Genomic DNA, 115,343 nt, shown 5'->3' with positions numbered 1-115,343 from the left:
CATTATCTGCAAATTATTCTTTTCAGGCGCAACTCTTTTATATTCATCTTTCAATTGTTGAGGCATATTTTCTAATGTAGCACGGCTCATAAATTCCCAAAACCATTCAGGAACACCATTTCGTTTGGCAAGGGCAGACCCTAGGATTAATTTATCGACGATTTTCGGATGTCGAATTGCTATTTGCAGTGCCGTGGTTCCGCCATTACTAAAACCTAGAAAGTCAACTTTATGAAAGTTCAGGTTTTTAAGAAATGTAGCAATATCGTCCGCATCTTGTTCAAATGTAAGGTTAGTCATGCGGTCACTTGTTCGTCCATGAGCTTGCAATTCAACCGCTATTACTTTTCTGTTTCTTGCCAATAAAGGAATAATTTTTCCAAAATTGCTTTGGATAGTAGAACCGCCTCCATGAATTAAAACCAAAGGTTTTCCTTGTCCATAAATTTCGTAGTACATTTTCAATCCATTTACAGCTGAAAAACCAGAATTGAAAATTAATCCGTCTGTTGTCTTTGTTGTCATTTTATCGTTTTGTTTGCTTTCATTATTGACAAAATCAAAAGGAATACGTGAAATTGTGATCAAAAGTGTAATAGACTTCACTTATTTAGGTTCAATCTACAATTAAATTTAGTGGATTCAAACCTTTGAATTTTATCTTTTTATTATTTTTCCAATATCTCTGCATCATTCAAATCCTTTACATATTCGTTCTAATGCTTTTATTCCCTTAGAATTCTTCTGGACACTTTTTTTGAAACCAAGACCCTTTAATTCATATATACTAACTCTTTTTTTAGGTCAAATTAAAAAAAAAGTAAAAATTGAAATCCAATCGCTATAACCATCTCGTATATGAAATAAACAATAGACTATAAACAATAGATTATAAACAATAAACAATTAGGTTATGAAAGAGACAACCTCTACATCAGAAAGCTCCGTTGAAATAAATAATCAACAAGGAAGTGAGCTATTAGCCAGAAGGAATTTTTTAAAGATGGCTGGCGCCGGGGCTGCTGGAATAGCAATGCTCGGCATAATAGGCTGTGATAAGACTGATCATGGACCGGATATGAGTGGAAATAAATTTTACTTTGGTAGTGGTGATATCGCGATATTGAATTATGCTTATGCCTTAGAGCAATTAGAAGCGGCATTTTATATAGAGGTAGCGAACAAACCTTACTCTGGTATGAATGACTGGGAAAAGACACTCTTTAGTGACATCCGAGATCATGAGATTGCCCACAGAGAGTTTTTTAAAGCTGCCTTGGGAAAAAATGCAATTTCCAATCTCGAGTTCAACCTTTCAGGTGTGAATTTTTCGAGTCGAGAGAGTGTATTGGGAACAGCAAAAGCTTTTGAGGACCTAGGTGTTTCGGCATATAATGGTGCAGGTTGGCTTATTAAAAACGAGACCTACTTATTATTGGCTGGAAAGATTGTATCGGTTGAAGCACGACATGCTGCGCTAATTCGCGACCTCATTGACAATGGTACGTTCGCTAATGAAGAAGTTATTGATGATAATGGTCTTGATTTAGCCAAGAGCCCAACAGTGGTTTTGCAAACAGCGGCTCCCTTTATTAAATCAAAAATAGATGTTCGAGATTTACCAACTTATTAATTCAATCTAAAATTATTCTAACATGAACTTATTTAATATATTTGATACTATCACGCAAGTTGATCCAGAGTTCAATGAACGTGTAAATCCCCGTCGGGAAGCTATTCGGAGCATGATGTCTTTTGGCAAAAAAGTTTCAATCGCAGCAATGCCTTTCGTATTAAACGATCTTTTCAAGCAAGCATATGGGCAGACGCCAACGGATGTGACCGGAGTACTGAATTACGCACTAACTTTAGAATATCTGGAAGCTGAATTCTATACTAAAGGTGCTGCCAGTGCCAATTTAGTTCCTGCGGGCAAACCAATGGGAGCAATTACAACCATTCGGAATCATGAGGTAGCACATGTGGCCTTTTTGAAACAAGTCCTTGGCAATAAGGCTGTTTCTAAACCTACATTCGATTTTACTGCAGGGGGCGCTTTTCCAACGGTTTTTAGCAATTACGATACTTTTTTAGCGCTTGCTCAAGCATTTGAAGACACTGGTGTACGTGCATACAAAGGACAGGCTGGTTTATTGAAAGGTAATAAAGTCGTTCTCACAGCAGCATTACAGATACATTCTGTTGAAGCAAGGCATGCCTCACATATCCGACAGATGCGCCGTGCAAGGGGTGGTGCTGCGATGAACCAAAAACCATGGATAACTGGAGCTAATGATTCAGGAATTGGTGCAGCGGTTGATCCTATTTATGCTGGAGAAGATAACAAGGTACAAGGCGGTGTGGATATAACAACCTTAATGGGAATAAGCGGTAAACTTTCTTTGGATACGGCTACCCAGTCTTTCGATGAACCGTTGACAGATACCGCCGTGTTGAATATTGCAAAACTTTTCATAAAATAATGGTAATATATGATCTAATTTAACATCAGCCTGCATCTAACGATGCGGGCTTTTTTGTGTTGTTAAATTCTCCAGTTTGTAAATTAGAGATTTTTAGATAACTAGCTTTACTGTATTTTGCTTCCATTTGGCAATTCTGAGATCTAAAAATTGATGTTGTTGCTTTCCGCTCTCTTTTCTAATTCGATTTAAGATACTTAGAGTAATCATTCTAATTTTAGTGAATTTCTATATCCTTTAGGCAAGTCCGGTTTCTGCGATTTACTCTTAATGTGTAGATTAACAGAGATGTTAGCTCCCGAATGATGAAGCCACATTAATCCTCAGTGTTTCTCCAGAAGTATTTTTATCAAAGATTTATTTACGATTATTTATATGTTCCCGATGACGTACATTTCGGAGAGCGTAGGGGTGGGACTTCCTCCGGTTTTTTCCAAGGTTATCGCAAAAGCCTGGGCCTTCGGAATACGTTGCATTTCTAATAAGGGATTTATTCTTGAAAGTGGTAGAATTCCTGCATTGACGGGTTGGCCGTCGACAATAGCCCACAGTTGGTACTGTTTACCAGAAGGCGCGACCGGTAGATTGGTGGCTGCTAAAAAGACATTTGAAGTCTCTGTATCCCATAAGATAATCGCTGATCCCTCAGGAAATTTTTCAACCCCTTGTAGTTTGATAGTTTTGACGGACGGTCGTTGCAATACTTGCCAGCGTTCTTCTGCCTTTCGTAATTTTTCCTTTGTGTCTTCTTGAACGATGATGGCTTGTTGCGTTTTTTGTCGCTCGCGCGTTTGTTGAATGATAAGGTAAGCATTAGCGGCTAAACTAATTGCTACAATTACAGATGCAGCAATCCATATTGGTTGCCTTTTTCTAGATGGTAATTGAACTATTGTTTGCTTATCTGTTTGGAGATTGTGAATAGGGACCTCTTTATTCAATAAATCTGAACTGGTTTCTACTGGTGATTTAGAAACACGATCCCAAAGTACCTCCTTAAGTTTTTCCTCAGGTACAACGGCATTATGAGTTGCAAAATCCTCCATGAGCAATTGGGTATCAAGAATCGCTTGTTGAACCTCCGGATTGTTTTTACGAATACATTCTAGGATGCTCACTTCCTCTTCAGTGGCAAGCCCTAAAACATATGATTCGATAATCCCGGACGATATATATTCTTTAATATCCACAGTTATTGCAATTCGTTTAATATTTCCCGTAAATGAAGTAAAGCAGATCGTACCCTGGTTTTAACTGTACCCAAGGGGATCTTCAGATGGTTCGCAATTTCCTGTTGAGAATACCCTTCATAATAAGCCATTTCAATCAGTTTCCTCCATTCCGGTTTTAATTTTTCCAACACATTTTTGAATCCGATATAATCTGTTTTTTCGGATTGTTCTGTTAAAGTAAAAGTATGACTTTCTGCCTTATTTACGATATCTGGAAGCGATTGGTTTTTTTGTTCGTTTTGAACATTTTTTGACTTGATATAATCAATTGCTGCATTACGCGCAATGTTTATCATCCATGTATACAAACGTCCCTTTTCCTTGTTAAATGATTCCACATGGGACCAAATATTGACAAAAACGTTCTGTATCACTTCGTCAGCATATTTTTTATATGAAACAATGCGAATAACGACCCCATATAAGGCTCCCGCATAATTATCATACAGATAATTGAAGGCACGCCGATCTTTCTTCTTCAGTAAGTCGATCAATGTATCTTCAGCTAAAAAGTGTATTGGGCTCAATCAGTTAATTTTGCTTCAAATATAGTTTAATAATTTGAAACTAATGTACGAGATCAGCTATTAATTTAACGTTTCGGTTTTACATTGTCTCATCGTGTCTTTTTGAGTTGTAATCTCGGAATAACTAATAAACAATAAATATTGAGCATATTTTTTATCGTTATATTTATCCAAATAGAAACTAATCCATCCAGTATTTTTAAAAACATGATGAGTCTCAACCCGTCCGTCAACCAGTAATCGTTCCTTTATTTTACGGTTGTATAATACATCTAATAAACCATTACTATGTAAATGTCCAATTTCCTTTCCATTGCAATTAAACTGAATCCCTCCAAATTTATGCATACTGATACTTGTGCCTTTCCATTTTAAGACTTCTGCTTCAAGCTCATCAAGCCAATCCAAAAGCTCGGGTTTTGATACTAAAAGCCATATTTTCAGGCAAACGTCAAAAACATGCGGTAATAATGGAACTGATTTAAGGAAACTGAAATTTTTAACAATAAAAGAAAAGGTCTTATGCTTTTTCACTTAGCTTTTTTATATGATACATTACCCGCAAATGAACATTTCGTGTTATGCTTTCCGCCCAGATGTCATAATACCAAACTGGAAAAACGTATAAGCGATACCAGCTATTACCTGTTAAGGTAGTTGTTCCATCACCGTTGTCTTTTAACAAAAATTGACCTTTGAGAATATCAATGTGGCCCATAATCTCAGGATCTTTGGGCTGTTTAACAATGTCAAAGGTTAGATCACGCAACGGTTGAAAAACAACTATTTTTTCATCAAAAGTATAACCATTACTAAAAATACATTTTCGTTCAGCTCCAATATGATGGCCACTAACAGTTGCGGCAACTGGCATGGGCATTCCGATCTGAAACAACCAGTACTTGTCCTTTTCCTCTATTTTGTCAAAGGCTACCACATGTTCCCAGACTTCTTCTGGGGTAGCATTAATAATCACCACGTCAGAAACTTGGTTTTCATAATGTGGTGTGGAAATTGAATCTATGACAAAAAGCATAAACAGCAACGAAAGGATACTTATATTCACGTTCGTATTGTTTGTTTTGAACATTACTTTGCCGATAAATGCACCAGTGATAACAAAAACCAGAATCAGCGGAGAGACAATGAGTAAACAGATTACTCCTTCACCTAGGAATATAGCACTTAGCAAAATCCCTACTAACCCGTTAAGACAAGAATAGCCGATCAATGATTTACTTTTCAATCGAAGTAACTTCCAGCACCACGCACAAATTATTCCCATCAAAATGGGGAGAATAACAAACTCTGCATACACTAAGATACCTGGGTCGGGTTTTAGGTATTTCGTGATGCCGATCATGATGAACGCGAAAAGATTCGAAAGGATAATCCCTTTCAATATGGTCGAATAGTAAGTTTTCTTATTCATAGTTTTGTTCAGCTTTTTGTTTTATAAATAAATTTCGTTGTTTAATCAGTTTTTGCATGTACTTATTAAGAAATACTATATCTGCCATCCTTCCTAGTATTCCCAACGGTGATTCGTAGCTGAACTCATCAGTCATTATCGTATACTCGCCTTTTTGTTCAAAGAGGTGCTTGTGGTCTAGTTTTTTGAATGGACCGGAGATCATTTTATCTACAAAAAATGAAGGATAGTTATAGTCTGTTATTTTGCTTGTTAATGCCATTTCCACTCCAAAGTGTTTTGCTTTCCAAGTGACTGTCTCATTTAAACCAATTAAACCATGCTTGACTCCTGCAATAACTCTTTCCCCAGTATGAGACATAGTCTCTAGATGCAGATCTATACTTCTAGCCAGGTCGAAACAGACTTCCGTCTGCGCTCTAATATGTGTTGTTAATGTGAATTTCGGCATTGTGTCAGATTCTAATACTTAAGATGTCATTAATTGCATGTTCCACTTTAGGAAACACGAAAGTATATCCACTATCCAAAAGTCGCTTAGGCACGACCCAACGGCTTTTTAGAATCAACTCTGTCTCGGTTCCAATTACAACCGCCCCAATTTTAAGTAGCCATGTTGGAGAACTCAAACCCATAGAAATGCCATATGCATTGCGAAGAGCTTGCATAAAATCTTTATTTCTCAAGGGCATAGGAGAGGTGCAATTGATTATTCCATTAAGATTCTCATGCTGTAATAACCACTCAGTAGATTTTGCTACATCCTGCTCGTGAACCCATGATACGTATTGCTGTCCATTTCCTTGTTTTCCGCCAAATCCAAACTTTACAAGATTAAGTAGTCTTGGAAAAGCTCCATCTGAATGACCGAGTACAATCCCCATTCGCAAGGATATTTTCCTGGTATGGGGTGTATCAATTTCAAAGAATGTATCTTCCCATTTTTGACAGACTTCTATCGAAAAACCATTGCCTATTTCACCGTCATCCTCATCCTGTGGATGGTCTTCAGCATGTCGATAAATGGTCGCAGAGGTAACATTGATCCATAGCTTTGGCGGATTTTCTAAAGATTGCATCGCGGAACCTAATAATTTGGTCGGTATTATTCTTGAACTTACAATTTCAGCCTTATTCTTTTCTGTGTATCGGCAATTTACATTTTTACCGCAAAGGTTTATCAATAAATCGGCATCATTCAGATTTTTTGTCCAATTGGCCTTTGTGTGCCCATCCCAAATTATTGTCTTGCAATTTTCGTGATCAGCTCCTGCCTTTCTACTTAATATAATCACTTGTTTTGAAAGAGGTTTATAATATTCAGCCAAAACTTTGCCTAAGTATCCATTTCCACCGGCAAGAACAACCTTATTGTATTTCATAGTAGTATTAGATTGAAATTATGAGTAGGAGAACCAGAATGCGAAAAAGGATCCAAGTAAAAGTCAAAGACCAACCAATTCCTAAAAGTCTGCTTCTCCTGATATGCTCGAATAACATTAAGACTGCAACTCCCAAAAACCATCCAATATAAAACAAAGGATGTAGATCTAGCCATTGTGCTAAAAATAGACCAGGCAACAGGAGTAATGCACCAGCAAAAGAAATAGTCATCATATTCCCTAGATAATCCCAGCGTTTGTTCTTCTTAACAAGACCGATAATCAACCCCTGAAAAATTATTTGAGCACCACATATTATGTATTCACGCCAAAGGTTTCCTTCAGGCAGCATTTCAGATAATAATTGCGCATAACGAGAGAGAATAAATGCGGTAATAAACCATGTAATAATTAGGTAGGCTATACGATGATTGATTCTTAAACTTGGTTGGAATTCAAATTCACTTTCTTGTCTGGTATTCGGGATCATAACTCTTCGGTTGGAAGCAATAAACGTATATGCCTTACGCATTAACCGGACGAATGGCTTGAATAAAAGAATTGGTTTAAGAAAAGGAACTGCTGTTGCGCACAACTTAAATAAGCTCTCTATGCCGTAGGTTACCTCTCCAGTATCCTTGTTGAACAGTGCTATTTCATTCGCTGCTCTTTTCCGGTCGATTATCGGACAAGACTCTTCAGGTATGGTCTGATAAGCAATTAGTCCATTTTTAGCCATTAATCCACTACTTGCAATGGTCTTTGTATACATTTCGCACATCGGACATTCGGCATCGAAGAGCAAAAGATGATTTTTAAGTCTTTTCATTGGATAATACTATAGTGAATGTGTTTATTGAATTTTCAGAAAAAATTGAAACATTGTTTTAAAAAAATACATTATTTAAATATTTTAAATAATGATCCCCAAAACCAATTCTCTTCAGCTCTTAACATCGTATCTAGTGTTTTATCAACATTCTTTGCCAGTTTATTGATATCGGTTATGGATTTATTGAACGTTTTATAATCTGGGTCCTTGGCATCACCTTGCACTTTGACCAATTCATCCAGAATTTTTATTACAGGATCGAGTTCTCGCTTTCTACGTTCCTTAGCAACTTGTCGTGCAATATTCCAGGTGTCTTTGTCCGCATAAAAATATTCTTTACGTTCTCCAGCCCTATGTTGCTTCTCTATCAACCCCCAACCTATAAGGTCTCTTAAGGTCATGTTTGCGTTACCTCTTGAGATACTTAATGTTTCCATAATATCTTCCGTGGTAAGTGCTTCGGTAGAGATGAGTAATAATGCGTGTATCTGGGCCATTGTGCGGTTTATTCCCCATTCAGATCCCAGTTTGCCCCAGGCTTCAATAAATTTTTTCTTTGCTTCAGCGAGTTCCATAGAACAAATATATGTATACTTATTAAACTTTCAAAATATATTGAAAGTTCATGTATTTCTATACAAATTCCTCATAGCGAATGTAAAGGGCATTGGTAATAAACGATTGTTCTGCATTTTTATACAAAATAAATTGCGTAAGGGGATAAGCAAAAAAATAGATCATTATAACATTGCCGCGTTCTCATAATATAAGTGATTTACTAAAACTCTGAAATACAAACGTTTTAAGTTAGTATTTGTCGCATTTGAATTCTCATGTTTTTTTATTTTAGGATGCTTCGTAAGTAGCAAATTACGTTGAAAAATATTTTATAAAATATGGGCTTTAACCTGAAGAACAAATGATATATACCGGAAACCCGTCCAATCAAAATACATTAGAATCTTTTTCATTATAAATGGTAAACTAAAAGAAATAACAGCCACCGAATATACTACTAACTTGTCTTTTTTAGTTGGATTAAACGCATAAGTAGGGTGCTTACCATCTTTTCTTGATACCTTCATTTTTATAAATAGAAGGTAGGAAAACACGAGACCTATGAAACATATAGAACTAGTGGTAAACAGGAATAAAGGTATTTTATAGTGGACTCCAGGAATCTTCAATAAATCCATCAAGGGGTAAAATAGTCCTGTCGCACCTATAATTCCAGTAATAGTCATGCAAAAGCAAATAGTAATCACACAAATTGAACCAAACCACGGTACTTCATTCTTAAATTTTGAATAAATTAAAAAGAAAACGTAATAAAACCTGTACAGGAAATTCATAAGCGTTTAAAGGTTATCTGGGAATATAATTTATTATTTTGTTTAATAATTATAATATTATTAATATTATAATTGTTTTAACTAATTATGCTGCAAAACGGGTACGTGAACGTTTTTTTATGAACTAAATTATGACGATAAATACAATAAATTTTACCCCAATTTTCTTAGCGGAATAAAGAAAGGCAGAAAAACATTGCAATCCGTTGACTAAGGCGGCTATTTTAGGAGGGATAGTGGGAAAGGGACTATAGCATGATTTTTTCTATTACCTGAGAATCACTTCCGAAACAACTAGGATAATCCACCATGTAGATGAGAATTAATATAACAGTATAGGCAATAGAATCCGAAAAATCTAAGCTATTATGATAGCTATTACATTGTTTTTATAGTATTTATATAGGACGTATATAGAAATATCCATTTGAAAAGCTTGGTAGGGGCTTTCCATATGACAAGCTATAGTTCGAAAGATTTGAAAAAATTTTTAATAGAATGAAAATGAATGAGAAAATTTATTTGCCACGATATGGGAGATTGAATAAAGGAATTCTAATTATGTTGTTGTTTGTTTTATTAGGAGTTGGAACTTTCGGGAAATCTCCTGTATTAAATAGAATTGCTGATACTACTCATATCGTTTTTTTAGTAAGTGAGGATCCTGATAATTATGCAGCGCATATTACCATTCCTGAATTTGCGAAATATTTGTCAGCAAAACATCCTTATGAAACAACGGTACTAATTGGAAAATCAAACCGGATTGCTTACAGTTTTCCAAATTTTGAAATTATAAGAGATGCAGATTTAGTCGTTATTTTTTTTCGTCGGTTGGCAATAGCATCAAATCAAATGAACCTATTGAAAAAATACCTTAAAAATGGTGGGGGGCTTATTGGGATAAGAACTGCAAATCATGCGTTTACGCTTCTTAAAGGCGAAAAAGCTGCCGATGGTTTTGAGGAATGGCCTGAATTCGTTCCAAAAGTTTTGGGATGTGAGAATAGAGGATATGATGTGGCGACTTCTAAAACTGGAGTTCAGGTAAGAGAGGAGCAACGGATGGACAAAATCTTATATGGAATAAATGAAAAGCAATGGATTAGTGATGGGAATCTTTATTTGGTTGATCCTTTAGTAGTTAAAGATGCCTGGGTATTGCTTCAAGGCGTGAGTGGTAATCGAGTCGAACCAATTGCTTGGAGGCGATATTATGAAGGTAGTCGTGTTTTTTATACCTCGCTAGGTTATCCAACGGATTTTAATAATCACAATTTTATTAAGCTTTTAGAAAATGCGATCGCGTGGACTATGAATGATGATACGTAACTTTTGGCATTTGACTTAATTACGATCATCATAATTCCAGTGTTGATCATATGAAAATTTAGCACATTCGATTAACCTTTTATATATCTGCGCCTAATTCATTTTACATGATATTCCTCAAAATAAATACTAAACCTGTCTTTACTCTAAGCATGTATTTTCTAAGTCTACTGGTATTGACTTCCCCCCTTGATATTTTCGGGGCGTCGTACAAGTCAAATCAACGACAGCTTCAAGTTGGGATAAGTAAAAGAAACATTACGCCAAATGCAAAAGTAAAAAATTGGGTTACCGGGAAGCCTTACTTAACGATAAAGGATTCTATATATGTCAGATCGCTTGTGATCAGGGATAGTCTAAATAATACCTCTGTTATCATTTCTTGGGATCTGGTGGATGCCAATGAGTCCGCGACAGCGGAAATACGTAAGAGAATTACTGAACTATTGGGAATTCCCATGAAAAATGTTTTGGTTAATGCAACCCATAACCACTCTGCTCCTTGGTCACCAATTTATAAGGAAGGTTTTCGTGGAAAGGAAAACGAAACATGGTGGACTACACGTTATATCGAAAATATTAATGATGATCCATATTTTGTTGCGTGGAAACAAAAATTGATTACCAACACGATTGAGGCTACAAAGGAAGCTGTTGCGCTGTTGCAGCCCGCGTCTCTCTGGGTTGGAAGAATTGATGCTTCCGAATATATGAACAATAGACGACCGCGTACTCCAAAATGGGGAATTGAGGATGCGAATACGCCTAAAGGATATAATTATAAGCATGATGAATGGAACCCTAAAGTATTAATGGGAGGTGCTATATTCGGTCCGATGGATAGGGCAATGTCATTAGTCTCTTTTCGTGATAAAAAAGGAGAAAATATTGTTAGTATTTTCCATTTAGCAGTTCATGCAGTAGCTATTTATCCCTATTCGAATGATATCTCAGGAGATTGGCCAAGCGCTGCTGCTGCGAAATTAAATCAATCGCTCACTGGGGAGTCGATTTTCCTGCAAGGTGCTGCGGGAGACATAAATCCTTGGAGGCGGGGTTCAGATGCGGTGAAGGAGATGGCCACCGGCCTGGCAGAACTCGCCTCAATCGCTTATAAATACAGTGCTAAACTTTCAATCACCCCGATTCAAACATTTCAACAAAAAGTAAGTCTCCCGACATCGGATCGAGGGAAAGAAAGGACCGGTCTTTCTAGTATTGAAGCAGAAGTGCAGGTAATCACAATAGGGCCATTAGCTATCGTCGGACTTCCTGGTGAACCCTTGACTTCCTTAGCCGATGAAATTAGAAAAAAATCACCATTTCCTCAGACACTTGTTTTAGGCTATTCCAATGGAAATGGCGTTCATTATGTCTGCATGCCTGATGAGAAACATCATGGAGGCTATGAAGTAGAGCAGGGTACATCTGGATCCGAAGATGCAGGTCTGAAACTTGTGATTCTAGCAAATCAAATGTTACGGGATGCAAAATTGAATCTGGATAATGAAAACTGAAAATGAATCTATAATTTTTATATACATATATGATATGAGTTAATAGACAAACACTATGAAAACGATAATAATAATATTACTAATGGGAATAAGTTCTTTTCTGTCAATGGCAAAAACTCAGGTTTCCAGTGTTAGCGGATGGAAAGTGGGATTGGCAAAAACAGACATTACACCTCAGACTCCGATGTGGTTAGCAGGGTATGCAAGTCGTATCAAAGCTTCAGAAGGAGCAATACATCCTTTATGGGCCAAATGTCTCTTTTTTCAGGATCAAGAAGGAAATGGCTCTGTATTATTAACGCTTGATGTTGTTGGTATTCATAGTGAATTTAGCCAAGAGGTTAGAGCTGAAATTAGTAGAAAAACTTCTATTCCCGTATCTAACATACTTATCAATTGTTCCCATACACATTCGGGTCCTGTACTTGATCAGGTATTAACGAGTATTTATCCATTAGATGAAGATGATAAGACCCTGATAGTCGACTATGGGAATTGGTTAAAAGAAAAATTAATTCAATTAAGTATTCAAGCATTTCAAGACATTGAACCTGTTTTGCTATATTCCAAAAATGGTCTTTCCAGGATTCAGGTAAACCGACGTAGTAATCAAGAAAAAAATATTGATAAACTTAAAGAATTAAAAGGTCCTAATGACTTTGCTGTTCCAGTTTTTAAAGTAAAAACACTTTCGGGGAAGATAAAGGCCATTGTTTTTGGTTATGCTTGCCATCCTACTGTTTTATCTGGTTATCAATGGTCTGGTGATTATGCTGGTTTTGCACAAATTGAATTAGAAAATTTATACCCAGGTAGTACTGCGCTTTTTTTTCAAGGTGCAGGAGGAGATCTGAATCCATTACCAAGAAGAACTGTTCAGCTGGCCAAACAATATGGAAAATCTTTAGCTGCAGCAGTTGAACGTGTTCTCGGAGAAGAAATGAAACCACTTCCAGCTTCTTTCAAGTCTGCCGCGGAAACAATTACACTCACTTTAACAGATCCCCCTTCCCTTACAGAGCTCAAAAAGATTCAGAGGGAGGCAGGCTCGGGGTATATATATCAATGGAGTACTAATTTAATAAACCAATATGAAGAAGGCAAGCGAATAGCAAGCGAATATCCAAATTATCCGATTCAAGTATGGGATCTTGGAGGGCAGAAGCTAATTAGTTTGGGTGGTGAAATTACTGTTGGCTATGCGGTCAAATTGAAAGAAATCTACGGTGAAGGTATTTTTGTCATGGGCTATACGAACGATGTGATGGGGTATATACCTACAGAAGTAATACTAGAAGAGGGTGGATACGAGGGGGATACCTCGCAAAGGGCCTATGGGTTGCCAAGTAAATGGGCAGCGGGAATAGAAACCCAAATCCTATCAAAAATAAATGATTTGATAAAGAAAATACAATAATCCTAGAATAAGCTAATAAAAAACTAAATCTAATATTTTGAATTAAATGAAAAGAATCGATAGTAAGTATCAGGTAGTTGGCTACCGTACACTCATGTTTATACCATTATTATTTGGATTCTGGTCGTGTAAACAACCTAAATATCCTGGACCATTAACTCCGCAGGAATCTATAAATACGATGAAGGTACATCCCGATTTTGAGGTTCAAATTTATGCTACGGAACCTTTTGTGAAAGATCCGGTATCCATGACTTTTGATGAGAAAGGAAATGCTTATGTGGTTGAAATGGCAGACTATCCATTTTCAGATATGAAGCCGAATCCTCCAGGTAAAGGGAATGGCAGGATCGTATATCTGAAAGACAATGATAAGAACGGTGTAGTTGACGAGTCTATAGTTTTCATTGACGGTATTTCGGAGATGACAAGCGTAATGGCTTGGAAGAAAGGTTTATTAGTTACCGCCGCGCCTGATATTTTCTATTTAGAAGATACGGACGGTGATGGAACGGCAGATCATAAAGAAGTACTGTATACTGGGTTTTTCACGAATAATTCGGAAGCCCAGATTACCAATCTCACTTTTGCAATAGATAACTGGATTTATGCATCCAACCACGGTCAGGCAGGGACGATTACCTCAAATCGTCAGCCAGACGCACCTGCATTGTCTATTGGCGGTTCAGATTTTCGTTTCAGATTAGATAAAGAATTATTTGAGAAAGAAACTGCTCCAGCTCAGTTTGGACAAACGCTAAATGATTGGGGACATCGGTTTATGACGCAAAATACATTGCATATTCAGCAAGCGGTAATGCCGGGAAGATACATGTACAGACATCCACATCTACCCTCTGTTCGGGGAGTTGAGAATATATCTGACCATGAATTAAGGATGTTTCAAGCTACGCCTGCTCCTTATTGGAGGGCTGAGCGTAGTCGAAGAAGACAAGCGCAATACGATGAGCAAGGAAAAGGGCAAATAGAACATGCTGAGGGACACTTTACGGGCGCTTCAGGTGGAACAGTGTATGCGGGAGATGCATTCCCTGAGAGTTTTTATGGGAACGTTTTTACTGGTGAAGTGGCGGGAAATCTCGTGCACCGTGATATTCTCGTTCCTCACAAAACGAGTCCAAAATACATTGCAACTCGGGCTAATGAAGAAAAAGAGTCAGAATTTATAACATCAACAGATTCCTGGTTTCGACCTACTAATTTCGCAGTAGGACCAGATGGTAACTTATATATGGTCGATATGTATCGTCAGCATATTGAAACTCCGATATCTATACCCGAGGACCTGGTAGCAGAAATGGACTATAAACAAGGTATGGATATGGGAAGAATTTATAGAATTGTTCCTAAAAAGAAAAAGAATACCGATCGTTCCTTGACTTTCAAAGAAATTAAAACTACTTCTGATTATGTTAAGTTGCTAACACATGAAAGTCAATGGTGGAGATTACAAGCTCAGCGTAAGTTGGTCGAAAGTCAGGATAAAAGTATTATTCCTAGTGTAGTAGAATTGTTTAATACCAATGGTGATGCCCGCTTTAGGTTGCATGCTCTTTATACTTTAGAGGGTTTGGGTGCACTTGATAGCGAGTTAATCAAGAAAGCAATCGCTGATGCTCATGAAGGGGTGAGAGAACATGGCGCTATCTTAGCTGAGAGATTCCCTGATAACAAACAATTATTAGTTAATCTCTTAGATGATAAGTCTCCAAGGGTTGCTTTTCAAGCAACACTTAGTTTAGGACAATTCAATGATCCTTTTGTTACTGATCAACTTGCCAAAGTAGTTGAGAAGAAAGTCTCCGACACTTGGTTTAGAATGGCAGTATTGAGCGCTAATAATGGGTCGTCCTATGAACTATTCAAATCACTAAACAATAAAACTTCTTTTTTCTCTGGGTTTGGGGATGATAAAGGACAATTTATAAGAGACCTAACTTTTGTATTGACCCGTAAAGATCAAGATTCTGATAAATTATTGGAAGATTTAGATTCTCTTGCTAAAGAGGAAAGTGAGACAAAATGGTTGATGAGTGCAATTGAAGGCCTCGAGAAAGCAAGCGATAACAAAGGGCTTCAAAACCAAGAAGTTAAAACTACCCTAAAGTTGATCATGGAAACAACAGCCGATAATAATATTAAAACAAAAATATCTGAACTACTTAAACTATAACTTATGATGAACAATAGGAAGATCGGAAGAAGATATTTTATAAAAGGAACAGTTTCCTCTTCATTGGCAGTGATATTGGGAACTGCCTATGCATTGACTGGATGTACAAATACAAGAAAACAATCGGAACAGAATGTCAAAGAGGATAAATCTCAAGAAAATGAAGTGAGTGAATGTGATGATTATTCAAACGTAGACGAAGTAAATTTGAGAAAAAGAGAGCAGTTAGGTTATGTGAAAACAACAGCAAATCCCGACTCTAGGTGCGATAATTGTAAATTATGGATCGCTCCAAAACAGGAGCAAAAATGCGGAGGCTGTATGCTATTTAAAGGCCCCGTTTATGATCAGGGATATTGTACATACTGGGCTCCTCAAGAATAAAATTCAATAATTCTCGTTGAGATAGCACGTATTGCGGATCGTTGAACTATCGTTATGGTTCGTGTTTAGTGGGACAGTGAGATCGATCATAAGGAGCGCTTCTCTGAGAGGTTCAGAGAATGCTTCTGGTCTATTCCACTTTGCACAATCTACGAATGTGATCATGATTGTAAGATTTTACAGTTTTAATGAAAATACACTGTTTTTATTTGTTGTTATATAATTATTGAATCTTCCTATATTGAGCGCCGATTATGGGTTTCCTCTTGACCACTGGTGACAAAAATTTGTTGAGAATCCACCTAATTGTGATCGGAATTTTTTAGTTTTGGGTATGCTCGTTTGGGAGAGATTACAATATCATTCTCATTTCCAACGTGTAAGAACGTTTGGAAAAGCTCAGAAATACGGACGAAAAATGATACTTAAACAACAGATCGACTTTAATTACCTGAAATACATACTTATCGGGATCTTTTCAATTTTGCTGGTTACAGGGCATGCCCAAGAAGAGGGAAAACAGGAAGATGCTAGGATACAACCGAGTAAGCAAAGGAATGAAACGCAACCCTCAGTTATGGATTCTATTGAGATCGTACGTGATTACCGGCCAATGTTGGCCGATGCCGTAAAGATTCGCAGAAGTCCGGATATGAAGATCGACCGGGATGCACTTGAGGTCGAGTTGCGCCAGATCGCCGCCACTATGTATTTTGAGAGAAACAATTTCAAAGAACCTTATCACAGCCCATTACCTGAAAGGTACCCCGACGCCTTACGTAGCAATATCGACAATAATAGGATTGGTATCTTGGCATATAGAGCGGGCGAATACGAAAGAGCTGCTTCTATTCTGCAGAAGGTAGAGCCTTCGGATGCTTTTTATCAGAGCTCGATAATTGCTTTAGGTTATATTGCTCTAGAAAACGGTGATAAGCTACGTGCACGAAATGCATTTTACAAAGCATCGAGGATGGATTTCGATCAAGAATTGAAAGCGGACGGTTTGTTTAACTATGCCAAAACCTTATATGAATTGGACTCGATCCAATCTTCTTTGAAACCCCTTCAGGAATATATTGCTCTAAAAAATGCAGGTCTTGATTCTGAGGCAAAGAAAATTGAGAGTACCGAAACAAGACTAGCTAAGGTCTTATCGGGCACCAGCAATTTTCAGGTAGGCGTATATTTATTGGAATCATTCAAAAATAGGAAGCCTAAAGATGATATGGTTTATCAAAAGATAACATATTACCGAGGATTGGAGTTTTATAACGAACGCGCATTTGAAAACAGCATATCGATGTTCATGCGATCGGAAAAATTCATGTTTGATACGGAAATGGCAGCATTGGCTACGTATTGGAAAGCGGAGGCTATGTATGAAGTACGTAAGTACGGAGAGGCAGTGGAAAACTTCTCTCGGTTCCTGCGGTTGCCCGCTGCTCGAAACACTAATGTATACAATTATGCAAACTATGCCTTGGCTTATGCCGCGTTTCGTATCAACAGATATAGCGTTGCAGCCGAGTATTTTGAGCGCTTTTTGGCATCTGAGGGAAGTTCGTTGGACGAAAGTATACGTTTTGATGTGATCGCCCGTTTAGGGGATTCGTACCTGTCGATGCGCAATTATGGGCGAGCTAATGAATACTATGATCAGCTGATCAACAATAAAACCCCAAATCAGGATTATGCTTTGTTCCAGCACGGTATTATCCAGGGGTTGCAGGGAGACAATGAAGCCAAACTTAACACACTGAGATCTGTTGTTGAAAGATTCCCGGGTTCGAACTATGCGGATGACGTAGCTTTTGAGATCCCGTATATATATTTCATTACAGGGGATCACGATGCAGCTATCAAAGGGTTGCAACAGATGATTGAACAATACCCTCGGAGCAGTTACGTCCCCAGAGCGTTGATGACTATTGGGCTTGTCCAGTACAATAAAAATGATACCGAAGCCGCAATGGCCACCTTCCAGAAGGTGGTGAAGGAATATGCCAGAACTGGAGAGGCAGCATTGGCGCTACATTCCATTGAAAACATTTACCTGGATCAAGGTGATGCTTCGAGTTATATCCAGTACGCCACCAGTACCAATATTACTGATCTGAGTGTCGCTGAGCAAGATAACCTAGCATTTCAGGCATGCCGTACATTATTTTCCAGAGGTCAATATGGTCCGGCTGTGGAGGCAATCAATGCGTATTTTGATAAGTTTCCGAAACCCAGACAGGAGAAACATGCTCGCTATATTCGAGGAGTGAGTTTATACCACACGGGTCATCCAGAGGAAGCTCTTCATGACCTAAATATTATCCTGAATGACTGGACAAGCCAATATACTGAGAACACTTTATTGACCGTAGCTGCGTTATACCTGAAATTGAAAGAATACAATGAGGCTATCGTGCATCTCAAAAAACTAGAGCTCAATTCAGATTATAAAGACAACTATGGTTACGCAGTAACTAATTTGATGATTTGTTATTTCGAAATTGGTGATTTTGAGCAGATGAATAAGTATCTTAAATTGATCAAGAATTACGACCGGGCATCGGAGGAGGAAATTGCCACAGCACACTTGTACAGTGCTAAAGCTATGCAACAGGAAGGAGATATGGAAGCCACGATGAAAGAACTAAACTTGGCGGCACTGAAAAGTCAATCGGCAGTGAGCGCCGAGGCCAGGTACCGTGTGGGTCGATTGCAGTATGAAAACAAGGAGTACGATAAAGCTCAGAAGTCGGCCTTTGATGTGATCGAAAATATGAAATCACATGATTATTGGGTGGCTAAGAGTTTCATCCTGCTAGCGGATGCTTATGCTCGTAAAGGTGATACGCTTCAAGCAAGGAGTACATTGGAAAGTGTGATCGAAAACTATGCAGAAGATGATGATGTCATACCTACAGCAAAAGAGCGATTAAAGGCATTAAAATGAGCAAAGGTTTTATTAATCATTTTGTTTAATGACCATTATAGATTTGTGGTTATGAATGTTTTTTATTTGGGTTTGTAGGTATATTTAACGTCAATATACCTGTCGTATACTCCAAGTAGAGATGGGTTATAGTTTTATTAATAATACTCTTTATTTGATTTAGTTAAAAGTTCCGATATTTGGAGTGTATTGTGCGCTAATTGAACTTATATTTTGCTCAATAAATGATTACCTCTGGATCAATTTCTGAAAAGAGTACATTGATTCAGAATTTGCAAAATTAATGCGTGTAACGTTAGTTATAATGATCCTTTAGAACCGGATGAAGAAAAGCTTTGACAGGTAGATTAGTTACCCATTAGAGATGACTAAGTCTTGAATTTGCTTTTCCATGTCTTGTATTTTTAGATAATTTTACTGATGCTTTCAAGAGCATAACCAGCGCTAGCGGTCATACCTTTTCCTCCAATTCCAGTTCGAATATGAATTTTATCGGTAACATCAATTTCAAGGATATGATTTTTGTGTTGAGAATAGAAACCTGCCCAACTTGATGTGATAAAATCCTCAGAAATAGGTAAAATCCTATTGGCTTCCTCAATCATCAAGCGATTGATATGGGAATTTATGGTGAATCCTAATTCGTCAATTCTATTTCCTTTTGAATACTCGTGGGAATCACCTACAATTATACTTCCATCGATTCCTTGCTTGAACAAAATATGAATTCCATTATCTTTAAGCTCCTTATATTGGTCAGGAAGTTCCATTTTATGAAAGGACGGACAATATTCTTCAAAGCTCTCGTACCTTCTTATAGTAAGACCTGTTAAAATGTTTCCCGGTAACTTAATGTTTCGTAAAGGTTTGGTTTTCATCATTTGAAGTTTGCTAATTTGTAATCCACTATCATCAAACAATTCCCTAAACAAAATTTTAAATTCATAACCATTGCAAATTATCACTTGATCCGCTTCGAATTTTTCATTTCTACTTGAGATTAATACAACAGTATCTTCAATTTCTTCACATCCAATAATAGCTGTATCGTATAAAAGACTGTAATTAGGATATTGAACTGCTAAATATTCATGTATTTTTCGAACCATGAATTCAGGCTCCGTACTAAGTTCTTGCGGAAAAACGATGGCTTCCTTAATATAATCGGATTTTAGATCTGGATATTTTTTTAAAACCATTTCTTTTGTCCAGATTTCATGGTCATATCCTTTTGTTTGATAGTGGTTACTTAATTCATGTATGATTTGGACTTCATCATTATCTGATGCTATGTAGATTGATCCATTATTTCTGATTCCAATGTCAATTTTAGATTGAATGTCTTGATAAATCTCCAATCCTTTCACTCCATAATGAAACCATCTATCAGCCATTCCAGAAGGTACGATTTGGCCAAAATTTCTTACGGTAGAACCAACAGGGTAATTGTCCTTTTCAATTTGTAAAACATTTAAACCTTTATTTAAAGCATGAAGGGCATGAAAAGTACCTAAGATTCCACCTCCAACAACTATTAAATCTGCCTTTTTAACGTTCATTATGAGTTAATTATAAAATTTAAATTTTTAACGGTATTGTTTTGATTATTTATATTAACGGATTCGTTTTTGCAGTCAATTAATTTTTTATCTTTTAGAGAGAAATAACGCGTAGAAAATACCACCAAAAATATACAAACAAAGGATACTATTAATACTAGATTAATAAAATAGAAACCCCAACTAATTCTTGAAGGAATTAATTCTTTGTTTATTAAATACTAAAAAACTGAATAGATAACCGATTGAATCGGCTAAATACATTATTATGTACAAATAAACAGATCATCCTGTTATTGGGTTAATGAAAATTACAGAAGTACTGCCTTTAGCGATGAATTTTATAAACAATATCCAATCTTAAAATATACAATTGTTTATAAAGATCCAATCTGGGCTTTAATTGACATTGATCATAAACACAATATCAAGATTAAAGGTAAGGAAAGTATGTTTGCGGGAGAAAATCAATCTGTACCTGATGGTTTAGATGATATATATCCAGTGTCAGCAAAAATTGATTCACGTAAATTGAAATATTAAATATAATTAATTTAAAATCGTCGAGTTATTTTGATGTTAACCCCAAAAGTTGGACAAAAACTTTTGAGTTCACTATTCAGGGCAAATACGATCTGAGAAGCAAATATGTATAGTTTCTCAAATAAAAAATGGGAAGCCTATGCTAGGCATATCCCGTAAACCCCATATCGTGGAAAGGATGATTTGGAATGGGTTCGCAAGTATAATCTTTATGATGAAAATGGACTATTCAAATCTATGGAGAAATCCATGAAACATGACTCTGAAACAGAATTAGAGATCTCCAGGTATAGAATACTTGCATGCGGAAAAGCGTTATTAAAAAAAGTAAAAGCCTTAGTCGAGAAAGAGAAGCTCATGAACGCATTAATGGGCAAAAGCCATAGTAGAATCAGGGCGCAAACATGATGTTACATGTAAACAGATGGATCGCTCGGTATTTAATTGTCGTTGCAAGCACCCGAAGGCTGAAAGTCTCCACTTTTAGGTTGTAATTTCAATTAAGCTTGATCAATTTTTTAGTTGATGTTGTCGTATTTCCTCGTTTGTTTTATTCTGCTTCATTGATGAGCAGGTAATATATTTTTTTTGGTCAGTTCATTTTTAGTTTATATTTTACGAACAAACTCAAAAAAAAGTTTACATAAGCTAATCTTTTTTTTAAGATTCATGCAAAAGAAAGTTTAAAGTTTAGTGTATCTTAAAACTACAATTAAGCAATTGTAAAATTTATTAGATTTATGAATCAATCTTTTTAATTTTTTTGCAAATCGATAAACTGGGCTAATGGAGTTTTAGTTTTTTGCTAAAACAGATTCATTTTATCCCAAGACGAACCTTAAATACTAAAAATATTTTGACCTTATATAGCCGAAAAAAAATGAATAAAAGACTCAATTTCCTTTTACTCTTAAGTTGTGTAACAACGGTGGGAATTAGCCAAGAACTATTAAATGGTAATTCTCTTCCAGTAAAAAATACGTATAGTATCAATCAATCTGACACTCCTGAAGATATTATCAGAAAAGCAGCTCACGTTGTTCCAACAAAAAACCAATATGATGCCTTAAAAGATGAATTCATTGCCTTTATACATATTGGTCCGAATACATTTACTAAGATGGAATGGGGGAATGGCAAAGAAGATCCGGCAATTTTTGATCTTAAAACTTTGGATACGGATCAATGGTGTCAAAGTATGAAGGAAGCTGGAATGACTAAAGTTATCTTTACAGCTAAACATCACGATGGATTTGTTTTGTGGCAGAGCAGATATACCAAACATGGGGTTATGTCGACAGGATTTAAAGGGGGTGAAGGCGATGTTTTAAAAGAACTTGCTTCCTCATGTAAAAAGTTTGGGCTCAAATTAGGAATTTATCTATCACCTGCTGACTTGTATCAAATCGAAAATCCAAATGGCTTATATGGTAATTTAAGTGAATATTCAGAAAGGTCTATCCCAAGGAAAATAGAAGGTCGTCCATTTAGCAATAACCAAACCTTTAAATTTAATGTAGATGATTATAATGAGTATTTTCTAAACCAATTATTCGAACTATTAACAGAATATGGCCCTATTCATGAGGTCTGGTTTGACGGTGCACATCCAAAAACAAAGGGTGGACAAAAATATAATCGAGCAGCCTGGAAAGAATTAATACATACGCTTGCACCAAATGCTATCATATTTGGAATGGAGGATTTACGGTGGTGTGGAAATGAATCTGGAGGTACTAGGCCTACTGAGTGGAATGTAATTCCGTATGCTCAAGATCCTAACACCTTAGAAACACACAAAGATTTAACCGATGAAGATCTTGGAAGTAGGAAGGCGATTGAGGGGGCTAAGTTTTTACATTATCAACCTGCAGAAACAAACACGTCAATTCGTGAAGGATGGTTTTATAGAGATGATAATTTCCAAAAAGTAAGAAGCACGGACGATGTTTTCGATATTTATGAACGATCTGTCGGTGGAAATTCTATTTTCCTTCTAAATATTCCTCCAAATCGAGAAGGAAAATTCTCTCCAGAGGATGTAAAAGTGTTAAAAGAGGTAGGTGAAAGAATAAAATCAACTTATTCCAATAACTTATTGAATAATGTAAAACTTGATAAATCATTGATTGATAATAATTTAAAAACTAAATTGGTTTTAAAATCTAATACTGATCAAATTGAAATCCCTTTTTCTAAAGAAACGATATTAAATAGGTTTGTAATTCAAGAAGCAATCGATAGTAATGGTGAGCGGATTGAAAAGCTAGCTTTAGATACTTGGGTTGATGGAAACTGGAAGGAAATTAGTCAAAGCACGAATGTGGGTTTTAAAAGAATTTTGCGTTTTCCACAAGTCAAAACTTCAAGATTACGTTTGAGAATTTTAGAAAGTAGAGCGATCCCAGTATTAAGCAGTTTAGGAGCTTACTTGGCACCTAATACTCCACCACAATTAGAAGTATTACGTAACGCTGATGGAAAAATTAAAATCGAACCTAAAAAACATGAATTTGGATGGAAACCACACGGTGAAGATGTATTAAAAAACCTTAGTGCTGATTATAAAATTTTCTATACAACGGATGGGTCCACACCTAATAAAAACTCAAAACTATATCTGGGTGAATTCATTTCCAATAGCAATCAAATAAATGCCATAGCTATTTCTAAAGATGGAAAGGCCGGTTCAATTGTAGAAAAGGAAATTGGAATTGAAAAAAAGACTTGGAAAGTGATCGATAAAAGTTCAGAAACTAAAGGCCATGAATCAAACTTAATATTTGATGAAAATCCCGATACTTATTGGACTTCTCAATCAACAGAAAACGATTTTTTTGTAATCATTGATTTTGGGAAAACCGAAATTCTAAAAAGTTTTGCTTTTACACCTCAACGTCAAAATGAAAAGGGGATGCTTGAGCTAGGGAAAATCTATAGTAGTGATGATGGTATCAATTGGGATCTTATAGATTCTTTTGAATTTGGAAACCTTATCAATGATCCAACAACTAGAACATTCAGGTTTAAAAATTCTGTTAAAACAAAATTTGTTAAAATAGAAGCTGTAAAAATAGCTAGAGATGATAAATCGCTTAATATTGCTGAATTAGACTTCTTTGATTAATTTTAAAGCTAAACTGTATAAATTTATCATGCGTTTTTTTAATTACAAGTCTAAGTTGATTTACATATTGCTACTGTTTAGTAATTGGAATTTATTTGCTCAAAATCAATCACATGACAAACCCAATATTATTTATATATATGCTGATGATATGGGTTATGCTGAACTTGGTTCTTATGGTCAAAAGTTAATTCAAACCCCAACTTTGGATAAATTAGCCCAAGAAGGAATTCGTTTTACACAACATTATAGTTCAGCTCCAGTTTGTGCTCCTTCACGTGCTATGTTAATGACTGGAAAACATTCCGGAAATTCTTACATCCGTGGAAATTATGAATTAGGAGGGTTTCAAGATGATAAGGAAGGTGGACAAATGCCTCTCCCGGAAGGAATTAATACGATTCCTAAAATGTTAAAATCAGTTGGATATAAAACTGGGATTGTTGGTAAATGGGGTTTAGGAATGGCCAACACTACAGGTGACCCTCAAAAACAGGGCTTCGATTACGCCTATGGATTTCTTGATCAAAAACAAGCTCATAACTTTTACCCAACCCACCTTTGGGAAAATGGAAAATGGGATACTTTAGAAAATGAATATCGATATGTTCATGAACAACTCGATCCAGAAAACTACAAAAATGAGGATTTCGAAAAATTTAAAGGAAAGGTCTATGCGCCTGAAAAAATGACATCTAAGGCTCTACAGTTTATTGAAGACAATAAAAACAATCCATTTTTTCTGTATTTACCCTATACTATCCCACATGTATCCTTGCAAGTTCCAGAATCTTATATCAAGAAATATATCGGAAAATTTCCAGATGAAAAACCTTATCTAGGTGAAAACGGATATGTACCTTCACAATATCCACTTTCAACATATGCTGCTATGATAACTTATCTGGATGATCAGGTAGCAATTATTCTAGATAGACTCAAAAAACTTGGAATTGATGATAACACCATAGTCATGTTTTCAAGTGATAATGGAGCAACATTCAATGGAGGCGTAAAACCGGAATATTTCAACAGTGTTGGGGAATTAAGGGGATTGAAAATGGATGTATATGAAGGTGGAATAAGGGTACCATTCATTGCCAAATGGCCAAATAAATTTCCGAAAAACAAGGTGACCGATCAAATTTCAGTTCAGTATGACTTAATGGCAACTTTTGCAGACATCTTAAATATAAAAAATATCAATACTGATGGACAGTCTATGCTTCCCATGTTGGCTGGAAAAGAATCTAAATTAACCAATCGATTTTTATATTTTGAATATCCAGAAAAAGGTGGCCAAATTGCGATCCGAAAAGGTAAATGGAAAGCGGTAAAAACAAACGTTAAAAAGAATGGCTATAAAAATACAGCTTGGCAACTGTATGATATTGAGGTTGATCCCAATGAAGAAAATGATATTGCCGAAACAAATAAAGAGTTGTTAAAAAGCTTCGATGATATTGTTAAAAATGAACATCATCCGGCTCATATTAAAGAATGGGAATTTATTAATCCTCTTTTTTAATTAGATAAAATTATAGGAAGTATATTGGTTGTCCTTCATTGATTGGGCAGCCATTATCTTGAGTTGCTATCTTTGAATAGAAACAGATTGGAAATAATGGATTTAAATTTGTTTATGTTCACGTTGTGTTTTGTGCAATATGTGCAATTCATTTCTATATAAAATGTGCATACCCATTTTTGCCCAAGATAATGGTCGCAATAGTTCCAGAATCAACATCGTGTACTAAGCTCTTCGTATAATCAGATATATCCATAAATCTAATTATGCTTTACAATCCCTTTACCGCAGTCAAAGATTCCTTTCTAGAATTTATCGAATCAGGATATAGCCATTTCGTTCTCCAACTTTTCGACTAGCCTTTAAAATTAAAAGATTCTCCCATAAAAAGTCGTTCAATAATCGTTGTAGCAATTCATTAAATTCTACCGTTTAAATCCGAAAATACTAATTATGAGAGCAATACTATATCTAACAATTATTCCAATTTTATTTTTTTCATGCGACAAGAATGGAGAACCATTAAAGAATGGCAACAAACTGGAAATCCAGAAGGACGGCCTGAAGTTCGTTGACGAGCAGTCCCTAATTCTGCCACCAGGTGCATACGATGGACCAAGGCTAGTCTATACCCCTCCGCCAACTGGAGCATATGAAAATTATAAAGAAAATATTACGTTTTCTTCTTCCCTTTATTTGGAGGGAAGTAAAAACTCTAAAAGCTTTGACCTTACCATTTACTTACCTGTGACTGGTGGAGTCGTATTAAATAAGAAGTACGAAATAAAACCGATAGTCCGAAAAGAAATATTTCACGTAGGCATAGACGGGAACCTTTCCGATACTTGGGATTCCTCATTCATACGATATTCTGAAAATCATGAGACGTTGTATTTTGGTACGGGTCATATCATGTTTGCACATTTTGACAGTAGCCATGGGCTAAGTAATACCAAAGGAGAAGGGACAATAGAGTTTTCAATTCCAAATGAAAGTGGAGGAAAATCAATTCTCAAGGGTAGCTTCAAACTTCGATGATCTCGAAAGATAAAATATTATATATTGGTACATAGTGTGTTCGGATCGTAGACGTATCTTCAGTTGTCGCTTTTTGTACGCTGTGTGTACAATGCGGCATTTATTCTTAGCCTATTATACTGTTGGAGTAGGATGGGATATACGTTGTACAACATATTACTCATAAAAAGGAGTAGTCCCAACAAGGGTCTGCTGTTAATTATAGCACATAATGAAGTTGAAGTGAACAAAACTAAGCAACAGAAGTGATAGCGTTCCTGCATCGCAATGGTTCGCAAATAACTCACTGCATGATCGCGGTTTCGGATAACGCCAAAATTTTTTTTATGTTTTCTTAGGTACCGGTTGACTAGAGTTCCATCCTGAATGAAATGGCGGAAAAATTTCAATCCTAGTTTTTCATAGGTCTTGCGATGCTTGCTCAGCGTTAATGTACTCAACCATTTCGAAGGTAAGAAAAAAACCAGAATGCTAAGAACGATAGATGTACTTAAAACCCAATGGGACCTGTTTTCAGCAAAGTGCAAGCCCCAGTACCAACCGACTACCATAAAAGACAGTATAGTCCAAAAAAGGTTGATGAATTGGTTTAACATTATTTTTTTCATGAATTAAGAGGTTAGGATAATTCTTATCACCTAATCTACTCATTTTTGGTTTACTCTTACCTGCCAAAACGTGTAGTTTTAATTACCGATTACCACTATTCAATCTCAATATCCATTCTTCGTAACAAGCTGTCCTGTAAAGTATAAATGTGCTTTACTCTTCCATCAAACAACAGGTTGTCTTCCAAATCCTTCACGATTTGGTGAACAATAATTTCTAACGTCCCGTTCTCCCTTTCATTAAATTCGATAGGCTCAACGATGGGATTTATTTCTGTCCACTGTCTTGTCCAATATTCTCTAATTTCTGTGTGCCCATTTACATAGCCCCCTTCGAATGCTTTTGGCCATTGGATATCTGGATGCATGGTTGAAAGAGCCGTATCGATGTCTTTTGTATTGAAGGCGAAGTATGCTTTTTTGATTAAGTCTTGAATTAGCATTTCCATATCTTGTAATTTTAGGATGTTTGTAAGCTCCCGTTGTGAAATGTAAAATTAAGAGTATTATTGCAACCCACAAGTATACAGTATACTACATAGCGTAATTTTAGAGATTTCTGTTCTTTTGGATACAACTTTACGAGACTTGAACACTTTTTAGTTTCACTATCTACTGACATTTGTATCATCGTTAAATACAAAATTATGAACAATAAAAAAGTGTGGTTTATCACCGGAGCGTCAAAAGGGCTTGGATTGGCCTTAACCAAATTGGTTTTATCGGAAGGTAATAAAGTAGTCGCTACCTCGCGAGATGTCGATGCATTAAAAAACGCCATTACGGAATATGAGGCCGATTTTCTGCCGCTAAAAATGGATATTACATCAGACCTGGACGTGAGAGATGGAATTCAACAAGTCATTAATAGGTTTGACAGAATAGACGTAGTGGTTAATAATGCAGGTTATTCTTTGGTTGGTAGTATGGAAGAAATGACCGATGAGGAATTTCGCCAAACAGTGGACGTTAATCTTTTCGGAACTGTGAATGTACTGCGAAATATAATGCCTTATTTACGGCAGCAGCAATCAGGCCATATCATCAATATGTCTTCCAATGCGGGTTATGTTGGTTTTGCCAATGCGACAAGTTACAATGCGGCAAAATTTGCAGTGGTGGGACTTTCTGAAGCATTGGCACAGGAGGTAGATGCCTTGGGCATAAAAGTTACGGTAGTAGCGCCGGGACAATTCAGGACTAACTTTATGGATAAAGGTTCCATGACCTATGCTAAAAAAAGGATTCCGGTATACGGATTGGACGAGGCCGAAAAAATGTGGACGGACTACAGCGGACAACAAATTGGTGATCCGCAAAAGCTGGTAAAAATACTAACCGAAATTGTTGAATTGGAAAATCCACCATTACGCCTACTATTAGGGACAGACACCTATCAACTCATAAAAGAACATCGTGAAAAGGAGACACAGGAGTTTGAAGCTTGGAAACACTTAACCCTATCAACCGATTTCGACCGATTTTTGTAATTTTACAAAGATGAAAAGAGTAAATAGCAGCCCGTATATTATCAATTCCATTTCCGAATTGCACCGGCTGTTGGAATTACCCAAACCTAAACACCCCCTGGTAAGCGTTATCAACTTTGAGGAAATTAAATGCTTTGATGACGAAAGTTTGCGAAGTGTTTCCTATAATTTTTACTGTATTGCTGTCAAAAATAATTTTGAAGGTAAAATGAAATACGGGCAACAATATTATGATTTTGATGAAGGCGTAATGACCTTTTTTTCACCCATGCAGGTAGTTACGACTGATATTGTGGAGGACTTGAAAATATCGGGTTATTGGTTGGTTGTTCATCCCGATTTTATAAGAAATTACCCTTTGGGCAGAACAATCAAACAATACGGTTATTTCTCTTATTCGGTCAATGAAGCTTTACATCTTTCGGACGATGAAGAAAAAGCGATAACTGGAATAATGCAAAATATAGCACAGGAATATCATTCAGTAATCGATAAGTTTAGTCAGGACGTGATAGTTTCGCACATTGAATTGTTGCTTAACTATTGTAATCGCTTTTACAATCGGCAATTTATTACCCGAAAAGCAGCAAACAATGATTTGCTGGCAAGAGTGGAAAGTCTTTTAATTGATTATTTTGAAACCGTAGCGTTGCAGGAATCGGGACTTCCAACGGTTCAATACATTTCCGACAAACTTCATGTTACGCCAAATTATTTAAGCGATATGCTTCGCAACCTTACCGGACAAAGCACTCAGCAACATATCCATAATCATTTAATAGAAAAAGCCAAAGAAGTATTGACTACAACCAATCTCTCTGTTAGTGAAATTGCCTACCAGTTTGGTTTTGAATATCCGCAATCGTTTAGCAAACTGTTCAAGAGTAAAACTAATCTAACTCCTCTAAAATTTCGACAGTCATTTAATTAATGGTGATGCAGTGGTAAACGGGTGAATTCCTTCTTTTTCCTTGTCCGCTTTGATGGTAAATGGACGCCAAATGATTGTGATGTTTTCATAAAAATACTCTTTAATCTCCATAAACTAGATTTAACCCGTTTTAACGCCATTTTAGGTAACACAGATTGTCTATTTTTATGTCAATAATAAACCTAAAAAGCCGCTCTTTTTGTAAACCTTTTAGGTTTCATTTAGTTGATATAAAGCATATTGTATCGTTTTGGGTTATCTAAGTTAAACATTTAAAACGGATAGTCGGATAGGTAACAATATTGAACTACTTAAAAGTAGAAAACCCTGTAAATAGGACTATTTACAGGGTTTCGCACTAGCATGAACTAGTATTTTGTGCGCCCACCTGGGCTCGAACCATGCGCTATAAATAGCTGTTAATCAGTATTTTGCAAGAATCAGAACATTGCTGGTAGTCGGTTTGGTAACCGCCTATTCGACTGGTGTAAAGGTAAGGTTTTTGCGGGGAGGTACAATGGTTAGTAGCTGGAAATAGAATCACTTTAGATTTCGTATAAACGTAAGTAGGGTTCTGAACGGACTAAAGGACTTAGAATCCTTTCGCAAAGCGACACTAGGGTCACTTTGCGAAAGGTTAAATTGTGTCAATAATATTATAATTTGTTTTGATTTAGCTTAAAGCTGTAGTCAAGAAAATTTGTTGATATAAATTCTATTTTAAGTCTTCAAAGGTTAATACTTCTATTCCTGCAAAGTGTTTATTGATTATCTCTTCAAATACTTCGTTCACTTCTTCTTCTTCCAATCTGCCAGCTAATAATTGATAAGAGAAATTACTTGTTTTATAACCCAATTTACCAGACAGTTATTTTGTGTTTTCCTCAGCTTGTGAATACGAAGATCTATTTGAAATGAGATACAAATTATTGATCAGCACTTTCTCTGAGCTATATATCATTACATTTCGACCGCTTGCTTGACAAAAGAAAGAATTGTACAATTCTTTCTTTTGGGAATGGAATAAAAATTTATCTTTATAGTGAAAACAATACACACTTTTATGAACAGATTGTGTATTGTTCAGTGAGTATAAGCCTTAGAAATCCAACTTAAAAAATTAAGATGACACTGTTTGATGACTGGTGCGATCAAGTGAAGGAAGGGAGCGATATAAAAACGCTTACACTTCTTTCTGAAAAGGTTGGCGGACGAAATATGATCAAGTCACGACTCGGAGGAACCATCCGTTCCCACTATGAAAAGCTCGAAACAATTGCTGAGGATATAAACCAACTAGGTTACCCCTTAGCGACTGCGCTGCTAAAAGGGCGCTTGCCTCAAACGGTTAAAGCTAGATCAGGAGATCTTGGTGAAATACTGGCCACAGAACATACCGAAGAAAAATTGGGTTACACGGTACCAGTAAGAAGATTAAGATATAAGGACGGCAGAGAAATGGCTTTGCGTGGCGATGACTTTATTGGAATTTTGCTTCAAGATGAAAAACTGTATTTGTTAAAGGGCGAGTCAAAAAGCCGTTTAAAGCTCAGTAAATCTACAATTGAGGAAGCAAGAACTGTTCTTAACAGAGATAACGGAAGATGTACGCCTCATTCATTGGCATTTATTGCGAATTTGATGATAGAAAAAGGTGGTGATGAAGGTGTTATTGGTCGTCAACTTCGTAATGAAGTTGCATTAGCAAAATTTACAAAAAATAGAATTGGACATGCGTTATTTACTTTGTCTGGAAACGCTCCCTTTGATTTGTTGCGAAATGACCTTACAGGAGCAGAAGCAGACAGGTTACACCATGTTGTCAATTTCCAGATCGAAGATCATCAGGAATTTTTAGAAGAAATATTTACGGAAGCAGCAAACATTGGAAACGAATGAGGAATTAGAGCGGTTTTTAAATGAAACCACTCAAAATGGATTTATCGAAAATCTTACAACTAGAGGTGTTGCATGGTCATTGATGCGAAATAGAAATGTGCTTCCAGAGGGGGCACCGAATTTTGGGGTAACGATTGAGACAGATCTCGCAGAATACGCATTTTCAATCCTACGCGCCGCTTTAGCTCTCAAAGAAGCTGAAGGAGATCCATTGATATTTAAAAATGCCTTCTATAACGCAGCAAAGGTATTTGAATCTCTTGTAACAAATTGCGGAGAGGAGTTTACAGAGCACGGATTTTTTAAAGTTATCGCAGCGAGTTGTTATCATATTGCTGGTTATTCAGCAACGGCCTACTCTTTTTTTAATGAAGTTGCAGTTGTTAATATCACTCCAGCGGAAAATGCACTGATACTTTTTATCCTAAGGGATTTCCAAAAGCTCCAATCATTTACAAAAGCATTCATACAAGATGGTATAAATTCAGATGAGAATGTTTCGGCTGCGTTAGAAATGGATGAATTGGATTTAGACGATGCTTTAAGTATCATTCTAAATACTTCAATATGCCGAGCCTTGGCATACTTCGAATTTGCTTTAGCAACAGGAGATGAAAGCCTGGTTACTCAAGCGAAAGATATTCTTAAAAATTCAATTACCTTAGCTCAAGACAGTCGTATAGTGACCCATTGGTGGATTAGCCGATTATGTATCCATCTAATTGATGATATGTGGAGCCAATCATTGCATCAGAATCTACCAACAGTTGCACCAATAGGCGGTGAGATTAATTATGGTGAACACAGGAAGATATTTTTATCATCCCTTTACTTCAGACAAAATGCAGAAGTGGAGCTATGGCCATCCCAACTGGAAGCTGTAAAAAGATCTATTGATTTAACAGATGATTTGATTGTTGCTCTACCGACAAGCGCAGGGAAAACCCGCATTGCCGAAATCGCTGCATTAATGACGTTGGCTACTGGTGCAAGAATATTAATTGTAACGCCGCTAAGAGCCCTTTCAGCTCAGACTGAACGCTCTTTTAAAAAGACCTTTGAGCCATTAGGTTTTTCCGTATCCTCATTATACGGTGCAAGCGGATCCGAAGGTGATGAAGATGCCTTACGGTCAAAAAGTATTGTTATCTCGACACCGGAAAAACTTGATTTTGCCTTGAGAAGTGACTCTTCATTAATTGACGACGTAGGCTTAGTTATTTTGGATGAAGGTCACATGATAGGTCCCGGTGAACGTGAAATAAGGTTCGAAATTCTTGTCCAAAGACTTGTATCGCGAAATGATGCACATACTCGAAGGATAATATGTTTATCCGCCATTTTACCAGAAGGTCAACCGCTAGAGGATCTTACTTCATGGATTCGGAACGATAAACCTGGTACACCTATTACCCTACGCTGGCGGCCAACACGTCAAAGATTTGGTTCATTAGTAACCCAGGGAAACAATACGACCTTATATTATGGATATAAAGGCGGCGGTGCACCTTTTAAACTACAGAATGATGTACCATTTATATTAAAATTCATTCAAAAGATCCCTGGAAGAGGACAGCAAACAATACAGCGTCCAAAAAACGTCCAAGAAACATCACTTTTTTCGGCCTGGAAATTTGCAGAACAGGGCAAACGTGTTTTAATTTTTAGTACGGTGGCTGCTTGGGTAGAAGGATACGGATCTACTGCGGTGGATTTAGTAAATCGAGGGTATCTTCCAAGCCTCCTAGAAGATCAATCCTTAATAGAACGAGCAGTTCAAATCGGGATAGAATGGCTAGGGGAAAATCATTCTGCTGTTAAAGCATTAAAAATAGGTATAGGTATCCATCACGGCAAACTTCCGAATCCTTTTCTAAGAGAATTAGAGGTGCTATTATCAAAAGGCATTATAAAGATAACTGTGGCTTCTCCCACTTTATCGCAGGGTCTAAATATAAATGCAGCAGTACTTTTGGTTCCTTACTTACATCGAAATCGCCAAACAATATCTGGAGAAGAGTTTGCAAATGTTGCAGGAAGAGCAGGCAGGGCTTTTGTTGATATTGAGGGTCTAGTAGTACATGTAATTAACGATAAAATTCCCTCACGGCTACGAGCTTGGGCTAAATTGGTTGATACGGCGAGATCGCGTGACTTGAAAAGTGGCCTCTTGCAAATAATCTCTGAAATAATCACAAGATTAAGCGAAAACGGCATTTTGGATCGGGAGAATGCATTCGAGTATCTTGGCAATTCGATCGAAGCGTGGCACGAGCCAGAATCTAATGAAATTGAACAACTTAATCAGGAGCCCGGTACTTCATTGAAAGAGTATGTTGAAAAATTAGACTCTACAGTTTTGGGATTGATCGAGGCACTTGATGCCGAGCCAAGAGAGCTTTCGGGATTATTGGATGAAGCCTTGCGTGGCTCTTTGTGGTCTCGCCAAATAATAAGGGAACCTGAGGAATTGGCAGAGATTCAGAAACAAATGCTTTTGGCTCGCGCAAATTTAATTTGGTCTCGGACATCTTCGGTAACAAGACAAGCTCATTTCGCAATGGGTGTAGGTTTAGAATCTGGATTAGAACTAGATAATATTGCCGATGAAATGAACGTATTTTTAGACAAGGCTGATGATGCAGCATTGACGGGTGACATTGATGTGCTATTCGATTCCTTAGAAAACTTGGCTACGGGCTTGCTATCAATCAGCCCCTTTATCCCTAATAGACAATTACCTGAGGGATGGAATATCATACTTCATTCTTGGGTATCAGGAGCTTCTGTCGACGATATCGGTGCGGAAAATATGCGCATGGTGGAGGATGCATTTGCTTATCGGCTAGTTTGGGCTTTAGAGGCACTTAGAATTAGACGACAGACGTTTGAAGGGGTTTCCGATTCAGTTACAGGAGGAGCCTCAAGCTCCCTTGAAAGTGGGGTGCCTCAGCTAGCTATGTCACTTCTTATTAGGGCTGGTTTGCCTTCCAGGAAAGCAGCAATTGCCGCAGTGCAAAGTAGCGATGCTGATTTCATTGACGCCCGGAACATGCGGCGTTGGTTAAGATCTCCTGATATTGTCACACGGACTGCAGATGTAAATTGGCCTACGACGGGAACGCATACTTTATGGGAACAATTTGTATCAGAAAACTTGAAGGTTAAAAGTAAAATCTGGAAAGCCCAAATGTTCGCCGCTAAGGGAATTGAAAAAAGTAAAAAGCGCCCAGCCAACGGAATTTACAGAGTCGAGATTGAGCAAGACGGCAGAGTTTGGTTATGTACTCCAGATTACACCCGCATTTGCGCGATGAAACGAAAAGTGAAAGAAAAACTGCCTGGAGTTATGTTTGCAAAGTTTGAGGATGATAATGAAAGGCCAATTATTGAGAGACATGGACCAGGAAAATTGGAATGGTTGCTAACCGATTAGCAATTTCAAATAACCCAACGAACGAAATGACAGTAAGTGCTACTCCTGCACGTTCAGCAAAAGCTTCTTGGGTGAGGTTGATTTATTTCCATTTTTGTTTTGCAGATCTGCCTGTGCAATTATGATCAAATGCTTTTATATTGATTCTGCGTATATTTACTGTTATATATCCTATACGCAAATTGCATATAAGATATGTAATTTGTTATATTATATGTTTTGCTATAGTTATCGGGTTTGAACTAATTAAGCAGAATATCAAAAAAGTTCTCATAGTTTTTCTTCTGACCTCCGGTTGTGAAAATTTCTTCAGCGTGACCAAATCTCTGAATAGTCGTCCAGCTTTACTTTGATTTCTCTCAAGGAGGGTTCAAGTTGATCTCTAAGAACAGTAAGCGCTTCTTGCCACAATTTAGCTTCAGGCATACCCATCACACTATTAAGTTTATAAACCGCCTGGTTGAAATTGTTTCCGATATAATTCAATTCGCGCCGGAGCAGTATTAGTTCTTCCAGCACATCATCCATCGATTTATCGCGGTAAGTAAAAGTTACCGGCTTCTTAAGCAAAACAGCCCGGCTGTATTCACTCATATTTCGGAACATGGATTTAAGGTATCTTCTCTCTATTTTCTCGTATTCTTCAGGTTTTAGCCGAAGGATTAACCGCCTTGTTCTATTCGCTATCATTTTGTTTTAATTTGTTTAGTTCTTAAAAACCAGACTTCGGAGGTTTTTTTGTAAAATCAACCTGACTCTGGAAGGTTGGTCTAAAATCCCGTTTGTATGACAAACGTACATCTTGCTATTACCTTAGACGGTAATTAATCTCGTTCTCGAAGTCCTCCTTTAAGTCCATTATTAGTGCTTATGTTAATTCGATTTATATTTTGTTTTTGATTGTCAAATGAATAAGTTTTGTATGCGGATCAGGGTGAACTTTACATCTTGCCAGGTAAGACCTTTCATCAGTATCAGTCCCTGTTCTTGCGTACATGTTGCTAATGACCAGTTAGAATTTTAGGCACGGGCCTTATAATAGTTTTAGTCCAGCAACTTTTTATTAATCCTTTAAACAACCTATTATGCATTGCAAAACCTTTGTTGGTATTGATGTATCAAAGTCAACTTTTGATGCTTTCATTCATGGTACAGACCATCACAAACAGTTCCCTAATCTTGAAAGGGGATTCGAGTCCCTCTGTAAATGGATAGGGCTTTTACAGGCCGGTACTGAGCTTAAAAATGTCCATGTCAGCTTTGAACATACCGGACTTTATTCACTGCCGTTGGCCATCTATCTGGAGGATCGGCAAATCCCTTTCTCCATGATCAACGCCTTGCAGATTAAAAGATCTTCAGGGTTGGTCAGGGGCAAGAATGACAAGATCGATGCAAAACGTATTGCTGAATATGCTTACCTGCATCGTGAGAAAATGCCTCTTACCAAAATGCCATCGCGGCAGATGATGCAATTGCAGCCTCTATTAGCTTTAAGGGATCGACTCGTTCGTCAGAGGGCAGGTATGGAAGCCACCCGGCATGAACAGGCCCGCTTTCTATCTAAAACCCACGCGATGGATATGTCAGATGTTTATGACCATGTGATCGATACATTAAAAGAACAAATTCAGCGTGTTGACACTGCAATGAAGCTTATCATTGAACTCGACCCAGAGCTAAAACTAACCTTTGACCTGATCACTGGTATTAAAGGTGTTGGAAAAATAGTTGCTATTTACCTTATTGTCTATACCCATAACTTCACCCGGTTTGCTACATGGCGCAAATTTGCTTGTTATGCCGGTGTTGCTCCCTTTGAAAACCAGTCAGGTACTACGTATCTCGGCAAAACAAAAGTTAGTTCACTTGCCAATAAGCAGATCAAAAAGATGCTTCATCTGGCGGCATTGAGCGCTTCGAGGACTGATGCGGAATTACATGCATACTTTGTCAAACGTGTTCAGGGCGGGAAAAGCAAGATGGCAACATTAAACATTATACGCAATAAGATCCTGTCCAGGGTATTTGCAGTGGCCATGCGTAAAAGCCCATACGTAGACATCGCTAAGTATGCAGCATAGCTAAAGGGCTTAAAATGCTTTTTTAACGCTGCCTCGAAAATCAGCGTAGGCATTTCTTTTGCCTTATTGTTGTGGTTTTTAAAGCTATTTCCAAACATTTTAAAAATTTTTATCTTTTTGTTGGTAAAGTCTTAGAATACTGATTGCAATAAACGACGCAATCTGCCTTCCATTTATCTGCCATTTTATACTGCAGGTCTCCTCGTCCAAACGATCGTTTCATAATCATAATTTTGAATTACAAAGCAATGAATAGCGTATGATAGAATTTCACACCTAGCACACGAGTGGTGTGTTTTATTTAAGGATTAGAGATAACCACATTCATTTGTAATCAGCAAAGGTCTCACGTTCATTTTACAAGTAAAGAGCTTTCACGGCATAAATTCTCCTTCGTGCCTCAGTCCGATTTATTCCATGGTCTCTTGACAGGTTCATTCACTAAGAGATTGGAGCTTTAACAAAAGAATCTGAGGTTTTGCGTTCCTATATTAGAAGGTCAATTTGGATACAGGAAGCAATATATTCCATTTGGCCCAAATGAGCGTTTTACACAGCTCGTTACTATTGCGATTTATTTGAATCGCCTGGCATCAATTCCAAAACATTTTTATCGGAGGCAGATTTTACTTACTTTTGCAGCATGGCTGTAGCAATAACAAATAGATAACCAATCCTTTAATGCCTTCCTGGCATATTTCCGATCTCGTCGGGAATAAATTTTCTATTTTTTAAAATTTAAATATTTATTGATATGATTCAATTAGAAATGATTGAAAAAGTCCAGCTTTGGGCTCAAAAAAGCGATGCCATATCCGCGGTATTCATGTATGGATCCTTTGTCAAAAACGAAGGTGATACTTATTCAGACATAGAGTTTTACGTGTTTTTAAACCCCGATATTGAATTTGATCGTTATCGCTGGGTTAATTCAATAGAACATGTACACACTTTTTTTATCAATGAGTTTGGTTCAGAAGTCGCAATTTTTAGAAATTTAATCAGAGGAGAATTTCATTTTCTTCCGGTTAGTGAAATGAGTATATTAAAATCGTGGGCTGGTTTAGTATCTTTTGAATACTTTGAGAAAATGTCGTTGGTTGATAAGGATGGCGAGCTATCTGCCATCTTAATTAGCCTAAGCAAAGACAGCCCGAATCGTAGCTCTTCAGAATCGTTTAAATGGATCTGCAACTCGGCAATTAACGGCCTTCTGCATACAAGAAATCTTCTGTTGCGGAGTGAACTTGCACATGCCCATCAAAGCTTGTTTTACGTTCATAAATACATTCTTTGGCTCATAAGGATTGAGGTCGATTCGACTAAACACTGGGAAAGCCCAACTAAGAAAGCAGAGGAAGATCTGCCCGCATATTGGTATAAGAAATACGCCCACTGTACTGCAAGCTTAGACAGACAAAGCTTGCTGGATGCTTATCGACATTGCTTTGTGCTGACCATGGAGTTGTTCAATAAACTTCAAGCGCCTACAGATTTGGTAAGTCTTTTGGATGAAATAGGAGCCGAAATATAGTTCAATGTGATTAGTGGAATTGTACAGTATTAGATTACTGGCAATTCCATTATCCTATTTGATGTTGTCAACCACATATGAGCTCATTCTTACGATCTTATCGTCTTTAAACTGATAAATATCGCAAAAATTGCTCTCATATTCCGTGCCGTCTGCCTTCTTGTTCGTGCTTGATCCTTGCACGGAGGCCCGATCTCCTTCAATCACGATGGTGCTAAACCGGAAATTAGTGTGTTCCGGCATATCGCTTCCATCCATCTGACTGATCTCTGCCGTTCCATTAAAGGTAGTATGACCTGAAGATGAAGTGTACATTTCCCAAACGACGTCCTCTGCCAGGTAATCCATAAACGCATCCATTCTGTTCTCAGTAAAGAGGCGATTTATCTGTTCGATAAGTTCTTTTGTTGTTGCCATAATAATCATAAAACATTCGCTGAAAGAATATTGTTTGTAACCTTCACGAAAATTTTAGAATATCTACAGTCCAATTTAGGATTATCCGAACTTAAATTGAATATCTGTAAACAGAAAACATCAGAATATGGGCGCGGAGAAAACGCTGGCTTATATGACCATTAATTTATCAGTAAGTTACAATTGTCAGTTGCCGGAGAAGATATGAACTCGAAAATCCATAAAAACAATGATAAAATATAAGACCCCAAGCTCTCATTTACTAAAATTATTAGTATTTTTGCTTACTTTAAATTAGTGTGATTTATTTTATTCATTTTTTTTTGTTATGTTCATCTCCATTAACCACTTTCAAGTAGAGTTAATATTTCTGATTTTAATATTGATGGCATTATCAGGTACAGATTTTGAGACTCTAGTCAAGCCTTTTTTCAAAAAATTATTTGAAGAAATGGGTTTTTTTGTCTACGAAATTAGAAATCAATGGTCTGGCACTCAAAATGGATTTGATATTAAAATAGAATGTGAAGATGAGACTGGGACTGCACGTAATATTTTTATTGAGTGTAAGTATTATGAAAGTAAGTTAGACTGGTCTGAAATACTAAACAAGCAAATGGAACTAAGTGGTTCTAATTACAGTTGTGACTGTTTTATTGCTTTGTCTCCGAAAGTAAATTTGAGCAATATTAATGATAACCTTCAAGTAGCATTCGAAAACTTTTCCAAACACCCTGCTGAATTTTGGACACCAGATAATGAAGTAGAAGAGATGTTTTCAATAGACCAAGATCTTTACAAGAACATTTATGGCAAACCATGTTCTCTGAATATTTCAAGGGAAGAACAGATTACAAAAGTTAAAAGAAAAATCAATCTGTTATTAAAGAAAAAGGATGCTCTTAAATTTGCAAACATAATTCGGATTGAGGAAACAAATAAGGAACCAAATGAAAATGGCAATTACAAAACAAATCTGGACAAAAAACTTGATGCAATACTGGAAGCCAATCATGAGGACAGGATACGGTATCATCAATTGCGATGCGATTATAAAATATATCTTGAAGAGCTTCAAGACATAAATAATATCTTAAGAACTAACATAACGAATTGGCAAGATGACCTTCGGCTGAAAGCCAAGAGGTTAACGGGGAAATTCAATATTGATAATACATACACAGCTGAAAAATTTTTTCATGATTTTTTTGATGCTGCTGAAGATTCCTTGAACAAGTTTTATAGTGCACATGAGTTAAATGGAGATACAGAAAAACTATTGCATGGGGTTGTTTTCGAATTAGCGGCTGAATGTCCTTTAGATTGGAGGAAACTTGATGCTAGATAACATTGATACCCTTATAAACCATATTCAAAGTAAGGGATTAACGCTGGACGTAAATTTGGAACGACCAATTTATGTCCAGCCAGAAGATAGAATCAGCTATCGGTCATTTAGAATTCTCATCATAATCGGGATGTTGGATGCTCAAACAGGTTTAAGTAAAGAGGTTGTTGCAAGTTTAGATTTTTTGTTAAGAAATAAAGGTTATCAAAAAGATTTCGTTCTTCAATATTTCAGAGGAAAGCAATATATAATCAAAAAAGTAGCTCAGTTCAATATTAACTATGTTGTGGAAAATGATAGAAACATTGTGCAATATAAAAGTGTTCCTTGGGATTTACGCTTTAATGATATGTTCATGTTTCTACATGTACGGGGGCTTGTAGAATTTCTGGGCAATAAGCCGACATTAAGAGTTAGGCTTTCTGAAAAAGGCAAAGAAGTTTTTGAAGAAATAAAAGATGTCTTCCCAGAGGAGTTAAATTTTTTAGAGCTGTTCGGCAAAAGACTAAGTGAAGAGAAGACGATTAAGATAATAACAGAAGTTATACCTAATTCATACTGGAGGGACAATGAGAAATTTAGTAATAAATAGAATTCAGTATAATATTAAAACCACCATAGGTAATGTATATGGGGCAGATATACCTTTTCAGACGGGGTTGAATGTTATTTATGGGCCTAATTCTCTTGGGAAAACAAGTATCATAACTGGAATCATTTATGCTCTTGGCGCTGAAAAAGGGCTTGGCATTTTTAAAGCGGATCAAAATCCCTTTAAGCCTGAATTTTATGACAGGATAAATGGGGAAAATATTAAGACATCGTATGTCCTACTGGAAATTTCCAATGGTATCGATACATGTTGTATTGCTAGGGGTATAAAAAGCAAAACAAATACCGTTGCAATAAAGAAATGTGCAATTGATGATGTAGAAAATACTAAAGAAACAAAATACTTGGTCGCTTCAGGAGAGGGTGTTTTCGCAGAGGATGGTCTTCAGCTTTTCCTCTTTAATTTTTTAGATATACCAATCGTAGAGGTGCCGACATATGAAAGTAAGTTATCGAAACTATATCTCGAAAACCTCGTGCCACTTTTCTTCGTGGAGCAACGTGCAGGTTGGTCACAAATTCAGGCAAGGCAGGTAACTAGGTATGGAATTCGCGAAATTAAGAAAGTTGCATTTGAATTTATTATGGGACTTGATAGGTTTCAAATGCATCTAATAGAAATAAAACGTAGAGAAATTCAAGAAGAAGTAAGAAGAAAAAAAACAATTTACGAAGATGCGGTTGAGGAACTTTTAGTTGCTGCAAATGCTAAAGTATTAGCTGATGCATTGATAGTCGAAAGGGAAGGCATAGGAAAAATAAGTGTTTTTGAAATTGTTACATATTTGACTAATAAGTACAATACAGAAATCGAAAGGCTTGATAAACTAGAAGGCTCGGATACAGATGTTAAAAATGACAATCACCTAATAAGAGAGAACCTCAAAAAGGCAGAATTTTTCCAAAGGAAGACATCCGATAGAATAAATAAGCTTGTCTTGGAAATAAATGGATATGTTAGTTACATTGAAAGGATACAACAAAATAAGTTTAAGAATAAGCAACTCAAAAAAATAGAAGGTCTTTCTCTAGAACTTAACATCACATACTGTCCAATATGCGAAACTCCTCTTAACCGAGAACATGAGGGTGAGTGCATATTATGCCATCACGATATTAAACGAAAGATATCGACACCTGAGCAGAATTTGGAGTTTCTTGAGGATGAGGAAAAATCATTTAGGGATGTGTTAGAAAGTAAACAGTTGGAGCTAAGAAAGCAAAGAGTTATACACAGTGAAAATAAAGAAAAAATAGTCTCTTTAGAACAAACTTTGGAACATCAAATTAGTACTTTCATTGGTGGAAATGCAAACTCTCTCAGGGCTAAGGTTCAGGAATTGGATTTACTTAATCAGGAAATAAAAAAGTTCACTTGGATAGCAAAGAAATGGAAAGAACTTGACGCTTCACGACTGGTTTTGAAGAATTTAAATATTGAAAATGCAAAGTTGGCGGAGCAGGTAAAAGGGTTTTTAAGATCACCGCATGACGTAGATATTTTAAATTCAATTAAAACATTTTTTCAAAAAAATGTTAAATCTCTCAACCTATTTAAAGGCAAAGAAGAATTGATTAGTAAGATAAAGATTGATGAATTAGATTACTCGCCCTTTCTGGAGGAATATGATATTTTCAATATTATTAGTTCGAGCGATAATGTTCGGATAATGCTCAGTTATTATTTGTCTCTGTTACAAACCTCATTATTGAAAAATGACGATATTGATATTAAATTCCCTAACCTACTGATATTTGATGAACCTAAGCAACAAAATCTCGATAATGACTCACTAATAGAATTTGTAAAAGTGATTGAAAGCTTATCGTCTAATTCTTTTCAGATAATTCTAACAACCTATCTGCATCAGCCTGGAAAGGATACAGTTTTTAAAGATTATATAAGGTATGAGATGTTGAACACGACGGACTATTTGCTTAAAAAAATTGGATAGTTTTATTTTTTGCTGTAAATGGCCATTTCAGAGTTAACATAGAGAGAACCTTAAAAGATTGGTTCGGTCATTTAAAACTTTGTTACTATTGTAAAGTCCTTATAATTTCCCCAAATTGTTAATTTTGAAATTATTTTCCTAATAGCCTTAGGAGAGGGGAGCTTTAACAAAAGAATGGGATGGTGTGTGGTGGTTGGAAAGTTGTAGATTTCAAACAAGACAAACGAATGATTTCCGATTATCTTGTTATTTTCTACATTTGAGTATGGAAATTTCCAGGATGATAGGTGACCATGCGGATCGACCCTTACCCCATCAATTATTGATATCATGGTTAAAGTGTTATAAGCGTCCTAACGATAAAATTTTAGAACTGAAAGCGCAGGGCATCTTAGAACCGTTAAAAAAAGGCTTATACATTGCCGGGCCTTTGGTGACTGATAAGAAACCTGATGTTCTGCTGGTTACGAACCACTTATTAGGGCCGAGTTATGTCTCGCTTGAAACGGCTTTGTCTTATTATGGGTTGATACCGGAACGGGTATATGAAATATCATCCATGACTACAAAGGCATCCCGCTCTTTTAACACGGTACTGGGCCTGTTCACATATACGCGCCTTCCATTGCCCTATTATTCCTTTGGTTTAAAGATGCTTCACCTTCCTTCGAATCGGTATGCTATAGTGGCATCACCTGAAAAAGCACTATGCGATAAAATAATAACCACATCGGGTCTGAGATTAAGAAGCATCCGGAGTGCTTATGATTATCTCGTTGAAAATATGCGGATCGATGAATCAGCATTAAAAGAATTGGACACGAATATGATACACGGGTGGCTTCCGGATGCACCGAAAAGAGAAAGTTTATTGATGATGGTTAAAATGATTGAGCGATTATGATAAAGAAACTGTCCTCTCAATTACCCAAGCATTTTCCAAGGCAATACCTGTACATTGCTTCGAACTAAAGATTGATCGCCACCATAAACCAGGTGCGACCGAACAGAGTGTGGCTTCACTAATTCGGTGAAATGTTGCAGATTTTTGAATAGCGCGCCGCTTAATGTCTGGGTGGATTTGACCTCATATACATCAAATACATTTGCAGTTTTTAGCAACAGGTCAATTTCTAACCCATTGTGATCTTGCCAAAAATAATAATGGAGATGCTGGTATCGATTCTCGTTAAACTTTTGGAAATTGGCGATCACGAAATTCTCAAAGATGTTACCCTTGAGTCTATTTACGGCCAATTCTTCTGGTTCTCGAATTTGCAATAAATGGGTCAATAGACCAACATCATAAAAATACAGTTTCGGCGTTTTTACCAAGCGCTTATTGAAGTTATCATGATAGGGATAGAGTAAGAAAACAAGATAACTACTTTCTAAAACAGACAACCAGGCCTTTGCAGTAGGTTGAGAAATATTGCAATCATTAGCCAGTGCGGTCAAATTCAAAAGTTGACCTGCCCTTGCTGCACACAAGCCCAGGAACGTTCGGAAACTATTCATATCACGGATATTGATTAGCTCTGTCACATCCTTCTCAATGTATGTACGAATGTAGTTAGCATAAAAATCCGTTGGATCTAAGCCTCTATGATAAACAGCGGGGTATCCTCCCTGAATACAGGTATCTAAATAATTAGCAGGTAACTTTTTAGCTTGGTCTAGTTCTTGGGTGTCCAAAGGTAGAAGTCGGAAGAGCGCAACGCGCCCAGCCAATGACTGAGTAATGTGCTTAAGTAGATGAAAGTTTTGAGATCCTGAAAGGATGTATTGCCCCATTTGCCCAGACTTATCTACCGCCGTTTGAAGATAGGAAAATAATTCAGGTACTCGTTGAACTTCATCCAATATGGTGTTGTTCGGATATTGTTGAAGAAAGCCGTTTGGATCTTCCTGGGCAAAAGATCGATGATCGGGGTTTTCAAGAGACACATACTCATAATCGGGAAACAGCGTTTTAAGCAAGGTGGTTTTTCCAGATTGTCGGGGACCCGTTACTGCCAGTATCGGGTATTGTTTAATCCGTTTCCTTATCTCCTTAGCCATCGTTCTCTCTATCCATTCAGACATAAGCAATCTATTTAGTTTCAAACAAATATAGGTAAACTTTGGAATATCTGCGGTTAAATTTTGGATTATCTGAATATAAATTTTGGATTATCTGAGATTTAATTTTGGGATATCTTTAAAAAAATAGGAGCTTAAGTAAATTACTTACATGGAAAGGGAAGAGTTAATCTCGTTTCTGAAAAAGAATTGGGTCGACTATAACGAACATTTTCCTCTAACGGCGAACGACCGTCGATTGGAAACACCTTATCAACTGTTTCTCAATATCTGAGTTAATTCGACGGTTTCCTTGACTATGTCAAATAACTCATCAGATGAATTAGAACCGTCGATTTGACTTTTTAACTCTTTGATAACTGATCAGTCCTGATCTGGAATCTTCTTATTGGATAGATACTTATCCATCGCTTTATGCATGTGCTTTTTTAGGTTGTCTGCTATCTTTTGAGTTGACCCTAAATGTTTGACGTTGGACTGTCCATTTTCGGAATCAACTAGGTTTGTGAAAGTAGTTCCGTCTGCGCCGGGTTTACTTCTATTGGTATCGTTAAACGCTCTTCCGAAAAACGTTTCGTATTTCGAACCCATTCTGTAGGTATCTATCTCTCCCATAATATTATTTGTTTAAGGTTTTTCTATCTCGCTAATGTAAAGATATTAAAACATTGAGCATTAGATAATTATTATGATGCTTTCTCGAACATTTAAGGGAGTGTGCAAGTTGTTCTGATGTCATTCAAGCCCCAACTATGCTCACTTTTCTTCGGAACACAAATTCTTAAACTGTCTAGTTGCTGAGTTTTTCTGGCTTTTTGCATGAATTTTAAATGAAAAAAGCATCAGATAAAATGTTTCGCTACCTTTGTGTTGGAGGTAATATGAGCAAGCTGGAAGAATTAAAAAAGCGACTTAAAAGAGGGCAGGTTTATCGTCGCGACGATTTATCAAAGTGGACGAAGTCCGTTGATAGGCATCTGGATGCCTTGGTTGAGGAAGATACGCTTCAAAAGCTTTCTCAAGGTTTATATTATTATCCTAAAATAAGCACCTTTGGTAAAACTCCACCAGAAGAGGAGGTGTTGATACGAAGCTTCCTTAAAGACGATAGGTTCCTTCTTACTTCTCCGAGCAGTTATAACAGCTTAGGGGTCGGCACTACGCAGCTTTATAGCGAAAGGGTCGTATACAATCATAAACGACATGGGGAGTTCAAATTTGGTAACCGGAAGTTTTTGTTTCGTATAAAACCTCACTTCCCAAGTAAATTATCACCGGAATTTCTGCTTGTTGATCTAGTGAACAATCTTGAAACACTTGCTGAAGACCCGAATGAAGTATTGAATAACGTAACGCGTAAAGTTCGTACAATGGATACTAAAAAGCTGAAACGTTATGTTTTTCAGTATGGTAATGTAAGAGCAAAAAAAATACTTTCTCCGATGTTGAATGACTGCAATTAAGGTGCAACTCATTGCTATGTAAGGCCTGCGTTTTGTCGTTTTGAGTCAGGATAAAGGATATTTTCGATTATCTTATATATAATTTCACCCCAGTTTCTTTCTCAACGCTGCCATATCTTCACTGATCTTCTTTTCCAATACCTTGGCATAGATCTGCGTGGTGGCAATTTTGGTATGCCCCAGCATTTTGCTCACTGTTTCGATCGGAACGCCATTGGAAAGGGTTACGGTGGTTGCGAAGGTATGCCTTGCCAGGTGGAAGGTTATGTTTTTCTTTATGCCGCAAATCTCAGCAATTTCCTTTAGGTAAGCGTTTACCTTCTGGTTGGAGATTACGGGAAAGACGGTGCCGGTGACTGCTGCCCGGAGATTGTGTTTGTACTTTTTTAATATTTCGATGGCTTTGGGTAAGAGTGGGGTAGTCACGGGGGTATCAGTTTTCTGCCTGCAGGTGCGTATCCACACTTCGCCGTCGGATGCTTCTACAATGTTATCATGCGTGAGGTTGATCACATCCACATAGGTAAGCCCGGTATAACAGCAGAACACAAACAAGTCCCGGATCATATCGATCCGCGCAATTTCAAAAACTTTACTTTCCAGCATAGCCAGTTCGGTGTCGGACAAATGTTCTCGGTTAACCTTTTCGATTCTGAGTTTATAATTCATAAAAGGGTCTTTGCTGATCCATTCCAAACGCATGGCCAGGTGCACCATTTTCTTTAGACGGATGATGTGTTTCATGACACCGTTGTTGTTCATGGGCTTTTGATGGTCGAGGGGTTTATGGTTCCGCAGGAAGGTCTCAAAATCAAAAATGAATTTATAGTCGATATCGGTGAGAAAGAAATCGGCCGCGCGGAATTTCTTCTGGATAAACTTTATCAGGTAGCGCTGGGTAACGTAATAATGTTTGAGGGTGCTCCATTTTAAGGTGCTTGAAGCGGTTTCATTGTGGTATTCAAAAAGGCTGCTCAGGGTCTGCGCTTCTTCGATATTGCCAAAGAAATGATCTTTTACCGATTGGGCTGTGACTCGTTTTCCGCTTAACATCAACTGTTGATAAATACCGCCTAAAGTCAGCCGCACATCTTGCAGGTATTTGTTGATCTGTTTAAACTCCTCGCGTGTTCCTTTGAGTGCTCCTTTTGCATTATCCCAGTAGTTGATATCAACAAACTGCTTTAGTGCAATATAGCAGCGTTTTTTATTAACGGTGATGCAGGCGTAAACCGGTGCATTTCCTTCTTTTTCCTTGTCTGCTCTGATGGTAAAATGGACGCCAAATGATTGTGATGTTTTCATAAAAATACTCTTTAATCTCCAAAAACTTGATTTAACCCGTTTTAAGGCTATTTTAGGTAACACAGATTGTCTGTTTTTATGCCAATTATAAACCTAAAAACCGCTCTTTTTGCAAAATTTTTAGGCTTCATTTGGCTGATAGACAGTGCGTTGTAGCGTTTCGTGTTACCTAAGTTAAACATTTAAAATAGGTAGTCGGATAGGTAACGAGAATGAAGGATTCTTATGGATTAATATGAACTACTTAAAAGTAGAAAACCCTGTAAATCAGACTATTTACAGGGTTTCGAACTAGCGTGAACTAGTATTTTGTGCGCCCACCTGGGCTCGAACCAGGGACCAAAAGATTATGAGTCTTCTACTCTAACCAACTGAGCTATAGGCGCAAGTAATTTTGTCAATTAATTTCAGTGATTAAACTGCTTTTGACGATGCAATTATCGATATTTGTAATGAGAAAACAAAATTTTTGTATGCAAAAAATTAAAAATATTATTTTGGATTATGGGAATGTTATCTTTATGATAGACTTCGCAAAAGTTCATCAAGCCTTTATAAACTTGGGTATCAAAAATGTAGATGATTTTTTTGGACATAAAGGTCAAGATTCACTATTTGATTCTTTTGATAGGGGAGAAATCACTATTTCTGAGTTTCGTAATGGTGTTCGCCAAAAAGCAGGTCAATTTACCCTAACGGATGAACAAATTGATAATGCCTGGAATGCTTTGTTAATTGGGGTTCCAGAAGGAAAACATAAAATTTTGGAATTCTTAAATCAACACTACCGGACATTTCTATTAAGTAACAACAATGAACTTCATTATGCATATTGTATGAATCATTTACTGCAGAAGTACGGCATACCAAATAATGATCAGTTTTTTGAGAAAACCTATTATTCACATTTGGAAGGATTAAGAAAACCGGGAGTTGAAATTTTTCAAAAAGTATTAAGAGAAAATAATCTAATTGCGCAAGAAACTTTGTTTATTGATGATAGTCCACAACATCTGGAAACAGCTAAAAGACTAGGTATGCAAACTGCATTATGCACCCAAGAGAGGCCTTTGGAGGTAATAATCCGAGATTATAATTTAATTACTGATAATATGGATAATTCCTAAATTTAATTGTCAAATATTCCTTGCGGAATTGTTGTTATTTGTTTACCTTCGCAGACCAAGAATTTCACAACGAGAGGAGGTATATAAAAAGCTATGATTATTGTAAATGTAAAAGAAGGAGAATCTCTAGATAGAGCGTTAAAACGTTTCAAAAAGAAATTTGAGAAAACTGGTGTATTAAGAGAATTGCGTTCACGTCAAGCTTACGAGAAAAAATCTATTACTCGTCGTACCCAAGTTAAGAAAGCAATCTATAAACAAAACTTACAGCAAGATAACGCGTAATGAATTTGTTTTCATAATATTTGCGAGAAGAAGGTATCTAAGATACCTTCTTTTTTTATGAATAAATTTCATACATAGCACAACCCCATTCCTCAACTCCTTCATTATAAATTGATTATACATTTCTTGTATTATTCATTCTCATTATACTTTTAAATATATTTTTATTCTTGTAAAATATTATCTACTTTGGCTCTGACTTTAGGGGTGTCTGTATTATAAACAGACTGAGAATTTACCCTTTGAACCTGATCCGGATCATACTGGCGTAGGGAAAAGTAAAATGTCTTCAGAGTGCATATTCTGCACAATTGCGGCCATTCCTAAAGTTTTTTTAAAAAAAAACTAAATCGGAATGGAGCTTACAATCAATCACCAAACACATTTTTACGAGAACCCTCCAAAAACTTTGGCAGGTCTCATGCAATTAGAATTTTCCGAAAGGAAAAAAGGAATAGCTGTGGCTATAAATAATGAAATTATTCCCCAATCCTCTTGGGAGGTTACCGAATTATCGGAAAAAGACTCTATTCTCGTCATTACTGCCACACAAGGCGGTTAGAAATGCATTCAAATATTCGACTATCAATCTTGAACTAAAAATAATGAAGACAACTTTTCAAAAATCTAAAAAAGTATACATTAGCGGTACCTTATTTCCTATTCAAGTAGCAATGAGAGAAATAACGTTAAGCCCCACTAAATTAAACAAAGGAGGATTTGAAATTAATCCGCCAATCACTATTTATGACAGTTCTGGACCATATACGGATGAAAATGTTGACATAGACATTCGCTCTGGTTTACCTAGAATCCGTGAGCAGTGGATTTTAGATAGAGCTGATGTTCAGATTTTGCCTCAGATCAGCTCCTTTTATGGGAAGCAAAGATTAGAAGACACATCTCTAGACGACCTGCGATTTTCCTATAAGCATAAACCCATGAAAGCTTTAGATGAAAAAAATGTCACACAATTACATTATGCAAAAAAAGGTATTATTACTGCAGAGATGGAGTATGTAGCGATCCGGGAAACTCAACGAATAGAGCAGCTGGCTCATAGTACAAAAGGAATGAATCACCAACATGCTGGAATTAACTTTGGAGCTAAAACTCAAAAAGGATCCATCACACCTGAGTTTGTCAGAGCTGAAATTGCAGCCGGGAGAGCTATAATTCCTAACAATATTAATCATCCTGAGAGTGAGCCGATGATCATTGGTCGAAATTTCTTAGTAAAAATAAATGCAAATATTGGTAATAGTGCAGTTACGTCAACCATTGAAGAGGAAGTTGATAAGGCTGTTTGGGCATGTAAATGGGGTGCAGATACCATTATGGATCTCTCAACAGGGAAAAATATTCATGAAACAAGAGAATGGATAATTCGAAATTCACCTGTTCCAATTGGAACTGTTCCGATTTATCAAGCGCTTGAAAAAGTTAAAGGTGTGGCAGAAGACCTAACTTGGGAAATATTTAGAGATACCCTTATTGAGCAGGCTGAACAAGGTGTTTCATATTTTACAATACATGCGGGAGTTTTATTAAAGTATGTTCATTTGACAGCTCAACGCATTACAGGTATTGTTTCCAGAGGGGGATCCATTATGGCTAAATGGTGCCTATTTCACCATAAAGAGAATTTTTTATATACCCATTTCGAGGAAATCTGCTTAATCATGAAACAATATGATGTGGCATTCTCATTAGGAGATGGGTTAAGACCTGGCTCAATTGCTGACGCAAACGATGCTGCTCAATTTGCTGAGCTGGAAACATTAGGCGAATTAACAAAAATAGCTTGGAATCATGATGTACAAGTAATGATTGAAGGACCTGGACATGTACCAATGCATATGATTAAAGAAAATATGGAAAAACAATTGGAAGTTTGCCAGGAAGCTCCTTTTTATACTTTAGGTCCATTAACAACAGATATTGCACCTGGTTATGATCATATCACTTCTGCCATTGGTGCTGCTATGATAGGTTGGTATGGATGCGCAATGCTCTGCTATGTAACACCAAAAGAACATTTAGGTTTACCTAACCGTAAAGATGTTAAAGATGGTGTAATTACCTACAAAATTGCAGCACATGCGGCAGATTTAGCCAAAGGTCATCCAGGGGCACAATATCGAGATAATGCATTAAGCAAAGCCAGATTTGAATTTAGATGGGAAGATCAATTTAATTTATCGTTGGATCCTGACACCGCTAGGGAATTTCATGATGAAACGCTACCGGCCGATGGAGCTAAAGTGGCTCATTTTTGTTCGATGTGTGGTCCAAAATTCTGTTCAATGAAAATTACCCAAGAAATTAGGGAAGTTGCCGAACAGGGGATGTTAGAAATGTCAAATGAGTTCATAGAAAAAGGTAAAAACCTCTATATATGATCATTTTAATCACACCACCGGAAAATCATAAAGGGGAAACTCAAAAAATAAATGATTTCTTCCAACAGGGTTTAGAGCTACTACATATCCGAAAATATGGATATTCATTGCATGAAATGTCTAAATATATTGATGCTATTGATTCTGTTTATCATAATCGACTAGTATTACATTCAAAGCACGAGCTTGCCGAAAACTACGATGTAAAAAGGTTACATTTCAGTGAGCAGGCCCGTCTTAAATCTGCTGATACAGCTTATTCAGCAAAATATATACTATCTACTTCGACACATTCGATGAGTAATTTTAATGGATTAGGATATCAATGGCAATATTCTTTTTTGAGTCCCATGTTTCCAAGTATTTCTAAAAATGGATATGGTGACATAGACCCCTTGCACGATACGCTAACAACTCGCAAAAATTATCATACTCAATTAATCGGTTTAGGGGGGATAAATTTAAATAATGCTAAGATTTTAAAACAAAATAATGTGGATGGAGTGGCCTTAATGGGGGCGATATGGAAAAATAATGAATCTTTTATAAATTTTAAGGAATGTCTCTGAAAAGACCTTTTGTACTAAGTATCGCAGGTTTTGATCCATCGGCTGGGGCAGGTGTCTTGGCTGATATAAAGACTATGGAGCAACTCGAAGTCTATGGATTGGCTATCCTGACGGCTAATACAGTTCAGACAGAAAGTAAACTCTTTAGTATTCAGTGGACACCAATTAATGAGGTTATTTCTGCTATAGAAATATTCATGAATCAATTCCCAATTCAAGTAATTAAAATAGGTATTGTACCCGACTCAACTTATTTAATTGATATTATTAATACCATTAAACAGATAAGGGAAAAGGTAAAAATAATATGGGATCCAGTTTTGAATAGTTCCTCCGGTTTCACCTTTTTTCAATTGAATGATAGCCTCGAGTTTTCAAAAAAATTAAATCAAGTTTATCTTATTACGCCTAATCAAATGGAGTATTCATTTTTTAAGAAGTATGAGCTGTTCAAAAGTATAGATTTTAAGCACGTTGCTGTGCTCCTTAAAGGTGGACATTTGCTTAAAAACAAGGGGAGGGATACAATGTATTTTAACAATAGTGAAGTACAATTTCTTCCTGGGTCATTAGATGCAACAGCTAAACATGGTTCAGGTTGCGTGTTATCGTCTGCTATTGCGGCATATACTGCTCGAGGAAATTCATTAGAAGAGTCTTGTCAATTAGGGAAATTATATGTCGAAAAATTTTTGGCGAGTAATCACGACTTATTAGGTTATCATCATGTATAGTAAATTACAATATATATCACAAGGCGTAACTGCCTTGATGCAAGAAAAAAATATTTGCAATGCATTGCAATCTGGGGCAGATTGGATACAGTTACGTTGGAAGGAAGGAAATCAAACTGAATTCACTGATCTGGCATTTAAAATCAATGAAATTTGCAAACAACATCAGGCAACATTTATTATCAATGATCATGTGGATGTTGCCAAAAAGGTTGATGCAGACGGAGTGCATTTAGGTCTTGATGATTGTGAAATTTCTAGTGCCCGCACTATTTTAGGAAACAAAAAAATAATTGGGGCCACTGCAAACACCTTAAGGGATATTCAAAACAAGATTGCTCAAGGATGTAACTACATTGGTTTGGGACCTTTCCGATATACAAAGACAAAAAACAAATTAAGCCCCATTCTAGGAATTCAAGGATATAGAGTTTTGCTTAGTGCATTGCTGGAAAATGAAAGCCTAATTCCTATTTACGCCATTGGGGGGATAAATATAGAAGATTTAGATTCTATAAAGGCCACTGGTATATATGGAATAGCAAGTTCTTCGATGATTAACAATAATCCCTCTATTATTTCAGAAATTAAATTGAAAATGCAATGAGTACATTAAATATTGCCGATAAAAACTTTTATTCAAGGCTTTTCCTGGGTACAGGTAAGTTTGGTAATCTTGACTTGATGAATCAAACAATAATTGCCTCAGAGACTGAATTAGTGACTATGGCATTAAAGCGTCTGGATTACAAGGAGATCTCAGATAATTTTTTACATTCATTAAAAGTTCCAGGAGTGAATTTGTTACCCAATACCTCCGGAGCTAGAAATGCTAAAGAGGCTATATTGGCAGCCCAGCTAGCTCGAGAAGCATTAGAAACAAATTGGTTAAAATTAGAAATTCATCCTGATCCCAGATTTCTGATGGCTGATCCGGTAGAGACCTTAATTGCTACTGAGGAACTTGTTAAACTTGGCTTTATCGTGCTTCCTTATATTCATGCTGATCCAGTGCTCTGCAAAAGATTAGAAGATGTTGGTACTTCTGCTGTAATGCCATTGGCTGCTCCAATTGGAAGTAATAAAGGGTTAATTACGATTGACTTTTTAAAAATTATCATAGAACAAAGTGCTGTTCCGGTAATTATTGACGCTGGTTTAGGAGCACCCTCGGATGCAGCAAAAGCGATGGAGATAGGGGCTGACGCCGTGTTAGTTAATACGGCTATAGCATCCTCTGATAACCCTATTAGAATGGCAGAGGCATTTAAGGATGCAGTAATAGCCGGTAGGACAGCTTTTGAGGCTGGACTTTCCTCATCTCATTTTCATGCTAGTTCTTCAAGCCCATTAACCACATTTTTAAATGAATTGTAAAACAAAGGTGAATTCATTCAACGCTTTTTTTCAAAGATATTCTAGAGAGGACATCAAAGAAAAGATACATCAAACGACTCATAATGATGTTATTCGTACCCTAAATAAAGAAAATCGGAATCTCGATGATTTTTTGGTTTTACTCTCACCCTCTGCTGCCTTAGAATTGGAATCGATGGCTAAAATTACCCAGAGGCTTACTCAAAAAAGATTTGGAAAGACAATCCAACTTTATGCTCCTTTGTATCTGAGTAATGAGTGTCAAAATATCTGTACATATTGTGGTTTTAGTATGGATAATAAAATTAAACGTAAAACACTATCAAGCTCAGAACTGATCTTGGAGGCCATGGCTATTAAGGAAATGGGTATTAACCACGTTTTGTTGGTTAGCGGTGAAGCCAATAAATCTGTAGAGATAAACTATTTTATGAATGCAGTCAGGTTATTAAAACCTTATTTTGCTCAAATTTCTATCGAAGTACAACCACTCACAGAAGAAGAATATAAATTACTAAAAAAAGAGGGAGTACATGCCGTATTGGTTTATCAAGAAACTTACGATCCACAAGCTTATAAAAAATATCATCCCAAAGGTAAAAAATCAAATTTTGACTTCAGATTGGAAACCCCTGATAGGATAGGGAGGGCAAAACTACACAAAATAGGCTTAGGGGTTCTTTTAGGACTTGAGGATTGGCGAGTGGATAGTTTTTTTAATGCCTTACATATTGAATATCTGCAAAAGCAATATTGGAGTACAAAATATTCTGTATCCTTTCCGAGACTTCGACCCGCTATAGGGACCGAAAATTCAAAATTCATGATGCATGATAGAGACTTATTTCAACTTATTTGTGCCTATCGGCTATGGAATGAAAACATTGAAATATCTTTATCGACAAGAGAACATGAGAAATTCCGTGATCATGTGATTCCTTATGGGATTACAAGTATGAGTGCGGCCTCAAAAACGAACCCGGGAGGCTATATAGTAGATCCACAATCCTTAGAGCAATTTGAAATAAGTGATGAACGTAGTGTTCTAGCTATTCAAAATATAATTGTAGAGGCAGGTTATGATCCGATTTTTAAAGACTGGGATGTAAGTTTCTCCTTATAATAGTTAGTTATGCAAAATTATTCCTCATTTGATCGTTATAGCCGGCAGATATTTATAGAAGAAATTGGAATTGAAGGACAACAAAAGATTCTTTCATCAAAAATTTTAGTCGTTGGATTAGGTGGCTTAGGTTCACCAATTGTTCAATACCTAGCTGCTGCGGGAGTAGAACATTTGGGGATTGTGGATTATGATATTGTTGAAATTCACAATCTTAATCGACAGATCATCCATAAGGAAAAATCTGTTAAGAAAAATAAAGTTCAAAGTGCTCATAGGTACCTTAAAGAACTGAATTCTTCAGTCAAAATTAAACCAATAAATTTACGCATTGACGAAGATAATGTCGATCAGATCATCGAACCGTATGACATTATTGTTGATGGCTCAGATAATTTTAAGACCAGATATATTGTAAATGATTCGTGTATTAGGGGGAATAAACCACTGGTTTACGGAAGCATTTTTTCTTTTGAAGGGCAGATGGCCGTCTTTAATTATCAAGGAAGTAAAAATCTCCGTGATTTGTTTCCGGAGCCTCCAAACCCAGAGGACTTTCCAAATTGTGACAAAAATGGAGTTTTGGGGCCATTACCTGGAATAATTGGCAGCATGATGGCCATGCAGGTTCTTAAAATAATTACAAATCTTCCTGTGAATAGTAATCAATTAACAGTGGTTGATACTTTTGGTTGGAAATTTAATGTTTTACATTATTAAAATAATCAGCAATAAAGTGTTAGCAATTATTAGTTGAAGAAAGATAATGGATGTTTTATTGTATTTTTATATGCAAAAAGTGTGTTTAAAATACTTAAACACACTTTTTGGGGTTATTTGTGCCCGCGGCGGGAGTCGAACCCACATCGTCAGAACCGGAATCTGATATTCTATCCATTGAACTACGCAGGCGGCTCGCCAAAAATACTACTTTTATTGAGTTTTACACAAAAAACCTTGCATTTTAATGAGCGAATTTTGCAATATGTTAATCATGAGCGTGATCACTTTCAACGATGTGCATTTCAAATTGTAAATCTAGATCACTTGCTCCAGAAAATTTAAGAAAATCTTTGTTGAAGATATCTGTTTCAGTATTGATATTCTCTTTAACACCAGGATTTAAATGTCTCATAACATAGCGGAAATTAAATTTTCCTGCAAGTTTCTTAACGGTAATATATCCTGTTATTCCAACTTTAGCGCTTGTGCCATCTGTTTTTTTATCAGCATATTCTGCTGTAAAACTTCCTTCGGGCATGCCTACTAAAAATGCAAAATGTTGATCTTCTCTTTCTATAAAAGATTGTTGACTCTCACGTCCTGCAAAATCTTTGACTACCAATTCAAATCGATAAGTTTCTCCAAGTTCTAAATCTAAATGTGTGCCAACCGGTGGAAGGAATTTTTCTCCTGAAAAACTTACACTAGAAGTTTCTGCACCTTCAATATCATGATAATGGAAATGATCACCGTGTAGTTCCGCTTCTACCTGAGTGAATGACAGAGTAGCTCCACTTACTTCCTCTTGATCGATTTCAGGAGTAGGTTCGTCTTTTGAACAGGATTGTAAAAAGAAAAATGAAGTTAATAAGAAGATGATAAATATGTTAATTTTCATGGTTTTTATTGTTTTAAAATTTATAATTTATTGATAAAATAATATTTCGTCCTTGACGATGAGCATAATACCGAAAACGGTCCATATAGTCTTTATATGATTTGTTTAAGATGTTTTCAGCAGCCAAAGACATGTTGACCTTTTGTTTCCCTATTGGGATGGGATGCGTAATAAAAGCGTTAAAAAGATGGTAACTAGGTGGAGGAGAGGTATAGTCAGATTCAGACTCATAGCGACCTTGTTTGGCAACATATAGGTGAGTAAGTTTTATATAACTATTTTCAAGGCCTAAAAATGACCATTGGATGCTGTTGGAAACCCTATCGGATGGTATATATGGTAAATATTTATTTAAACTTATGTTTTTTGCTCTGACCAAACTTCCCTGAAAATTATATTTAAGGTTTTCTAGAAGTTTCCAATCGAATTGTAAATCGCTTCCAAAGAATAACGCATTATTTTGCTCATAATGAAAAACTGGAAATGTTCCTCGAATAGTCTGCTTAACTGAATCTGGATTCGGATTTGCAAATATGTAGTTGTGTATTAACTGACCGTATAGATCCAATGTAAAGGTCCAATCATCTTGTTTTTTAGTAATTGAATTCACCCATTTTATAGCTTGTTCAGCTTTAAGGTTTTGATCTCCAATTTCGTAGATTGCAGCAGAATGGTGTACTCCATCACTATATAGTTCATTTGCTGTTGGGGCTCTCCAGGCAAGTCCAATTGTAGACTTGTAATTCCATTTCGTTGACAAATTATACGATAATCCTATGGAACCAGAAATATTATGAAACCGTCGGGTGTCCGTCAATAAATAGTGTTCTGGAGCTCCTTCAGATTCTTCGCTATAACGATAACGGTAGCCCGCGGCATCAAAATAACGGTAGTCATATCGCCATCCCATTTCCATGGTAACCTTCTTTAATTGCAGTAGATGTATACCATACAATCCCAGGGAATAACTATCAAAATTTGGAATAATAGGAGTGGTTCCTGTACCAGCAGTATTGTTATTAATTTGATTACCTAACTGAAAACCAAATGTATTTTGGGTACTTTTTAGAATGAGATCTAAATTATTGCTTGTTAATATCATATCTGACATAGGAATTTCATCTGAAGTTGTTCGTCGTCTATCGAATTCTTGACGATGATTTCTTTGCCATGAATATTGTGCTTCTAATTGATAGTTTCCTTTTAGCAAATATTTATAATTGAACAATCCTAATTGGTGATTCACGTGCTGTTTTGGTGCATTAATCGAATAACTGAAATCATATTTTTCAAAGGGTTCACCATTCTCTATTCTTGCATATATGTCATCCAGATTACCAATATGAGCTCCATAAAAGACTCCTAATCGGTTGGAAAACCTACTGTAATATGCATCAAGTTTTGCCTTCTCTGAATGATATTGAAATTTTGCCGAATAATTTATCTCCTGAGCAGCTGTATTACCTAAATAGTAATTACTCGTTTTAGAGTTTCCTAATCTTTTGACCGATCCTTGAACCTTCCAACCTAATTTAGGGATGGATTTTATTCCCCCTTCCAGTTGTAAATTTCCAACTGCTCCCTTGGTGTTTGATTCTAGGAGTATATCAGATCTGCCTTTGAATTGTTTAGGATCTATATCGTCAGATTTGGCAATCAATACGCCAGCTATTGCATCAGCGCCATAACGAACAGCTTGTGCACCTTTAATTAATTCGAATTGGTTTGCAGAAAAAGGGTCAAGTTCAGGGGAATGTTCCATTCCCCATTGTTGACTTTCTTGTTTAACCCCATGATTCAATAGAATAATTCTGTTGCTATGTAATCCATTTATAACGGGTTTAGCGATTGAATGTCCTGAATGAAGGATTGAAACCCCAGGTAGCGCAGCAAATACATCTGCAAGCAGTTTCCCTTTACTTTCTTCCACCAATTCCTTATTTAAAATGCTTTTTACGGCTGTTGTTTGTTCCTGCCGGTATGCTTTAATATCAACCTTAGCTATCTTTTCAGTGAGTTCATGAAGTTGGATAACGATGCTAGAATCGGTGGTTAAATGAATAATATCTTCATAAACTTCATAGCCTAAAATTGTGACTTTTAGTTTCAGATTTTTGTGATTCTCTAGATTCTCAAACCGAAATAATCCATCCGGATTGTTTGATTTTATTGAGCCTATTCCATAGATTCTAACGTTAGCATTTGGGATAGGTAATTGTTGTTCATTTACAATCTTACCTTCCAAGGCGCTGTATGATTTTAACTGAGCAATGATGAAATGGCTATATACCAATCCAAGCACAGTTAAGAGGTACTTTAACATAAAATGTCTTCAAAATTGATTAAGGAATGCTAATTATTACGCGTTTAAACTCAGAATCAGTAGAGGAGGAGCACGAAGTCCTTTGCTGAACTTCAGTTTTAGAGTGTATGAGACTTGAGGATTGCTTAAAAGAATTAAATTGAATTCAATTTCATGATTAATACTTTCCCAAGTAAAGACATTAAAACGATTGGTGGTTTGCTGATGGAAAAGATAGCAAATGTTGCATTCTTGATCCTCTGTGCTTTTGTTATGTTGATCATCGTTTCGATGTTCATGAATACAAGCTTCCTTATAGTCACTAGAGTGATCGTGGCTATGAAATGAAATTACGGCTAATGAAAACAATACTATTGTAATCCAAAAGCTCGCTATCCACTTCTTATTTTCTCTCAGGAACCATAACATGTTTGCAAATATATAATTAATGCAATTATGTTGCAAATTAAAATATACAAAGTTGCATTTAAATATTAAGATTTAGTTAGGACCGTGGATGATATTGTGTAATAATACTCTGAAGGTAATCTTTATCTATATGTGTATAGATTTCAGTTGTACTAATGCTTTCATGACCCAACATATCTTGCACTGCTCTTAAATCAGCGCCACCTTCAACTAGATGTGAGGCAAAACTGTGTCGAAAGGTGTGCGGACTTATTTCTTTTTCTAAACCAATTATTTGGGCCAGTTCTTTGATTATGATGAAAATCATTATTCTCGACAAGGAGGATCCCCTTCTTCCCAGGAATACAAAATCTTCTTGTCCGTTTTTTACTTTTTGATGAATTCGAACGTTTTCCAAATATATTTTCAAGTATTTAATGGCTTGCTGACCTATTGGTATTAATCGTTCCTTATTTCCTTTACCTTCCACTTTTATAAATTCAACATCTAAAAATAAATTGGAAATTTTTAGATTACATAATTCTGAGACGCGTAGACCACAGCCATACAGTAATTCTAATATTGCTTTGTTGCGCATACCTTGATTACTTGATAAGTCTATGGCATTAATGAGCTGATCTATTTCCTGAATTGATAAAACGTTTGGAATTTTACGTGAAAGTCGTGGAGACTCAATTAATTCTGCTGGATTAATTTGCCAATCATATTCAATTTGTAAAAAACCAAAGAAGGTTTTAATTCCCGAGAGAAGTCTCGCTTGTGTGAATTCGGAAACCGCGAATTCGTTGATCCATAATAAAAAAAGTTGGAGAACTTTGGTATCAATCTGTTCTAGGGTGATTTGAGTTAATTCACAATAAGTTTGTAATTTTTGGATATCGTTCTGATAAGCCAATATGCTGTTTTGACTTAATCCTCTTTCCAATACTAAATATCTTTTGAAATCTTTTTTAAGTGACTCCCATTCCATGGTTTAAATATATGAAAAATAGTATGGTATGAGCATTGTTTTTTGGTGAAAAGACCTATGAATGTCCATTCAATATTCTTCCTTTTTAGTCTGAAGTGGGACCTGTTGTGTTATTTAACTGATTGGTTATTCAGTGGTATAACACTAGAAAACAAAGAAAATCTTACACATCTTTTTCTCTTCTTTGGTAAAGGCATTAATAAAATATTAAAGAATAGTCGTAGATTGGTCGACGAATTAAAAACAATAACCAACAGACAAACTTAATTTAATATTATGAATATTTTAAAACCCTTGGCATTAGCTTTTTTGCTTCCTTTTGGAACTGAATTTGCAAAAGCTGCTGTTGATATATCTGTCAATCTGCAACCTGGAGTTGTATTGAAATCAGATACCCTTTCTTGGGATAAAAAATTACCATTTGATCAAGAAGTGAAGACTGGAAAACTGGCGAATGGTTTTCAGTATTACATTCGAAAAAATACTGAACCTCAAAAAAGAGTAACTATGTTCCTGGCTGTTAAGGTTGGTTCTATTTTAGAAGATGAAAAACAACTTGGCTTAGCTCATTTTCTAGAACATATGAATTTCAACGGATTAAAACATTTCCCTAAAAATGAATTAGTGGATTATTTACAACGCGCTGGAGTTCGATTTGGTTCTGATTTAAATGCTTATACTAGCTTCGATGAAACGGTGTATCAATTACCAATTCCATCAGATGATCCAGAACTATTAAAAAATGGTCTACAAGTGATGCGTGATTGGGCACAGGATGCAATATTGGAAACCGATGAGATCAACAAAGAGCGTGGCATCGTTATGGAAGAGATGCGTGGTGGACGAGGAGCAAATCAACGGATGAGAGATCAATATCTGAAAATTATGCTCAATGGTTCTCGTTATGCAGACCGTTTACCAATCGGAACGGAAGAAATCATTATGAATTTTGATCCAGAGACTATCCGTGAGTTTCACCAAGATTGGTATCGTCCTGACCTTCAATCCATCATTGTAGTTGGTGATATTGACCCTGTCTATATTGAAAACGAGATAAAAAGGTTGTTTTCCGATATGAAAACACCAAAAAAAATAAAACCTCGCAAGGATTATAAAATTGATTTATTAAACAAAAATCAATTTATAAAAGTGACTGATCCAGAGATGACCTATACTGTTGGTCAAATTATAATTAAACATCCTGAAGAAAAAATATCGACGATTAGAGATTATCGCCGCAATCTTTTAAAAAATGTTTACAATCAAATATTAAACGCACGCTTAGGTGAACTTAGCCAGTCCGCGGCTTCTCCTTTTATGCAAGCCTCAGTAGATATTTCTGAATTTTTAGGTGGATTAGATAATCTGTCTGCCTTTTTTGTTTCTAAACCAGGAGAATTTGAAGAGGGATTTAAAGCGTTGGTTCGCGAATTGGAACGTGTTAAAAAATTCGGTTTCACTAAAACTGAATTTGATCGTGCAGTTCATGCGATTCAAAAGGGAAATGAAACTTCCTATATCGAACGTGATAAAAGAAAGTCAGACTCTTACGTGAATTCTTATCTAAATCATTTCTTGAACGATGTTACTTCAGTTGGTAGTGTGGATCGTTATAATATCACAAAACAGTTGCTTCCTAGTTTGACGCTAAAAGAAGTTGAGCAAATTGGGAAAGATTATTATGTTGATACAAATCGTGATATTTTAGTATTAGCACCTGAAGATCAAAAGGAGAATTTACCAGATGAATTGTTAGTTAATTCATGGTTCACTGATGTAGAGAAAGAGCAATTGACAGCTTATGTTGACCAAGTCTCTGAACTTCCTATGCTCTCCAAGACGCCGACCAAAGGTTCTATTAAAAAAGAAACTGCAATTGAAAAAATTGAAACAAAGGAATTAATATTAAGCAACGGAGTGAGGGTTCTGTTAAAACCAACCAATTTTAAAAATGATCAAATATTGATTAATGCCTTTAGTCCGGGTGGAACATCTTTGTATTCTGATGCAGATTTTATGTCAGCGACCTTCGCCGGAAACTTGGTCAATTCAAGTGGTATAGGTCAATTAAATACAATTGAGCTTCAAAAATACTTGACTGGTAAAAATGTAAATATCAGTCCTTATATTCAAGAACGTTCAGAAGGTTTGGTTGGAAGTACTGATAAAGAAAACCTAAAGATCGCATTTGAGATGATTTATGGCTATTTCACAGCCCCTAGGATTGAAGATGATGTCTTCCAGAGTACAATGAGTAAACAAATAAATATGTTAAAAAATAGAGATAATGATCCTAATTATGTCTATAGCTATAATATATTAAATACGCTCTATGGGGATAATATTCGAAGAATGCCTTTCTCCAAAAGTAACTTAGAGTCTGTAAGTCAATCAAAGGCATTAGAAATTTATAAGGACCGTTTTGCTGACGCTTCCGATTTTACGTTTGTTATTGTTGGATCTTTTACAGAAAATGAAATTAGACCTTATTTAGAAGGGTACTTGGCAGCATTACCTTCAGTTGGACGTACTGAAATGGCTAAAGACTTAAAAATTATTGAACCAACAAAAGGTATTCAAAAAATTGTTAATAAGGGCAAAGAAGCCAAAGCGAACGTCCGAATGACAATTTATGGTGATTATGCTTACAATGAGATCGAAAATTTAAACGTTTCAGCATTACAGAGTATTCTTTCGACCAAATTAATTGAGCGTCTGAGAGAAGAAGAAAGTGGCGTGTATGGAACCGGAGCACGTTTTAATTATTCAAAATTCCCGAATCCTCGTTATAGTTTTACAGTGTCATTCGGAACTTCAGTGGATAAATACCAATCTTTAATTAATTCAACAGTAGATGAATTGAATAAAATTAAAACAAATGGTCCACTGCAAGTTGACTTGGATAAATTCATTATTGAGCAAAGAAGGCAATTGGAGTTGCAATTGAAAGAAAATAATTTTTGGGTAGGACAAATTAGGTCTTCTTATGAAAATCAAAATGATCCAACCTTAATTACGCGTTATTTAGATGATTTACAAAAAATAACCGTTGAATCTGTTAAACAGGTTGCCAATAAATATTTAAAGGAAGAGCATATGTTTAAATTTATTCTTTTGCCTGATGAGGTCCAAAAATAATTTTTTAAAGTAATCTAAGAAAGAAAAGCTGTTTTATTTAATATAAGACAGCTTTTTTGATTTTTATTGTTTAATAAAAGGAAATAGAATACAATTAAATTGAATTTTTAACGATCTTTTATCCTAATATATTTATGCGTAAAACAATCATAGCAATCCTCTGTTAAAATCAATAAACTATCCTTTTTTTCTACCATAATTTGGTGCGCGTTACCCTGGAGTAACCATTGTTCTTTTTTAAAGAGCATGGATTGTCCTCTTTTCAACTGATAAGGTAATGCAACGGTTAATTCTTCATTATCGTAATAAAACATGCTATCTTTGGTAATTTGAAGATACAGCTGTTTACCCGTAGACTCAGGTGTAGTTTTCTTCCCTGCAAATCCTCCAGATTTTTCAACCCAACGCCAATTTCCTTCTATATTTAAATTTGCAGTGCCAATTTTTGTACTCTGACATCCGCTTAAGAATAAAATAAGTAGTATAACCAAACTTTGCTTCATAATTTTTGATTTCTTTACATGTTATAACCTTCGGTTACTTGTTTCCTAGTAACGTAGAAATGATTAGGAATGTTTCATTAATAAGTAAGAAAAATGGTTAGAAAAGACCTTCTGATTTTTTGTCTTACAATTAGCTATAAACAGAAAAATCCTTGTCAGCAATACTAACAAGGATTTTTAAATAGGAAAACAGTCTTATTTAAACCAAGCGGTAACTTCGTCTTTAGTTGGCATGATTAGTTCAAGCTTCATTTTTTTTCTCATTCCTCCTAAATCATTAAATACTTTATTTGGATTTGATTCCTTTAATGCTTCAATTGTATTGAATCCCATTTTTTGTAGTACCGGAACCCAGGCCTCAGGAATCCCTTGTTCAATATAATCGGAGATAGAAGCTACTTTTGTCACTTTTTCCGGTCGCATCTGAGGGAAGAAAAGAACTTCTTGGATTGAAGGATTATTAGTTAAGAACATTATTAAACGATCCATCCCAATACCCAATCCTGAGGTAGGTGGCATGCCAAATTCCAAGGCTCTTAAGAAGTCTTGGTCAATAAACATGGCCTCATCATCTCCTTTTTCAGAAAGACGTAACTGATCTTCAAAACGTTCCCGTTGATCAATTGGGTCATTAAGCTCGGAATAAGCATTTGCTATTTCTTTTCCACATACCATTAGCTCAAACCGTTCAGTTAATTCTGGGTTGTCTCTGTGTTTTTTCGTCAATGGAGACATTTCGATTGGATAATCGGTGATAAAGGTAGGTTGGATGAAATTACCTTCGCATTTTTCTCCAAATATTTCATCAATTAATTTTCCTTTACCCATTGTCTGGTTGACGGCAATTCCCATTTCTTTGGCAGCCTGACGCAGTTCCTCTTCAGATTTTCCGCTGATATCGAATCCTGTAAATTGTTTAATAGCATTCGTCATCGTTATACGAGGGTATGGAGCCTTAAAATCTACTTCATGTTCATTGAATTTTGATTTTGTCGTACCATTTACTGCGATTGCACAATATTCTATTAGTTTCTCGGTGAAATCCATCATCCAATTATAATCTTTGTATGCTATATAGATTTCCATAACTGTAAATTCTGGGTTGTGTGTGCGATCCATTCCTTCATTTCTGAAGTTTTTCGCAAACTCATAAACTCCATCAAAGCCACCGACAATTAATCGTTTTAGATATAGTTCATTGGCAATGCGTAAATATAGGGGTATATCTAAAGCGTTATGATGCGTATTAAAGGGTCGAGCCGAAGCCCCCCCAGGGATGGATTGCAAGATTGGAGTTTCAACCTCCATGTATCCTGAATTATTAAAGAATTCACGCATCGCCTTGAACAATTTTGTGCGTTTTACAAAAGTGTCCTTGATTTGTGAATTTACAATTAAATCTACATATCGCATGCGATAACGTAATTCTGGATCTGTGAAGGCATCGAAAGTTTTCCCTTCAGCCTCTTTAACTATTGGTAGCGGGCGTAAGGATTTAGTTAACACCTTCAATGATTGCACATGAATACTTATTTCCCCCGTTTGCGTGGTGAAAACAAAACCAGTAATCCCAATAATATCCCCAATATCTAAAAGTTTTTTAAATACTGTGTTGTATAAAGTCTTATCCTCGGTAGGGCAGATATCGTCGCGTTTAACATAAGCCTGGATTCGGCCTGTAGAGTCTTGTAGTTCAATAAAGGAAGCACTCCCCATCACTCGACGGTTCATAATACGACCTGCAAAGCTAATTGTTTTATAATTTAGTTTATCTCTTTCATAATTGGCCAAGATATCTTCTGCGGTTGCATTAATTTCAAACTCTTCAGCTGGATATGGATTGATTCCTAAATCCATCAGTCCCTGAAGATTTAGTCTACGTTGTTGTTCTTGTTCTGATAATGCAATACTCATTTTTTTTCTGATAGTAATGAAATGCAAAAGTAGGAAATTAGAACTATTTTATGACGGTATACTGTAAAAATTTGAGCTATATTGAAGAATATTTTGGAATTATCAAAGCAAATTGCAAAATTTGCTGTCCTTTGGTATAAAGAATTTCTTTCAAGAAAAAGTTATCAACAGATGTTGAATTGAAATATGATCTGTTAGTTGCTTTTGTTTGAAAAATAAATTATCTTTGCACCTCGATTGTTGAATATATAGTAATCATAAGATAAAAATGAAAAAAGATTTGCATCCATCAAACTACAGATTAGTTGTTTTTAAAGATATGTCTAATGACTATTCTTTCATCACTAAATCTTGTGTTAACACAAAAGAGTCCATTACTATGGAAGATGGCGTAGAATATCCTTTAGTGAAATTAGAAATTTCTCATACTTCACACCCATTCTACACTGGTAAAATGAAATTAGTTGATACAGCAGGACGTATCGATAAATTCCGTACGCGTTACAACAAGAAATAATTTTTTCTTATATAGAATATTTATCATCCCGATTGTGTGAACAAGTCGGGATTTTTTTGCTTAATTTTATCGCATGTCGCTAACCATTGTTTTGTTTGATAACTCAAAATGGCGCATGCATTTGCTGCCCCTATGTGCAACCCGTCCCGTTGGCAATTTAAGAGTTGGGATTTTAACACTAAATGAAAAGTGGGAGAAAATCTTCAATACTAAAGTTGTTTATCGAACCGTCGATTATCTTAGTTCAAAATTTTCGGAACTACAAGCTGAACCATTTAAGGATTCTTCAGAATTTTTGGTTATAAAAGCCAATGTATTACCTTCTGAAAAATTAATCGAGGAAATCAATAGATTGAAAGAAGGGGAGGTGCTCATGGAAGGTGACGATTGGATTGGTTTTAAAACCAATAACCCAGATATTGCTACAGAGGCCCGTATTGAAAAAATGATATCTCATAAAAGTAATGCAGTAGTTTCATTTATTAATTTCCCCCAAGACATTTTCTTACAAAATAAATCTCAATTACTTTTTGATTTTAATTTGATTTGCAGAGGGAGAACTTCTGCTCCAATCCACTACACGAACAAAATCTTTGGGGAGTGGATATTTATTGAACCAGGAGCGCAAGTTTATGGTGTTAGTCTGAATAGTTTAGATGGTCCAATCTATATTGGCAAGAATGCCATTGTTGAAGAAGGAAGTTTTCTTAGAGGATATACTGCTATCGGTGAACGAGCGAAAGTAAAAATGTGTTCTAGAATCTATTCTAACGTGAGCATTGGTCCAGGAAGTATTGTTGCTGGTGAAATAAATAATACTGTGATTTGGGGAAATAGCGCGAAAGGGCACGAAGGATATTTAGGTTGTTCAGTGATTGGTGAGGGGTGTAATTTAGGGGCCGGCACAACAAATTCAAATTTAAAAAACAATTGGGGCTCAGTGAGGTTATTTGATTATGGAATTGAAGACTATCGTGATACCCAAGAACTTAAATGCGGTTTAATTATGGGGGATTTTTCAATGTGTGGAATAAACTCTTCCTTTATGACCGGAACGGTAATTGGCGTAGCAACTCAGATTGCAATATCAAAATTTATTCCCAAATTTGTGGCTGATTTTACTTGGATGACAGATACTGTCCAAAGTACATATAATTTTGAAAAGTTTAAAAAGATGATGGAGAATAGAACAAAATCCGGCGCTATAACAAGCTCTATCGGTATTCCCATATTTAAATATATATTTGAACATACTTCCTCATTGAGAGGTAAATAAATCAACACTTAAACACTATATAATCTTATGCGTAAAAACATTGTAGCAGGAAACTGGAAAATGAATTTAGACTATGAACAAGGGATAAGTTTGTTTTCAGAAATTGTAAACATGGTAAAGGATGAAGTTAGAGAAGATCAACAAGTCATTATTTGTAGCCCATTTATTCACTTGGTTGGGATCTCAAAATTAAGTGCCTCAGCTAATAATGTTGCTGTTGGTGCACAAAATATAAACGAAGCAGAATCTGGAGCCTATACAGGTGAGATTTCTGCCTCCCAGGTTAAATCAACAGGTTCACAATATGTTATCTTAGGACATTCGGAACGTCGTGCCTATTTTAAAGAGAGCGATGAATTGTTGGCTGAAAAAGTCGATGCAGCGCTAAAACATGATTTAAAACCAATCTTTTGTATTGGTGAAACGAAAGACCAACGTGAATCTGGGTTGTTTTTTGATGTGATTAAAAAGCAATTGGAGAAAGGTTTGTTTCATTTAAATGCAGATGCATTTAAAGCAATTGTTTTAGCTTATGAACCAGTTTGGGCTATTGGAACAGGGCTTACTGCAACTCCAGAGCAGGCACAAGAGGTTCATGCTTTTATTCGTCAAACCGTTGCTCAAAAATACGGTCAACAGATTGCAGATGATTGTAGTATTTTATATGGTGGAAGTGCAAACCCATCGAATGCTAAGAGCTTATTCTCTCAAGCTGATATAGATGGCGGTTTGATTGGTGGAGCATCTTTGAAATCACGAGATTTCTTACAGATTATTAACGTTTTTAACGGATAAACCATGAAGTATACGGCAGTTGCTTTTACCTCCTCAAATTTGGAGGAGTGGCAAAAGGATTTGCTAATTGCTGAATTAGGCAACCTCGGTTTTGATACTTTTGAGGATCAAGACCAAGGTTTTACTGCTTATATTCCGGATTCAAATCTTGACCTACAAGCATTGGAAACACTTTTGGCCAATGAAGTAGTTGGGTATGAACTTGACTATCGAATTCAGGAACTGGAAAATCAGAATTGGAACCAGTTATGGGAAAGTAATTTTAGTCCGATTCTAGTACACGATCAATGTTACGTACGTGCAACATTTCATCAAGATAGACCAGAATATCCTTATCAGATCATAATTGATCCAAAAATGTCCTTTGGGACTGGGCATCATCAAACAACTTCAATGATGCTTTCTTTTATTCTAGAGAATGACTTCCAGGAAAAGGAAGTATTAGATATGGGATGTGGAACTGGTATTCTTGCAATTCTAGTATCAAAAAGGGGTGCTAAAAAAATTCTAGCAGTTGATTTTGATCCGATATGTGTGGATAGTGTTGAGGAGAATAAGCTTTTAAATAATACGTTTAATATTGAAAGTAAATTGGGTTCTAAAGAAGTAATTCAAGGTTTACAATTTGATACCATTTTAGCGAACATTAATCGAAATATATTATTAGACCAAATGGACATTTATTACCAATGTCTTAGCTTACAAGGAGAGCTGTACCTTTCAGGATTTTATGAAACTCAAGATTTAGATTTGCTAAAGGAAAAGGCTGATTCCCTTGGCTTACAATTTGTTGATAAAAAAGTGTTGGACACCTGGTGTGCAGCCAAATTTATAAAAGCTAAATAATGCGTATACATTTCATTGCAATAGGTGGTAGCATCATGCATAATTTGGCTATTAATTTAGCTCAACAAGGACATCAAGTCTCAGGATCAGATGATCAAATTGTGGAACCTTCTAAATCCCATCTTCTTCAAGCGGGGTTACTACCAGTAGAACTAGGTTGGTTTCCAGATAGATTGACAGACGATATAGACGCTGTGATCTTAGGTATGCACGCAGGCGAGAATAATGTTGAGGTTGAAAAGGCCAGAAGATTGGGTTTGAAAATTTATTCATTTCCTGAATTTGTTTACGAACAAAGTATAGATAAAACACGGGTAGTTATTGCTGGAACCTATGGTAAAACAACAATCACCAGTATGGTGATGCATGTTTTAAAAAGTTTAGGACGTTCTTTCGATTATTTGGTTGGGGCCCAATTGGAAGGATTTGACAATCTTTTGCAATTGAATCCTGAGAATAAATTAATTATTATTGAAGGGGATGAATATTATGCATCCTCTATCGATAAACAATCAAAATTTTTAAAGTACAAACCTAATATTGCCTTGATTAGCGGTGTTGAATGGGATCATTTCAAAACCGTTATATCGGAAAAAAATTATTACAAACAATTCGAAGATTTCATCAGAACTATTGTACCTAAGGGAACCCTTATCTATAATAAAATGGATGAAAACACAACACATGTTGTCGATCAGACCATGGATATTAAAATCAATCGTCATGGTTATAAACTTCCGGAATATAGCATTAATAAAGGAGTTTCCTACATCCATGTTGGTCAGGAAAAGATTCCATTAAAAATTTTCGGAAAACATAATCTTTCCAACATAGTAGGTGCATTTACAGTGTGTGAATGGTTAGGTATAAAACGAGACGAATTTTATTCAACTATACAGAATTTCAAAAGTTCAATTCGTTATTTAGAATTTGTAGCTAGCCAAAATGGCAGTGTGGTTTATCAAGATTTTGCCCACACACCAAGTAAACTTAAATCAAGTATACACGCTATTAAAGAGCAATTTCCGAATCAAGCGCTTACGACAATTATCGAATTAAACGCGTACGATAGTTTAGATGTGAATTTCATAAACGAATACGCAAATTCCATGAATGAATCTGACATTGCCGCTGTTTTTGTTAATATTTCTCTTATAAAGGAAAAAAATATTGATATAGATAATTTAGTATTAAGATTGACACAGACCTTCAATCACCAATCCTTCCGTGTTATTACCAAACTATCTGAATTAGAGTCTTTTTTGGAATCTTTTAAGTCAACGGGCTATAATTTGCTATTTATGAGTTCAAACAATTACAATGGGGTAAATATGTCTGGCTTTGCAGATAAATTTTTGAGAAATTTTTAACTTTCTTTCTGCAATATTTTGTTATATAGTTTATTTTATTAAATTTGATAACTACTTAATAAATAAATATTTTACATTTTACCCATGAATGCATTAGGAAAAAAAATCAGATTACTTAGACATCAGAAAGGGTGGAGTCAGGAGGATGTAGCCAAAAGGCTCGATATATCCATTCCGGCCTTCTCCAAAATTGAAACAGGAATTACTGATGTCAATTTATCGAGGTTAAATCAAATATCAAAATTATTTGGATTAACTTTAGTGCAATTGTTGTCGACCTCAGACCCTGAGGAAGATAAGCAAATAGAAAATGAAATTAATGAATTGCAGCGACGTCTTCAATCTCGAGAGACAGAGGTTATCGATTTGCAAAAGAAAGTGATTGATCTTTATGAACAATTACACAAGAAGTAATTAAATTAAAATTTATAAAAGCCTCGGAAAATTTTCCGAGGCTTTTTTTATGACAACTGAAGTTAAAAAAATGCGCAAATTTTACTTTGCGCATTGCTATTTCTACTTTTGAATCAAAATTTGAATTTATCCTAAGTAAGATTTTAAAATTTTGCTTCTAGAGGTGTGTCTTAGACGTTGTAGTGCCTTGTCCTTAATTTGACGAACACGTTCTCTAGTTAAACTGAATTTCTCTCCAATCTCCTCTAATGACAATTGATGATTAGAACCTAAACCAAAAAATAATACGATTATTTCTCTTTCTCGCTCTGTAAGAGTCGCAAGAGAACGTCTAATTTCTTCTGATAAAGATTCATCAATAAGAGAGCTATCAGTATCGGGGTCTTTGTTTTCCAAAACATCCAGAAGGGTGTTCTCTTCACCTTGAACAAATGGGGCATCCATAGATACGTGACGACCAGAATTACTTAATGTATCAGAAACCTTATCAACTGTTGTTTCAAGGATATCTGCCAATTCTTCTGGAGACGGTTCACGTTCATACTCTTGTTCCAATCTAGAAAAGGCCTTGCTTATCTTGCTCAAGGAACCCACTTGGTTTAATGGTAAACGGACGATACGAGATTGCTCAGCAATTGCTTGGAGAATAGATTGACGAATCCACCATACCGCATAAGAGATAAATTTAAAACCTTTTGTTTCATCAAAACGCTTGGCTGCTTTAATTAAGCCTAAATTTCCTTCGTTAATCAAGTCACCTAAAGTTAAACCTTGATTCTGGTATTGTTTTGCTACTGAAACAACGAAGCGTAGATTGGTTTTAGTTAATTTCTCTAAAGCTACTTGATCACCTTCACGAATTCTTTGGGCAAGAATTACTTCTTCTTCTGCTGATATTAAGTCTACTTTGCCAATTTCGTGTAAGTATTTGTCTAATGACTGTGATTCACGGTTGGTGATGGATTGTGTAATTTTGAGCTGTCTCATCTAAAATATATAAACCTTTCTATTCTGAAATGTTTGCAAATATAACGAAAATTATCGATTTTTTTCTAATATGATTGTAATTTATTAACTCATAATGAGTACTTTAGCTACGTCCAGTTGACCTACCGCTGACAACAAAAATCATTCCAAAGTTATTAAAGTCATCTTTTAGTTGGATTATTATCATATCTTTCCAATTTCAGTTATATTTTCATTTCTTAATTCCACTAATTCTACTGAAAACAATTTAAGCTGATTATTGTTTTGAAGATATTAGTTACCATAAAATCATTTATTATGCCAATTGTCATCCATCTAGATGAGATAATGTCAAAGAAAAAGATGTCACTCAACGAGCTAAGTGAAAGGGTAGGAATAACATTGTCTAATCTGTCAATCATTAAAAATCAAAAATCAAAGGCAATCCGTTTGAGTACATTAGAGGCACTATGCAGAGTGCTAAAATGTCAGCCTGGTGAACTTATTCAGTACCAAGATCAAGAATAGTAGATTCAAAACGATAACCTCTTAAAAAATCAACCGTTGACATCCTCTTCTTTCCCTCAATTTGAATATTGTTAAGTTTAATATACCCATCAAGCGTTGCTATTTTTAATTCAGTTTTTCCATCACTAAAAAATGTTCCAGCTGGATGTTTATGCATAATTTGCTCTTTTTCGGTTTCATAAACTTTTAAAACCTTCCCATCTAAATAGGTAAATGCAGTAGGATAAGGGCTTAATCCTCTAATAAAGTTATAGATGGTTAAAGAATTGTTTTCCCAATTAATTTTACAATCTTCTTTGAATATTTTTGGAGCGTGTTTTAATGACGAATCAATTGCACTTTGAGGAGTAGGATGGACTTGGTTTTTTGAAATCGCCTGAATCGTTTTTACCAATAAAGCCGAGCCTTTCGCCATTAGTTTGTCATGCAGCACTCCGGCATCATCTGTTTCCTCGATTTTTACTTCTTCCTTTAACAGAATATGACCTGTATCAATTTCGTGTTGGAGTAAAAAAGTAGTAACCCCTGTGATGGTTTCTCCATTTATAATTACGTGATTTATTGGAGCCGCTCCTCGATAATTAGGAAGCAAAGAAGCATGTAAATTTACGGTCCCGTATTTAGGCATACTCCAAACGATTTCTGGTAACATTCTAAATGCAACAACAACTTGAATATCTGCTCGATATGATTGGAGTAAATTTAGAAAATCAGGATCCTTAAGCTTAATAGGTTGTAGCACGGGTATTTGTTTTTCTACTGCAAATTGTTTAACAGCCGATTCATGTAATTTTTGTCCTCTGCCGGCCGGCTTATCTGGACTAGTCACAACTGCTACTACTTCATTGCCCGCTTCAATTATTGCCTTTAAGGAGGCGACAGCGAATTCGGGGGTTCCCATAAATACAATACGCATATATTCTTAAATAATACTTTAGACCTTTTGTCCATCCTCATTGTTGGATGACAATTTTTATTAACTTTGCGAAGTTACAAATTTAATTTAAGCTTGAATTTTCCATATTTCTTAGCGAAGAGAATTACATTATCAGGTCAACGTACCTTTTCCAAACTAATTGTGCGGGTAACAATTGGCGCTTTAACATTGGCTATAATGGCTATTATTATGGCTGTTGCAATCCTTAATGGTTTTAAAGGGGAAATCACTGATAAACAACGTGGTTTTTTCGGAGATATTATTATTCTCAAAAATGACAGGAATGATTCCTACGTAAATTCTCCAATTTCCTTAACTGATACTGAAATAGCTAGAATTAAAGAAAATTCAAATGTAGTTGATGTGTATCCCTTTGCAACCAAGGCCGGAATAATGAATGTGAAAGGTGAGGTAGAAGGAGTTTTATTAAAAGGAATAGACAAAAATTATGACCAAAAGTTTCTTTCCAAAACTATTTTAGAGGGCGAGACAATTGATTTTGAAGACAAAAATGCTGAAAACCAATTATTGATTTCCAGCCTTACCGCTAAAAGGCTTAATCTTGAAGTTGGGGATCAATTCATAATGTATTTTATTCAAGAACCTATTAGAAAGCGAAAATTCATAGTTAAAGGAATCTTTACGACCAATTCTGAGGATTTAGATAAAATATATGTCATCGGATCATTATCCTTGATCCGAAAATTAAATAATCTCCAAGATACGCAGGCCGGAGGCTATGAAATTAGAGTAGCCGATTTCAATACACTTTGGCAAACGACAGATTCTGTAAATCAAGACTTGGAAGTGGATTTATATGCAACGAATGTTGTGGAACAAATGCCTGACATATTTAATTGGCTAAACATGTTAGATATGAACGATAATATCATTTTTGTTTTAATGGTCATCGTAGCGGTAATTAATATGATTTCAGCCTTATTAATTAGTATTTTGGAGCGTTCTTCCATGATTGGATTGTTGAAAGCCCTAGGGATGCAAAATCGCAAAATTAGAAATGTATTCCTTTATAATTCGTTATATCTTATAGGCTACGGGTTGATCTTAGGTAATATATTAGCTATTATCCTTTATCTATTTCAGACAAATACACACTTCTTTGAATTGGATCCAAGTGTTTACTATGTTTCGTTTGTCCCGATGGATATATCCTTTATAACTGTGCTTTGGCTCAACGGATTACTCGTCTTAATAGCGTTGATTACTTTGTTCATTCCATCCATGTTAATCTCTCGTATTTCTCCAATTAAGACCATCCAATTCAAATAAGGAGATTGATAAATTCAACCAATAAAAATAATTAAGTTTATTATTTTACCTATCTTAGGCTAGAAAAACATTAGAACTTTTGAGGGATAATGTATATCAAATAAGACTATATGGATAATAAAATAATAGAACATTTAATTCATGCTTTTGAGGCACCGCTTACTAATCCAGTATTAATTTTTTCATTAGTTTTATTTATTATCCTTCTTTCCCCAATTTTATTACGACCAATCAAAATTCCTGGTATAATTGGTTTAATTATCTCAGGTATGATTATCGGTCCATATGGATTGAACTGGTTAGAGAAGAATTCAGCCGTTGATTTGTTTTCAACAGTTGGTTTATTATATATCATGTTTATTGCTGGGTTAGAGCTTGATATGAATGAGTTCAGGAAGACAAAACATAAAAGTGTGTTGTTTGGATTCTTTACCTTTATAATTCCCATTAGTATTGGTTTTCCTGTTTGTTACTATGTTTTAGAATATAGCATCTTACCAAGTATTTTAATCGCAAGTATGTTTGCTACACATACTTTGGTTTCCTATCCAATCGTGAATCGCTATGGTATTTCTAAGAATGAGGCTGTTGCAATCACTATAGGTGGAACCATATTAACGGATACAGCTGTGCTAATTATCTTAGCGGTGATAAAGGGGGCCTCTCAGGGAAATATTGATAATGAATTTTGGGTCACTCTAGGCGTTTCTTTTGCAATCTTCTTATTTATCATGTTTGGTATTATTCCAAAAATTGCAAAGTGGTTTTTTGCAAAAGTTGAAAGTGAAAAAACAGGACATTATATTTTTGTATTAACAGTCGTGTTTTTTGCCGCTTTTTTGGCAGAGCTTGCTAATTTAGAACCTATCATCGGTGCATTCGTGGCTGGATTGGCTCTTAACAAACTAATTCCACATTCGTCTGCTTTGATGAATCGTATTGAATTTATTGGTAATGCCATTTTTATCCCATTTTTCTTGATATCTGTGGGAATGATTGTTGACATAAGTGTGTTTAGCAATAATACAGGCGGGTTGGTGTTTTATGTTGCAGGGGCATTAACTATGGTTGGAATTGTCGGCAAGTTTTTAGCAGCGACTGCTACCAAATGGGTTTTTAAATATTCTAATAATGAGCGAAACTTAATATTTGGTTTAAGCAATGCGCATGCAGCAGCAACTTTGGCAATTATAATGGTCGGGTATCATAACGGTATTATTGATGAAAATGTGCTAAATGGTACAATTATTTTAATTTTAATTAGCTGCATCATTGCCTCTATTGTTACTGAAAATGCCTCTAAAAAAATCGTTTTGGAAGGTCGTCAGCATGGGCAACATATCGAACATGTAGAAGAAAATGAAGAGTTAATCATGATTCCAATCGCTAATCTGAATAATATGGAGGCAATTTTGGATTTTTCCACCCTTGTCAAGTCTAACAAATCACCACATCCACTCAATATTTTGAGCGTTGTACCAAATGATGAACAAGCTGAAAAGAATTTTCAACTCGCTCGCCAAAATTTGGATAAACTAGCTAGATATGCTGCTGGTTCGGAGACTGAGGTAGATTTAGTTACAAAAGTCGACTTTAATATTCCGAATGGAATTGGTAGAGCATCTAAAGAAACTTTCGCCAATTGTTTAATACTAGGTTGGCCTCAAGCGACGAGTTTTGTCGAAAAAATTGTTGGTGAGAAAACAGAAAGTATCCTAAATCAAACTGATGCAACTTTAATGATGTGTCGTTTGGAGAAACCATTTATCACTGATAAATTGATTAATGTTTCAGTTCCACCTCTTGCTGAGTGGGAAGTTGGTTTCGCTTATTGGATGGAAAAAGTCACAAAACTTGCTCAAGAACTAACCCTGCCAATTTCATTTGTTTGTACAGATCGAAGTAAAAATGCCATCGAGTTAATGTTAACATCACTTAAATCGAGTGTACCTTATTCATTTACGCTCTACGAAGAATGGGATAATATTGCTGGATTAAAATCGTTAAATACCCCAGATTCAATTCAAGTATTTGTTTCAGCAAGAAATGGAGATGTCTCATATAGAGATTCATTGGATGGCCTAGCGAAACGTTTAGGTAAGTTTTTTACGAATCAAAATCTAATTTTGATTTTTCCATCTCGATTAGAAGATCAACATATTGATGAGTATGAAGATATTCAGGCTGCTCCCATATTTCGTAAGATTAGTCGAGAAATTGGCAACATGTTTGGTAAAGAAAAGTAATATTAAAGTTAATTCTTATGATTGATAAAATTACGATTGACTCCTCTGGAGCGCTTCAGGTTCCTAATTCAGTTAGTATTCCATTTATAATCGGAGACGGTATAGGTCCTGATATTTGGAAGGCTTCTGTTCGTGTCTTTGATCATGCCGTTGAAAAAATATACAACGGGGAAAGGAAAATAACTTGGAAAGAGGTATTAGCGGGACAGAAAGCTTTTGATCAAACTGGAGAATGGTTGCCAAATGAAACTTTAGATATATTTAAGGAATATTTGGTTGGTATAAAAGGTCCTTTAACGACTCCAATTGGTGGAGGAATACGTTCATTAAATGTAGCCCTTCGTAAAGAACTAGATCTATATGTTTGTCAAAGGCCTACTAAATGGTATCCAGGAGTTCCTTCTCCAGTAAAAAGTCCTGAAAATGTAGACATGGTTATTTTTCGGGAAAACACAGAAGACATCTATGCTGGTGTTGAGTTTTCTGCTGGATCAGAAGATGCTCAGAAAATTCAGAGTTTTTTGAAAAATGATTTAAATATTGACTATAATTTCAGCAACACAACAGGGGTGGGATTGAAGTTTGTTTCCGAAGAGGGATCTAAAAGATTAATTCGATCCGCTATAGAATTTGCGTTAAAGAATGGCCGTAAGTCAGTTACTTTAGTTCATAAAGGCAATATCATGAAATACACAGAAGGAGCTTTTAAAAATTGGGGATATGAAGTTGCCGAGACAGAATTTGCTAATCAAACTTATACGTGGAATCAATGGGAAATTAGTAAAGAAAAACATGGAATAGACGTTGCAAATGCGGAACAAAATGAAGCGGTAAGTAATGGAAAAATAATTATTAAAGATATTATTGCTGATAATTTTCTCCAACAGATCCTATTAGCTCCTCTAGATTATGATGTTGTTGCGACACTGAATCTAAATGGTGATTATATATCTGATGCGCTTGCAGCTATGGTGGGAGGAATTGGGATTGCCCCAGGTGCTAATATTAATTACAAAACAGGCCATGCTATTTTTGAGGCGACTCATGGTACGGCACCAAGATTTGCAGACACCGATAGTATGAACCCTTCTTCCATTATTCTCTCAGGAGTGATGATGTTGGAGTATATGGGTTGGCAAGAGGCTGCGGATGCAATCGTTAAAGCCGTGTCCAAAACAATTTTAGATAAAACAGTCACAATAGATTTTTATAATTTGATGGAAGATGCAACGTTACTTAAAACCAGTGAATTTGCCGATAAAATAATTGAAAAATTATAGCTGTTACTGTTTACCAGATCTATTTTTATTGATATGAGCAATATAGATATTCCGGATTTTATTCTTAAATCTCAAATTTTAACACCTCAGGAGCTAACTTTGTTTGCTTCAATCGAAGCGTATCCAACTCAAGGGGAAATTGATGCCTTTCAATATGAACATGAAATTCAAGAAATTCTCAATGCCTTCATTGGAGATCATTGTACACGACAATTGCATCAACTAATTAAGGCAAAAGAATTTATCCAATCCGGTGAGCTTAAAAAGGCCTGGATGATAGCATTGATTTAGTGTTCTTTCAGTCGAACAAATAGGAAAATCCAAGGGTAGAAAAAAATCGATTTTCACCTGCAAATATTGCATGTCCTAAGGCTAGGTCTACTTGGAGTGAAGGAATAAGAATAATTAAAACACCTGTATCAATATTATGTTCCTGTTTGAATTCCTTAAAAGTTGAAAAATATTCGATAAATGCTGATAGTTTTTCGTTTGGAGAATAGGCTAGCCCTGAAGAAAGGTTCAAACTCCTAAAATTTTCGGACGATCCAACATTATATCCTAGTGAGAATTTTTCGGAAAGTTCGTTTTCAAAAGCGATCTTAAATTCTGTGGTAATGCTATTATCTTTAAAATAATTGCTTGCTAGTTGTTCAAATGAAGTATAAGCTACAAATGTGATGGCCGGAATTATTTTATTTTGTTCTATTAATTTTTGTTTTATTCCTAATGTTAATGGTTTTAGTCCATTTATTGAATTTTCTTTCCCAATGTCGGCAAGCAAACGGATTTCTGTTGAATTTGTAACTCCAAAACGTAACATGAAATTATTTAGGAAAGTATTTTTTGCCACTGTTATGCCGTTTTCAATTTGAAATTTACTTTTGGTAAGGGTGTAAACACCATCACTTTGGTCAGGACGATCTGTATTAATGCCTTCCGATTGTGCAAAGCAACTTAATGAGACGAAACAGTAATAAATGGCAAATAATAATATCTTAGTCAACGTATTTATTTGGTTAAATTGTAGATAATCAATTTTTTGGCTGCAATTAATTTTCAAATAATAGCCAAGATCCTAAAGCAACGAACAAAATCGATCCAATCAATAATAAAAATGTTTCCTTTTACTTGGGTATATGTCAATTCATTCCAGTTTTAACATATTTTTAAAAATCGGAAATAATAGGTCGGCCAGACTTTTAATGTGGTGATCATGATCACACATGTCGACCCTTTCACTGATTTCGCTTAAAAGTGAATTTCAATCATCTCGTCAAATCAACGTTATTGGTTGTTTATATCAGTGTATTTTTAAAAATTGTTATTTTTCACAAATTTCCTTCAGCTTTTCAAGTGCTTTTGGATAGGTCTGATTCATATAATCTAAAAAATCTTCTGTGGTGTCTACTTCAACAGTAACGGTTGTAGCCCCATTATCTTCCTCAAAGGAGTAATTCTCAAACCCGTTAGCCCATTTTTCTACTTCTGGTCCTTCTGTAATTTCTTCATTAGCTTTTAAGAGACCATAATGTTGAATTGAAACAAAGCGATTAGGAATGTTTTCAACTATTTTGGCGACCATACCTCCCTTTTCTCCCTTTTCATCTACCCCTATAAATAGAATTTTACTTCCTTTTTCCCAATTTCCTTCATAGGTTGAGGTTGGGTTGAATAGGGAAGTCCACTGCTCATAAGTCGATTTATCGTTTATACCAAGCATAAAATCATATATCTTGGTCACAGGTGCATTGATCTTTACATCGAATTGTAATTTTTCCATAATTGATATTTGTTTAAATTTGTCTTTGGGATTTTTATTTGCCGCAATTTTTAGCAATCGTTTAAAAATTTATTCATTAGGTATAACGAAATTAAGATAACAAATGTTTCGCAAAGTCAAATCAACAAGTATATTATTTTAGACTGCGAGAGTATCCATTTGACTACGAAACGGTATTATTTTAATGATGGGAACATCAGAATTTGCCTTTACATTCAGAAAAAAAATATTTTCAAACTCACATCATCTAAAGATTTGATAAAAGTTGCTTCCCAGCTCATAGAAAAACCGATAGATTTTATATTTTAGTTTCGCTAATATAATTGTTAGCGGATATTTAAATAAAAATAGACGATAAATAGACTCTAACTTATGCTAAAACTGAATTACTATTATTTAGGATATATTTTATTGAGTTCAATAGTATCTTGGTTTTTGGCTGTTTCAATAGACCTTAATAAATTAGAACTAGGGGCATTATTTAATATGTTCTTACCTCCAACCGTGGGTTGTTTGACGCTTATTGTTTTTATAATTATTTGTTGGTTATTTAAAAAACGGTCAATCCGTCTTACATTTTTAATTATTTTATGTATGGTAAATATATATTTAGGTGTTATCCTTCATTTTGACCTTACGCTATTCCCTTTAAATTAAAATCATCGCTGTCAGCTAACATCGGTTTAGCGAAATGGCAGGCCAAGTGAAAAATTCAAAATCAGTAGTTTATTGTTGAATAAACTATTATATTTCTTTCTTTTAGCAAATAGCTTATACTTACATTGATTTAAAAATTCAGCATTTGTGATTCGATTGCCCCACCATCGACATGCCCCGGAATGTCATACATGATACTTTTCAAAATTGAAATTGCTACTTTGATAGTATAGGTCGTTAAGATCAAATTTTCTTTTTTATAGCATGTAAGTCTAGGTAATAACTAATTTCCCAAAAGGTACGATTTTGGAATCCTATACTCTAATGCTTAATGTATTAGTTCGTTTACCGGCCCCAGTTCTAGGTGGGACCTGAGTTTTACTAACGAAAAAACCGCCTCTATCAACAATAGAAGCGGTTTTATTCGTACCTAGGGCGGGAATCGAACCCGCACTCCCTTAACGGGAACAGGATTTTAAGTCCTGCGTGTCTACCAGTTCCACCACCTAGGCAACTGAGCGAAAGACGAGATTCGAACTCGCGACCCCAACCTTGGCAAGGTTGTGCTCTACCAACTGAGCTACTTTCGCTTGACGTGTTGCAAATATAGAGAGTTTTAATAAACTTGAAAAATAATTCTTAAACAAATCATGCAATGTGCTTGAAATCATCGTAATAATTTTATCACCAAGGGGTGAATATCGTCTTATTAGTCGTATTTACTGTGAATTTTGCCTATTTTCGTGAAATAAAATAGTTTTTATGCAGATCAAAATTTTTACTCTTATTTTATTATGTTGTTTCTGGAGTTCGGCCAAATCCGAATCTTATCCTGAGGTCATTTTTGATAATAGTTTAGTTAATGGTTCGTATGCTAGAAGTTTTATTGATTATTCGGGAGATAGTTGGGTTGAAAATGTTCATCGAAATTTATTGGTATCTGATACTTTGTTTTTCACTCCAGGTAATGCCTTGTCGCTTCGTTATATATCTAGTGAAAATGGTGATTGGGATGCAATAATTAAATACAGCAGACAGAAATTTCATTATCGTGTTTCTGAGGAAGATGTCTTTAATTTGAAACTTTTCGTCTCAAGTTCAAATACAAGCAAGGATGAACTTCCATCTGTTTCAATTCAACAAGGTTTAAATCAATCGTTAAGTTTGCCTTTGGGAGATTATATTGATGACTTTATAATAAACTCATGGTTAAATATTAAGATTCCTGTTCGAGATTTTGCTGGACTAAATATTAATAATATTATATCGGGGATAATTTTAAGACAAAATCAATCTGGAGACTCAACACACCATGTTTTTTTAGATCAGATTGAGTTCTTGCCACATAAATATGCAAATGCCCCCTTAACTTCTGCGGCTGTGCTTTCAAATGCTTCATCTTTTGGAAATCATATTGATTTACAATGGCAAGTACCATTAACACCAAGTATTCGTTATGTGAAAGTATATAGATCGGAAGACAATAAGAACTTTAAAGCGATTGCAATACGACCAACTTATATGCTTCGTTGTTTAGATTATGTTCCGGATTTAGATAAAAAATATTATTACAAGATTGCTTGGGTAGACTATGAATATCGTGAGTCGCCTTTTTCTGAAGTCAAGGAAGTGGAATCTAGGGCTTTTCAAGAAGATAAACTCATCGATTTTATTCAAAATGCTAACATTAATTATTTTATAGAGAACTATGATGTAAATTCAGGAATGTATATGCCTTTCAGAATGAAAGATAAGGCACCCGTCAGTGTTAAAGAAACTGGAGACGCCCTCTTAGCCTTACTCATAGGTGTTGATAGGGGGATTTTCAGTAAAACTTTATTTATTAACCGAGTAAAACGAATTGTTTCTTTTCTTGATAAGGCACAAAATAATAAAGGATTTTTCCCCCCATATTTTGATGGTAGAAAAGGCGTACCTGAGTACCTGGGGTTACAACCTAAATACGATGTGCTTGCAACCACCTCAATTATTGAAGCCCTGCTAATTGTTCGACAGTACCTGAATGGTGATACGCCGGAAGAATTAAAATTGAGAGGTGATATTACACGAATATGGGAACGTATTGAATGGAACGGAGCTACTTTAATGACCGATTCTTTGACCCTTCGATCTTCGATTGGTATGGTGGATGAGTTTTCATATGTAGAACCATTGGCAGGCATAAATAATGGTCTAAATGCCTATATGCTAGCAATTGCTTCAACGAGATCTAGTATTCCAGCAGCTGCTTTTTCAAATGCATTAACACATAAATATAGTTTAATTAAGACAAATACTTCTACCTCAGAATCATCGAACTTGAAGGATTCTTTACTTATGGATTCTTTATTAATAGATTCAATTGATAACCCGTTAAAGGTTATTGCTCAATCTGATTCGCTGATTAGATTGACAACCATTGCTGATACAGTTATGTATGGAATTAAAGTTCCTTTTGGAAATTTCACGATGAATCTGCTGGATATGTATAAACCCTTTAATACCATTGATCCTAAAATTGCGAAAATTGGGGATTACAATTTAGAGAAGATTGTTTGGGATTATACCCAAGTGGTTAAACGAAGGGACAACGAAATTGGCGTTGGAAACACCAACTCTGATATTTGGGGATTTTACCAACATTACGACACGGTCGGTAATTATCGTATTAATCCTGCAATAGCAATTTCAAGCGTATTTCTGGACAAGGTGAACGCAAAAAAATCATTATTATCAATGTATACTCAATTTGGTAAATTTATGCTTACAGAATATGGGTTTAGATCTTGGATGGACTTAAAAATTGATGATGTTTCGGATGAATACTTAGCAAAAAATCAATCAAGTATAGTAGTTATGTTAGAAAATGCGAGGTCTGGTTTAATTTGGAAGCTCTACCAAGAAATTCCAGAGATTAAAAATGCACAACAAAGAATATTTAGAAAGTAATTTTCTAACGGGAATATCTTATATTTACAGCATAAAAACATTCAGAAAATATGAAGCAAATCAACTTTTTGACCTTTATTTTATTGGGAGTAATAACACTGATTTCATGTAAACAACAATCAATGGTTGTTAATCCGGGAGCTGTAGTGTCCAAGGATGGAACTAACGATGGTTTAAAAAATGTGAAAAGAGAATTTCAGGATGCAAAACAAACTAATGAGGGGATTTTAGTGTCGCTGTCATCCGATTTACTTTTTAGTACAAATTCTTCGTATTTGACAGAGTCTGCCAAAACAGAGCTCAGCAAACTGTCTAAGGTTTTGTTAGGTGATAAATCCAAAGCAAATATCCGTGTAGATGGACACACGGACGCAACGGGTACTGCTGAATACAATCTATGGCTGTCTGAAAAAAGGGCGAAATCGGTTGAGAAATTTTTGGTGGATTCAGGAGTTTCAGAAAGCAGGATTTCTACAAAAGGCTTAGGTCAAAGTAAACCCATCTCTGATAATAAAACAGCAGATGGTCGTCAGAAAAATAGAAGAGTGGAAGTCGTTATTTTAGATTAAGGCTAAAAATATACATTTTATCGCAGGTAGGTTTATTCTTATCTGCGATTTTTTTTTGCCTTTATTTTTAATACTACAGGCGGGTATGTGGTCACAAATTAAGATAAAAATTATGTATTTTTGTTAGTTCATCAGCATAGGAAAAATGTATATAATATTTGATACGGAAACGACGGGATTGCCGAAAAGATGGGATGCACCTATTACAGATACAGATAACTGGCCCAGATGCGTGCAGATAGCTTGGCAACTTCATGATGAAATGGGGAGGTTAATTGAACATCAGGATTATTTAATTAAACCTGATGGATTTAACATTCCATATGATTCGGAAAAAATACATGGCATATCCACTGAATTAGCTATGAATCAGGGGATCGAGTTGATTCAAGTATTAGATAAGTTTAATCAGTCGTTGGCTAAAGCAAAATTTGTTGTTGGACAAAATATTGGATTTGATCTCAATATTATGGGATCAGAATTCTATCGTTATCAAATAGATAGTCCGCTTTCTAAAATGCCAAAGTTGGATACTTGTACAGAAGTTACGGCGGGATTATTAAGATTACCAGGTGGGCGTGGAGGACGATTCAAATTGCCGAATCTTACTGAATTACATAATTATTTATTTGGGGTTCCTTTTTCGGAGGCGCATAATGCGACTGCTGATGTGGAGGCAACAACACGTTGTTTTTTTGAATTAATAAGGAAGGAAGTATTTAGACCAGAAGATCTACAAGTTGATACTGGATATTTTATTGAATTCAAACAAAACAACCCTAATGTAATACAACCGGTTGGATTAGAGCATGTCAATCTTAAGGCTGCGTCTGATTTGTTGCGTTCAAATGTTAAAACTTCGGATGCAGATAAATATGTTGTAGATGCGCAAACCTTAGCGGATTTTCAAAAATCCGCATTTGCCCATTTGCATAACCACACTCAATTTTCTGTGCTTCAATCAACTATTTCTATTGATGCTTTAGTCAAAGTAACAGCACAATATAATATGCCTGCAGTTGCAATGACCGATCATGGTAATATGATGGGTGCATTTCATTTTGTAAGCAAAGTGTTGCAACATAATAAAGAAATTGAAGCGAAAAAAGCTGAAGCTATGGCTGTGGGAGAGTCATTTGATGGTCAAACGATAAAACCAATTGTAGGTTGCGAATTTTATGTTTGTGAGGATCGTAAAGATAAATCTAGGAAAGACAATGGCTATCAGATCGTATTTTTAGCAAAAGATAAAGAAGGATATCATAATTTAGCGAAAATGGCCTCTGTAGCCTATACTGAAGGCTTTTATTATGTCCCTAGGATAGATAAGTCTGTCGTTGAAAAATACAAGAAGGGTTTAATTGTTCTTTCTGGCAATTTAAATGGAGAGGTTCCCAGTAAAGTTCTTAATATTGGGGAAACTCAAGCCGAAGATGCATTGATTTGGTGGAAAGATCAATTTGCCGATGATTTCTACATTGAAGTGATGAGACATGGTCAAGAAGAGGAAGATCGGGTCAACCAAACCATCGTTCAATTGGCCAAAAAACATAATGTGAAACTTATTGCTAGCAATAACACGTATTATGTTAATAAAGCAGATGCTCATGCCCATGATATTTTGTTGTGTGTGAAAGATGGAGAGAAATTGACTACCCCTAAAGGAAGGGGACGTGGTTTCAGATTCGGTTTGCCAAATCAAGAATACTATTTTAAATCAACTGATGAAATGAAGAAGGCATTTTCTGACCTTCCACATGCAATCATTAACATTCAAGAGATATTAGATAAAATTGAAACTTATTCCCTCAACAGAGATGTTCTTCTTCCTAAGTTTGAAATTCCTGAAGAGTTTCTTGACTCCAGTGATCTAAATGACGGAGGAAAAAGAGGCGAGAATGCTTATTTAAAGCATTTGACTTACGTTGGTGCAAAAAAGAGGTATGGAGATTTATCGGAGTCGATAATCGAACGTCTGGACTTTGAACTTGCTACAATAGAAAAAACGGGATACCCGGGTTATTTCTTAATCGTGCAAGATTTTATTTCTGCGGCTCGGAATATGGGAGTATCTGTTGGACCCGGGAGGGGATCAGCCGCAGGTTCGGCAGTGGCTTATTGTTTAGGAATTACAAATATAGACCCAATTTTATATGACTTACTTTTTGAACGTTTTTTGAATCCTGACAGAGTTTCAATGCCCGATATTGATATTGATTTTGATGATGAAGGGAGGGGACGAGTTATGCAATATGTAATTGATAAATATGGTGCATCTCAGGTTGCCCAAATCATCACCTATGGGACCATGGCCGCCAAATCTTCTATAAAAGATACAGCTCGCGTGCTTGATTTACCACTAGCTGATGCAAATGAGATCGCAAAATTAATTCCAAACTTGAAACTTAATAAAATTTTCAATTTAGAAGATAAAGCACTAAAAGAGGTCCTTAGGTCGGATGAGTTAGAAGGTGTAAATAAATTAAAGGCGCTTGCAGACGGAGCAGGAATTGAGGCTGAAACCATAAAACAAGCAAGGGTACTAGAGGGTTCGATGAGAAATACAGGTATACATGCTTGTGGAGTTATCATCACTCCTGACGATATCACCAATTTTGTTCCGGTTTCTTTGGCTAAAGATTCTGATTTGTATGTTACTCAGTTTGACAACTCAGTGGTTGAGAGTGCTGGCCTTTTAAAAATGGACTTTTTAGGCTTAAAAACGCTGACTCTTATAAAGGATACAGTTACCAATGTTAAATTAAGTCACAACATTGAATTAGATCCTGATAATTTTCCGATTGATGATGTGAAAACCTATGAGCTTTTCCAGCGTGGAGAAACAGTGGGAATTTTTCAATATGAATCGCCAGGAATGCAAAAATACATGAAGGAGTTGAAACCTACTGTATTTGCCGATTTAATTGCTATGAATGCGCTGTATCGACCCGGCCCAATGGAATACATTCCTTTATTCGTAAAAAGAAAACATGGTATAGAACCTATAAGTTATGATTTAGATGCATGTGAAGAGTATTTAAGTGAAACTTACGGGATTACTGTCTATCAGGAACAAGTAATGCTTTTATCCCAGAAATTAGCTGGGTTTTCAAAAGGTGATGCAGACGTACTTCGAAAAGCGATGGGTAAGAAGCAGAAAGCTGTTTTGGATAAAATGAAACCAAAGTTTATTTCACAAGCGGAAGCTCTTGGGCATAAAGCAAAGACTTTAGAGAAAATATGGACCGATTGGGAAGCTTTTGCTAGTTATGCATTTAATAAATCCCACTCAACTTGTTATGCTTGGATAGCGTATCAGACTGCCTACTTAAAAGCACATTTTCCAGCTGAATATATGGCCGCGGTTTTATCCAATAATATGAATGATATTAAACAGGTAACTTTTTTTATGGAAGAGTGCCGCAGGATGGGTTTAAGCGTTCTAGGACCAGATGTAAATGAGTCACACTATAAGTTTACGGTGAATGAAATTGGCGCAATCCGCTTCGGAATGGGTGCTGTTAAGGGGGTTGGCGCAGGGGCGGTTGATACAATTGTTAAAAATAGACAAGGAGGGATGTATAAATCTATATTTGATTTAGTCAAACGATTAGATTTAAGGATGATTAATAAAAAAGCCCTAGAGAGCTTAGCACATGCAGGTGGTTTTGATTCTTTTACAGATACCCATAGGGCCCAATATTTTATTGCTGATGGTGAATCCACATCTGGGATCGAAAAGGCCATTAAATTTGCACATAAATTCAAAGAAAATGAAAATTCCGCCCAGGCCAGTTTATTCGGAATAGGAGGTGGTACAGAACTTCCAGAACCTGTTTTGGCGCCATGCGCAGCCTGGGGACTAATTGAAAAATTGAAGTACGAGAAGGATGTGATTGGAATTTATCTAACTAGTCATCCTTTAGATAATTATAAATTTGAATTAAGACATTTTTGTCCCAATAATGTCCCTGATTTACTCATGATAAATAAAGTTAAATCAGCAGAAGTGGATCAAGAAACACTTTTAGAGTTTAACAGAATTAAGAATAAAGAAGTGGTCGTTGGCGGAATTATTGCGGCTGCAAATCATCGCGTTGCTAAATCAGGTAAACCTTTTGGTTCATTTGTCATAGAGGATTATGCAGATTCTTATGAAGTTATGGTATTTGGAGAAGATTATGTAAAATTCAAAGGATACCTTCAAGAAGGATATTTTGTTCAAATTCGAGGGTTGGTTCAAGAGCGCTTTAAACAAATTGGGAATTGGGGATTTGAATTGAAAAATATTCAACTTCTTTCCGAATTAAGAGAAAAAATGGTAAAAACATTTACCATTCAATTTCCACTTCATATTTTAACAAATGAATTTATGAGTTCCTTAATTGAAATTATTGATCATTCAAAAATTGAAGGTCAGGAGGCTAATTGTCAATTGAAATTCAAAATTATCGATTTACAAGATGAACTTTCCATTGAAATGCCTGTCAAAAAAAGGAAAATTAGCGTAACTAACGAGCTTTTAGATAAATTGGAGTCTATGCAAGAAGTGAATTATAGATTAAATTGATAAGGCATAGAAAATTATTAGTTTGATTTAAATAGCTTTCGAGGAGTAATGATTATATTTGTAAGTATATAGTTGAAAATCATTAAACATTATTAATATGGCAATAGAAATTACAGATAGCAACTTTGATGAGGTTGTTTTAAAATCAGATAAACCAGTACTTATTGATTTTTGGGCTGAATGGTGTGGTCCATGTCGTATGGTAGGTCCTTTGGTAGATGAAATTGCTACAGAATATGAAGGAAAAGCCTTAGTCGGAAAAGTAAATGTTGACAACAATCCTGATATCTCTGTACGTTTTGGTATTCGTAATATCCCAGCTCTGTTGTTCTTCAAAAATGGAGAAATAGTAGACAAACAAATTGGTGCTGTTCCGAAATCTGTTTTAACTGAAAAATTAGAAAAACAATTTTAATACCTAATCTAGGTATTAGGAAAATATTAGCCGCCCAGTGATCCTGGACGGCTTTCCTTATTTTTAGCATTAGCTATGGCAAAAGACTTATATGCCATATTTTATTCCTAAACTGGTCCAATTTGATGGCATGGGAACAGCGCCTATTTCAATATACTGAGTATTCGTTAGGTTCTGTATATTAGCATATATGTTGAATTTTTTAAATTGATATCCTACATGGAAATCGCTTATGAAATAAGTGTTCTTAGAAGACCGTTGTAAAATTCTATTGGACGAACTAATAATAAAAGAATTAAATTGATAACTGATATTACCAATCATTTGGTGTTTTAAATTTTGAATTCCATATTTCATATAAACATCCTTATACTCATTTAATATTGAAGGATATAAATAGGTATAACTTAAATTAAAGTTTAGGTATTTGGTGTCTGATAATTGTAATGGATAAACCATTTGAGAATAGATTCCATGGGTTGTATTATTTCCTAGGTTGGTGGCTTGATAAGGATCTTCAACACGATAACGTATCCAATCAATAAAGTTCTGTACATCTTTATAAAAATACCCTGTTTTAAAATCAATTGAACTTGATTTATAATGGATGGAAAAATCACTTTGCCAAGCATTTTCGCTTATTAGATTTGAATTGCCGATATTTCCCGGTCTTTGGTCTAAATATAAATCTGTAAAGGAAGGTATTCTTTGTCCAAATCCGGAACTTGCCGAAATTTTCAGATAATCGTTCACCAAATAAGACAAATCAATTCCTGGAAATACCTGTAAGTCATAGTCTGTATTGTAGTTTAAATATCCGCCTATATTAACGATCATACGATTAAAATAGGTTGTTTTAAACTCCGTATACATACCATAATTTTCACGCGTATGTTTTCCAATATTCGAACTGCTGATATCCTCGAACCTACTTTCTAAACCAATTCCAAAATCTCCAAATTGAGTTTGATACCTCACATTTAAGTCTGCAGATAGACTCTTGGTATAATGCTGGCTTCTTCCTTTACTTAAATCGTCACGGTAATAACGATAATCATCTTCGTTATAACGATGACTAATTCTCGGGCTAATGTACCATTTCTCTCCTAATTGATGATGTGATGTTATATTTGAGATTAAGGTTTCCACTATTTCTTCAGATTCTTTGTCACCAGGAGAAGCATAAAAACCATTAGCTCCAAATCGATTACGAATATATCCAGTCATCATCTGAATTTTATTTTTTGGATTCAATACAAATTCATTCTGATAATAAATTTTATCATTCTTACTTGCAGTATTATACCTTTGACCATTGCTCTTTTCTTTACTGAGGTATAGTTGATGTTGATGATTATTTTTATTTAGAGTACCTCCAACCTGAATCCCTTTACCATGATAAATTCCGCTTTCTTTTTGATCTTCGACTGATTGGAACGAACTACCACCGTATAGGTGACCATATATTGAACTTTTTTCTGATTTACGTGTAACAATATTAACTGCTCCTGTTAGTCCATTTGTGCCATAAATTCTTGAAGCGGGGCCTCTCAAAATTTCAATCCTTTCAATAGCATCAATAGGAATAGGTATATTGAGCATGTGGTGTCCAGTTTGAGAGTCTGATAACTTAACACCATTAAGTAAGACTAACGTTTGGTCAAAACTACCTCCATCAATCCCAATATCTGCTTGCGTACCAAATGGTCCTCTTTGACGTATATCAACTCCAGAAGCATAACTCAATATTTCATTAATACTGTTAACAGGTAATCGCTCAATATCTTTACGTGTTATAATTTGAACGTTCCTAGTCTGTTGATTAAAAGGGATATACAATCTATTTTCTTGGATTAACACTTCCTTGATCTTGCTCGTGTCACTTGTGAGATTTTGGGCAGTTAATACCACCGGAATAAGCATAATGAAGACAAATAATAAGCGAATATACATGGCCTGAAAAATTTACCAAAGGTAGAAATATATTTAATTATGAGAGCTTACCTGATTTGAATAAATTACTTTGACCCTCAATCTGTATTGGTTTTGAACGGTTTAAGAAAATATCCAATTTATAATCACTTTTAACAAGTATTTAATGAACACTTGTTCATCAAATTTTGTTACTTTGTTGTATCATAATAGTATTAGATGAAAATATTATACGCGGTACAAGGGACTGGCAATGGGCATTTATGTCGGGCAATTGATATTATACCTTGCTTACAGGAATATGGGCAAGTGGATGTATTAGTGAGTGGTATTCAAGCAGATATTATATTACCATTTGAAGTTAAATATAGGTATCATGGTTTAAGTTTTATTTTCGGGAAATCCGGGGGTGTAGATTTATGGCGAACCTTTATGAGTTCTACCGTCAGAAAATTCGTCAAAGAGGTTAATTCTGTTCCCGTTGAAGAATATGATTTGATTGTTAATGACTTTGAACCAATTTCTGCTTGGGGTTGTTATTTTAAGGAGAAACAATGTATTGGATTGAGTCATCAAATAGGAGCATTTGACAATGCTAGTCCTAAACCTGAGGAAACAGATATGTTGGGAAAATTTATAATGAAAAATTATGCTCCTTCAACACAATCTTATGGTTTTCATTTTAAATCTTATGCTCCTCATATCTTTACTCCTGTGATTAGGCAAACTGTTAGGCAATTAACCCCAAAAGATAAGGGTCATTATACGGTTTATCTCCCCTCATATGATGATGCACATTTATTGAAACAGTTGTCTAAATTTACTGATATTAAATGGGAAGTATATTCCAAACATAACAAAAAGCCTTTTAAACTGAGGAATGTTTCAATTAACCCAATTGATAGTGAAGCTTTTGTTCAAAGTATGGCCAATGCTTCGGGTGTTTTGTGCGGAGCAGGATTTGAAACACCTGCAGAGGCTTTATATTTAGGGAAAAAGCTATTGGTAATTCCTATGAAAAACCAATATGAACAACATTTGAATGCTGCATCTTTAGAAGAAATGGGTGTGCCCGTGATACAGGGCCTGAAAAGAAAATATGAATATGATATAGAATCTTGGTTAAATGCCAAGTCAAATGTTGTTGTTGATTATCCAGATTGTACAGAAAAAATAATTGAAAAAATAATTAAAAACCACCGTTAAACAATGAAATACTTTATCTGCTTTATCTCTTTCTCGTTCTTGATTTGTTATGCAAATGCTCAAAGTCCAAAGACAGCAAATGATTCTCTTTCTTATGCACTTGGACAAGATCTAGCCAGTTACATCACGAGAATGGATTTGCCTATTAATAAAGATTTGATTATCCGGGCCGTTTCAGATGTATTAAAAGAAAAACCTGTTCTTTTCCAAGATGAAAAAAAAGATGAAATCTTAAGACTTGGAATGCAAAGAATCCAAAAAGAAAAACAAGATGCTTTAAAAAAGAAAGGAATCGATTTCCTAAATGAAAATAAAAAAAATCAAAGTGTCAAGATTGGTCCTGAGGGATTACAGTACATTGTTCTTAAAGAAGGTTCTGGAGGTAGTCCCAGCCTTAATGACAGTGTGGTTGTTCACTATATAGGTACACTGGCCGATGGAAAAGAATTCGACAATTCCTATAGTCGTTCACAGCCTTTAACATTAACTCTTCATTCTGTAATTGAAGCTTGGAAGATTGGATTACCTTTGATGAAGAAAGGTGCAAAATATAAGTTTTTTGTTCCCTATAATTTAGGATATGGCGAAAGTGGGAGTGGAATGATTCCTCCATTTAGCACGCTGATTTTTGAAGTTGAACTCCTGGATATAAAATACGCTGAAAGCGATGCAATATAACCAAATAGGTCACTCGGATTTAAATGTTTCGTGTGTTGGTTTAGGAACTATGTCTCTTCCTTTAGAGGACGGGATAAAAATTAGTCAAAATATTATTGACCATGTTCACAGCCACGGCATTAATTATCTTGATACAGCGGATTTGTATGGGAAAGGCAAAAATGAAGAATTACTGGGCAAACTAATTAAAGGTAACAGGAAGAATTGGGTCTTAGCATCTAAAGTTGGTAATCTCTGGAATCAAGATGATTCTACTTGGACTTGGGGTCCTTCCAAGGCGTATATAATTAAAGCTGTGGAGGACTCATTAGATCGCTTGAAGACGGATTACTTAGATTTATACCAACTGCACGGTGGTACAATTCATGACCCAATAGAAGAAATTATAGAAGCTTTCGAAATTTTAGTAGAACAAGGAAAAATACGATATTATGGTCTTTCCTCAATTCGAGCAAATGTTTTCTTAAAATACATCAAGCAATCAAACATTGTATCCAATATGATGCAATATAGTATATTGGATCGTAGGGCAGAGGATTATTTTAATCAAATAGAAAAGGCAAATGTGAGTGTTTTGGCTAGAGGTTCATTAGCTCAAGGATTGTTGTTAGGTAAAACTCCTCGAAGTTATCTTAATTATTCCGTTCCGCAGGTCATGGCAATTCAAGAAAAGATAGAAGAAATTTCAAAAGAAATGCAGATCTCAAAACTGGCTATTGCTCTTAAATTCCCATTGCTTAATAACCCGGTGTGTTGTAGCGTTTTAGGAGTTCGAACTGAAGTTCAAGTTTATGATCTAGGTCGGGCTCTAATTGATATGAAAAAGCTGACAGATTCAAATTATTCACAGATTTTAAATGTGCTTCCAAAAAATCATTATACAGATCATCTTCTATAACGATTAATCAACTCGATTCTTATAAGGCTATAAATAGAGAAGCAGTACCGAAGATATATATACTTATGAAAAATATTTCTTTAAAATACGTTGTAGATCATCGGGTGTATCTATAGAGTCATTGACATGATGTGAAAGTGCGGTTTTGATCTTGTAACCATTCTCAAGCCATCTCAACTGCTCCAGAGATTCGGCTATTTCTAATTTTGATAAAGGTAATTGGGTCAGTTCTTTAAGGATATTTACCTGATATCCATAAATACCAATATGGTTATAATAGTCTATGTTCTCTAGCCAATTTTTTGTTTCTTTCCCTCTTAAATAAGGAATTGGATGCCTTGAGAAATATATAGCCTCTTGATGATTATTTAAAACTACTTTTGGTTTATTGTAGTTTTCTAAATCTTCGAGCGTAGTAATTTTTCTAATTAAAGTGGCAATTTGTGTCTCTTTGTCTGAGAAACATGAAACTAATAAGTCAATCTGTTGTGGATCAATAAATGGTTCATCTCCTTGAATATTAATTGCAATATCAAATCCTGTAACCTCAGATATGACTTCTGCACATCTATCGGTTCCTGATTGATGTGTTTTACTCGTTAAAATTACATTCCCAGCAAAGCCTTTTACGTGATCATAAATTCGCTGGTCGTCGGTCGCAACAATAACCTCATGTAAGGATCCAGCATGTTTACTTTGGTTGTAAACACGTTGAATCATTGATTTTCCAGCAATTTCTATTAATGGTTTTCCCGGAAATCGAGTTGAATCATAACGAGCGGGTATAATACCTATGACCTTCATATTGTTTTATTTATGGCTTTCATTAGTTATGTTAAAATAATCCAAATAATTCAGCTTCAATTTTTTGAATAATCGTTCCTAAATCTTCTTGATTATTTGCAAAGTCCAAATTGTCTTTATCTAAGACTAATAATTTTCCTTCTTTATAGTTACCAATCCATTTTTCATATTTATCGTTTAGTTTGGATAAATAATCTAGACGAATTCCAGATTCGTAATCTCGTCCTCTTGTTTGAATATTACTAACCAAGGTTGGAACCGACGCTCGTAGATACACGAGCAAGTCTGGTGGTTTTATATAATGAATAATGCTTTGAAATATATCACTATAATTTTCAAAATCCCGTGCGCTCATCAATCCCATGTCATATAAATTCTCAGCAAATATATATGCGTCTTCGTATATTGTACGATCTTGGATCATGTTGATACCACGACTTTGTAAATCGACAATATGTCGGAATCGACTATTCAAAAAGAATATTTGCAAATTAAATGCCCATCGTTTCATATCGCCGTAAAAATCTTCCAAGTATGGATTATTGTCTACAGCTTCATATTGCGGTTCAAAATTTAAGTGACGTGCTAATTTTTCTGTTAAGGTTGTCTTACCCGCTCCAATATTTCCTACAATAGCTATATGCATCTCTTTAGTATAGTTTTTTTAACCCAATAATCTCTCGTACTTCTTTCATCGTTTTCTGTGCAGAAGCTTGTGCTTTATCAGCACCAAGTTTTAGTACTTTTTTGATATACTCTTCATCTTTACTGATTTCCTCTATACGAGTACGCACTGGATTGGTTGCAATTACCATATCCTGAGCTAATTGTTTTTTGAAGTCTCCATAACGAATTTCACATCGGTTGTAAAGGTCTTCAAAATGCGATAAGGTATCATTTGTTGATACAACTTTCATTAAGTCAAATAAGTTTTGAATCGATTCCGGTTTTTGTTGATTGAATTCGGTTGGACCTGCATCAGATACAGCGCGCATAATTTTTTTACGAATTGAATCTTCGGTATCTGATAAATAAATACAATCAGCCTCTCCATTTGATTTTCCCATTTTCCCCATTCCACTGAGTCCCGGTATTTTCACTAATTTATCTGAATAGGTAAATGCAAATGACTCTTTGAAGTAATCAACATCATATAGCCGGTTAAATCTATTTCCGAATGTTCTGGTCATTTCTAGATGTTGTTCTTGATCTTTCCCAACAGGAACTTTTGTTCCATGATGGATTAAAATGTCACAAGCCATTAATACCGGATACGTTAATAATCCCGCATTCACATTATTTGGATTTGCACGAACTTTGTCCTTAAAAGCAGTCGCTCTCTCAAGCTCTCCCAAGTAAGCGTTCATATTCATATATAAATATAGTTCGGCCACCTCCGGAACATCAGATTGAACGTAAATCGTAGATTTATCAGGATCTAGTCCAGCTGCTAGATATTCAATTACAACTTGACGAACGGTATGTGATAGATCATCGGGAGTAGGGTGAGTTGTTAATGAATGTAAATCGGCAATAAAAAAGAAGCAATTATAATCGTTTTGCATTTTAACGAAGTTATTCAATGCTCCATAGTAGTTTCCAAGGTGTAATTTTCCGGTACTTCTAATACCACTAACGACGGTTTCCATATGCATGCGAAGTTAATGATAAATTAGGAAATTCCGATGAGTAGGAATGGGATTAATTGACGATTATAAGAATATTTTTTGCCTTATTCAATCTTTAATCGTTTTTAATATATTTGAGGATTCTCCAGCATATCAGTAACATAACCTAAAACTTCCACCTCACTAGCTCCATCTTCTAACATCGAAAAAGTTAAATAGGCAGCATATATTTCTGAACTAAATAGGACATGTTTGTCTGAGACAATGGTGTCTATAACGTACTCTCGAACATCCAGACCTAAATGTTCTAATTCGTTGTGTAAATTGATGGAAATTGATTCATGGTCTTCCCCACAGGCAAAACCTACAATTATATGCAAGATAAGCTTATCGAATAGTTCAGGCTCAATATTCTTAAATTTATTAGAATATAGCTTAGAGTCAAAACGACTTTTTGCGCTGGAAACAATTTTGTCCCAAATCAGGTACTCTGTTTTCGTTTGCATAACAAGTAGTTTATAAATTGATTAGTAAATATAAAAATTATTCTGTTAATATCCAATGTAATCTATTGTAAATCTTAACGATTTACCATGCTAATTATTTCACTATAATTTACTCCCAGATCGTTCTTCTTTATGAATTGATGGAGATCAGACATTTGTGTATATTCACATTTTCAACTAAAAATTATAAATATGCATATAGATTTGTCAGGCAAACGGGCGCTTGTTGGTGGTGCTAGCTCAGGAATTGGAAAGGCGATTGCTATGGTGCTGTCGCAATGTGGAGCTCATGTATTCTTAATGGCAAGGAACGAACAGAAACTCAAAAATACCTTATCCGAACTTGATTGCAGCAAGGGTCAGTCACATGGAATTCTGGTCAGTGATTTTTCGGATCATGAAAATCACAGGGTCAATTTGATTAATTTTTTTTCAGATCACGAAATAGATATACTTGTTAATAATACGAATGGCCCTTCGGCTGGAGGAATAGAGACAAAAAATCAAGATGATTACTTATCGGCCTTTAATTTGCTTTTTCAAAATGCCGTGATTGCTAGTAATTTAGCGATCGTTCATATGAAAAAGCAAGGTTTTGGTCGTATCATTAATGTTTCTTCCCTCACGGTAAAGGAACCTCAAGATGGCTTGGTGCTGTCCAACACCATGCGTGTTGCTCTTGTTAGCTGGTGCAAATCGCTGTCTAATGCAGTTGCTTCTGATGGAATAACAGTTAATTCAATTATGACAGGTTATTTTGCAACTGATCGGCTTTATAGTTTGATGGAAAATCAAGCCAAATCAGAAGGAGTGCAGGTTAAAGAAATTCAAAATAGAAAGGTTATGAGTATTCCCTCCAAACGTTTGGGAATACCCGAGGAATACGGGTTCTTAGTCGCTTTTTTAGCCTCCGAGTATGCAAATTTTCTTACAGGTGCATCAATTCCATTGGACGGTGGAGTTTCTAAAATGTTATTTTAAGGAAATTGGAAGCTATTCTGCTTCCAATTGTTCTTTATATTTTCGTTTGTCTTCTTGAATTTCTTCAGGCATTTCAGGATATTGAATATCATGATATTCAGATAAGACCTCATAGATTATCTTTGCTACAATGTACCTACTGATCGGTTTATTATCTGAGGGTATGATGAACCATGGTGCATGTTTAGTATTGGTGTTTTGTATTGCATCCTGGTAACAATCTAGGTAATTGTCCCATAGGGCTCTTTCCTTTAAATCACCTATTGAGAATTTCCAATTTTTATCTTCCTCTTCCAATCTGCTTAATAATCTGTTTTTTTGTTCTGAACGGCTGATATTTAAGAAAAATTTTAGGACAATCATTCCATTTTCTGTAATACTTTTTTCAAAATTATTTATTTGTTCAAATCTCATTTTCCAAAAATTTTTTGGAAGATTCATGGGGTCCGTTAGAAGTGGGTTATTTTCATTCATCAGGTATTCAGGATGTACCCTTGTGACCAACACATTTTCATAATGAGTTCTGTTAAAAACGGTTATCTTACCCTTTTCTGGTAATTTAATTTGATGCCTCCATAAGTAATCATGTTGTAACTCCTTCTGGGATGGTGTTTTATAGCTCTCGACTTGTACCCCCCGCACATTTACGGATTTAAAAACCTCACGGATTAGAGAATCTTTACCAGCCGTATCCATTCCTTGCAGACAGATTAGTACATTATATTTGTCATGCGCATACATTTTGTCTTGTATTTTTGCAATTTTTTTCCTGAGTTTTTTTAATTTAACTTTTACATCCTGCTCCTCAAATTGTTGGCTGATACTAGTGGGATAGTCTTGTAATCTAAATTTGCTTTTGGCCGCAAATGTTTTCGATAATTTAGCCATAATTGTCGCGTTTATTTGTTTTGTGAGTGTGTTCCGTAATGGTTAGTTGATACTAATATATTAATTTTTACTTTATAGTGTTTGTTCTTTTTGATCAATTAAAATTCAAACATTGTTTTCAAAAAATATATATCATTTATTTTAATGATAATTGGATTTATCATTAAATTTAGTGATAATTGGATTTATCATGATAAATGATGAAAATTTTATAAATTTGGAAAAGCAATTAGACCAATAATGAAATATCACATTATATTAACTGGAGACGTTATTGATTCCCGCAGGTATGAAGTTTCTAAATGGTTACCTATTTTAGAGGAAAGCATAAGTAAGTATGCCATCTCTTTTGACATATTTCGAGGTGATAGTTTCCAGGCAGAGATGGATGTTGACCATGTATTTGTCTCTTTGTTTTATTTAAAAGCAGCTATGCGTCAATTAGAAGGTGTAGATATACGCATTGGAATAGGGGTAGGCAAAATAACATTCGAGAATAAAGATATTAAAAAATCAACAGGCGAAGCTTTTATACTATCAGGGGAAGCTTTGGATTCGCTGACGAAAGAAAGTTTAGAATTTCGTTCTCCCTGGCTGGATTTAAATGAATCTATTAATATTATATTGACCTTAAGTAGCCGACTTTCAGATCAATGGACAGTCAATATGGCCGAAACAGTAAAAGCATCTTTTGATTCTCCAGAAGCTAGTCAGAAAGAAATAACTAAATTAGTGGGTAGAAACCACCAAAGCCAAGTAAGTACCGAATTGAATAAAGCCAATTTTTCAAAAATTAAACAAGTTATCCAACATTGTACAAAAGAATTAAAGAAATATGTTGACCATCCTGCTTAAAATGTTAATTGCACATTTATTAGGTGATTTTGTACTTCAACCAAAAACTTGGGTGGAAAAGCGAAATACACAAATTCAATATTTATTTTACCATGTCGGAGTACATGCCGGTCTATTGATTTTGTTTTTTATAACTGATTTAAAGAATAACTGGCAAATTATCCTATTCTTAGTTGCCTCTCATTTGGCAATTGATAGTTTAAAAATTAGCTGGGAGGTTCGCTGGCCAGGGAATTCTGCAAGATTATTCTTAATTGATCAATTCATGCATTTATTGTGCATTGTAGCCGTCTTTTTCGTTGCCTTTAACTTAGAATTTATGGCTGTAATAGAACGGATCAATATCGATCAATTATTTCTGTATTTGGTAGCCTTAATATTAATCACATTTGTAATTCCTATCCTAATTAGAGTATTATTTAGTAAGTGGACCAAGGAGAGTGAATTTGAAAACAAAAAAGAAGAAACACTATACGATGCAGGTACTATAATCGGTATTTTAGAAAGATTAATGATCCTGGGCTTTGTCCTGTTAAATTTTATTGAAGGGATTGGATTTTTGCTTGCGGCTAAATCTATCTTTCGCTTTGGAGATTTAAGAGATGCAAAAGATCACAAATTCACTGAATATGTATTGATTGGAACTTTATTAAGTTTTGGTTTAGGCATGTTGGTATCATTTGCACTAAAAGCTGTTCTAAATTTAACATAAAATAAGATGAATATAAACCTAATAAAACAAATGAAAAAACTAACGCTGCTAACCTCGGCTATATGCCTGATAACTAATGTCTTTTCGCAAAATGCCAATTTTGAAAATAACCTTAAAAAAATAGCAGATAAGCATGAAGCGGTAGGACTTGCAATTGTGGTTGTCAAAGATGGTAAACCTATATATAATCATGCAATAGGCTATAAAAATCTTGACCGAAAAGAAGCCTTAACAACAGACAATCTATTTAGAATAGCTTCTATTTCAAAATCCTTTAGTTCAACAGCAATTATGCAGTTAGTTGAGCAAGGGAAAATATCTTTAGATGATGATTTTAGTGATTTAATAGGATTTAAAGTTCGAAATCCTAAATATCCAGACACAAAAATCACACTAGAGATGGTACTTTCACATCGCTCAAGCCTTAATGATAGTAATGGATATTTTACCTTAGACGTGCTGGATCCTGAAAAAAACAAAAAATGGCAATCATCTTACAACGATTATGAGCCTGGTACAGGTTATGAATATTGCAACTTAAATTTCAATATGATTGGAGCCGTATTAGAAAGACTCACTGGAGTAAGGTTTGATAACTACATTAAACAACAAATTCTAGATCCTTTAGAATTAGATGCTGGGTATTGTGTGGACTCGTTGGATCAAGCTCGAATTGCAAAATTATATGTAAAAGAAAATGGTACTTTTACAGAAAGTACCTCAGCTTACAACCCTCGTTCAGAAGAAATAAAGAATTATGTTTTGGGCGTATCGACACCAGTTTTTTCACCAACAGGGGGGATGAAAATATCAGCAAATGATCTAGCGAAATACATGATGATGCACATGAATTATGGTAAACTAGGCAAGGTGAAAATCATTTCAAAGAAAAGTTCAAAACGGATGCAAACTGGTCTGTCTTCTAAGGAGAATTATGGTTTAGCTCTATTGGAAACAGATAAATTAATTCCTACGGAACATATGATTGGACATACAGGATCAGCTTATGGGTTATACAGTAATATGTTTTTCAATCCTAAAGAGAAGTTTGGCTTCATCGTTATTACAAATGGATGTGTACCAATAATTGATAAAAATGAGGATATTACCTTATCTAAGGAAGTGATCAATTTATTATATCAAAATTTTATTCAAAAAAACTAGAATACGCATATACTTGAAAAAATGAGATCAATCAGTGATTCATTGAAAATTTAACTACTTTTGTAACTATTTATTCAACTTTGACATTTTAAAAAGATGATAATTCAACCAAAAACAAGAGGTTTTATATGTTTAACCGCTCACCCAGAAGGAACAGCGCAACATATTAAAAACCAAATTGCATATGTAAAATCAAAAGGAAGAATCGAAAACGGTCCCAAAAAAGTGCTTGTTATCGGAGCTTCTACAGGATTTGGAATTGCTTCACGTATTGTTTCTGCTTTTGGCTCCGGTGCTGCAACCATAGGTGTTTTTTTTGAAAAACCGGCTTCAGAGGGTAAATTGGGCACAGCAGGGTGGTATAATACAGCAGCTCTTGAAAAAGAAGCTAAGAAGGAAAATTTATATGCTAAAAGCATTAATGGAGATGCATTTTCTGACGAAATTAAAAAGCAAACAATTGAATTAATCAAGAAGGATTTAGGTCAGATTGATCTGGTTGTATACTCATTGGCGTCACCCCGCCGTACTCATCCAAAAACGGGTGTACAATACTCTTCGGTATTAAAGCCTATTGATCAGCCTTTTACGAATAAAACTGTTGATTTTCACACAGGGGTTGTTTCAGATATTACCATTCATCCAATTGATAATCAAAGCGATATTGATAATACGGTTGCCGTGATGGGAGGAGAGGATTGGAAATTTTGGATTGAGGATTTAAAAGCGGCAGGTGTGTTAGCTGAAGGCGTTAAAACAGTCGCATATTCTTACATAGGTCCTGAACTGACTTATCCTATCTACAGAAACGGTACAATTGGACGAGCGAAAGATAATTTAGAATCAACTGTTCCTGTTCTTAATGAAATCTTAAAGGACTTGAAAGGAGTATCTTATGTTTCAGTCAATAAAGCTTTAGTCACGCAATCAAGTTCAGCAATTCCTGTGGTGCCATTGTATATTTCATTATTGTACAAGGTGATGAAAGAAAAGGGAATTCATGAAGGTACAATCGAACAAATGCAAAGGTTGTTCGCTGATAGATTATACAACAATGAAGAGGTAGTTTTAGATGAAAAAGGGAGAATTCGTGTAGATGATTTAGAAATGCGCGAAGACGTTCAAACTGAAGTTGCAAAATTATGGGATGCAATTTCTACAGAGAACTTAGAGGCTATTTCTGATATTCAAGGTTACAGGAATGATTTTTTTCAATTATTTGGTTTTAACTTTGATGAAATTGATTACCAAAAGGACACTTCAGAATTAGTAAATATCCCAAGTATTTCTTAATAATAATTTATTTATACAATACAGAAGCGCTAGGAATAATATCTTAGCGCTTTTGCTTTATTAAATCTATTTACACTTCCTTATAAACTTCGAAATCTCATGAATAAGTTTTATACTATTAGAATTAATAAGACCGTTAAAGATCGAACTAGTAGCTTTTTTAATTGCATTTCACTTTCTATCTTGAAATAGATAATCATATTAGCAGAAAAGCTCATCTAAAAAAATTATATTTGCCAATTAAATTGAAGGCAGAATAACCTATATGAAGCATATTCGCAATTTTTGTATTATCGCGCACATTGATCACGGAAAAAGTACTTTGGCCGATAGACTATTAGAATACACAAAAACAATTACCCAACGTGAAGCGCAGGCTCAATTGTTGGATAATATGGATTTGGAACGTGAAAGAGGAATTACGATTAAGAGTCACGCGATTCAAATGGAATTTATGAGAGGGGGACAGAATTACATTCTTAATCTAATTGATACTCCAGGACACGTAGATTTTTCTTACGAAGTCTCTCGTTCCATTGCTGCCTGTGAGGGAGCACTATTAATCGTGGATGCGTCTCAAGGTATTCAAGCACAAACTATATCAAATCTATATTTAGCCTTAGAGCATGATTTAGAAATAATACCTATCCTCAATAAAATGGATTTACCTGGCGCTATGCCAGAGGAAGTAAAAGATCAGATTATTGAATTGATTGGAGGAAAGAGAGAGGATATTATTCCAGCATCAGGCAAAACTGGAATGGGAATTCCAGATATCCTTGAGGCTATAATTGAACGGATTCCTGCACCAGTTGGCGATCCCGATGGCCCACTACAAGCTTTGATTTTTGACTCTGTATACAACTCATTCAGAGGTATTATGGCTTATTTCAAAATTGAAAATGGAGAAATCCGAAAAGGAGACAAAGTAAAATTTGTTGCTACTGGAAAAGAGTATACCGCTGATGAAATTGGTACATTAAAGTTGACTCAGGTTCCTAAGGATGTTATTAAAACTGGGGATGTTGGATATATAGTTTCAGGCATAAAAGAAGCAAGAGAGGTAAAAGTTGGTGATACTATTACCAAAAGAGATAGACCATGCCAATCTGCTATCCAAGGGTTTGAGGAAGTTAAGCCGATGGTATTTGCGGGAATTTATCCAGTAGATACAGAGGATTATGAAGAACTTCGTGAATCAATGCATCGCTTGCAGCTTAATGATGCTTCATTAGTTTTTGAGCCCGAATCTTCTGCGGCACTTGGTTTTGGTTTCCGTTGTGGTTTTCTAGGAATGCTACATATGGAAATTATTCAAGAACGCTTAGAACGCGAGTTTGATATGACCGTTATAACAACGGTTCCAAACGTTTCTTATTTAGCTTACCTGACCAAAGGAAATGAAGAGGTAATTGTTCATAATCCATCTGATTTGCCTGATCCAAGTAAATTGGGTAAGATTGAAGAACCTTACATAAAGGCCAATATTATTACCAAGGCTGAATTCGTTGGGCCTGTTATGTCTTTGTGTATTCAAAAACGAGGTTCAATAATTAACCAATCATATCTAACCTCAGATAGAGTTGAACTTGTTTTTGAAATGCCAATGGGAGAGATTGTTTTTGATTTTTATGATAAACTGAAAACGATTTCAAAAGGATATGCATCTTTTGATTATCATCAGATTGGTTATCGAGCATCTGATTTAGTAAAACTTGATATTCGTTTGAATGATGAACCTGTTGATGCGCTTTCTTCTTTGATTCACCGAAGTAATGCATACGACTTTGGAAAAAAAATCTGTGAGAAATTAAAGGAATTATTACCACGTCAACAATTTGAAATACGAATCCAAGCTTCTATTGGCGCTAAAATAATTTCCCGCGAGACCATTTCAGCTTTACGTAAAGATGTAACCGCTAAATGTTACGGTGGTGATATTTCTCGTAAGCGTAAATTATTGGAAAAGCAGAAAAAAGGAAAAAAGCGTATGCGGCAAGTTGGAAACGTAGAGATTCCACAATCAGCATTTATGGCAGTTTTAAAATTAGATTAATAAAAATCAACCCTAAATATATCATGAAGTTATTGGACGGAAAAGAGGTTTCTGCGAAACTAAAAGAAGATATTAAAAAAGAAGCTGAAGAATTAACCCTTAAGCTTGGTAGAAAGCCTAATTTGGTCGCTATCTTAGTTGGTAACGACGGAGGTAGCGAAACATATGTTGCGAGCAAAATGCGCAATTGTGAACAAGTCGGATTTGACTCGATTAATCTTCATTATGACGAGGATATTTCAGAAGAAATATTATTAAATAAAATTTCTGAAATTAATAAAGACGATAGTATAGATGGACTTATAGTTCAATTACCGCTACCTAAACATATTGATTCTGAAAAAATAACAGAAGCTATTGATTACAGAAAAGATGTAGATGGTTTTCATCCTATTAATTTAGGTAGAATGCAAAGAAATTTGCCTTGTTTTATTCCGGCTACTCCTTATGGAATCATGCTTATGTTATCGCATTATGGAATAAATACTTCAGGGAAGAAAGCTGTAATTGTTGGAAGAAGTAATATTGTTGGTTCTCCAATGAGTATTTTACTGGCTAGAAACAGTAATCCCGGAAATTGTACAGTGACTTTGACCCATAGTAAAACCCAAAATTTAAAAGAAGAAGTTCTTCAAGGTGATATTGTGATTGCTGCCATTGGGAAAAAGAATTTTGTTACAGCTGACATGGTTAAACCGGGAGCAATCGTAATTGATGTTGGTATTAATAGAGAATTATCTACGGAAACTAAATCTGGTTATAAACTATTTGGAGATGTAGATTTTAACCAAGTATCACCGATTGCATCTTGGATTACACCGGTACCAGGTGGGGTAGGCTTGATGACAATTATTGGTTTACTTAAAAATACATTAGAGGCTGCGAAAGGGACCATTTACCCGAAAAAATAATTCTGGTATAAATTTTGACTTCTATAATCTAAGTTTTATTAACCATTTAAAACAAATAATAAATATGAAAAATTATGCCGTTTTAGCCGCAGTAGCATGCGCACTGACATTTTCTGCTTGTAATAATTCTGCAGATAAAAATAAGGATGGTGATACATCTATCGGAGAGCATTTAGATCATTCATTGGAAACAACGGATGAGAAAGTTGAAGAATTAAAAACTGATATCAACGCTGAATTAAGCTCTGCAGAGCAAAAGGTACAACAAGCACAAGCGGATTTAGATGCTGCCATTAAAAGCGGTGATGAGAAAGCAAAAGAAGCTGCTCAAAAAGCATTAGATGAAGCTAAAAGTGCATGGGATAAAGCCAAAGAGGCAACAAATAACGCCGCGGATGCTGTAGGAAATGCTGCTGAAGAATTGGGTGATAAGACAAAAGAGGTTACTCAAGATGCAAAAAGAAAAGCAGAGAACGTTAAAGAAGCATTGGAAAACTAATTTCCAATTGTTTTTAATCTTTTAATTGAAGTGCCAAACTTAATTTTGGCACTTTTTTATTTTATTTCAAAATACTTCATTTGATGAGTTGGGAAAAAGAAGCATTAATTCAGTCTTGTATTGGTAAAACCAATGAAAGATTAATTGAGATTCAATCTGCAATGGAAATGGCAAATGATTCCATAGTTAACGATACTAAAAGTAGTATGGGGGACAAATATGAAACCTCAAGAGAAATGGCACAACAACAATTAAGTCGACTGCAAGTGCAAAAACTACAAGCACAGTCCGATCTATCAATTCTTAATAATTTAGCAGTTAGTACCAAAAATAAGGTCTCAGTCGGAAGCATTGTGATTACAAATCAATATAATTATTTAATCGCTACTTCAATAGGTCCTATGATTCATAAGGGAGAAAAAATAATGGTGATTTCTAAAGAATCTCCTATTGGAACTCTCTTACTTGGAAAAGCAAAGGGTGATAATTTGACATTTAATGGTCAAAGTTTTCAAATTATTGATATCCAGTAAATTAAGTTTTCAATTGGATGTGACATGAACGATGGAATTTTTAGTCTTATTTTTAAATAAAAGTTCCAAACATTTTTAGTACTTATTTGTTCTCTACTGTATATAAAAACATCAAATCAGAAAAACTAAATTTGTATGAATCTAAAAAAAAGTTTATCCATTGTTTTAGTAGCCGGTACACTGTTATCTGGTACTATCTCCTGTAAGCCTAAAATTTCAGATGCGGATCTAAAGGCCAAAGTCGAAACTGCTGTTCAATCTAATCCCAACATATCGGTGGATGTTAAAGACGGCGTGGTCACCTTAAACGGGACCGCGACTTCTGATGAGGAGCGTATGCAAATAGAGAATGCTGCAAAGGCTGCTGACAGTAAGGCTGTTAAAAATGTTGTAAGCAACATTGTTGTAAGTGCAGCCCCTTCTATTGAAATTAATACAGATGATGCTGATTTAACCGCTAAAGTAACGGATTTCGTCAAAGATTTTCCATCCATTACTGCTGTTGTTAATGCAGGTGTAATTACTGTAACTGGAGAATTAGAACAAGCTCGAGTTCAGGCTTTAAAAATGGGATTGGATGCATTAAATCCAAAAAAAGTTGACATGAGTGGTTTAACGGTTAAATAATTAAGACAGATGAGTTTACAAACGAAATATCAAGTGTTATTAGATACGGCAAAAGGTGCGGGAATAAATGATTTGGCCATTGCAGAACAAGAAGGCGTTCTACATGTACAAGGCACGGCACCCAATGCAGATGTGAAAAACAAACTATGGGATATTTACAATCAGATTGATCCTAATTTTCTATCAGGTGACTTGGTGATGAACGTGGATGTTTCAACAGCAGTATCAGGTTCGCAAGTCCGTGTTATTACGGAGAGTAGTAATTTAAATATCCGCAAAGGTCCCGGTACTGACCAACCAATTGTTGGAAAAGCGGCTAAAGACGAAATAATTAATTTAATAAGTCGTGCAAATGACCAGTGGTGGTTAGTTAGAACGAGAGATGGCGAAGAGGGATATTGCTATGCGCAATATCTTGAACCCGTTTCCTAATATGAAGAAATGCCAATTCAAGGATAGTTTTTGAGTTTTTACTAAGAAATAAAAATTATCAAATTGAATTTAAGACTCTCAAGAAAGCTATAAGTTTTTTTGAGAGTCTCTTTTTGCCCAATTCCTTGCCTTTTAAATTCCTTACCTTTTATAGGAGGGTACAGTAGATTTGATCACAATTCTAACATACTCAAGTTTCCATCACTTCCAGCTAAATATATTTTTTTCCGATCCTGAGAAATCGAAATTACATTAAAACTTTCATTTGAAATATTTTTCCAGTTCTTACCTCCGTCTACTGATAAATCAGTTCCAGAGGTACCAGTAGCCAAAACTGAATGTGGATTTATATATCTAACGCACGATCTAAAACCAGATACTGGTGTTTCAGGTTTGACCCAAGATAAACCGGAATTATTAGTTAATAAAATATTATTTATATTCTCTTTGTCAGATGAATAATTACCTCCAATAACAATACCCTCTCTCTCATTTAAAAAATCTATTGAAAAAATTCCGGTACTTGATTGACCTGTCCATATAGGTACATCTGACACATTTAAAGTTCTTTTCTTTTCATTCCTTTTATACAAGCTGGAATAGCTTCCTCCTGATCCAATATAAACCCAGTCATTTAATATTTTAAGTGACGTGCCGCTTGCTGCAAATGCAGCTTCACCTTGCTCTGCAAACAACTGTATCTCCTGGGTAACATCCATCCACTCCTTACCTTTATTTTTACTCTTTAATAGTTGAAACACACCATTAATAGGATCTCCAAGAACATATCCAGTTTTGCCTTTAAAATCCATACCATCTAGAAATATCTCTGAGTGTTCATTTCTGTAAGCTTCTGACCAGGTCTGCCCGCCATCCTGAGTGTATAAGATTACTGCAGGACTTCCTGCATTAACAATTACAGCTTGATCTTTATTAAAAACATGAATATCTCTAAAGTCATATTTTTCATATCCAATAGGAGAGACCCAAACCCAGGTTTTCCCTGAATCGTTAGATTTACCAACAGTCCCGTTACTTCCACTAACCCAAACGACTTCATTTTTATACGTCGACAATCCTCTAAAACTTGATTTTATATTTTTCAATAAGGGTATAAAGGTTTGGGAATACCCAGAAGAAAATAAAAAATAGAAAAGAAAGAAGAATATATATCTCATAATGGTCTGTCTTTTAGGTTAATTCTTTCATTAAATTATCGAACTCTCTCCTAAGCGTCGATAATTGATCTTCCAATAGATACACCCTCTCCTTTAGGTCTTTGAGTGATGAGTTTGGCTCTCCATTCTCACCTTCATTTTGAAAAAACTCATCAAATTGTTCTTCTGAAAATTGACTAAACAGATGTACATATCTTGCTTCCTTTTGACCAGGTCGTTTTGAAAGTTGTTGAATATATATTGGGTTTCCAGTAGATAACTTGCTTAAAAGTTCATTGAGTTCGTCTAAACTCTCAAAATCATATAATCTAGATGAGTTACTGTTGATCTCTCCAGAGGTCAAGGGTCCTCGTAGAAGTAAAAGACATAGTATAGCTAATTCTTGTGGCAATAACGGAAATTGAATAGCAAGGTTATGTTTATATTTGGTCACTCTACTTCCCCCACCAACAACGGTTGAAACTAGACCCTTTTTTTTGAGACTATCTAATGTATGTACGATCGTCGATTCATCGTATTGAACAACCGGTTTCCTTGAAGTTTTTTGGTTACACGCACTTTGAAGCCCATTAAGTGTCATAGGGTAATACTCGGGAGTTGTTTTAGATTTTTCTAATAAACAGCCTAACACTCTTAATTCTTCTGAACTTAATTGGGGTAATGATTGGTTTTTTTCCATATAAGTAGTACTTGATATTGTTGTTTTAAATATACGCCTTTTCTACTCAACTACATTAACTGTCAGTAAATATTAAGCTGTGCTATAATGAAGACTCATATAACAAAAATGTCATAAATTTAAGTTGTTCCGTTGACAACGTTAATTATAAATTTCGTTTTTTGCTTTCAATTGCAATGAACTCTGGTAAAAAATTCGGGGTACATCCTCTTGATACCATTTCATCTTTATAAAGACCTGTTTTCTCGCCAAGAGAGACACATCGGTTTCGATACTTTTTTTCGTAAACTCCTATCCATCCCGCGGTAAAGTTCATGGCCCATTGAACTTCAGGTTCTTCCACAACAATTCTAGTCTCAATGGCCGAAAGTAAGCTGTCTGTATTTTCTGGTGGTGTCTGTCCCGTCCATCGTAATCTTGCTTGATAATACCAATAAATACGCCTTAGAAGTGAAGATTCGTTGTTTTCCCAGGATTGAATCAATAGAATTGTTTTTTTGTTCTTAGAAAGCTGGTTGGCCATTAACCAATCAATTAGCTGATTTCTCTCCTCAAACAGATGAGTCTGAATATCCTTATCAAACTTATTAATTAAATCTTGAGAAAGAAGCTTGTTATCCATAATCAAGATGGCTAATTGTCTAGATAAAAACATTTTGGTTGACCACAGTTCCATAGCAAGTTTATGATCTTTTTTGATATCCTTAGCGATTTTTCGTAGGTCCCCTAGTTTAGTTTTGAAATTGATTTGAGCCAAGATATATTCAGCTCTTGGAGTCAGTTGCATATAAATCTTTTATTTTTTTGAGATAAATAATATTTTAAACCTAAATAACCTTCTGCTAATTTGCTGTAGGTATGAGATTATTTATGACAATAAGTTCAACAAAACTAATATAACAAATGTTTAGATTATCAAAACCTACGTTCAAATTGCTTAATGTGAATTTTATGCTAAAATTAAAACCATAGTATAAAGTTGTGGATTGAGAGAGATATAAATCCCTTTCGAATAGAGGTAACATTCAAAAAAATATCCAGTTGATAGGAATCATTTGAATAATGAAGTGTACAAAATAATTATAAGCTACTTCTGGGACGATTCTTAAATCGAGGATTGAATGGAATACTCCAGAATTCAGGGATCCAATTTCAGCAGGATATTAGTACAAATAAAAACCGCCTCTATCAATAATAGAAGCGGTTATATTCGTACCTAGGGCGGGAATCGAATTCGCGCTTTCGATTTTACCTGCGTTTCCCGCCCTAAATTCTTCTTTAAACATATTATTTTGCACTTATAACTATCGTTTTTAACCCATTTTAGGTGGGACTTTTGGTGGGACTTTTTTCATTCAAACCTGAATGTCCACGTCCTCTATTACAATTTGTATTCGTTTTTTCGCTATACAATTTTAACTGTTCAAATATGCAGTTTATATCTCAATTCTCCAAGATTGTAAAATTTGCATCAGCGAAGTGTCTTGCGGAATGAGGTTTCTGATTTGAAAATTATCATATCCGTTAAAACTGTAGTTTTACCTGAGTTATTCTAACGAACAACACCAAGAATATCTTCTATATGAAAGTGTATTTTCAAATCTACACATTCTTCAACTTATATATAAATGGCGCTAAATTAGATCAGAGAGCGACCATTTTAGTGAAAATAGTTTCTATTTAAACATATTATCACTCCTAAGTTTCTTCAATTCCTTATTAATTATGCTAATACTATCAAGTAGGGTATTGTTCCGATCCTTTAGATCGTCTATCTCTATTTGGATTTTTTCATCTCTTATTTTTGACCTTCCTTCTGGCGATGATTCTCGACCACAGGCCGCTAATGAAAGCATAATTATAACAATAGCAAGTTTTTTCATTTTTTCCTTTTAAATCATTAGTTGGAGAAATCCGAAAAAACTTACAAGTGGTCGTAAATAATATCAGTTAAATTTTGTAGCATGAAATTTCAACCAATATTATAGGTATCTATAAAATTTATAAGTCTATCTAAAATTATAAGTCTGCTTCTGTAAGTTTTTTCGGATTTCTCCTACTTATAAGGGAAATTAGAAAATATGAATAGGTCTATAATACTGTTTTTCTTCACTCTTCTTTGTTTTCGTCAGAATAGCGTAGCCCAATCCACTAATGCTGCAAAGCTGCTAAATCAGTATCTGACTATCCAAGAGAAAAGAATTGGCTTTAATGGTGTGGTACTAATTGCAAAAAATGATACGGTGCTTTATAAGGAAGCTATTGGTAAAGCATCATTTGAGCTCAATATTCCCCTAACGATTAATTCGAAGTTCAAAATAGCTTCCATCAGTAAGTCATTTACCGCAATGTTAACCACATTGGCTGTGAATGAAGGAAAAGTAAATTTAAACGATTCTCTTGCATTGTTCTTCCCTGAACTAAAAGATTCATTGTGGCGTAGAATTACGATTGACCAGCTACTCTCGCATCGTGCTGGGATTCCCCATAATGAAGGAATAATTGATTATTGGTTGTTTAAGTCACTACTGCCTTTAAATAATAACCAATCAATTGCCGAAATTTTTAAAACTAAATTACTATTCGAACCAGGTACATCTGCTAAATATTCTAGCCCGGGATATTTCCTGTTGGCTACTATCCTCGAAAATATATATCATCAAAATTATGCCGCTATTTTAAGAGAGAAGATTACTGACCCTTTACAGATGAACAACACAGGTATTTATAACACTAAAGATATAATATCCGGTATAACTTCTTCATATCATCTTTTAGGAGATAGTTTAATTGTTGCGCCTTACCGTGATTTCTCCTTAATGAAAGGATCTGGTGATTTATACTCTAATTCGATTGATTTGTTAAAGTGGACACGCAGTTTTTCTGGAATTAGGTGGAACGATAAAATAAAATCGCATATTTTTACAGCCCACTCTGGTAAGAGCCTGCAAAATAATGGGGATATGTATGGTTTAGGGTGGTTCATCCGTCCTTTAACTAGTGAATTAAAAACCGCTTACTATCACGGTGGAGGTACATATGGTTGCTCGTCCATTTGTGTATGGTATCCAAAAGAAAGAATTTCTATTATTATTTTAAGCAATATTTCGGTATTGCCTGTGAATGAACTTTGGGCTGATATAGAAAAAATCATATTTAAACGACCATTTACACTTCCTGAAATAAAAAGGGATTTAAGTGTAAGTCCTGAACAATTAAAGAAGTTTGAAGGAAGTTATATAACGGCATCAGGAGATATAAAATTAGTCATTGTTGCTGACAAAGAGCATCTATATGCGAAACTCGGTAATAATCCGGCATTCGAAATTTACAACGATTCCTACTTGGAGTTTTATGGAAAAAAAGTGAATATTAAATTCACTTTTCAGTCAGATCAGGAAGGCTTAATAACCGGATTGCTAGCAGATGGTAGAGGTCAAATCCTTACCTTTAATAAAAAATAGATATGGATGAAACACAGTTCTTGATCCTTATTAAGGAGCATCAGGGAATTATCCATAAAATATGTCGCATATACCGAGATATCAGGGAAGATCGTGAAGATCTTTTCCAGGAGATTATTTTCCAACTTTGGAAATCCCATCAAACCTTTAAGAACGATGCAAAAATAAGCACCTGGATTTATCGAATTGCACTGAATACCGCAATAGCCACTTTTCGTAAAAAGAAACAGGACATTGAATACTGCCCTGTTTTGCCCGATCTAGCGGAAGAACAGCCAGACGAGGCACTTGCTTTACGTCAGGAGAGATTATTCACCGCTTTAAAACAACTTAATGATGGTGATAAGGCCATCATCACATTGTACCTTGAGGATTTGAGTTACCAACAAATAGCAGATATTACTGGTATAAGTGAAAATTATGTTGGTGTCAAACTCAATAGAATAAAAATCAAAATTCAAAATCTTTTAGTCTGTTAATTATGGAACTTAATGAATTAAAATCTACTTGGAATACTGTAAAAACACCAGCAATTTCAACAACAGAAATCCAAAGTATGCTATCAGAAAACAAACATCCAGTTTTAAAAGACATTAGAAAACAATTGACTATAGAAATTATCGGATGGTGTATTTTCTTGGTATGTTATTATTCTATGTTTGATGGAGATAAAAAGCCTGTATGGATCAATATACTGGTTGTTCTCTCTATATTATTGCCCCTTACTCATAACTTCATGGGATATCACTTTGCTAAATATCTTGTCCAAGGAACCAATATCCATGAGTCGCTTAAAAACTACCTATCTAAGGTTAAAATTTATGCTATAATCTCCATAATCTCAAGGCAAATTTATCTGGCGGGGCTTCTTCTCTTTTTTACCTATGGATTGAGCTTTAATACAGATAAGTATATCTCGCTGGTTGTTATCGGGTTAATTTTTCTAATTCAACTCATTATATCATGTAGAATATGGGCAAAACGTTTGAAAAGTCTTGGAATTTCATTAAACTCATTCAGTTGATTGGAAAAGATAATAACATGCATTAAATGACAAAATGCTACTTAATAATAAATGCTGAAACCATAAACTTTATTTGAATAATTTAGTTAAAATTCCTATATTTTAGCATAGTATTTGCAACTAAAATATATTTAAAAAAAGGTGCGTTATTCGGGGAGTCGAATATAGAAAGCCACCAGATATTGTAAAAACGCTGATTTTGGCACTAGGTGCAAATCCCAGCGGGATCACTTAAGGAGACACTACACAGTAGTTGTCTCTTTTTTATGCCAATAAAAACTGTTACCCAAACTCTTTGGGTCATAAACCTGATCGCCGCCGGCGTGACAATAAAAACACGCCAAGAAACACACCTTTTCTAAAACCTTCTAAAAGCACAAATAAGTAGGGGACAAATAGAAGTGTTCATTACAAAATGAGGTTGAGTAAAATATTTATTTAACCTCATTTTACACTCTATAAAAAGAAAAACCCTTGATAACGCATTGTTAATCAAGGGGTTA

106 protein-coding genes, 4 tRNA genes and 1 riboswitch (1 of these 111 running past the window's edge) are annotated in these 115,343 nt (G+C 35.4%); of the genes, 66 read left to right on the top strand and 44 right to left on the bottom strand.

Annotated features, from left to right (window positions below; translation table 11 throughout):
- A protein-coding gene (locus tag AC6CHH_RS12035) for an alpha/beta fold hydrolase (RefSeq protein WP_498283157.1) crosses the window boundary here: on the bottom strand, positions 1-525 show its 5' portion. Its footprint begins 273 nt before the window's first position; 525 of the gene's 798 nt are visible here — the first part of the coding sequence; it begins with the start codon at positions 523-525; the stop codon falls past the left edge of the window.
- A 388-nt stretch (positions 526-913) separates the two neighbouring features.
- Between AC6CHH_RS12035 and AC6CHH_RS12030 the strand changes: the two genes are divergently transcribed.
- Together AC6CHH_RS12030 and AC6CHH_RS12025 are read left to right on the top strand one after the other, a co-directional pair.
- Complete coding sequence (locus tag AC6CHH_RS12030) at positions 914-1,633, top strand: ferritin-like domain-containing protein (RefSeq protein WP_498283155.1); 720 nt, start codon at positions 914-916, stop codon at positions 1,631-1,633.
- A gap of 22 nt (positions 1,634-1,655) precedes the next feature.
- Positions 1,656-2,483, top strand: coding sequence for a ferritin-like domain-containing protein (locus tag AC6CHH_RS12025; RefSeq protein WP_498283153.1), 828 nt, complete (start codon positions 1,656-1,658; stop codon positions 2,481-2,483).
- A 371-nt stretch (positions 2,484-2,854) separates the two neighbouring features.
- Here the strand turns inward: AC6CHH_RS12025 and AC6CHH_RS12020 are convergent, their stop codons facing one another.
- The 9 genes from AC6CHH_RS12020 to AC6CHH_RS11980 all read right to left on the bottom strand — a co-directional run bounded on the left by AC6CHH_RS12020 (position 2,855) and on the right by AC6CHH_RS11980 (position 8,973).
- A complete protein-coding gene (locus AC6CHH_RS12020; RefSeq protein WP_498283151.1) occupies positions 2,855-3,673 on the bottom strand; it encodes an anti-sigma factor in 819 nt (272 codons plus the stop codon).
- 2 nt (positions 3,674-3,675) lie between these two features.
- Positions 3,676-4,242, bottom strand: a complete 567-nt coding sequence (locus AC6CHH_RS12015) for an RNA polymerase sigma factor (protein WP_498283149.1) — start codon at positions 4,240-4,242, stop codon at positions 3,676-3,678.
- A gap of 60 nt (positions 4,243-4,302) precedes the next feature.
- Positions 4,303-4,776 carry a luciferase domain-containing protein gene (locus AC6CHH_RS12010; RefSeq protein ID WP_498283147.1) on the bottom strand — a complete coding sequence of 158 codons (474 nt, stop codon included), beginning with the start codon at positions 4,774-4,776 and terminating at the stop codon, positions 4,303-4,305.
- Positions 4,763-5,674: an SRPBCC family protein gene (locus tag AC6CHH_RS12005; RefSeq protein ID WP_498283145.1), complete on the bottom strand. Its 912-nt coding sequence runs from the start codon at positions 5,672-5,674 to the stop codon at positions 4,763-4,765. The genes AC6CHH_RS12010 and AC6CHH_RS12005 overlap by 14 nt, the downstream gene beginning before the upstream one ends.
- The gene (locus AC6CHH_RS12000; RefSeq protein WP_498283143.1) at positions 5,667-6,125 is read right to left on the bottom strand and encodes an SRPBCC family protein; all 459 of its coding nucleotides are present in this window, start codon (positions 6,123-6,125) and stop codon (positions 5,667-5,669) included. The genes AC6CHH_RS12005 and AC6CHH_RS12000 overlap by 8 nt, the downstream gene beginning before the upstream one ends.
- Before the next feature lie 4 nt (positions 6,126-6,129).
- Positions 6,130-7,056 carry a TIGR01777 family oxidoreductase gene (locus AC6CHH_RS11995; RefSeq protein WP_498283141.1) on the bottom strand — a complete coding sequence of 309 codons (927 nt, stop codon included), beginning with the start codon at positions 7,054-7,056 and terminating at the stop codon, positions 6,130-6,132.
- A 7-nt stretch (positions 7,057-7,063) separates the two neighbouring features.
- Positions 7,064-7,885, bottom strand: coding sequence for a DCC1-like thiol-disulfide oxidoreductase family protein (locus AC6CHH_RS11990; RefSeq protein ID WP_498283139.1), 822 nt, complete (start codon positions 7,883-7,885; stop codon positions 7,064-7,066).
- A 71-nt stretch (positions 7,886-7,956) separates the two neighbouring features.
- Positions 7,957-8,463 (bottom strand): GbsR/MarR family transcriptional regulator, encoded by a 507-nt coding sequence (locus AC6CHH_RS11985; protein ID WP_498283137.1) that lies wholly within the window; start codon positions 8,461-8,463, stop codon positions 7,957-7,959.
- Between the two features lie 312 nt (positions 8,464-8,775).
- The gene (locus AC6CHH_RS11980; RefSeq protein ID WP_498283135.1) at positions 8,776-8,973 is read right to left on the bottom strand and encodes a hypothetical protein; all 198 of its coding nucleotides are present in this window, start codon (positions 8,971-8,973) and stop codon (positions 8,776-8,778) included.
- A 771-nt stretch (positions 8,974-9,744) separates the two neighbouring features.
- On the opposite strand from AC6CHH_RS11980, the gene AC6CHH_RS11975 reads away from it, so the two are divergent.
- The 5 genes from AC6CHH_RS11975 to AC6CHH_RS11955 all read left to right on the top strand — a co-directional run bounded on the left by AC6CHH_RS11975 (position 9,745) and on the right by AC6CHH_RS11955 (position 16,084).
- Positions 9,745-10,572, top strand: coding sequence for a ThuA domain-containing protein (locus AC6CHH_RS11975; RefSeq protein WP_498283133.1), 828 nt, complete (start codon positions 9,745-9,747; stop codon positions 10,570-10,572).
- 107 nt (positions 10,573-10,679) lie between these two features.
- The gene (locus AC6CHH_RS11970) at positions 10,680-12,089 is read left to right on the top strand and encodes a neutral/alkaline non-lysosomal ceramidase N-terminal domain-containing protein (RefSeq protein WP_498283131.1); all 1,410 of its coding nucleotides are present in this window, start codon (positions 10,680-10,682) and stop codon (positions 12,087-12,089) included.
- Between the two features lie 55 nt (positions 12,090-12,144).
- Complete coding sequence (locus AC6CHH_RS11965; protein ID WP_498283129.1) at positions 12,145-13,506, top strand: neutral/alkaline non-lysosomal ceramidase N-terminal domain-containing protein; 1,362 nt, start codon at positions 12,145-12,147, stop codon at positions 13,504-13,506.
- Positions 13,507-13,552: 46 nt separating this feature from the next.
- Positions 13,553-15,700, top strand: coding sequence for a PVC-type heme-binding CxxCH protein (locus AC6CHH_RS11960; protein ID WP_498283127.1), 2,148 nt, complete (start codon positions 13,553-13,555; stop codon positions 15,698-15,700).
- 3 nt (positions 15,701-15,703) lie between these two features.
- A complete protein-coding gene (locus AC6CHH_RS11955) occupies positions 15,704-16,084 on the top strand; it encodes a high-potential iron-sulfur protein (protein ID WP_498283125.1) in 381 nt (126 codons plus the stop codon).
- Between the two features lie 3 nt (positions 16,085-16,087).
- Here AC6CHH_RS11955 and AC6CHH_RS11950 read toward each other — a convergent pair whose 3' ends face one another.
- A complete protein-coding gene (locus AC6CHH_RS11950; protein WP_498283123.1) occupies positions 16,088-16,249 on the bottom strand; it encodes a hypothetical protein in 162 nt (53 codons plus the stop codon).
- 253 nt (positions 16,250-16,502) lie between these two features.
- Here AC6CHH_RS11950 and AC6CHH_RS11945 point away from each other — a divergent pair, with 253 nt between their 5' ends.
- Entirely contained in the window at positions 16,503-19,034 is a 2,532-nt protein-coding gene (locus tag AC6CHH_RS11945) for a tetratricopeptide repeat protein (protein WP_498283121.1), read from the top strand.
- 404 nt (positions 19,035-19,438) lie between these two features.
- Here AC6CHH_RS11945 and AC6CHH_RS11940 read toward each other — a convergent pair whose 3' ends face one another.
- On the bottom strand, positions 19,439-20,593 hold the full coding sequence (locus AC6CHH_RS11940) for a TIGR03364 family FAD-dependent oxidoreductase (protein ID WP_498283119.1): 1,155 nt from the start codon (positions 20,591-20,593) through the stop codon (positions 19,439-19,441).
- 780 nt (positions 20,594-21,373) lie between these two features.
- Between AC6CHH_RS11940 and AC6CHH_RS11935 the strand changes: the two genes are divergently transcribed.
- The 4 genes from AC6CHH_RS11935 (at position 21,374) to AC6CHH_RS11920 (ending at position 26,829) form a co-directional block, all read left to right on the top strand.
- Positions 21,374-21,544 (top strand): hypothetical protein, encoded by a 171-nt coding sequence (locus AC6CHH_RS11935; RefSeq protein WP_498283117.1) that lies wholly within the window; start codon positions 21,374-21,376, stop codon positions 21,542-21,544.
- A gap of 472 nt (positions 21,545-22,016) precedes the next feature.
- Positions 22,017-24,263, top strand: a complete 2,247-nt coding sequence (locus AC6CHH_RS11930; protein ID WP_498283115.1) for an alpha-L-fucosidase — start codon at positions 22,017-22,019, stop codon at positions 24,261-24,263.
- 28 nt (positions 24,264-24,291) lie between these two features.
- Positions 24,292-25,791, top strand: coding sequence for an arylsulfatase (locus AC6CHH_RS11925; RefSeq protein WP_498283113.1), 1,500 nt, complete (start codon positions 24,292-24,294; stop codon positions 25,789-25,791).
- Between the two features lie 453 nt (positions 25,792-26,244).
- Positions 26,245-26,829, top strand: a complete 585-nt coding sequence (locus tag AC6CHH_RS11920; protein ID WP_498283111.1) for a hypothetical protein — start codon at positions 26,245-26,247, stop codon at positions 26,827-26,829.
- 59 nt (positions 26,830-26,888) lie between these two features.
- Here AC6CHH_RS11920 and AC6CHH_RS11915 read toward each other — a convergent pair whose 3' ends face one another.
- The gene (locus AC6CHH_RS11915; RefSeq protein ID WP_498283109.1) at positions 26,889-27,437 is read right to left on the bottom strand and encodes a glycosyl-4,4'-diaponeurosporenoate acyltransferase CrtO family protein; all 549 of its coding nucleotides are present in this window, start codon (positions 27,435-27,437) and stop codon (positions 26,889-26,891) included.
- Between the two features lie 95 nt (positions 27,438-27,532).
- Complete coding sequence (locus AC6CHH_RS11910) at positions 27,533-27,886, bottom strand: nuclear transport factor 2 family protein (RefSeq protein WP_498283107.1); 354 nt, start codon at positions 27,884-27,886, stop codon at positions 27,533-27,535.
- 198 nt (positions 27,887-28,084) lie between these two features.
- On the opposite strand from AC6CHH_RS11910, the gene AC6CHH_RS11905 reads away from it, so the two are divergent.
- Together AC6CHH_RS11905 and AC6CHH_RS11900 are read left to right on the top strand one after the other, a co-directional pair.
- Entirely contained in the window at positions 28,085-28,927 is an 843-nt protein-coding gene (locus tag AC6CHH_RS11905; RefSeq protein WP_498283105.1) for an SDR family NAD(P)-dependent oxidoreductase, read from the top strand.
- A gap of 10 nt (positions 28,928-28,937) precedes the next feature.
- On the top strand, positions 28,938-29,858 hold the full coding sequence (locus tag AC6CHH_RS11900) for a helix-turn-helix domain-containing protein (protein WP_498283103.1): 921 nt from the start codon (positions 28,938-28,940) through the stop codon (positions 29,856-29,858).
- Here the strand turns inward: AC6CHH_RS11900 and AC6CHH_RS11895 are convergent.
- On the bottom strand, positions 29,847-29,969 hold the full coding sequence (locus tag AC6CHH_RS11895; RefSeq protein WP_498283101.1) for a hypothetical protein: 123 nt from the start codon (positions 29,967-29,969) through the stop codon (positions 29,847-29,849). The genes AC6CHH_RS11900 and AC6CHH_RS11895 overlap by 12 nt on opposite strands.
- Before the next feature lie 1,014 nt (positions 29,970-30,983).
- Here AC6CHH_RS11895 and AC6CHH_RS11890 point away from each other — a divergent pair.
- Complete coding sequence (locus AC6CHH_RS11890; protein ID WP_498283099.1) at positions 30,984-31,757, top strand: Hachiman antiphage defense system protein HamA; 774 nt, start codon at positions 30,984-30,986, stop codon at positions 31,755-31,757.
- Complete coding sequence (locus tag AC6CHH_RS11885) at positions 31,744-35,193, top strand: DEAD/DEAH box helicase (RefSeq protein WP_498283097.1); 3,450 nt, start codon at positions 31,744-31,746, stop codon at positions 35,191-35,193. Before AC6CHH_RS11890 ends, AC6CHH_RS11885 begins: the two co-directional genes overlap by 14 nt.
- A gap of 309 nt (positions 35,194-35,502) precedes the next feature.
- On the opposite strand, the gene AC6CHH_RS11880 is transcribed toward AC6CHH_RS11885, so the two are convergent.
- Positions 35,503-35,883, bottom strand: a complete 381-nt coding sequence (locus AC6CHH_RS11880; RefSeq protein WP_498283095.1) for a plasmid mobilization protein — start codon at positions 35,881-35,883, stop codon at positions 35,503-35,505.
- Positions 35,884-36,278: 395 nt separating this feature from the next.
- Between AC6CHH_RS11880 and AC6CHH_RS11875 the strand changes: the two genes are divergently transcribed.
- On the top strand, positions 36,279-37,277 hold the full coding sequence (locus AC6CHH_RS11875) for an IS110 family RNA-guided transposase (RefSeq protein WP_498283093.1): 999 nt from the start codon (positions 36,279-36,281) through the stop codon (positions 37,275-37,277).
- A gap of 754 nt (positions 37,278-38,031) precedes the next feature.
- Entirely contained in the window at positions 38,032-38,811 is a 780-nt protein-coding gene (locus AC6CHH_RS11870) for an aminoglycoside 6-adenylyltransferase (protein WP_498283091.1), read from the top strand.
- A gap of 54 nt (positions 38,812-38,865) precedes the next feature.
- Here AC6CHH_RS11870 and AC6CHH_RS11865 read toward each other — a convergent pair whose 3' ends face one another.
- Positions 38,866-39,228 (bottom strand): nuclear transport factor 2 family protein, encoded by a 363-nt coding sequence (locus tag AC6CHH_RS11865; RefSeq protein ID WP_498283089.1) that lies wholly within the window; start codon positions 39,226-39,228, stop codon positions 38,866-38,868.
- Positions 39,229-39,613: 385 nt separating this feature from the next.
- Here AC6CHH_RS11865 and AC6CHH_RS11860 point away from each other — a divergent pair, with 385 nt between their 5' ends.
- From AC6CHH_RS11860 to AC6CHH_RS11845, 4 genes are all read left to right on the top strand, one after another.
- Positions 39,614-40,576: a hypothetical protein gene (locus AC6CHH_RS11860; RefSeq protein ID WP_498283087.1), complete on the top strand. Its 963-nt coding sequence runs from the start codon at positions 39,614-39,616 to the stop codon at positions 40,574-40,576.
- On the top strand, positions 40,566-41,168 hold the full coding sequence (locus AC6CHH_RS11855; RefSeq protein ID WP_498283085.1) for a hypothetical protein: 603 nt from the start codon (positions 40,566-40,568) through the stop codon (positions 41,166-41,168). The genes AC6CHH_RS11860 and AC6CHH_RS11855 overlap by 11 nt, the downstream gene beginning before the upstream one ends.
- On the top strand, positions 41,146-43,143 hold the full coding sequence (locus AC6CHH_RS11850; protein ID WP_498283083.1) for an ATP-binding protein: 1,998 nt from the start codon (positions 41,146-41,148) through the stop codon (positions 43,141-43,143). The genes AC6CHH_RS11855 and AC6CHH_RS11850 overlap by 23 nt, the downstream gene beginning before the upstream one ends.
- A 265-nt stretch (positions 43,144-43,408) precedes the next feature.
- Complete coding sequence (locus tag AC6CHH_RS11845) at positions 43,409-44,047, top strand: type IV toxin-antitoxin system AbiEi family antitoxin domain-containing protein (protein ID WP_498283081.1); 639 nt, start codon at positions 43,409-43,411, stop codon at positions 44,045-44,047.
- 20 nt (positions 44,048-44,067) lie between these two features.
- Here AC6CHH_RS11845 and AC6CHH_RS11840 read toward each other — a convergent pair whose 3' ends face one another.
- The gene (locus AC6CHH_RS11840; RefSeq protein ID WP_498283079.1) at positions 44,068-45,228 is read right to left on the bottom strand and encodes an ATP-binding protein; all 1,161 of its coding nucleotides are present in this window, start codon (positions 45,226-45,228) and stop codon (positions 44,068-44,070) included.
- A gap of 360 nt (positions 45,229-45,588) precedes the next feature.
- A complete protein-coding gene (locus tag AC6CHH_RS11835) occupies positions 45,589-45,840 on the bottom strand; it encodes a hypothetical protein (RefSeq protein ID WP_498283077.1) in 252 nt (83 codons plus the stop codon).
- 215 nt (positions 45,841-46,055) lie between these two features.
- Here AC6CHH_RS11835 and AC6CHH_RS11830 point away from each other — a divergent pair, with 215 nt between their 5' ends.
- Positions 46,056-46,688, top strand: coding sequence for a DUF6088 family protein (locus AC6CHH_RS11830; protein WP_498283075.1), 633 nt, complete (start codon positions 46,056-46,058; stop codon positions 46,686-46,688).
- 84 nt (positions 46,689-46,772) lie between these two features.
- Here AC6CHH_RS11830 and AC6CHH_RS11825 read toward each other — a convergent pair whose 3' ends face one another.
- A complete protein-coding gene (locus AC6CHH_RS11825; protein ID WP_498283073.1) occupies positions 46,773-47,993 on the bottom strand; it encodes a phage integrase SAM-like domain-containing protein in 1,221 nt (406 codons plus the stop codon).
- Between the two features lie 312 nt (positions 47,994-48,305).
- A tRNA-Ile gene (locus tag AC6CHH_RS11820) sits at positions 48,306-48,379 on the bottom strand.
- Positions 48,380-48,466: 87 nt separating this feature from the next.
- Between AC6CHH_RS11820 and AC6CHH_RS11815 the strand changes: the two genes are divergently transcribed.
- The 10 genes from AC6CHH_RS11815 to AC6CHH_RS11770 all read left to right on the top strand — a co-directional run bounded on the left by AC6CHH_RS11815 (position 48,467) and on the right by AC6CHH_RS11770 (position 56,330).
- On the top strand, positions 48,467-49,120 hold the full coding sequence (locus AC6CHH_RS11815) for an HAD family hydrolase (protein WP_498283071.1): 654 nt from the start codon (positions 48,467-48,469) through the stop codon (positions 49,118-49,120).
- Positions 49,121-49,213: 93 nt separating this feature from the next.
- The gene (gene rpsU / locus AC6CHH_RS11810) at positions 49,214-49,405 is read left to right on the top strand and encodes a 30S ribosomal protein S21 (protein WP_498283069.1); all 192 of its coding nucleotides are present in this window, start codon (positions 49,214-49,216) and stop codon (positions 49,403-49,405) included.
- Between the two features lie 193 nt (positions 49,406-49,598).
- Positions 49,599-49,697, top strand: a riboswitch (TPP riboswitch).
- Between the two features lie 63 nt (positions 49,698-49,760).
- Positions 49,761-49,967 carry a sulfur carrier protein ThiS gene (thiS, locus tag AC6CHH_RS11805; protein WP_498283067.1) on the top strand — a complete coding sequence of 69 codons (207 nt, stop codon included), beginning with the start codon at positions 49,761-49,763 and terminating at the stop codon, positions 49,965-49,967.
- A gap of 43 nt (positions 49,968-50,010) precedes the next feature.
- Entirely contained in the window at positions 50,011-51,807 is a 1,797-nt protein-coding gene (thiC, locus tag AC6CHH_RS11800) for a phosphomethylpyrimidine synthase ThiC (RefSeq protein WP_498283065.1), read from the top strand.
- On the top strand, positions 51,804-52,376 hold the full coding sequence (locus tag AC6CHH_RS11795; protein ID WP_498283063.1) for a thiamine phosphate synthase: 573 nt from the start codon (positions 51,804-51,806) through the stop codon (positions 52,374-52,376). The genes thiC and AC6CHH_RS11795 overlap by 4 nt, the downstream gene beginning before the upstream one ends.
- Positions 52,367-53,110 carry a hydroxymethylpyrimidine/phosphomethylpyrimidine kinase gene (locus tag AC6CHH_RS11790; RefSeq protein WP_498283061.1) on the top strand — a complete coding sequence of 248 codons (744 nt, stop codon included), beginning with the start codon at positions 52,367-52,369 and terminating at the stop codon, positions 53,108-53,110. Before AC6CHH_RS11795 ends, AC6CHH_RS11790 begins: the two co-directional genes overlap by 10 nt.
- A complete protein-coding gene (gene thiE / locus AC6CHH_RS11785; protein WP_498283059.1) occupies positions 53,103-53,717 on the top strand; it encodes a thiamine phosphate synthase in 615 nt (204 codons plus the stop codon). Before AC6CHH_RS11790 ends, thiE begins: the two co-directional genes overlap by 8 nt.
- Positions 53,714-54,487, top strand: coding sequence for a thiazole synthase (locus AC6CHH_RS11780; protein ID WP_498283057.1), 774 nt, complete (start codon positions 53,714-53,716; stop codon positions 54,485-54,487). Before thiE ends, AC6CHH_RS11780 begins: the two co-directional genes overlap by 4 nt.
- Positions 54,477-55,610 carry a 2-iminoacetate synthase ThiH gene (gene thiH, locus AC6CHH_RS11775; protein ID WP_498283055.1) on the top strand — a complete coding sequence of 378 codons (1,134 nt, stop codon included), beginning with the start codon at positions 54,477-54,479 and terminating at the stop codon, positions 55,608-55,610. Before AC6CHH_RS11780 ends, thiH begins: the two co-directional genes overlap by 11 nt.
- Before the next feature lie 9 nt (positions 55,611-55,619).
- Positions 55,620-56,330 carry a HesA/MoeB/ThiF family protein gene (locus AC6CHH_RS11770; protein ID WP_498283053.1) on the top strand — a complete coding sequence of 237 codons (711 nt, stop codon included), beginning with the start codon at positions 55,620-55,622 and terminating at the stop codon, positions 56,328-56,330.
- Positions 56,331-56,450: 120 nt separating this feature from the next.
- Here AC6CHH_RS11770 and AC6CHH_RS11765 read toward each other — a convergent pair.
- The 5 genes from AC6CHH_RS11765 to xerD form a co-directional block, all read right to left on the bottom strand.
- Positions 56,451-56,522 (bottom strand) — tRNA-Arg (locus AC6CHH_RS11765).
- Between the two features lie 76 nt (positions 56,523-56,598).
- Positions 56,599-57,231, bottom strand: a complete 633-nt coding sequence (locus AC6CHH_RS11760) for a hypothetical protein (RefSeq protein WP_498283051.1) — start codon at positions 57,229-57,231, stop codon at positions 56,599-56,601.
- Between the two features lie 13 nt (positions 57,232-57,244).
- On the bottom strand, positions 57,245-59,554 hold the full coding sequence (locus tag AC6CHH_RS11755; RefSeq protein ID WP_498283049.1) for a TonB-dependent receptor: 2,310 nt from the start codon (positions 59,552-59,554) through the stop codon (positions 57,245-57,247).
- A gap of 36 nt (positions 59,555-59,590) precedes the next feature.
- Positions 59,591-59,962, bottom strand: a complete 372-nt coding sequence (locus tag AC6CHH_RS11750; protein ID WP_498283047.1) for a hypothetical protein — start codon at positions 59,960-59,962, stop codon at positions 59,591-59,593.
- A gap of 76 nt (positions 59,963-60,038) precedes the next feature.
- Entirely contained in the window at positions 60,039-60,932 is an 894-nt protein-coding gene (gene xerD / locus AC6CHH_RS11745) for a site-specific tyrosine recombinase XerD (protein ID WP_498283045.1), read from the bottom strand.
- Positions 60,933-61,208: 276 nt separating this feature from the next.
- Here xerD and AC6CHH_RS11740 point away from each other — a divergent pair, with 276 nt between their 5' ends.
- Positions 61,209-64,070 (top strand): M16 family metallopeptidase, encoded by a 2,862-nt coding sequence (locus AC6CHH_RS11740; protein WP_498283043.1) that lies wholly within the window; start codon positions 61,209-61,211, stop codon positions 64,068-64,070.
- 107 nt (positions 64,071-64,177) lie between these two features.
- On the opposite strand, the gene AC6CHH_RS11735 is transcribed toward AC6CHH_RS11740, so the two are convergent.
- Both AC6CHH_RS11735 and lysS read right to left on the bottom strand, forming a co-directional pair.
- Positions 64,178-64,573, bottom strand: coding sequence for a hypothetical protein (locus AC6CHH_RS11735; RefSeq protein ID WP_498283041.1), 396 nt, complete (start codon positions 64,571-64,573; stop codon positions 64,178-64,180).
- A gap of 195 nt (positions 64,574-64,768) precedes the next feature.
- Positions 64,769-66,487 carry a lysine--tRNA ligase gene (lysS, locus tag AC6CHH_RS11730; RefSeq protein WP_498283039.1) on the bottom strand — a complete coding sequence of 573 codons (1,719 nt, stop codon included), beginning with the start codon at positions 66,485-66,487 and terminating at the stop codon, positions 64,769-64,771.
- 268 nt (positions 66,488-66,755) lie between these two features.
- Between lysS and AC6CHH_RS11725 the strand changes: the two genes are divergently transcribed.
- The 6 genes from AC6CHH_RS11725 to AC6CHH_RS11700 all read left to right on the top strand — a co-directional run bounded on the left by AC6CHH_RS11725 (position 66,756) and on the right by AC6CHH_RS11700 (position 71,705).
- On the top strand, positions 66,756-67,004 hold the full coding sequence (locus AC6CHH_RS11725; RefSeq protein ID WP_498283037.1) for a type B 50S ribosomal protein L31: 249 nt from the start codon (positions 66,756-66,758) through the stop codon (positions 67,002-67,004).
- Between the two features lie 73 nt (positions 67,005-67,077).
- Positions 67,078-68,280, top strand: coding sequence for a putative sugar nucleotidyl transferase (locus AC6CHH_RS11720; RefSeq protein WP_498283035.1), 1,203 nt, complete (start codon positions 67,078-67,080; stop codon positions 68,278-68,280).
- A gap of 27 nt (positions 68,281-68,307) precedes the next feature.
- Positions 68,308-69,075, top strand: coding sequence for a triose-phosphate isomerase (gene tpiA, locus AC6CHH_RS11715; protein WP_498283033.1), 768 nt, complete (start codon positions 68,308-68,310; stop codon positions 69,073-69,075).
- A 3-nt stretch (positions 69,076-69,078) separates the two neighbouring features.
- Complete coding sequence (gene prmA, locus AC6CHH_RS11710; protein WP_498283031.1) at positions 69,079-69,921, top strand: 50S ribosomal protein L11 methyltransferase; 843 nt, start codon at positions 69,079-69,081, stop codon at positions 69,919-69,921.
- Positions 69,921-71,291, top strand: coding sequence for a UDP-N-acetylmuramate--L-alanine ligase (locus tag AC6CHH_RS11705; protein WP_498283029.1), 1,371 nt, complete (start codon positions 69,921-69,923; stop codon positions 71,289-71,291). Before prmA ends, AC6CHH_RS11705 begins: the two co-directional genes overlap by 1 nt.
- An 84-nt stretch (positions 71,292-71,375) precedes the next feature.
- The gene (locus AC6CHH_RS11700) at positions 71,376-71,705 is read left to right on the top strand and encodes a helix-turn-helix domain-containing protein (protein WP_498283027.1); all 330 of its coding nucleotides are present in this window, start codon (positions 71,376-71,378) and stop codon (positions 71,703-71,705) included.
- Between the two features lie 126 nt (positions 71,706-71,831).
- Here AC6CHH_RS11700 and AC6CHH_RS11695 read toward each other — a convergent pair whose 3' ends face one another.
- Positions 71,832-72,692, bottom strand: a complete 861-nt coding sequence (locus tag AC6CHH_RS11695) for a sigma-70 family RNA polymerase sigma factor (RefSeq protein WP_498283025.1) — start codon at positions 72,690-72,692, stop codon at positions 71,832-71,834.
- Between the two features lie 297 nt (positions 72,693-72,989).
- Here AC6CHH_RS11695 and AC6CHH_RS11690 point away from each other — a divergent pair, with 297 nt between their 5' ends.
- Entirely contained in the window at positions 72,990-73,199 is a 210-nt protein-coding gene (locus AC6CHH_RS11690) for a helix-turn-helix domain-containing protein (RefSeq protein WP_498283023.1), read from the top strand.
- Here AC6CHH_RS11690 and fmt read toward each other — a convergent pair.
- A complete protein-coding gene (fmt, locus tag AC6CHH_RS11685) occupies positions 73,174-74,115 on the bottom strand; it encodes a methionyl-tRNA formyltransferase (protein WP_498283021.1) in 942 nt (313 codons plus the stop codon). The genes AC6CHH_RS11690 and fmt overlap by 26 nt on opposite strands.
- A gap of 93 nt (positions 74,116-74,208) precedes the next feature.
- On the opposite strand from fmt, the gene AC6CHH_RS11680 reads away from it, so the two are divergent.
- The 4 genes from AC6CHH_RS11680 to AC6CHH_RS11665 all read left to right on the top strand — a co-directional run bounded on the left by AC6CHH_RS11680 (position 74,209) and on the right by AC6CHH_RS11665 (position 79,243).
- Entirely contained in the window at positions 74,209-75,426 is a 1,218-nt protein-coding gene (locus AC6CHH_RS11680; protein WP_498283019.1) for an ABC transporter permease, read from the top strand.
- 110 nt (positions 75,427-75,536) lie between these two features.
- Positions 75,537-77,672: a cation:proton antiporter gene (locus AC6CHH_RS11675; RefSeq protein ID WP_498283017.1), complete on the top strand. Its 2,136-nt coding sequence runs from the start codon at positions 75,537-75,539 to the stop codon at positions 77,670-77,672.
- 17 nt (positions 77,673-77,689) lie between these two features.
- The gene (gene icd / locus AC6CHH_RS11670; protein ID WP_498283015.1) at positions 77,690-78,952 is read left to right on the top strand and encodes an NADP-dependent isocitrate dehydrogenase; all 1,263 of its coding nucleotides are present in this window, start codon (positions 77,690-77,692) and stop codon (positions 78,950-78,952) included.
- 33 nt (positions 78,953-78,985) lie between these two features.
- Positions 78,986-79,243 (top strand): hypothetical protein, encoded by a 258-nt coding sequence (locus AC6CHH_RS11665; RefSeq protein WP_498283013.1) that lies wholly within the window; start codon positions 78,986-78,988, stop codon positions 79,241-79,243.
- Positions 79,244-79,250: 7 nt separating this feature from the next.
- On the opposite strand, the gene AC6CHH_RS11660 is transcribed toward AC6CHH_RS11665, so the two are convergent.
- From AC6CHH_RS11660 to AC6CHH_RS11645, 4 genes are all read right to left on the bottom strand, one after another.
- A complete protein-coding gene (locus tag AC6CHH_RS11660) occupies positions 79,251-79,955 on the bottom strand; it encodes a transporter (protein WP_498283011.1) in 705 nt (234 codons plus the stop codon).
- Between the two features lie 318 nt (positions 79,956-80,273).
- On the bottom strand, positions 80,274-80,732 hold the full coding sequence (locus AC6CHH_RS11655) for an SRPBCC family protein (protein WP_498283009.1): 459 nt from the start codon (positions 80,730-80,732) through the stop codon (positions 80,274-80,276).
- A 1,084-nt stretch (positions 80,733-81,816) separates the two neighbouring features.
- A tRNA-Leu gene (locus AC6CHH_RS11650) sits at positions 81,817-81,901 on the bottom strand.
- A 5-nt stretch (positions 81,902-81,906) separates the two neighbouring features.
- A tRNA-Gly gene (locus AC6CHH_RS11645) sits at positions 81,907-81,979 on the bottom strand.
- A gap of 172 nt (positions 81,980-82,151) precedes the next feature.
- Here AC6CHH_RS11645 and AC6CHH_RS11640 point away from each other — a divergent pair.
- The 4 genes from AC6CHH_RS11640 to trxA all read left to right on the top strand — a co-directional run bounded on the left by AC6CHH_RS11640 (position 82,152) and on the right by trxA (position 89,892).
- Positions 82,152-84,338, top strand: coding sequence for a glucoamylase family protein (locus AC6CHH_RS11640; protein ID WP_498283007.1), 2,187 nt, complete (start codon positions 82,152-82,154; stop codon positions 84,336-84,338).
- 50 nt (positions 84,339-84,388) lie between these two features.
- The gene (locus AC6CHH_RS11635; protein ID WP_498283005.1) at positions 84,389-84,907 is read left to right on the top strand and encodes an OmpA family protein; all 519 of its coding nucleotides are present in this window, start codon (positions 84,389-84,391) and stop codon (positions 84,905-84,907) included.
- 145 nt (positions 84,908-85,052) lie between these two features.
- Positions 85,053-89,477 carry a DNA polymerase III subunit alpha gene (gene dnaE / locus AC6CHH_RS11630; protein WP_498283003.1) on the top strand — a complete coding sequence of 1,475 codons (4,425 nt, stop codon included), beginning with the start codon at positions 85,053-85,055 and terminating at the stop codon, positions 89,475-89,477.
- 97 nt (positions 89,478-89,574) lie between these two features.
- On the top strand, positions 89,575-89,892 hold the full coding sequence (trxA, locus tag AC6CHH_RS11625; RefSeq protein ID WP_498283001.1) for a thioredoxin: 318 nt from the start codon (positions 89,575-89,577) through the stop codon (positions 89,890-89,892).
- Between the two features lie 87 nt (positions 89,893-89,979).
- Here the strand turns inward: trxA and AC6CHH_RS11620 are convergent, their stop codons facing one another.
- Positions 89,980-91,845 (bottom strand): TonB-dependent receptor plug domain-containing protein, encoded by a 1,866-nt coding sequence (locus AC6CHH_RS11620; RefSeq protein WP_498282999.1) that lies wholly within the window; start codon positions 91,843-91,845, stop codon positions 89,980-89,982.
- A gap of 198 nt (positions 91,846-92,043) precedes the next feature.
- Between AC6CHH_RS11620 and AC6CHH_RS11615 the strand changes: the two genes are divergently transcribed.
- From AC6CHH_RS11615 to AC6CHH_RS11605, 3 genes are read left to right on the top strand one after another with little or no spacing between them, the layout of a single operon-like run.
- Positions 92,044-93,030 (top strand): glycosyltransferase family protein, encoded by a 987-nt coding sequence (locus tag AC6CHH_RS11615; protein WP_498282997.1) that lies wholly within the window; start codon positions 92,044-92,046, stop codon positions 93,028-93,030.
- Positions 93,031-93,033: 3 nt separating this feature from the next.
- Positions 93,034-93,708: an FKBP-type peptidyl-prolyl cis-trans isomerase gene (locus AC6CHH_RS11610; RefSeq protein ID WP_498282995.1), complete on the top strand. Its 675-nt coding sequence runs from the start codon at positions 93,034-93,036 to the stop codon at positions 93,706-93,708.
- Positions 93,698-94,606, top strand: a complete 909-nt coding sequence (locus AC6CHH_RS11605; RefSeq protein WP_498282993.1) for an aldo/keto reductase — start codon at positions 93,698-93,700, stop codon at positions 94,604-94,606. The genes AC6CHH_RS11610 and AC6CHH_RS11605 overlap by 11 nt, the downstream gene beginning before the upstream one ends.
- Before the next feature lie 63 nt (positions 94,607-94,669).
- Here AC6CHH_RS11605 and kdsB read toward each other — a convergent pair whose 3' ends face one another.
- The 4 genes from kdsB to AC6CHH_RS11585 form a co-directional block, all read right to left on the bottom strand.
- On the bottom strand, positions 94,670-95,410 hold the full coding sequence (gene kdsB, locus AC6CHH_RS11600; protein ID WP_498282991.1) for a 3-deoxy-manno-octulosonate cytidylyltransferase: 741 nt from the start codon (positions 95,408-95,410) through the stop codon (positions 94,670-94,672).
- A gap of 31 nt (positions 95,411-95,441) precedes the next feature.
- On the bottom strand, positions 95,442-96,056 hold the full coding sequence (locus tag AC6CHH_RS11595; RefSeq protein WP_498282989.1) for a deoxynucleoside kinase: 615 nt from the start codon (positions 96,054-96,056) through the stop codon (positions 95,442-95,444).
- Positions 96,057-96,060: 4 nt separating this feature from the next.
- Positions 96,061-97,059, bottom strand: a complete 999-nt coding sequence (gene trpS / locus AC6CHH_RS11590; RefSeq protein ID WP_498282987.1) for a tryptophan--tRNA ligase — start codon at positions 97,057-97,059, stop codon at positions 96,061-96,063.
- Positions 97,060-97,163: 104 nt separating this feature from the next.
- On the bottom strand, positions 97,164-97,544 hold the full coding sequence (locus tag AC6CHH_RS11585) for a hypothetical protein (RefSeq protein WP_498282985.1): 381 nt from the start codon (positions 97,542-97,544) through the stop codon (positions 97,164-97,166).
- A gap of 192 nt (positions 97,545-97,736) precedes the next feature.
- On the opposite strand from AC6CHH_RS11585, the gene AC6CHH_RS11580 reads away from it, so the two are divergent.
- A complete protein-coding gene (locus tag AC6CHH_RS11580; protein WP_498282983.1) occupies positions 97,737-98,525 on the top strand; it encodes an SDR family oxidoreductase in 789 nt (262 codons plus the stop codon).
- 12 nt (positions 98,526-98,537) lie between these two features.
- Here the strand turns inward: AC6CHH_RS11580 and AC6CHH_RS11575 are convergent, their stop codons facing one another.
- Positions 98,538-99,413 carry a PPK2 family polyphosphate kinase gene (locus AC6CHH_RS11575; protein ID WP_498282981.1) on the bottom strand — a complete coding sequence of 292 codons (876 nt, stop codon included), beginning with the start codon at positions 99,411-99,413 and terminating at the stop codon, positions 98,538-98,540.
- 240 nt (positions 99,414-99,653) lie between these two features.
- Here AC6CHH_RS11575 and AC6CHH_RS11570 point away from each other — a divergent pair, with 240 nt between their 5' ends.
- From AC6CHH_RS11570 to AC6CHH_RS11525, 10 genes are all read left to right on the top strand, one after another.
- Positions 99,654-100,268, top strand: coding sequence for a hypothetical protein (locus AC6CHH_RS11570; RefSeq protein WP_498282979.1), 615 nt, complete (start codon positions 99,654-99,656; stop codon positions 100,266-100,268).
- Between the two features lies 1 nt (position 100,269).
- Positions 100,270-100,980, top strand: a complete 711-nt coding sequence (locus AC6CHH_RS11565; protein WP_498282977.1) for a DUF3307 domain-containing protein — start codon at positions 100,270-100,272, stop codon at positions 100,978-100,980.
- A 30-nt stretch (positions 100,981-101,010) separates the two neighbouring features.
- Positions 101,011-102,144 (top strand): serine hydrolase domain-containing protein, encoded by a 1,134-nt coding sequence (locus tag AC6CHH_RS11560; RefSeq protein WP_498282975.1) that lies wholly within the window; start codon positions 101,011-101,013, stop codon positions 102,142-102,144.
- A gap of 96 nt (positions 102,145-102,240) precedes the next feature.
- On the top strand, positions 102,241-103,437 hold the full coding sequence (fabV, locus tag AC6CHH_RS11555) for an enoyl-ACP reductase FabV (protein WP_498282973.1): 1,197 nt from the start codon (positions 102,241-102,243) through the stop codon (positions 103,435-103,437).
- Between the two features lie 265 nt (positions 103,438-103,702).
- The gene (gene lepA, locus AC6CHH_RS11550) at positions 103,703-105,493 is read left to right on the top strand and encodes a translation elongation factor 4 (protein ID WP_498282971.1); all 1,791 of its coding nucleotides are present in this window, start codon (positions 103,703-103,705) and stop codon (positions 105,491-105,493) included.
- A gap of 23 nt (positions 105,494-105,516) precedes the next feature.
- Entirely contained in the window at positions 105,517-106,404 is an 888-nt protein-coding gene (locus tag AC6CHH_RS11545) for a bifunctional 5,10-methylenetetrahydrofolate dehydrogenase/5,10-methenyltetrahydrofolate cyclohydrolase (RefSeq protein WP_498282969.1), read from the top strand.
- A gap of 64 nt (positions 106,405-106,468) precedes the next feature.
- Positions 106,469-106,903, top strand: a complete 435-nt coding sequence (locus tag AC6CHH_RS11540; RefSeq protein WP_498282967.1) for a hypothetical protein — start codon at positions 106,469-106,471, stop codon at positions 106,901-106,903.
- Positions 106,904-106,986: 83 nt separating this feature from the next.
- Complete coding sequence (locus tag AC6CHH_RS11535) at positions 106,987-107,436, top strand: hypothetical protein (RefSeq protein ID WP_498282965.1); 450 nt, start codon at positions 106,987-106,989, stop codon at positions 107,434-107,436.
- Positions 107,437-107,571: 135 nt separating this feature from the next.
- The gene (locus AC6CHH_RS11530; RefSeq protein ID WP_498282963.1) at positions 107,572-108,063 is read left to right on the top strand and encodes a BON domain-containing protein; all 492 of its coding nucleotides are present in this window, start codon (positions 107,572-107,574) and stop codon (positions 108,061-108,063) included.
- A 9-nt stretch (positions 108,064-108,072) separates the two neighbouring features.
- On the top strand, positions 108,073-108,495 hold the full coding sequence (locus AC6CHH_RS11525; RefSeq protein ID WP_498282961.1) for an SH3 domain-containing protein: 423 nt from the start codon (positions 108,073-108,075) through the stop codon (positions 108,493-108,495).
- A gap of 173 nt (positions 108,496-108,668) precedes the next feature.
- Here the strand turns inward: AC6CHH_RS11525 and AC6CHH_RS11520 are convergent, their stop codons facing one another.
- From AC6CHH_RS11520 to AC6CHH_RS11505, 4 genes are all read right to left on the bottom strand, one after another.
- Positions 108,669-109,673 (bottom strand): YCF48-related protein, encoded by a 1,005-nt coding sequence (locus tag AC6CHH_RS11520; protein ID WP_498282959.1) that lies wholly within the window; start codon positions 109,671-109,673, stop codon positions 108,669-108,671.
- A 13-nt stretch (positions 109,674-109,686) separates the two neighbouring features.
- Positions 109,687-110,352, bottom strand: coding sequence for a YceH family protein (locus AC6CHH_RS11515; RefSeq protein WP_498282957.1), 666 nt, complete (start codon positions 110,350-110,352; stop codon positions 109,687-109,689).
- Positions 110,353-110,497: 145 nt separating this feature from the next.
- A complete protein-coding gene (locus tag AC6CHH_RS11510; RefSeq protein ID WP_498282955.1) occupies positions 110,498-111,139 on the bottom strand; it encodes a DNA alkylation repair protein in 642 nt (213 codons plus the stop codon).
- Positions 111,140-112,028: 889 nt separating this feature from the next.
- Entirely contained in the window at positions 112,029-112,235 is a 207-nt protein-coding gene (locus AC6CHH_RS11505) for a hypothetical protein (protein WP_498282953.1), read from the bottom strand.
- Positions 112,236-112,433: 198 nt separating this feature from the next.
- Here AC6CHH_RS11505 and AC6CHH_RS11500 point away from each other — a divergent pair, with 198 nt between their 5' ends.
- The 3 genes from AC6CHH_RS11500 to AC6CHH_RS11490 are packed head-to-tail and all read left to right on the top strand — an operon-like array spanning position 112,434 to position 114,840.
- On the top strand, positions 112,434-113,816 hold the full coding sequence (locus AC6CHH_RS11500; protein WP_498282951.1) for a serine hydrolase domain-containing protein: 1,383 nt from the start codon (positions 112,434-112,436) through the stop codon (positions 113,814-113,816).
- A 2-nt stretch (positions 113,817-113,818) separates the two neighbouring features.
- Positions 113,819-114,295, top strand: a complete 477-nt coding sequence (locus tag AC6CHH_RS11495; protein ID WP_498282949.1) for an RNA polymerase sigma factor — start codon at positions 113,819-113,821, stop codon at positions 114,293-114,295.
- Between the two features lie 2 nt (positions 114,296-114,297).
- A complete protein-coding gene (locus AC6CHH_RS11490; RefSeq protein WP_498282947.1) occupies positions 114,298-114,840 on the top strand; it encodes a hypothetical protein in 543 nt (180 codons plus the stop codon).
- Positions 114,841-115,343: the final 503 nt, after the last annotated feature.

It is taken from the genome of Sphingobacterium sp. GQ94, from assembly GCF_059758715.1.
Note: the sequence above shows the minus strand (reverse complement) of the source record. Positions and strands in the feature narration are given on the sequence as shown.

Coding starts and splice junctions, on each gene's coding strand:
- AC6CHH_RS12030 (WP_498283155.1), top strand. CDS start 914: ATGAAAGAGACAACCTCTACATCAGAAAGCTCCGTTGAAATAAATAAT.
- AC6CHH_RS12025 (WP_498283153.1), top strand. CDS start 1,656: ATGAACTTATTTAATATATTTGATACTATCACGCAAGTTGATCCAGAG.
- AC6CHH_RS12005 (WP_498283145.1), bottom strand. CDS start 5,674: ATGAATAAGAAAACTTACTATTCGACCATATTGAAAGGGATTATCCTT.
- AC6CHH_RS12000 (WP_498283143.1), bottom strand. CDS start 6,125: ATGCCGAAATTCACATTAACAACACATATTAGAGCGCAGACGGAAGTC.
- AC6CHH_RS11995 (WP_498283141.1), bottom strand. CDS start 7,056: ATGAAATACAATAAGGTTGTTCTTGCCGGTGGAAATGGATACTTAGGC.
- AC6CHH_RS11990 (WP_498283139.1), bottom strand. CDS start 7,885: ATGAAAAGACTTAAAAATCATCTTTTGCTCTTCGATGCCGAATGTCCG.
- AC6CHH_RS11985 (WP_498283137.1), bottom strand. CDS start 8,463: ATGGAACTCGCTGAAGCAAAGAAAAAATTTATTGAAGCCTGGGGCAAA.
- AC6CHH_RS11980 (WP_498283135.1), bottom strand. CDS start 8,973: ATGAAGGTATCAAGAAAAGATGGTAAGCACCCTACTTATGCGTTTAAT.
- AC6CHH_RS11975 (WP_498283133.1), top strand. CDS start 9,745: ATGAATGAGAAAATTTATTTGCCACGATATGGGAGATTGAATAAAGGA.
- AC6CHH_RS11970 (WP_498283131.1), top strand. CDS start 10,680: ATGATATTCCTCAAAATAAATACTAAACCTGTCTTTACTCTAAGCATG.
- AC6CHH_RS11965 (WP_498283129.1), top strand. CDS start 12,145: ATGAAAACGATAATAATAATATTACTAATGGGAATAAGTTCTTTTCTG.
- AC6CHH_RS11960 (WP_498283127.1), top strand. CDS start 13,553: ATGAAAAGAATCGATAGTAAGTATCAGGTAGTTGGCTACCGTACACTC.
- AC6CHH_RS11955 (WP_498283125.1), top strand. CDS start 15,704: ATGATGAACAATAGGAAGATCGGAAGAAGATATTTTATAAAAGGAACA.
- AC6CHH_RS11950 (WP_498283123.1), bottom strand. CDS start 16,249: ATGATCACATTCGTAGATTGTGCAAAGTGGAATAGACCAGAAGCATTC.
- AC6CHH_RS11945 (WP_498283121.1), top strand. CDS start 16,503: ATGATACTTAAACAACAGATCGACTTTAATTACCTGAAATACATACTT.
- AC6CHH_RS11940 (WP_498283119.1), bottom strand. CDS start 20,593: ATGAACGTTAAAAAGGCAGATTTAATAGTTGTTGGAGGTGGAATCTTA.
- AC6CHH_RS11935 (WP_498283117.1), top strand. CDS start 21,374: ATGGAGAAATCCATGAAACATGACTCTGAAACAGAATTAGAGATCTCC.
- AC6CHH_RS11930 (WP_498283115.1), top strand. CDS start 22,017: ATGAATAAAAGACTCAATTTCCTTTTACTCTTAAGTTGTGTAACAACG.
- AC6CHH_RS11925 (WP_498283113.1), top strand. CDS start 24,292: ATGCGTTTTTTTAATTACAAGTCTAAGTTGATTTACATATTGCTACTG.
- AC6CHH_RS11920 (WP_498283111.1), top strand. CDS start 26,245: ATGAGAGCAATACTATATCTAACAATTATTCCAATTTTATTTTTTTCA.
- AC6CHH_RS11915 (WP_498283109.1), bottom strand. CDS start 27,437: ATGAAAAAAATAATGTTAAACCAATTCATCAACCTTTTTTGGACTATA.
- AC6CHH_RS11910 (WP_498283107.1), bottom strand. CDS start 27,886: ATGGAAATGCTAATTCAAGACTTAATCAAAAAAGCATACTTCGCCTTC.
- AC6CHH_RS11905 (WP_498283105.1), top strand. CDS start 28,085: ATGAACAATAAAAAAGTGTGGTTTATCACCGGAGCGTCAAAAGGGCTT.
- AC6CHH_RS11900 (WP_498283103.1), top strand. CDS start 28,938: ATGAAAAGAGTAAATAGCAGCCCGTATATTATCAATTCCATTTCCGAA.
- AC6CHH_RS11895 (WP_498283101.1), bottom strand. CDS start 29,969: ATGGAGATTAAAGAGTATTTTTATGAAAACATCACAATCATTTGGCGT.
- AC6CHH_RS11890 (WP_498283099.1), top strand. CDS start 30,984: ATGACACTGTTTGATGACTGGTGCGATCAAGTGAAGGAAGGGAGCGAT.
- AC6CHH_RS11880 (WP_498283095.1), bottom strand. CDS start 35,883: ATGATAGCGAATAGAACAAGGCGGTTAATCCTTCGGCTAAAACCTGAA.
- AC6CHH_RS11875 (WP_498283093.1), top strand. CDS start 36,279: ATGCATTGCAAAACCTTTGTTGGTATTGATGTATCAAAGTCAACTTTT.
- AC6CHH_RS11870 (WP_498283091.1), top strand. CDS start 38,032: ATGATTCAATTAGAAATGATTGAAAAAGTCCAGCTTTGGGCTCAAAAA.
- AC6CHH_RS11865 (WP_498283089.1), bottom strand. CDS start 39,228: ATGGCAACAACAAAAGAACTTATCGAACAGATAAATCGCCTCTTTACT.
- AC6CHH_RS11860 (WP_498283087.1), top strand. CDS start 39,614: ATGGCATTATCAGGTACAGATTTTGAGACTCTAGTCAAGCCTTTTTTC.
- AC6CHH_RS11855 (WP_498283085.1), top strand. CDS start 40,566: ATGCTAGATAACATTGATACCCTTATAAACCATATTCAAAGTAAGGGA.
- AC6CHH_RS11850 (WP_498283083.1), top strand. CDS start 41,146: ATGAGAAATTTAGTAATAAATAGAATTCAGTATAATATTAAAACCACC.
- AC6CHH_RS11845 (WP_498283081.1), top strand. CDS start 43,409: ATGGAAATTTCCAGGATGATAGGTGACCATGCGGATCGACCCTTACCC.
- AC6CHH_RS11840 (WP_498283079.1), bottom strand. CDS start 45,228: ATGTCTGAATGGATAGAGAGAACGATGGCTAAGGAGATAAGGAAACGG.
- AC6CHH_RS11835 (WP_498283077.1), bottom strand. CDS start 45,840: ATGGGAGAGATAGATACCTACAGAATGGGTTCGAAATACGAAACGTTT.
- AC6CHH_RS11830 (WP_498283075.1), top strand. CDS start 46,056: ATGAAAAAAGCATCAGATAAAATGTTTCGCTACCTTTGTGTTGGAGGT.
- AC6CHH_RS11825 (WP_498283073.1), bottom strand. CDS start 47,993: ATGAAAACATCACAATCATTTGGCGTCCATTTTACCATCAGAGCAGAC.
- AC6CHH_RS11815 (WP_498283071.1), top strand. CDS start 48,467: ATGCAAAAAATTAAAAATATTATTTTGGATTATGGGAATGTTATCTTT.
- rpsU (WP_498283069.1), top strand. CDS start 49,214: ATGATTATTGTAAATGTAAAAGAAGGAGAATCTCTAGATAGAGCGTTA.
- thiS (WP_498283067.1), top strand. CDS start 49,761: ATGGAGCTTACAATCAATCACCAAACACATTTTTACGAGAACCCTCCA.
- thiC (WP_498283065.1), top strand. CDS start 50,011: ATGAAGACAACTTTTCAAAAATCTAAAAAAGTATACATTAGCGGTACC.
- AC6CHH_RS11795 (WP_498283063.1), top strand. CDS start 51,804: ATGATCATTTTAATCACACCACCGGAAAATCATAAAGGGGAAACTCAA.
- AC6CHH_RS11790 (WP_498283061.1), top strand. CDS start 52,367: ATGTCTCTGAAAAGACCTTTTGTACTAAGTATCGCAGGTTTTGATCCA.
- thiE (WP_498283059.1), top strand. CDS start 53,103: ATGTATAGTAAATTACAATATATATCACAAGGCGTAACTGCCTTGATG.
- AC6CHH_RS11780 (WP_498283057.1), top strand. CDS start 53,714: ATGAGTACATTAAATATTGCCGATAAAAACTTTTATTCAAGGCTTTTC.
- thiH (WP_498283055.1), top strand. CDS start 54,477: ATGAATTGTAAAACAAAGGTGAATTCATTCAACGCTTTTTTTCAAAGA.
- AC6CHH_RS11770 (WP_498283053.1), top strand. CDS start 55,620: ATGCAAAATTATTCCTCATTTGATCGTTATAGCCGGCAGATATTTATA.
- AC6CHH_RS11760 (WP_498283051.1), bottom strand. CDS start 57,231: ATGAAAATTAACATATTTATCATCTTCTTATTAACTTCATTTTTCTTT.
- AC6CHH_RS11755 (WP_498283049.1), bottom strand. CDS start 59,554: ATGTTAAAGTACCTCTTAACTGTGCTTGGATTGGTATATAGCCATTTC.
- AC6CHH_RS11750 (WP_498283047.1), bottom strand. CDS start 59,962: ATGTTATGGTTCCTGAGAGAAAATAAGAAGTGGATAGCGAGCTTTTGG.
- xerD (WP_498283045.1), bottom strand. CDS start 60,932: ATGGAATGGGAGTCACTTAAAAAAGATTTCAAAAGATATTTAGTATTG.
- AC6CHH_RS11740 (WP_498283043.1), top strand. CDS start 61,209: ATGAATATTTTAAAACCCTTGGCATTAGCTTTTTTGCTTCCTTTTGGA.
- AC6CHH_RS11735 (WP_498283041.1), bottom strand. CDS start 64,573: ATGAAGCAAAGTTTGGTTATACTACTTATTTTATTCTTAAGCGGATGT.
- lysS (WP_498283039.1), bottom strand. CDS start 66,487: ATGAGTATTGCATTATCAGAACAAGAACAACAACGTAGACTAAATCTT.
- AC6CHH_RS11725 (WP_498283037.1), top strand. CDS start 66,756: ATGAAAAAAGATTTGCATCCATCAAACTACAGATTAGTTGTTTTTAAA.
- AC6CHH_RS11720 (WP_498283035.1), top strand. CDS start 67,078: ATGTCGCTAACCATTGTTTTGTTTGATAACTCAAAATGGCGCATGCAT.
- tpiA (WP_498283033.1), top strand. CDS start 68,308: ATGCGTAAAAACATTGTAGCAGGAAACTGGAAAATGAATTTAGACTAT.
- prmA (WP_498283031.1), top strand. CDS start 69,079: ATGAAGTATACGGCAGTTGCTTTTACCTCCTCAAATTTGGAGGAGTGG.
- AC6CHH_RS11705 (WP_498283029.1), top strand. CDS start 69,921: ATGCGTATACATTTCATTGCAATAGGTGGTAGCATCATGCATAATTTG.
- AC6CHH_RS11700 (WP_498283027.1), top strand. CDS start 71,376: ATGAATGCATTAGGAAAAAAAATCAGATTACTTAGACATCAGAAAGGG.
- AC6CHH_RS11695 (WP_498283025.1), bottom strand. CDS start 72,692: ATGAGACAGCTCAAAATTACACAATCCATCACCAACCGTGAATCACAG.
- AC6CHH_RS11690 (WP_498283023.1), top strand. CDS start 72,990: ATGCCAATTGTCATCCATCTAGATGAGATAATGTCAAAGAAAAAGATG.
- fmt (WP_498283021.1), bottom strand. CDS start 74,115: ATGCGTATTGTATTTATGGGAACCCCCGAATTCGCTGTCGCCTCCTTA.
- AC6CHH_RS11675 (WP_498283017.1), top strand. CDS start 75,537: ATGGATAATAAAATAATAGAACATTTAATTCATGCTTTTGAGGCACCG.
- icd (WP_498283015.1), top strand. CDS start 77,690: ATGATTGATAAAATTACGATTGACTCCTCTGGAGCGCTTCAGGTTCCT.
- AC6CHH_RS11665 (WP_498283013.1), top strand. CDS start 78,986: ATGAGCAATATAGATATTCCGGATTTTATTCTTAAATCTCAAATTTTA.
- AC6CHH_RS11655 (WP_498283009.1), bottom strand. CDS start 80,732: ATGGAAAAATTACAATTCGATGTAAAGATCAATGCACCTGTGACCAAG.
- AC6CHH_RS11640 (WP_498283007.1), top strand. CDS start 82,152: ATGCAGATCAAAATTTTTACTCTTATTTTATTATGTTGTTTCTGGAGT.
- AC6CHH_RS11635 (WP_498283005.1), top strand. CDS start 84,389: ATGAAGCAAATCAACTTTTTGACCTTTATTTTATTGGGAGTAATAACA.
- dnaE (WP_498283003.1), top strand. CDS start 85,053: ATGTATATAATATTTGATACGGAAACGACGGGATTGCCGAAAAGATGG.
- trxA (WP_498283001.1), top strand. CDS start 89,575: ATGGCAATAGAAATTACAGATAGCAACTTTGATGAGGTTGTTTTAAAA.
- AC6CHH_RS11620 (WP_498282999.1), bottom strand. CDS start 91,845: ATGTATATTCGCTTATTATTTGTCTTCATTATGCTTATTCCGGTGGTA.
- AC6CHH_RS11615 (WP_498282997.1), top strand. CDS start 92,044: ATGAAAATATTATACGCGGTACAAGGGACTGGCAATGGGCATTTATGT.
- AC6CHH_RS11610 (WP_498282995.1), top strand. CDS start 93,034: ATGAAATACTTTATCTGCTTTATCTCTTTCTCGTTCTTGATTTGTTAT.
- AC6CHH_RS11605 (WP_498282993.1), top strand. CDS start 93,698: ATGCAATATAACCAAATAGGTCACTCGGATTTAAATGTTTCGTGTGTT.
- kdsB (WP_498282991.1), bottom strand. CDS start 95,410: ATGAAGGTCATAGGTATTATACCCGCTCGTTATGATTCAACTCGATTT.
- AC6CHH_RS11595 (WP_498282989.1), bottom strand. CDS start 96,056: ATGCATATAGCTATTGTAGGAAATATTGGAGCGGGTAAGACAACCTTA.
- trpS (WP_498282987.1), bottom strand. CDS start 97,059: ATGGAAACCGTCGTTAGTGGTATTAGAAGTACCGGAAAATTACACCTT.
- AC6CHH_RS11585 (WP_498282985.1), bottom strand. CDS start 97,544: ATGCAAACGAAAACAGAGTACCTGATTTGGGACAAAATTGTTTCCAGC.
- AC6CHH_RS11580 (WP_498282983.1), top strand. CDS start 97,737: ATGCATATAGATTTGTCAGGCAAACGGGCGCTTGTTGGTGGTGCTAGC.
- AC6CHH_RS11575 (WP_498282981.1), bottom strand. CDS start 99,413: ATGGCTAAATTATCGAAAACATTTGCGGCCAAAAGCAAATTTAGATTA.
- AC6CHH_RS11570 (WP_498282979.1), top strand. CDS start 99,654: ATGAAATATCACATTATATTAACTGGAGACGTTATTGATTCCCGCAGG.
- AC6CHH_RS11565 (WP_498282977.1), top strand. CDS start 100,270: ATGTTAATTGCACATTTATTAGGTGATTTTGTACTTCAACCAAAAACT.
- AC6CHH_RS11560 (WP_498282975.1), top strand. CDS start 101,011: ATGAAAAAACTAACGCTGCTAACCTCGGCTATATGCCTGATAACTAAT.
- fabV (WP_498282973.1), top strand. CDS start 102,241: ATGATAATTCAACCAAAAACAAGAGGTTTTATATGTTTAACCGCTCAC.
- lepA (WP_498282971.1), top strand. CDS start 103,703: ATGAAGCATATTCGCAATTTTTGTATTATCGCGCACATTGATCACGGA.
- AC6CHH_RS11545 (WP_498282969.1), top strand. CDS start 105,517: ATGAAGTTATTGGACGGAAAAGAGGTTTCTGCGAAACTAAAAGAAGAT.
- AC6CHH_RS11540 (WP_498282967.1), top strand. CDS start 106,469: ATGAAAAATTATGCCGTTTTAGCCGCAGTAGCATGCGCACTGACATTT.
- AC6CHH_RS11535 (WP_498282965.1), top strand. CDS start 106,987: ATGAGTTGGGAAAAAGAAGCATTAATTCAGTCTTGTATTGGTAAAACC.
- AC6CHH_RS11530 (WP_498282963.1), top strand. CDS start 107,572: ATGAATCTAAAAAAAAGTTTATCCATTGTTTTAGTAGCCGGTACACTG.
- AC6CHH_RS11525 (WP_498282961.1), top strand. CDS start 108,073: ATGAGTTTACAAACGAAATATCAAGTGTTATTAGATACGGCAAAAGGT.
- AC6CHH_RS11520 (WP_498282959.1), bottom strand. CDS start 109,673: ATGAGATATATATTCTTCTTTCTTTTCTATTTTTTATTTTCTTCTGGG.
- AC6CHH_RS11515 (WP_498282957.1), bottom strand. CDS start 110,352: ATGGAAAAAAACCAATCATTACCCCAATTAAGTTCAGAAGAATTAAGA.
- AC6CHH_RS11510 (WP_498282955.1), bottom strand. CDS start 111,139: ATGCAACTGACTCCAAGAGCTGAATATATCTTGGCTCAAATCAATTTC.
- AC6CHH_RS11505 (WP_498282953.1), bottom strand. CDS start 112,235: ATGAAAAAACTTGCTATTGTTATAATTATGCTTTCATTAGCGGCCTGT.
- AC6CHH_RS11500 (WP_498282951.1), top strand. CDS start 112,434: ATGAATAGGTCTATAATACTGTTTTTCTTCACTCTTCTTTGTTTTCGT.
- AC6CHH_RS11495 (WP_498282949.1), top strand. CDS start 113,819: ATGGATGAAACACAGTTCTTGATCCTTATTAAGGAGCATCAGGGAATT.
- AC6CHH_RS11490 (WP_498282947.1), top strand. CDS start 114,298: ATGGAACTTAATGAATTAAAATCTACTTGGAATACTGTAAAAACACCA.